Annotated in this window: 75 protein-coding genes (1 of these 75 cut by a window edge); 40 read left to right on the top strand and 35 right to left on the bottom strand. The window is 66.9% G+C overall.

The window, feature by feature from the left end; all coding sequences use genetic code 11:
• Nucleotides 1–295: 295 nt before the first annotated feature.
• The 3 genes from ACX9OW_RS20390 to ACX9OW_RS20380 all read right to left on the bottom strand — a co-directional run bounded on the left by ACX9OW_RS20390 (nucleotide 296) and on the right by ACX9OW_RS20380 (nucleotide 5951).
• Nucleotides 296–1540, bottom strand: coding sequence for a DUF819 family protein (locus ACX9OW_RS20390; RefSeq protein WP_053516181.1), 1245 nt, complete (start codon nucleotides 1538–1540; stop codon nucleotides 296–298).
• A gap of 127 nt (nucleotides 1541–1667) precedes the next feature.
• Complete coding sequence (locus tag ACX9OW_RS20385) at nucleotides 1668–3746, bottom strand: alpha/beta hydrolase family protein (RefSeq protein WP_053516182.1); 2079 nt, start codon at nucleotides 3744–3746, stop codon at nucleotides 1668–1670.
• Nucleotides 3747–3986: 240 nt separating this feature from the next.
• Nucleotides 3987–5951 (bottom strand): OPT family oligopeptide transporter, encoded by a 1965-nt coding sequence (locus tag ACX9OW_RS20380; RefSeq protein ID WP_053516183.1) that lies wholly within the window; start codon nucleotides 5949–5951, stop codon nucleotides 3987–3989.
• A 200-nt stretch (nucleotides 5952–6151) separates the two neighbouring features.
• Between ACX9OW_RS20380 and ACX9OW_RS20375 the strand changes: the two genes are divergently transcribed.
• On the top strand, nucleotides 6152–7300 hold the full coding sequence (locus ACX9OW_RS20375; RefSeq protein WP_459062753.1) for a DUF1624 domain-containing protein: 1149 nt from the start codon (nucleotides 6152–6154) through the stop codon (nucleotides 7298–7300).
• Between the two features lie 88 nt (nucleotides 7301–7388).
• Complete coding sequence (locus ACX9OW_RS20370) at nucleotides 7389–9143, top strand: peptide MFS transporter (RefSeq protein ID WP_065174593.1); 1755 nt, start codon at nucleotides 7389–7391, stop codon at nucleotides 9141–9143.
• Between the two features lie 45 nt (nucleotides 9144–9188).
• On the opposite strand, the gene ACX9OW_RS20365 is transcribed toward ACX9OW_RS20370, so the two are convergent.
• On the bottom strand, nucleotides 9189–11177 hold the full coding sequence (locus ACX9OW_RS20365) for an alpha/beta hydrolase family protein (RefSeq protein ID WP_459062752.1): 1989 nt from the start codon (nucleotides 11175–11177) through the stop codon (nucleotides 9189–9191).
• Between the two features lie 163 nt (nucleotides 11178–11340).
• Nucleotides 11341–11976, bottom strand: a complete 636-nt coding sequence (locus ACX9OW_RS20360) for a LysE/ArgO family amino acid transporter (RefSeq protein WP_053516190.1) — start codon at nucleotides 11974–11976, stop codon at nucleotides 11341–11343.
• A gap of 138 nt (nucleotides 11977–12114) precedes the next feature.
• Between ACX9OW_RS20360 and ACX9OW_RS20355 the strand changes: the two genes are divergently transcribed.
• The 4 genes from ACX9OW_RS20355 to ACX9OW_RS20340 all read left to right on the top strand — a co-directional run bounded on the left by ACX9OW_RS20355 (nucleotide 12115) and on the right by ACX9OW_RS20340 (nucleotide 14877).
• Nucleotides 12115–13020, top strand: coding sequence for a LysR family transcriptional regulator ArgP (locus ACX9OW_RS20355; protein WP_053516191.1), 906 nt, complete (start codon nucleotides 12115–12117; stop codon nucleotides 13018–13020).
• Nucleotides 13021–13181: 161 nt separating this feature from the next.
• Nucleotides 13182–13616, top strand: a complete 435-nt coding sequence (locus ACX9OW_RS20350; protein ID WP_459062751.1) for a tetratricopeptide repeat protein — start codon at nucleotides 13182–13184, stop codon at nucleotides 13614–13616.
• Nucleotides 13617–13801: 185 nt separating this feature from the next.
• Nucleotides 13802–14386 (top strand): hypothetical protein, encoded by a 585-nt coding sequence (locus ACX9OW_RS20345; RefSeq protein ID WP_053516192.1) that lies wholly within the window; start codon nucleotides 13802–13804, stop codon nucleotides 14384–14386.
• Nucleotides 14387–14430: 44 nt separating this feature from the next.
• The gene (locus tag ACX9OW_RS20340; protein WP_065182375.1) at nucleotides 14431–14877 is read left to right on the top strand and encodes a GNAT family N-acetyltransferase; all 447 of its coding nucleotides are present in this window, start codon (nucleotides 14431–14433) and stop codon (nucleotides 14875–14877) included.
• A 27-nt stretch (nucleotides 14878–14904) separates the two neighbouring features.
• Here the strand turns inward: ACX9OW_RS20340 and ACX9OW_RS20335 are convergent, their stop codons facing one another.
• Together ACX9OW_RS20335 and ACX9OW_RS20330 are read right to left on the bottom strand one after the other, a co-directional pair.
• Nucleotides 14905–15312 carry a hypothetical protein gene (locus ACX9OW_RS20335; RefSeq protein ID WP_053516196.1) on the bottom strand — a complete coding sequence of 136 codons (408 nt, stop codon included), beginning with the start codon at nucleotides 15310–15312 and terminating at the stop codon, nucleotides 14905–14907.
• 65 nt (nucleotides 15313–15377) lie between these two features.
• Nucleotides 15378–16493: a PAAR domain-containing protein gene (locus ACX9OW_RS20330; RefSeq protein ID WP_080375221.1), complete on the bottom strand. Its 1116-nt coding sequence runs from the start codon at nucleotides 16491–16493 to the stop codon at nucleotides 15378–15380.
• Between the two features lie 214 nt (nucleotides 16494–16707).
• On the opposite strand from ACX9OW_RS20330, the gene mqo reads away from it, so the two are divergent.
• The 11 genes from mqo to ACX9OW_RS20275 all read left to right on the top strand — a co-directional run bounded on the left by mqo (nucleotide 16708) and on the right by ACX9OW_RS20275 (nucleotide 29219).
• Complete coding sequence (gene mqo, locus ACX9OW_RS20325) at nucleotides 16708–18399, top strand: malate dehydrogenase (quinone) (RefSeq protein WP_053516198.1); 1692 nt, start codon at nucleotides 16708–16710, stop codon at nucleotides 18397–18399.
• A gap of 266 nt (nucleotides 18400–18665) precedes the next feature.
• A complete protein-coding gene (locus tag ACX9OW_RS20320) occupies nucleotides 18666–20855 on the top strand; it encodes a TonB-dependent siderophore receptor (RefSeq protein ID WP_459062750.1) in 2190 nt (729 codons plus the stop codon).
• Between the two features lie 131 nt (nucleotides 20856–20986).
• Nucleotides 20987–22630, top strand: coding sequence for a malonate decarboxylase subunit alpha (mdcA, locus tag ACX9OW_RS20315; protein WP_065174588.1), 1644 nt, complete (start codon nucleotides 20987–20989; stop codon nucleotides 22628–22630).
• A gap of 10 nt (nucleotides 22631–22640) precedes the next feature.
• A complete protein-coding gene (mdcC, locus tag ACX9OW_RS20310; protein WP_053516201.1) occupies nucleotides 22641–22961 on the top strand; it encodes a malonate decarboxylase acyl carrier protein in 321 nt (106 codons plus the stop codon).
• Complete coding sequence (locus ACX9OW_RS20305) at nucleotides 22958–23866, top strand: biotin-independent malonate decarboxylase subunit beta (RefSeq protein WP_065174587.1); 909 nt, start codon at nucleotides 22958–22960, stop codon at nucleotides 23864–23866. The genes mdcC and ACX9OW_RS20305 overlap by 4 nt, the downstream gene beginning before the upstream one ends.
• Nucleotides 23863–24573 carry a biotin-independent malonate decarboxylase subunit gamma gene (gene mdcE, locus ACX9OW_RS20300; protein WP_459062749.1) on the top strand — a complete coding sequence of 237 codons (711 nt, stop codon included), beginning with the start codon at nucleotides 23863–23865 and terminating at the stop codon, nucleotides 24571–24573. The genes ACX9OW_RS20305 and mdcE overlap by 4 nt, the downstream gene beginning before the upstream one ends.
• Nucleotides 24566–25207: a malonate decarboxylase holo-[acyl-carrier-protein] synthase gene (gene mdcG / locus ACX9OW_RS20295; RefSeq protein WP_459062748.1), complete on the top strand. Its 642-nt coding sequence runs from the start codon at nucleotides 24566–24568 to the stop codon at nucleotides 25205–25207. The genes mdcE and mdcG overlap by 8 nt, the downstream gene beginning before the upstream one ends.
• On the top strand, nucleotides 25204–26061 hold the full coding sequence (gene mdcB / locus ACX9OW_RS20290; RefSeq protein WP_262100219.1) for a triphosphoribosyl-dephospho-CoA synthase MdcB: 858 nt from the start codon (nucleotides 25204–25206) through the stop codon (nucleotides 26059–26061). Before mdcG ends, mdcB begins: the two co-directional genes overlap by 4 nt.
• The gene (gene mdcH, locus ACX9OW_RS20285; protein WP_277381493.1) at nucleotides 26058–26978 is read left to right on the top strand and encodes a malonate decarboxylase subunit epsilon; all 921 of its coding nucleotides are present in this window, start codon (nucleotides 26058–26060) and stop codon (nucleotides 26976–26978) included. Before mdcB ends, mdcH begins: the two co-directional genes overlap by 4 nt.
• A 106-nt stretch (nucleotides 26979–27084) precedes the next feature.
• Nucleotides 27085–28440 carry an SLC13 family permease gene (locus ACX9OW_RS20280; RefSeq protein ID WP_053516216.1) on the top strand — a complete coding sequence of 452 codons (1356 nt, stop codon included), beginning with the start codon at nucleotides 27085–27087 and terminating at the stop codon, nucleotides 28438–28440.
• Nucleotides 28441–28499: 59 nt separating this feature from the next.
• Nucleotides 28500–29219 (top strand): GntR family transcriptional regulator, encoded by a 720-nt coding sequence (locus ACX9OW_RS20275; protein WP_065174583.1) that lies wholly within the window; start codon nucleotides 28500–28502, stop codon nucleotides 29217–29219.
• Nucleotides 29220–29284: 65 nt separating this feature from the next.
• On the opposite strand, the gene ACX9OW_RS20270 is transcribed toward ACX9OW_RS20275, so the two are convergent.
• Nucleotides 29285–29596, bottom strand: coding sequence for a hypothetical protein (locus ACX9OW_RS20270; protein ID WP_459062747.1), 312 nt, complete (start codon nucleotides 29594–29596; stop codon nucleotides 29285–29287).
• Nucleotides 29597–29749: 153 nt separating this feature from the next.
• Here ACX9OW_RS20270 and ACX9OW_RS20265 point away from each other — a divergent pair, with 153 nt between their 5' ends.
• Nucleotides 29750–30697: a nucleoside hydrolase gene (locus ACX9OW_RS20265; protein WP_322522842.1), complete on the top strand. Its 948-nt coding sequence runs from the start codon at nucleotides 29750–29752 to the stop codon at nucleotides 30695–30697.
• A 4-nt stretch (nucleotides 30698–30701) separates the two neighbouring features.
• On the opposite strand, the gene ACX9OW_RS20260 is transcribed toward ACX9OW_RS20265, so the two are convergent.
• The 5 genes from ACX9OW_RS20260 to ACX9OW_RS20240 form a co-directional block, all read right to left on the bottom strand.
• The gene (locus ACX9OW_RS20260; RefSeq protein ID WP_065182383.1) at nucleotides 30702–31982 is read right to left on the bottom strand and encodes an MFS transporter; all 1281 of its coding nucleotides are present in this window, start codon (nucleotides 31980–31982) and stop codon (nucleotides 30702–30704) included.
• A 115-nt stretch (nucleotides 31983–32097) separates the two neighbouring features.
• Nucleotides 32098–33225 (bottom strand): metallophosphoesterase, encoded by a 1128-nt coding sequence (locus ACX9OW_RS20255; protein WP_322522843.1) that lies wholly within the window; start codon nucleotides 33223–33225, stop codon nucleotides 32098–32100.
• Nucleotides 33226–33336: 111 nt separating this feature from the next.
• The gene (locus tag ACX9OW_RS20250) at nucleotides 33337–34875 is read right to left on the bottom strand and encodes a TerC family protein (protein ID WP_065174578.1); all 1539 of its coding nucleotides are present in this window, start codon (nucleotides 34873–34875) and stop codon (nucleotides 33337–33339) included.
• Between the two features lie 44 nt (nucleotides 34876–34919).
• Nucleotides 34920–35144 (bottom strand): helix-turn-helix domain-containing protein, encoded by a 225-nt coding sequence (locus ACX9OW_RS20245; protein ID WP_053516228.1) that lies wholly within the window; start codon nucleotides 35142–35144, stop codon nucleotides 34920–34922.
• A 13-nt stretch (nucleotides 35145–35157) separates the two neighbouring features.
• Entirely contained in the window at nucleotides 35158–35625 is a 468-nt protein-coding gene (locus tag ACX9OW_RS20240; protein ID WP_065174736.1) for a DUF2975 domain-containing protein, read from the bottom strand.
• A gap of 259 nt (nucleotides 35626–35884) precedes the next feature.
• Between ACX9OW_RS20240 and ACX9OW_RS20235 the strand changes: the two genes are divergently transcribed.
• Complete coding sequence (locus ACX9OW_RS20235) at nucleotides 35885–36202, top strand: ArsR/SmtB family transcription factor (RefSeq protein ID WP_196768758.1); 318 nt, start codon at nucleotides 35885–35887, stop codon at nucleotides 36200–36202.
• 11 nt (nucleotides 36203–36213) lie between these two features.
• Nucleotides 36214–37608 carry a DUF2867 domain-containing protein gene (locus ACX9OW_RS20230; protein WP_322522845.1) on the top strand — a complete coding sequence of 465 codons (1395 nt, stop codon included), beginning with the start codon at nucleotides 36214–36216 and terminating at the stop codon, nucleotides 37606–37608.
• Nucleotides 37609–37677: 69 nt separating this feature from the next.
• Here the strand turns inward: ACX9OW_RS20230 and ACX9OW_RS20225 are convergent, their stop codons facing one another.
• From ACX9OW_RS20225 to ACX9OW_RS20205, 5 genes are all read right to left on the bottom strand, one after another.
• Nucleotides 37678–37983, bottom strand: a complete 306-nt coding sequence (locus ACX9OW_RS20225; protein ID WP_459062746.1) for a GNAT family N-acetyltransferase — start codon at nucleotides 37981–37983, stop codon at nucleotides 37678–37680.
• A 208-nt stretch (nucleotides 37984–38191) separates the two neighbouring features.
• Nucleotides 38192–38314, bottom strand: coding sequence for a hypothetical protein (locus ACX9OW_RS20220; protein WP_258391157.1), 123 nt, complete (start codon nucleotides 38312–38314; stop codon nucleotides 38192–38194).
• 127 nt (nucleotides 38315–38441) lie between these two features.
• Nucleotides 38442–40172 (bottom strand): GGDEF domain-containing protein, encoded by a 1731-nt coding sequence (locus ACX9OW_RS20215; protein ID WP_459040507.1) that lies wholly within the window; start codon nucleotides 40170–40172, stop codon nucleotides 38442–38444.
• A 101-nt stretch (nucleotides 40173–40273) separates the two neighbouring features.
• On the bottom strand, nucleotides 40274–41299 hold the full coding sequence (locus ACX9OW_RS20210) for an AI-2E family transporter (RefSeq protein ID WP_053516238.1): 1026 nt from the start codon (nucleotides 41297–41299) through the stop codon (nucleotides 40274–40276).
• 142 nt (nucleotides 41300–41441) lie between these two features.
• On the bottom strand, nucleotides 41442–42449 hold the full coding sequence (locus tag ACX9OW_RS20205) for a LacI family DNA-binding transcriptional regulator (RefSeq protein WP_111186026.1): 1008 nt from the start codon (nucleotides 42447–42449) through the stop codon (nucleotides 41442–41444).
• A gap of 95 nt (nucleotides 42450–42544) precedes the next feature.
• Between ACX9OW_RS20205 and ACX9OW_RS20200 the strand changes: the two genes are divergently transcribed.
• The 5 genes from ACX9OW_RS20200 to ACX9OW_RS20180 are packed head-to-tail and all read left to right on the top strand — an operon-like array spanning nucleotide 42545 to nucleotide 47180.
• Nucleotides 42545–43597 carry a sugar phosphate isomerase/epimerase family protein gene (locus ACX9OW_RS20200; RefSeq protein ID WP_065174573.1) on the top strand — a complete coding sequence of 351 codons (1053 nt, stop codon included), beginning with the start codon at nucleotides 42545–42547 and terminating at the stop codon, nucleotides 43595–43597.
• 27 nt (nucleotides 43598–43624) lie between these two features.
• Nucleotides 43625–44842: a nucleoside permease gene (locus ACX9OW_RS20195; RefSeq protein ID WP_459062745.1), complete on the top strand. Its 1218-nt coding sequence runs from the start codon at nucleotides 43625–43627 to the stop codon at nucleotides 44840–44842.
• A gap of 12 nt (nucleotides 44843–44854) precedes the next feature.
• The gene (locus tag ACX9OW_RS20190) at nucleotides 44855–45979 is read left to right on the top strand and encodes a Gfo/Idh/MocA family oxidoreductase (RefSeq protein WP_197571099.1); all 1125 of its coding nucleotides are present in this window, start codon (nucleotides 44855–44857) and stop codon (nucleotides 45977–45979) included.
• A 19-nt stretch (nucleotides 45980–45998) separates the two neighbouring features.
• Nucleotides 45999–46865: a sugar phosphate isomerase/epimerase family protein gene (locus ACX9OW_RS20185; protein WP_065182392.1), complete on the top strand. Its 867-nt coding sequence runs from the start codon at nucleotides 45999–46001 to the stop codon at nucleotides 46863–46865.
• Nucleotides 46866–46883: 18 nt separating this feature from the next.
• Entirely contained in the window at nucleotides 46884–47180 is a 297-nt protein-coding gene (locus tag ACX9OW_RS20180; RefSeq protein ID WP_053516691.1) for a c-type cytochrome, read from the top strand.
• A 13-nt stretch (nucleotides 47181–47193) separates the two neighbouring features.
• Here the strand turns inward: ACX9OW_RS20180 and ACX9OW_RS20175 are convergent, their stop codons facing one another.
• From ACX9OW_RS20175 to ACX9OW_RS20155, 5 genes are all read right to left on the bottom strand, one after another.
• Complete coding sequence (locus ACX9OW_RS20175) at nucleotides 47194–47937, bottom strand: 3-keto-disaccharide hydrolase (protein ID WP_065182393.1); 744 nt, start codon at nucleotides 47935–47937, stop codon at nucleotides 47194–47196.
• Nucleotides 47938–47980: 43 nt separating this feature from the next.
• Nucleotides 47981–48556, bottom strand: a complete 576-nt coding sequence (locus ACX9OW_RS20170) for a gluconate 2-dehydrogenase subunit 3 family protein (RefSeq protein ID WP_053516689.1) — start codon at nucleotides 48554–48556, stop codon at nucleotides 47981–47983.
• Nucleotides 48556–50241 (bottom strand): GMC oxidoreductase, encoded by a 1686-nt coding sequence (locus ACX9OW_RS20165; RefSeq protein WP_164151768.1) that lies wholly within the window; start codon nucleotides 50239–50241, stop codon nucleotides 48556–48558. Before ACX9OW_RS20165 ends, ACX9OW_RS20170 begins: the two co-directional genes overlap by 1 nt.
• Before the next feature lie 29 nt (nucleotides 50242–50270).
• Entirely contained in the window at nucleotides 50271–51161 is an 891-nt protein-coding gene (locus ACX9OW_RS20160; protein WP_180875414.1) for a hydroxypyruvate isomerase family protein, read from the bottom strand.
• A 201-nt stretch (nucleotides 51162–51362) separates the two neighbouring features.
• Entirely contained in the window at nucleotides 51363–51902 is a 540-nt protein-coding gene (locus ACX9OW_RS20155) for a single-stranded DNA-binding protein (protein ID WP_459062744.1), read from the bottom strand.
• Between the two features lie 315 nt (nucleotides 51903–52217).
• Between ACX9OW_RS20155 and ACX9OW_RS20150 the strand changes: the two genes are divergently transcribed.
• Nucleotides 52218–53249, top strand: coding sequence for a LacI family DNA-binding transcriptional regulator (locus ACX9OW_RS20150; protein ID WP_253118922.1), 1032 nt, complete (start codon nucleotides 52218–52220; stop codon nucleotides 53247–53249).
• A 101-nt stretch (nucleotides 53250–53350) separates the two neighbouring features.
• Here the strand turns inward: ACX9OW_RS20150 and ACX9OW_RS20145 are convergent, their stop codons facing one another.
• The 4 genes from ACX9OW_RS20145 to ACX9OW_RS20130 form a co-directional block, all read right to left on the bottom strand.
• Nucleotides 53351–53737 (bottom strand): SseB family protein, encoded by a 387-nt coding sequence (locus tag ACX9OW_RS20145; RefSeq protein WP_164151766.1) that lies wholly within the window; start codon nucleotides 53735–53737, stop codon nucleotides 53351–53353.
• 151 nt (nucleotides 53738–53888) lie between these two features.
• The gene (locus ACX9OW_RS20140; protein ID WP_430542965.1) at nucleotides 53889–55610 is read right to left on the bottom strand and encodes an alpha-amylase family glycosyl hydrolase; all 1722 of its coding nucleotides are present in this window, start codon (nucleotides 55608–55610) and stop codon (nucleotides 53889–53891) included.
• A complete protein-coding gene (locus ACX9OW_RS20135; RefSeq protein ID WP_065182400.1) occupies nucleotides 55610–57097 on the bottom strand; it encodes an MFS transporter in 1488 nt (495 codons plus the stop codon). Before ACX9OW_RS20135 ends, ACX9OW_RS20140 begins: the two co-directional genes overlap by 1 nt.
• On the bottom strand, nucleotides 57094–59286 hold the full coding sequence (locus ACX9OW_RS20130) for a glucosidase family protein (protein ID WP_459062743.1): 2193 nt from the start codon (nucleotides 59284–59286) through the stop codon (nucleotides 57094–57096). The genes ACX9OW_RS20135 and ACX9OW_RS20130 overlap by 4 nt, the downstream gene beginning before the upstream one ends.
• A 237-nt stretch (nucleotides 59287–59523) precedes the next feature.
• On the opposite strand from ACX9OW_RS20130, the gene ACX9OW_RS20125 reads away from it, so the two are divergent.
• Both ACX9OW_RS20125 and ACX9OW_RS20120 read left to right on the top strand, forming a co-directional pair.
• The gene (locus ACX9OW_RS20125; protein WP_459062742.1) at nucleotides 59524–61578 is read left to right on the top strand and encodes a glycoside hydrolase family 97 protein; all 2055 of its coding nucleotides are present in this window, start codon (nucleotides 59524–59526) and stop codon (nucleotides 61576–61578) included.
• Nucleotides 61579–61803: 225 nt separating this feature from the next.
• Nucleotides 61804–64557, top strand: coding sequence for a TonB-dependent receptor (locus ACX9OW_RS20120; protein ID WP_459062766.1), 2754 nt, complete (start codon nucleotides 61804–61806; stop codon nucleotides 64555–64557).
• A gap of 216 nt (nucleotides 64558–64773) precedes the next feature.
• On the opposite strand, the gene ACX9OW_RS20115 is transcribed toward ACX9OW_RS20120, so the two are convergent.
• Complete coding sequence (locus ACX9OW_RS20115; protein WP_065182403.1) at nucleotides 64774–66387, bottom strand: alpha-glucosidase family protein; 1614 nt, start codon at nucleotides 66385–66387, stop codon at nucleotides 64774–64776.
• A gap of 215 nt (nucleotides 66388–66602) precedes the next feature.
• Here ACX9OW_RS20115 and ACX9OW_RS20110 point away from each other — a divergent pair, with 215 nt between their 5' ends.
• A complete protein-coding gene (locus tag ACX9OW_RS20110; protein WP_065174563.1) occupies nucleotides 66603–67601 on the top strand; it encodes a polyprenyl synthetase family protein in 999 nt (332 codons plus the stop codon).
• Nucleotides 67602–67677: 76 nt separating this feature from the next.
• On the opposite strand, the gene ACX9OW_RS20105 is transcribed toward ACX9OW_RS20110, so the two are convergent.
• Entirely contained in the window at nucleotides 67678–68469 is a 792-nt protein-coding gene (locus ACX9OW_RS20105; protein ID WP_459062741.1) for a dienelactone hydrolase family protein, read from the bottom strand.
• 127 nt (nucleotides 68470–68596) lie between these two features.
• Between ACX9OW_RS20105 and ACX9OW_RS20100 the strand changes: the two genes are divergently transcribed.
• Complete coding sequence (locus tag ACX9OW_RS20100; protein ID WP_065174561.1) at nucleotides 68597–69187, top strand: SMI1/KNR4 family protein; 591 nt, start codon at nucleotides 68597–68599, stop codon at nucleotides 69185–69187.
• A 93-nt stretch (nucleotides 69188–69280) separates the two neighbouring features.
• Here ACX9OW_RS20100 and murD read toward each other — a convergent pair whose 3' ends face one another.
• The 3 genes from murD to ACX9OW_RS20085 all read right to left on the bottom strand — a co-directional run bounded on the left by murD (nucleotide 69281) and on the right by ACX9OW_RS20085 (nucleotide 74694).
• Nucleotides 69281–70690, bottom strand: a complete 1410-nt coding sequence (gene murD / locus ACX9OW_RS20095; RefSeq protein WP_459062740.1) for a UDP-N-acetylmuramoyl-L-alanine--D-glutamate ligase — start codon at nucleotides 70688–70690, stop codon at nucleotides 69281–69283.
• Nucleotides 70671–72023: a UDP-N-acetyl-alpha-D-muramoyl-L-alanyl-L-glutamate epimerase gene (gene murL / locus ACX9OW_RS20090; protein WP_053516667.1), complete on the bottom strand. Its 1353-nt coding sequence runs from the start codon at nucleotides 72021–72023 to the stop codon at nucleotides 70671–70673. Before murL ends, murD begins: the two co-directional genes overlap by 20 nt.
• Nucleotides 72024–72099: 76 nt before the next feature.
• Nucleotides 72100–74694, bottom strand: coding sequence for a bifunctional aspartate kinase/diaminopimelate decarboxylase (locus ACX9OW_RS20085; RefSeq protein ID WP_053516666.1), 2595 nt, complete (start codon nucleotides 74692–74694; stop codon nucleotides 72100–72102).
• A 74-nt stretch (nucleotides 74695–74768) separates the two neighbouring features.
• Here ACX9OW_RS20085 and ACX9OW_RS20080 point away from each other — a divergent pair, with 74 nt between their 5' ends.
• Nucleotides 74769–75641, top strand: a complete 873-nt coding sequence (locus ACX9OW_RS20080) for a PhzF family phenazine biosynthesis protein (RefSeq protein ID WP_459062739.1) — start codon at nucleotides 74769–74771, stop codon at nucleotides 75639–75641.
• A 123-nt stretch (nucleotides 75642–75764) separates the two neighbouring features.
• Nucleotides 75765–76643: a PhzF family phenazine biosynthesis protein gene (locus tag ACX9OW_RS20075; RefSeq protein WP_065174556.1), complete on the top strand. Its 879-nt coding sequence runs from the start codon at nucleotides 75765–75767 to the stop codon at nucleotides 76641–76643.
• A 46-nt stretch (nucleotides 76644–76689) separates the two neighbouring features.
• Here ACX9OW_RS20075 and ACX9OW_RS20070 read toward each other — a convergent pair whose 3' ends face one another.
• Nucleotides 76690–77121, bottom strand: coding sequence for an OsmC family protein (locus tag ACX9OW_RS20070; RefSeq protein ID WP_053516662.1), 432 nt, complete (start codon nucleotides 77119–77121; stop codon nucleotides 76690–76692).
• Nucleotides 77122–77492: 371 nt separating this feature from the next.
• Here ACX9OW_RS20070 and ACX9OW_RS20065 point away from each other — a divergent pair, with 371 nt between their 5' ends.
• The 4 genes from ACX9OW_RS20065 (at nucleotide 77493) to ACX9OW_RS20050 (ending at nucleotide 79767) form a co-directional block, all read left to right on the top strand.
• Nucleotides 77493–77891 (top strand): HU family DNA-binding protein, encoded by a 399-nt coding sequence (locus tag ACX9OW_RS20065; protein WP_053516661.1) that lies wholly within the window; start codon nucleotides 77493–77495, stop codon nucleotides 77889–77891.
• 298 nt (nucleotides 77892–78189) lie between these two features.
• Nucleotides 78190–78498: a DUF3861 family protein gene (locus tag ACX9OW_RS20060; protein ID WP_053516660.1), complete on the top strand. Its 309-nt coding sequence runs from the start codon at nucleotides 78190–78192 to the stop codon at nucleotides 78496–78498.
• A 55-nt stretch (nucleotides 78499–78553) separates the two neighbouring features.
• On the top strand, nucleotides 78554–79093 hold the full coding sequence (locus tag ACX9OW_RS20055) for a hypothetical protein (RefSeq protein ID WP_459062738.1): 540 nt from the start codon (nucleotides 78554–78556) through the stop codon (nucleotides 79091–79093).
• Between the two features lie 77 nt (nucleotides 79094–79170).
• Nucleotides 79171–79767 carry a DUF1439 domain-containing protein gene (locus ACX9OW_RS20050; RefSeq protein WP_065174554.1) on the top strand — a complete coding sequence of 199 codons (597 nt, stop codon included), beginning with the start codon at nucleotides 79171–79173 and terminating at the stop codon, nucleotides 79765–79767.
• 68 nt (nucleotides 79768–79835) lie between these two features.
• On the opposite strand, the gene ACX9OW_RS20045 is transcribed toward ACX9OW_RS20050, so the two are convergent.
• Nucleotides 79836–80378 (bottom strand): type 1 glutamine amidotransferase domain-containing protein, encoded by a 543-nt coding sequence (locus tag ACX9OW_RS20045; RefSeq protein WP_111186009.1) that lies wholly within the window; start codon nucleotides 80376–80378, stop codon nucleotides 79836–79838.
• Nucleotides 80379–80510: 132 nt separating this feature from the next.
• Nucleotides 80511–80978 carry an SET domain-containing protein gene (locus ACX9OW_RS20040; protein ID WP_053516698.1) on the bottom strand — a complete coding sequence of 156 codons (468 nt, stop codon included), beginning with the start codon at nucleotides 80976–80978 and terminating at the stop codon, nucleotides 80511–80513.
• Nucleotides 80979–81192: 214 nt separating this feature from the next.
• Between ACX9OW_RS20040 and ACX9OW_RS20035 the strand changes: the two genes are divergently transcribed.
• The 4 genes from ACX9OW_RS20035 to sufD form a co-directional block, all read left to right on the top strand.
• Nucleotides 81193–81648, top strand: coding sequence for an SUF system Fe-S cluster assembly regulator (locus ACX9OW_RS20035; protein ID WP_053516656.1), 456 nt, complete (start codon nucleotides 81193–81195; stop codon nucleotides 81646–81648).
• A gap of 16 nt (nucleotides 81649–81664) precedes the next feature.
• Nucleotides 81665–83140 (top strand): Fe-S cluster assembly protein SufB, encoded by a 1476-nt coding sequence (gene sufB / locus ACX9OW_RS20030; RefSeq protein WP_065182413.1) that lies wholly within the window; start codon nucleotides 81665–81667, stop codon nucleotides 83138–83140.
• A gap of 65 nt (nucleotides 83141–83205) precedes the next feature.
• The gene (sufC, locus tag ACX9OW_RS20025; protein WP_053516654.1) at nucleotides 83206–83970 is read left to right on the top strand and encodes a Fe-S cluster assembly ATPase SufC; all 765 of its coding nucleotides are present in this window, start codon (nucleotides 83206–83208) and stop codon (nucleotides 83968–83970) included.
• Nucleotides 83970–84414, top strand: partial view of a Fe-S cluster assembly protein SufD gene (gene sufD, locus ACX9OW_RS20020; RefSeq protein WP_065182414.1) — the beginning only. It continues 818 nt past the right edge of the window; 445 of the gene's 1263 nt are visible here — the first part of the coding sequence; the start codon lies at nucleotides 83970–83972; its stop codon lies off the right edge, out of view. The genes sufC and sufD overlap by 1 nt, the downstream gene beginning before the upstream one ends.

The following is an 84414-nucleotide window of genomic DNA, read 5'->3' as shown; positions in this document are numbered from 1 at the left end:
TCCGAACTCTGCGGCGCCCCTCTTTTCACTCGGCGCGGTTCGAGCAGGACGCCGAAGACGCGAAGGCGTGGTTGATCGCACGCGGGTTGCCAGTGGCGTAAGGCCGCGGGCGCGGTTGGCCACGGGCGCGTGGCGACGCGCCGAACCCTGCGGCGCCCCTCTTTTCACTCGGCGCGGTTCGAGCAGGACGCCGAAGACGCGAGAGCCTGGCTGATCGAACGTGGATTGCCGGTAGCGTGACGCGCCGCGAAACGGGGTCAGATCCCTTTTGCTGCGCAAAAGGGATCTGACCCCCTCACCCCTGCCCTGCCAGCGCACGCAGGGTAATGCCGACGATGTACGCCAGGTAGGTCCCGGTGGCGTAGCCCATCGTTCCCAGCAGCACGCCTACCGGTGCCAATGCTGGATGGAAGGCGGCGGCCACCACGGGCGCCGAGGCCGGACCGCCGATGTTCGACTGCGAGCCGATGGCGAAATAGAAGAACGGCACCTTCAGCAACCGGCCCAGGCACCACAGCAGCACGATGTGCACGGCGATCCAGATCAGGCCGAGCAGGAACAGCCACGGACGGTCCAGCAATGCCAGCAGATCCATCTGCATGCCGATGCAGGCGATCAGGAAGTACAGCAGCAGCGACCCCAGACGTGACGCTCCCGCTCCCTCCAGCGTGCGCGCGCGGGTGAAACTCAGGCCCAGGCCCAGCGTGGTCGACAGCACCACCACCCAGACGAAGGGAGCATCCAGGCTGAACTGCGATGCCCAGCCGACATGGGCCTTGAACCAGGCCGCCAGCGGCGCGCCGATTGCATGCGCCAGACCGACGCCACCGAACGCAACGGCGACGATCAGCATCAGATCGGTCAGGCTGGGAATGCGCTCGTGTTCGGCCTGGAAGCGCGCGATGCGTTCCTTCAGTTCGTCGATGGCCGAGGTATCGGCACCGCTGCGTGCGTCGATCTTCGCGGCGCGCCCGGCGAGGAAGATCAGTACCGCCATCCAGACGTAGCCGACACCCACGTCGACCACGGCGAACTGGCCGAAGGTGGTGGCGTTGACGTCGAATACTTCGCGCATCGCCAGCATGTTGGCGCCACCGCCGATCCAGCTGCCGGCCAGTGCGGCCATGCCGGCCCAGGTGTCGCCGGCAACGGTTTCCGGGTGCAGCGCGCGCATCAGCAGGAAGGCGACCACGGCACCGAGCATGATGCTGGCGGAGGCACCCAGGTACATCAGTACCAGCTTCGGTCCCAGCCGCAGGATGCCCTTGATGTCCACGGCCAGGGTCAGCAGCACCAGCGCCGCCGGCAGCAGGATGTCACGCGCGACCGGGTTGTACAGCGCGGTGTTCTGCCCGTCGATCAGGCCGACGGTGTTGTAGATGCCAGGAATGAGATAACACAGCAGCAACGCCGGCACGAAGGTGTAGAAGCGCTTCCACGGCCCCTGCTCCCGCGAGGCGGTCCAGAACACGGCCCCCAAAGTGGCGGCGATCAGGCCGAAGACCACGATGTCGTTCTGGATCAGGGCGTTCGAAGTCATGCGGGCGCTCGGGTAGAGCCGAGCCATGCTCGGCTGCTGTTGGCGGGAAAGGAGGCACAGAGCAGCCGAGCATGGCTCGGCTCTACAAAAAGCAGAGCGCCGCCCTGGGGGGCGGCGCCGGACCGGCTTATTCGCCGATATGCTGCTTCAGCCAGCCGTTGACCGTGTCATGCCACAGGATGCTGTTGTGCGGCTTGAGCACCCAGTGGTTCTCGTCCGGGAAGTACAGGAACTTCGACTCGATCCCCTGCCGCTGCGCCGCCGTGAATGCCGCCAGGCCCTGCTCGACCGGAATACGGAAGTCCTGCTGGCCATGGATGATCAGGATCGGCTTCTTCCAGTCCGCCACGTGGTTGACCGGGTTGAACTTCTCGTAGTTCGCCGCCTTCTGGTACGGCGTGCCGCCCTGCTCCCACTCGGTGAACCACAGCTCCTCGGTGGCGTAGCCCATCATGCGCTGGTCGAACACGCCATCGTGGTTGACCAGGCACTTGAACGGGCCGTTCCAGTTGCCGGCGATCCAGTTGACCATGAAGCCGCCATAGCTGGCGCCCAGAGCACAGGCCTTGTCACCGTTGAGGAACGAATACTTCTTCAGTGCCGCGTCCCAGCCCTTCTGCAGGTCTTCCAGCGGACGATCACCCCAGTGCTGGCTGATCGCATCGGTGAATGCCTGACCGTAGCCGGTGGAGCCGTGGAAATCGATCATCACCACCGCGTAGCCCTGGCCCGCATAGGTCTGCGGATTCCAGCGGTAGCTCCAGCCGTTGCCGAAACTGCCCTGCGGACCGCCATGGATCAGGAACGCGACCGGGTAGGACTTGCCTTCCTGGTAGTTGTGCGGCTTGACCACATAGCCGTGCACGGTGTCGTTGTTCCAGCCCTTGAACGAGAACTGCTCGAAATCGCCGAAACTGACGTCCTTCAGCACGTCGCCGGCAGACGGTGTCAGCGCACGCAGCTCGCCCATCGGCTGGCCGGCGGCTGGCAGCAGGCCGACCAGTACCTGGTCGTTGCTCTTCAGGCTGTTGCGGGTGATCGCCACGCTGGTGCCGGCCACATCGACGGCGGTCACGCTGCCATCGCCGATCAGGCGGGTGGCCTTGCCGGTGGCGACATCGATCTGGAACAGCGGGTGCTCGCCCAGATCATCGGCGGTGGTATAGATGCTGGCGCCATCGGCGGACAGCACGATGCCACCCGCCGAGCGATCCCACTGCGGGGCGATCTCACGGCTCTTGCCGCTGGCCAGATCCATCGCCATCAGGCCGAAGCGATCAGCTTCAAAGCCGGGGCGCTTCATCGCACGGTAGAACAGCGTCTTGCCATCGGCACTGAACACCGGGCCCGCATCCCATGCCGGGTTGGAGGCGGTCAGGTTCACCGGTGCCTGACGACCGGCAGCATCGAAGCGATAGAGGTCGAAGTTGGTCGACCACGGTTCCTCGCGGCCCGCCACGCGGATGCTGGCGACCACGCTGCTGCCGTCCGGCGACCACACGAAGTCATCATTGCCACCGAATGGCTTGGACGGCGCATCGCCATCGAGGGTGGCGCTCAGCGCTGAAGCCCCCTTGACCGGGCCGGCCTGGGCGCCCGGCAGCGGCGCGACGAACAGGGTGTTGCGACGGCCGTCGTTCCAGGTATCCCAATGGCGCACGAACATCGAATCCCAGACCTGGCCACTGGCCTTGGCGTCCTTCTTCTCTTTCAGCTTCTTCTCGGTGCAGGCCAGGTCCGACGCGCAGGCCTGGAACACGCCGGCGCTGAACAGCACGCGGTCGTCCTGTGGCGAGACGTGGTAGCTGTCCACATCCACCGGGAAATCGGTCAGCTGGCGCGGGGCGCCGCCGTTGATCGCCTGCGCGTACAGCTGCTGGCTGCCGTTCTTGGCACTGAGGAAGTACACCGTCTGGCCGTCCGCCGACAGCGAGGCGGAATTGACGTTCCAGCCGGCCGGGGTGATCTGCTTCGGCGGTGCCGCGTCACGCGTGCGCAGGTTGCGTGCGTACAGGGCGGTGCTGGCCTTGAGGTTGGCGTCGGTGCTGCGCTTGGCGAACACCACGGTGCCGCCATCGGCGCTCAGCACCGGCGCGGAAACGCGATCCATGGCCACCATGTCGCGGATCTCCAGGCCACGGGCAGCGGCGACGCTGGGCAGAGCGGCCAGCAGGCTCAGTGGCAGCAGGGCATGACGCAGTTTCATCGGGATCTCCGCAGGACGGCAAAAAGGCGATGGTAGGCCCCGCAGCCCGGGGCTGCCAAGGCCATCGGTCATGGCCGTGATCGGGCAGCCGCCAGAAACAGCAAACCGCGCCGTAGCGCGGTTTGTGGGTGGACCCGGGGTCGGATCCGATTCCGCAGGAATCGGCTCTGACCCCGCCCGGCCACCGCCGGCAAACCGGGGTCAGAGCCCTTCCCGACGGGAAGGGATCCGACCCATCACTTACGCCTTGGCGTACTTGCCGGTGCGGTAGATCAGCCAGCCCACCAGGAACAGCACGGCCAGGCCGATCCACTGCGCGGCCGGCAGATGGAACGGCACGGCCAGCACGTCGGCGCGGCTGCTGACCACGATCGGAATGGCGATGGCGATGCCCATCAGCGCCTCGCCGGTGATCAGGCCGGCGGCGAACAGCACGCCCGGCTTGTGCACGCGGTCGCGGCCCTCTTCATCATCGGCACGCACCTTGTGGAAGCGCTCGACCAGGTAAGCGATCAGGCCGCCGAGGAAGATCGGCACCATCAGCTCCAGCGGCAGGTAGATGCCGATGGCGGCCGCCAGCACCGGCACCCGGAAGCGCGCGTTGCGCGCCTTCAGCCAGCTGTCGAAGGCGATGATGACGGCGCCGACCACGGCACCGATGCCGATGAAGGTCCACGGCAGCTCGCCACCGAACAGGCCCTTGGCCACCGACGCCATCAGGTTGGCCTGCGGCGCAGCCAGCGCGTTCGGGTGCAGCTCGGTCTTCACGCCGATGCCATAGGCGGTGGCCAGCAGGTTCAGCACCGGGGCCATGATCAGCGCGCAGGAGAACGCACCGATGCCCAGCATCAGCTGCTGCTTCCACGGCGTAGCGCCGACGATGTAACCGGCCTTGAGGTCCTGCAGATTGTCACCACCGACGGCGGCAGCGCAGCACACCACCGCGCCGATCATGATCGCAGCCACCGCACCCAGCGGTGCACCGCCGGTACCGACCGGCTTGAGGCCATCGGCACCCAGCAGCACGACCAGTACCGCCGAGGCGAACAGGATGGTGGAAATGGTGATGCCCGAGACCGGGTTGTTGGACGAACCGATCAGGCCGGCCAGGTAGGCCGAGACCGACACGAACAGGAAGCCGGCGACGATCATGATGATGGTCATCGGGATCGACACGTGCCACTGGCCGACGATGGCCTGGTACAGGGCCAGCAGCGGCAGCACGAAGACCACCAGGGCGACCAGCATCCACTTCATCGGCAGGTCGCGCTCGGTGTGCGCCAGCACCGGTCCGCCGCTCTTGCGGGCGGCGGCAAAACCGCTCTTGACGCCGTTGAGCAGCGACTTGCGCAGCGAAATCAGGGTCCAGATGCCACCGATCAGCATTGCGCCGACACCTAGGTAGCGCATCTTCGCGCCCCAGATGGCGAATGCGGCCTCGGTGGAGGACGCAGCGGCCACCGACGCGGCCAGGGCCGGGTCGGTGTTCATGAAGAACGCCTGGTAGAGCGGGATGGCGATGTGCCAGGTCAGGATCGAACCAGACACCACCACGATGCCGACGTTGAGGCCGACAATGTAGCCCACGCCCAGCAGCGCCGGCGACAGGTTGGTGCCGATGAACGCGGTGACCTTGGAACTGCCCACGTAGGCCGAGGTGGCCCAGGCATCGGGAATCAGGCGCATGCCGCTTTCCGCGGCCAGCTTGACGAAGGCGCCGATCACCGCCGACAGGCCCAGGATCTTCAGGCCCGGACCCGGGTTCTCACCGGCCTTGAGCACTTCCGCCGCCGCCTTGCCTTCCGGGAAGGGCAGCGGATCTTCGACGATCATCGAGCGGCGCAGCGGCACCGAGAACAGCACGCCCAGCAGGCCGCCCAGGCCGGCAATGCCCAGCACCCACCAGTACTTGAAGTCCGGCCAGTAGCCCATGATCACCAGCGCGGGGATGGTGAAGATGACACCGGCGGCGATCGAGGAACCGGCCGAGGCGCCGGTCTGCACGATGTTGTTCTCGAGGATCGAGCCACCGCCCAGCAGGCGCAGCACGCCCATGGAAATGACTGCGGCGGGAATCGCGGTGGCGATGGTCAGGCCTGCGAACAGACCGAGGTAGGCGTTGGCCGCGGACAGCACCACCGCCAGCACGATGGCCAGGGCCACTGCGCGGAAGGTGAGCTGCTTGGGCGCAGCGTCGTGGTTCATGGGAGCCCCTGCTGGCAAAAAATCCCTGCCACGCTAGCGTTCAGGGGGCGGCAAGTCCAGCACACCGCAGCATGACAAGCGCCAGCGGATCAGGCAGGACACGGATCAGGCACAGGCAGCAGACGCATCCGGCACATTCCGGCTGGGCATTCCGCAAACGATATGTTATATCTTTTCGATTGAACGACATCGCCGTCCGCATGCCCTCTCCGCCACCGGCCCGCCTCACCTCCATCGACCAGCTGCGCGGCACCGTCATGCTGTTGATGCTGCTCGACCACGTGCGCGAGACCTTTTTCCTGCAGCACCAGGTCAGCGACCCGATGGACGTATCCACGGTCTCCCCCGCGCTGTTCGCGTGCCGCCTGCTGGCCCACCTGTGCGCACCGGTGTTCGTGCTGCTGACCGGCCTGTCGGCCTGGCTGTATGGCCAGCGCCAGGCGGATCCGCGCCGGGCCACGGCCGCGTTCCTGCTCAAGCGCGGGCTGTTCCTGGTGGTGCTGGAACTGACCCTGGTGAATTTCGCCTGGACATTCCAGCTGCCTCCGGACACCGTATACCTGCAGGTGATCTGGGCGATCGGCCTGAGCATGGTCGCGCTGGCCGGCCTGCTGTGGCTGCCACGCGCGGCGCTGCTGGTGCTGGCGGTACTGCTGGTGGCCGGCCACAACCTGCTCGACGGCGTGCGCGTGGCAGGCGACGGTGTGCTGCCGGTGCTGTGGAAGGTGCTGCACCAGCGGGACTGGATCGAGGCCAGTGCACTCCGGCTGCGCACGTCCTATCCGGTGCTGCCGTGGATCGGGGTGATCGCGCTCGGCTATCTGATGGGGCCCTGGTTCGCGGCGGACCGCGTGCCAGCGCAGCGTCACCGCTGGCTGGTGTGCGCTGGGCTGGCAGCGCTGGGCATGTTCGCCCTGCTGCGGTTCGGCAACGGCTATGGCGATACGCCCTGGCAGTTCCAGCAGGACGCGCTGCGCACCTGGATGAGCGTGTTCAACGTGACCAAGTATCCGCCATCACTGCAGTTCCTGTTGCTGACCCTGGGCGTTGGCCTGCTGTGGCTGCGCCTGTTTGAGTGGCCTGCGATGGCACGGGCGTTGAGGCCGCTGGCAGACATCGGCGCGGCACCGATGTTCTTCTACCTGCTGCATCTGTATCTGCTGAAGCTGCTGTATCTGGCGGCGCTCGGGTTCTGGGGGCCGACCCACGGCAGCCTGTACGCTCTCGATTCGGTCGCCGGCCTGATCCTGGTGGCCTGTGCGTTGGCGGTGGTGCTGTACCCGCCGACGCGGGCATTCGCGCGGTTCAAGGCGCGTCGGCGCGACCTGGGCTGGCTGCGATACCTGTGACCCCGCTCGCCGGGCGCGGCCTGATGCTGCCCGCCACGGGCGTGGCGGCGGGCCTATAATCGCGCCCTTTCCGCAGTGCCCGCCGTCGATGACCGTTGCCGCTCCCGCTTCCGACGACTTCCTTGGCCACCCCAAGGGCGTCTACGTCTGCTTCTTCACCGAAATGTGGGAGCGCTTCTCCTTCTATGGCATGAAGGCGCTGCTGCTGCTGTACCTGACCAAGTACCACCTGTTCGGCGACAAGGCCGGACTGGACCTGCTTGGCGCCTACGGTGGCCTGGTGTACTGCATCCCGGTGTTCGGCGGCATGCTGGCCGACCGCTGGCTGGGCATGCGCCGTGCAGTGCTGTTCGGCGGCATCCTGCTGGTGCTGGGCCATCTCGGCATGGCCTTCGAAGGCCACGCGGCATACCGGGTCAATGGTGAAGTGGTGCGCGACACCTCGGCGCTGGCGGTGACCTATCTGTCGCTGGCACTGATCATCATGGGCGTGGGCTTCCTCAAGCCGAACATCTCCACCATCGTCGGCAAGCTGTACGCCAAGGACGATCCGCGCCGCGACTCGGGCTTCTCGCTGTTCTATGCCGGCATCAACCTCGGGGCGCTGTTCTCGTCGCTGGTGTGCGGCTTCCTCGGCGAGGCCTATGGCTGGAAGTATGGCTTCGGCGCGGCGGGCATCGGCATGCTGGCCGGGCTGGCGATGTTCCTGTGGGGGCAGAAGTACCTGCACGGGCATGCCGAGCCGCCACAGCCGGCCGCGCTGAAACAGCGGGTGCTGGGCCTGCCGCGTGAATGGCTGATCTATCTGTGCGCGGTGCTCGCGGTGCTGCCACTGGCGTGGCTGATGTGGGCCGCCGGTAACGGTGCGTTCGCTCTGGGCGGCGAAATCAGCCTGGCGTTGATGCTGATGCTGGTGGTGCTGGGGGGCGTGCTGGTCTGGTTCGCCTGGTTCACCGGCAGCCAGTGCACGCCGGTGCAGCGCCAGCAGATGATCGCGCTGATGGTGCTGATTTTCCTGGCGCTGGTGTTCTTCACCCTGTACGAGCAGTCCTATGGCTCGTGGGTGACGTTCACCGATCGCCTGCTGACCAAGGACATCGTTCCCTCGCTGGTGATCACCGACGGCACGCCGCTGCCCTGGTCGATCCTGTCGTTGCTGCTGGCGCCGCTGGGCTTCGTGGTCAGCGCGCGCCTGACCGAGCGTCGACCGGGGTCGGCCGCGCCGCGCCGGTTCTTCATTGCCATCGTCGCGCTGATGCTGGTCCTGCTGGTGCGCGACTGCCTGGTGATTCCGCAGACCGCCGGCTCCCTGACCTATCTGGGCGGACTGTTCCTGGTGCTGCTGGCGCCGGCCTTCGCCGCCCTCTGGACCTGGATGGACCGTCGCGGCTGGGAGCCGGGCAAGCCGGTCAAATCCGCCTGGGGCCTGGTGATCGGCGCGCTCTCGTTCGTCCCGCTCGCATTGGCCGCACAACAGGTCGGCGCCACCGGCGAGATGGCCAGCGTGTGGTGGCTGGTCCTGGCCTACTTCCTGTTGGCCAGTGGTGAGATGTGCCTGTCGCCCGTGGGTCTGTCGGCCGTAACGCAGCTGGCCGTGCCGCGGGTGATGAGCCTGATGATGGGCACCTGGTTCCTGGCCACAGCGTTCTCCGAGACGCTTGCCGCGCTGTTCGGCAAGCTGGCGGCCATCGATGTGCCCGAAGGCGGCACGCTGGACATGGCGGCGGCGGCCGGTGCGTATGCGCACCTGTTCTGGCTGCTGATGTGGATCGGCCTGGGCTGCGCCCTGCTGGCCTTCATCGCCGCGCCGCTGCTGAAGCGGATGATGCACGGGGTCAGGTAACTGCACTGCGCGGCGGCGGATCGTGGATCCGCCGCCACTCTGCGTTTACGGCGCCTTGCCCTTCCCTGCCGGCGCCGATGCCTGGGCGGTCTTGCCTCCCAGGCTGCGCGACAGGAATGCGAGCAGCTTGTCGTAGTACTCGGTGCGATGGGCCAGGGTGTAGAAGCCGTGCCCCTCGGTCTTGTAGTACAGGCTTTCCACCGGCGTCCCGGCACGCTTCAGTGCCGCTTCCATGCGCTCGGTGTGCTGGATCGGCGCACGCTTGTCTTCGCCACCGGCCGCGAGGAACACCGGCACCTTGATCTGCGTGGCCAGGTTCACCGGCGAAACCGCGCCAAGCTTGGCCGGATCACCCAGCCATTCGCGCAGGAAGGTCACGCCCGAGTCGCGCTCCTGCACATCGCCGCGGGCGAACATCAGCGGCAGGTCGTACACGCCGACATAGCCGGCCGCGCACTGGTACAGCCCCTGTTCGCGGACAGCGCCCATCATCGCGGCGTAGGCACCGTAACTGGCACCGTAGATGCAGATGCGTCTGGCATCGGCGATCCCCTGCGCGATCGCCCAGCGGGTGGCGTCGGTGACGTCATCCTGCATCGCGGCGCCCCATTGCTGGGCGCCGGCCTGGGCATGCGCACGGCCATAGTTCCCCGAGCCACGGAAGTTGACCTGCAGCACGGCGTAGCCGGCAGCGGCCAATATCTGCGTCTCGCGGTCGTACTGGCCATTGTCGAACACGTGGAACGGCCCACCGTGCGGCATCACCACCATCGGCAGGTTGCGTCCGTCGCTGCCGGAGGGCACGGTGAGGAAGCCGTGCAGCGGCAATCCGTCGCGCGCCTTGAGTGCCACCGGACGCACCGTTGCACTGCGATCGATGTCGATCCAGTCGCTGCGGCTGATCAGGTGCTCAGCCTTGCGGGCCTCCGTGTCGTACACATAGAAGTCGCCGGGATTGGTGCCTGACCAGGTCTCCACCAGCACCACGCGGCCATCCCGGGTACTGGAGGTGATGTAGACCGGCCCCCCGAAGGCCGCCTCCAGGCTGCGGTACAGGCGAGCCTCCGGCGACTTCTCGTCGAAGAACCGGGTCCGCGGTGTGTCGCCCATGTACAGGGCGCCCACCGGCACATGGGTGCCGGGCCGGTGGATGATGCGGTACGGATTGACCACCTCGTCGCGCAGCACGACAGCGCGCTCACCGGTCTGCGGATTCCAGCTGACGATGGCATCCGGCCCCTGCGTCTGCTCGGCCTGCAGGTACGCCAGGCTGCCATCCGCGGAGAAGCCGATCGCGGTCTCGATGCGCTTGCTCACTGCCTCATCGTTGATCATCTTCCAGCTGTCGCCCGATCGCTCGCGGTAGTACAGCTTGTTGACATTGTCGCTGCCGGACCCGTGGACGAACCGGACTTCGCCCTGGCCGTCGGTGGTGAACTCACCGCGCCGCACCGGCGAGGAGGCCATGCGCACGCGCCTGCCGCTGGCCACGTCCATGCGTTCGACGCGGGTGAACGGATCCTCCGCGAACGGCCATACCGTCACCAGTACGTTGCGTTCGTCGCCGGGCAGATCATCGGCCAGGAACGCCGCGACCGCCTCGACTTTCTTCGGCTGGATGCGGGTACCCGGGCCCTTGCTTTCGACGCGGTAACCGACCAGCAGCTCGCCGCGATTGCCGTTGGCATCGATGGCGTAGAGCTCGCCGGTGGGATTGGGCTTATCCAGCGCGCCCCACTTCTCGGCCAGGCCGATCAACAGCCGTTCGTTGCTGACCCAGTCGAATTCGTAGGCGTGATTCTTCTGCGGCGGGCGGAAGCTGCCCACGAGCTGCTTGTCGGCCAGCCGCATCACCGCGATCGCGGTGCTGTCCTCCATCGGCACGGTGGCAGCGACATACTCGCCCCCCGGCGATATCTTGATGTCGGTGAAGGTCTCCTGGCGCAGGAACTGCGTCAGATCCACCGCCCATGCGCTGCCCGCGGCAACGCTACCCACGACGACCAGTGCGGCCGTCAACATCGTCCTGCGCATCCTTCCCCCTGCTCCGATGGACACCTTGTCCTGTACACGGATTCTAGGCAGGCGCCGTCTGTCCCGCCAGAGCCGGAAAAGACGACGGCACCGTTGCCGGTGCCGTCGTTGCCACTGCCTTGGAGAGAGAGTCAGGACGTGGGTTCGGGGGGCGTGCGCCGGGTCAGTGGACCCCGCGCACCGCCAGGGTGAGGGCCAGGATGCTGAGGATCACCGCGATGGTGCCGTCAAGCACACGCCAGGTGCTGGGCTTGGTGAACAGCGGCGCCAGCAGGCGTGCACCGAGGCCCTGCGCGGTCAGCCACAGGCAGCTCGCGGTGACCACGCCGGCCGCGAAGGCCATGCGTGCGTGGCCGAAGTTCTCGGCAATGGAGCCGATGACCATCATGTCCAGCCAGAAGTGCGGGTTGATCAGCGAAAAGCCGACCGCCGCCATCAGCACCGCGCGGCGGCTGCCGTCGTCGCTGTCGGCTTCACCCATGCCACCGCCACCGGCAATGGCGCGGCGCGCCGACTTCATCGCGTACCAGGCCAGGAAAGCCACGCCGGTCCACAGCACGGCCGAGGTCAGCCACGGCAGCGCCGAGGTCAACGTGCGCAGGCCGGCCACGCTGGCGAAGATGAAGAACGCATCGATGGCCGCGCAGGTGGCGACCACCGGCACGATGTGCTTGCGCAGGATGCCCTGGCGCAGGATGAAGGCGCTCTGGGCACCGACCACGGCGAACAGGCCGATGCCGGTGGCTGCACCAGAGAACCAGGCACCGAGGCCGGTGCCGGCGGAGATGACCGAAAACATGGGATTCACTGCCTTGTCTTGCTGGGGGGACGGTGCCTCGCGAAGGCGGACAGCACCGGGTACGGGCGCCATTGTCGCGCCGCAACATAGAAAAGACGAGCTAAACTTCCTAAACCAACATTAGCGGAACTTAATACCATGCGCATCGACCATGCCCAGCTGCGCGCGCTCGCCGCCGTGATCCGCGAAGGCAGCTTTGATCGCGCGGCGCAGTCGCTGAATGTCACCCCCTCGGCCATCTCGCAGCGGGTCAAGGCGCTGGAGGATCGTGTCGGACGCCTTCTGGTGAAGCGTGGCGCACCCGCCACTGCCACCGCCGAAGGCCAGGTGCTGGTGCAGCTGGCCGAGCAGACGGCCCTGCTCGAGCATGACGCCCTGCACCGGATGGGCCTGGCCGATGAAGATCTGCCCCAGGCCAGCATCCCGGTGGCGGTGAACCACGACAGCCTGGAAACCTGGTTTCCGCAGGCGGCGCAGCAGTTCGCACTGGGTACCGGCACCACGCTCGACCTGCGCGTGGAAGACCAGGACCACACCGTGGAGCTGCTGCGGCAAGGCACGGTGCTCGGCGCGGTGACCACCCTGGACGAGCCGGTGCAGGGCTGCCAGATCCATGCACTCGGCAGCATCCGTTACGCGGCCACCTGCACGCCGGAGTTCCGCGAACGGCACTTCGCCAAGGGCGTGACCGCGCAGGCGCTGGCACAGGCACCGGTACTGGTGTTCAACCGCAAGGACGAAATGCAGTCGCGCTTTGCCCGGCGCATGGCCGGCGATGACCTGCCCAGCACCGCGCCGACCTGGTGGATTCCCTCCACCCGTGCCTTCGTGCAGGCCAACCTGGGCGGCATGGGCTGGACCATGAACCCCCTGCCGCTGGTCAAGCGGCACCTGGATGCCGGCCGCCTGGTCTACGTGCGACAGCGCGCGTGGGAGGACGTGCCGCTGTACTGGCAGCACTGGAAGGGCGATGTACAGACCATGGCCCTGCTGACCCGCGCGGTGCTGGAGGCATCCTCGACGCTGGTGCGGCGCAGGCGCTGAATTGCTGACTGTACTCAGATGCAGCGACTTTGGTGGACAGAGTCTTCGCGCCGCAACCTTAGAAATTGCGGCAATTACGACACGGTGTGGCGTCATTGCCCGCCGACCGGAGCAACTGTATTACGTAAGCTGGAAGGTTCATCAACTGTGAGTCAAACCGAATGGAACTTCCTGACGAAATCTATCAGCGGGTCACTGATCTCTCGGAGCAGGGAAACGTCCGCATGGATGCCCATGATCATGCTGGTGCGATGCGCTGTTGGCTGGAGGCATTGGGCATGCTGCCAGCGCCTGCGAAGGATTGGGAGGCCTATACCTGGCTGTGCGCCTCACTAGGAGACGCGAGCCTTCTTTCCGGCGATGTCCCGGTGGGCGTAAAGTACTTCATGGATGCGCTGAATGGCCCGGACGGGCATATCAATCCCTTCATCCTGTATCGCATTGGCCAATGCAATGAACTACTGGGGAAACGCGACCAGGCCCTTGAATACCTGCTAAGGGCGTACGCGTTGGATGGCGAGGACATATTCGACGCCGATGATGACGGTAGTAAGTACCTTGCCTTGCTGCGACAGCAGGGCCTCATTTCGCCTTGATGCCACCAAGGCAGCCGAGCGTTGGGAATGCAGCGCTTGGCAGCCAGGACTTGCCCGGCGCCAGCCGTGGACAAACCAGGGCAAAGCGACTTGGCGCCCTCCGTCCTCTCTTCTCCGCGTGACGGAGGTCCGTTCAGGGTCGCCCAGTTGTGCCAGCATCGAAGCAACCGACACGGAGCGCCGCGATGCAGACCGATCCGCTGTTCCTGCATATCCGCGTAGTGATGGGCATCATCCTGGGCCTGTCGATCACGACCCTGCTGAAAGGGATTGCGCAGATCATCGAGCATCCGCAGCGACGCGGCTGCTCGGCACTCCATCTGTGTTGGGTGGCATGGACGCTGGTGTCGCTGGTCACCTTCTGGTGGTGGGAGTTCCGCCTGATTGAAGTCCACCGGTGGACGTTCGAGACCTATCTGTTCGTGATCTGCTACTGCGCGACCTGGTTCCTGCTCTGCGCCCTGTTGTTCCCGGATGACCTGCGCGACTACGGCAGCTACGGCAATTACCTGATGCAGCGCAGACGCTGGATATTCGGCGTGATCGGCGCGCTGACGCTGCTGGATCTGGTGGACACCGCGATCAAGGGCACAAGCCGATGGCATCTGCTGGGCGCGGCGTATCCGGTCCACACCCTGCTGATGCTGCTGGTGGTCCTGCTGGGCTGGAAACTGCACTCCAGCCGGGCACAGCTGCGACTGGCCGCGGCCACCCTGCTCTACCAGATCGGCTATTTCACCGCCGAATACTTCACAATCGGCAACGATTGAACGAGACGGGCAGTTCCTTCAGCGCCCGGTCACAAGGAGGTGCCATGACCATCCGTTACCGCGATGCCCACCCCGACGATGCCGCCGCCTGCATCGACCTGCGCGGGCGTACCCGCGAGAATGCCTTCAGTGCAGCGCAGCTGGCCGAGCTGGGCATCACGACGCAGAGCTGGGCCGAAGGCATCTGCAACGGAGATTTCATCGGACGCATCGCCTGCGACGGCGAGCGCATGGCCGGCTACGGGTTTGCCGACCGCGAAAGCGGCGAGGTGCTGGTTCTGGCCCTGCTGCCGGAGTACGAGAATCTGGGCATCGGCCGACGTCTGCTGCAGGATGTGGTCAGCCTGGCCCGGGATGCCGGTCACCACCGGCTGTTCCTTGCGTGCTCGGCCGACCCGCGCTCGCGCTCGCATGGCTTCTACCGCCATCTCGGCTGGTGCCCGACGGGCGAGATCGACGAAACCGGCGACGAGATTCTCGAACTGCGTTGACCCCAAGCGGAGTGCCGGCCGCTGCGGTCAGTCGGCGTCGACCACGTGCAGCTGCGCCTGGACCACCTGCGCCTCGGCGCCGGTGGAACCGGGTGTCAGATTGATCGAGAACTGCAGGGTCACATCCATCGGGCGCAGGGCGAAGCGTGTCAGCTCCTGCGGCTTGATCGGGAAACCGATGCGCAGGGACTGGCCCGCGCGCAGCTCCTGCATCTGCTGCCGCAGCGCGGCCGAGGCCATGCCGCTGCGCAACGCCGTGGTCTTCTCGGAGTGGTTGTCCTTCACCCTGACCGACGGGCCACGGCTGCGGATGTACTCCAGCGGCAGCGACACAGGCTCGCTGCCGCTGTTGCGCAGTTCCAGTTCGACGTTGAGGGTGTCACCGCGGAAACGGCACTGGGCATCGTCCACGCAGCGCGCATGAAGTTCGATCATGGGAGGAAGCTCCTTGCTGTGGGCCGGCAGCGCTGCGGCAGCGGCAAAAGTGGCAATCAACGAAATCACTTGACGGTGCATGTTATCTCCCGGCCGATTTCCCGGCTCAGCAGTTCACGTACTTCCCGCGCGATGTTCCAGGCATGACGAGGCCGGGTCACCGCGCAGTCCACGGAATTCATGATGGTCGCCGCCGGATCGGTCAGCTCACGGGAATCCGGAACGGCAACCAGCACCTCCGGATCCAGAGTGCCATCGGGCTGGACGTAACGCACGGTCTCTTCGTCCGGGTCGTTATACGAATACTCGTCCGGCACGCCCAGGGTGTGGGCGAACTCGTGGGCGAAGGTCCAGGCCGTGGTCGACACGGAGACATCGATATCCGGGAATTCCACCTGCTCCCGGTCATAGGTGCGATGAACGATCAGCCTGTAGTCGCTGCCGCCCTGCACCCACCGCACCTCGTAGCGGATCGGGAAGCTGCGGGTGCCGCACGCGGGATCATGGACGTCCAGCGTGAACCGGCCGTTCCAGAACTGATCGATGCCGCGCTCCATGCGCGCCTTGACCGCCGCCACCTCGGCAGCGGTGACGCCGGGCTTGGGCATCACCTGCACCTTGATCGACACCACCACCTCGCCCTGGGCCTGCAGCGGAACATCGATGCGGTAGCTGACCTGGAAAGGATAGTCATGCTTGTCGCCATTGACGTCATAGGCTTCGTAGTAGCGCCCGTCCACGTCACGGTCGATCTGCGCATCATGGTCCGCCACCCAGCACTGCGGCGCGTCCTCGTCGCGCACGGCGGTGCCGGGCGCTGCGAAGGGGGGGGTCTGCAGGGTCGGCTTCAACAACGGCGCGACGATCGCTGCGATCGCCGCCACTCCGGCGCCTGCACCGGCGCGCCCTCCACCGCCGGCCACCACGTGGGCGCGCTGCTGCTTGCCCGATACCAGTGCGCAACCGCAGCTGGCCCTGTCGCCATCGCGGGCGACCGGCTGGCCATCGATGACCAGGGTGGCATCGCCGGAAACGATCGAACCCGGACCATGGCGTGCACAGATGACACGGTCGCCGACACGCGCCACGGCGCGCCCTTCGATATCGGTATGCGGGGAACCTGTAAGGACCGAACCGCCCGTCTGCAGGGCGTCACCCACCACGATCAGCATCCGTGACATCGTTGCGCGGCCCCTCCGTGGCCGGTGGTCGTTCTGGAATCAGCCGACAAGTTTACCCCGGAGCGACCGCCGGCAGGATGATGCATTGCACAAAAACCGGACCCGTTCCGGGTAGAATCCTCTGCAAGGATGCTGCAAGGCGTTGTTTCTTCACGCCCTTCCCCTGCCCAGCGCGCATCCTGATCTCCTCCCCTCCGCCAACGATCCCGCCCCCATGAAGAAATTTGGCAAGGCCCTGCTCGCCCTGCTCGTGCTGTTCCTGCTGGCTGCCGCCGTGTTCCTGTACTGGCCGCTGACCCAGCGCTCAGTCCCCGCCGCCAGCAACGACAAGCCTGTCGACGTTGTGCTGGTCGGCGCCGGCATCATGAGCATCACCCTGGCCACCTACCTGCAGGAACTGCAGCCGGACTGGAACATCCAGGTCTATGAACGCCTCGACGGCGTCGCCGGCGAAAGCTCCGACGGCTGGAACAACGCCGGCACCGGCCACTCGGCATTCGCCGAGCTGAACTACACCCCGGAACTGCCCGACGGCAGCATCGAGACCAAGCGTGCGGTCGGCATCGCCGAATCGTTCGAGGTCTCGCGCCAGTTCTGGTCGCACCAGGTGAAGGAAGGCCGGCTCAGCGAGCCCAGCGACTTCATCAACCCCACGCCGCACATGAGCTTCGTCTGGGGCGATGACAACATCGCCTACCTGCATAAGCGCCAGCAGGCGCTGGTGAAGAACCCGCTGTTCTACGGCATGCAGTACTCGGAAGACCCGGCACAGATCCGGCAGTGGGCTCCGCTGATGATGGAAGGCCGCGATCCGAAGCAGAAGGTCGCTGCGACCTGGATGCCACTGGGTACCGACGTCAACTTCGGCGTGATCACCCGCCAGTTGACCGCCGGCCTGCAGCGCAGTCCGAACTTCAGCCTGCACCTGAACCACGAAGTCTCGGCACTGCGGCAGAACGCGGACAAGAGCTGGAACGTCACGGTGAAGGACCTCAAGGCCGGCACCGAGAGCACCACCCACGCCCGCTTCGTGTTCATCGGTGCCGGCGGCGCCGCGCTGAAGCTGCTGCAGATGTCAGGCATTCCCGAGTCGAAGGACTACGCCGGCTTCCCGGTGGGCGGCCAGTTCCTCGCCTTCCAGGGCCAGGACGTGACCTCGCGCCATGGCGTCAAGGCCTATGGCATGGCCGAGACCGGTTCGCCGCCGATGTCGGTGCCGCACCTGGATGCGCGCAAGCTGGACGGCAAGCCGGTGGTCCTGTTCGGACCGTTCGCGCTGTACAGCACCAAGTTCCTCAAGCACGGCTCGTGGTGGGACCTGTACTCGTCGGTGACCCACAACAACGTTGCGCCGATGCTGGAAGTGGGCAAGGACAACCTGGACCTGGTGCAGTACCTGATGAGCCAGGCGCGGCTGAATGATGCCGACCGCCAGGCCGAACTGGTCAAGTACTTCCCCAATGCCAAGCCGGGCGACTGGAAGCTGGTCACCGCAGGCCAGCGCGTGCAGATCATCAAGCGCGACCCGTTGAAGGGTGCGGTGCTGCAGTTCGGTACCGAGATCGTGACCGACAAGGACCACACCATCGCTGCGCTGCTGGGCGCTTCGCCCGGTGCCTCGACGTCGCCGCCGATCATGCTGGATCTGATGGCCAAGGCCTTCCCCGAGCAGATGAAGGCCGGCTGGGAAGCCCGCCTGCGTGAGATCGTGCCCTCCTACGGGCGCAAGCTCAACGACAGTGCGGCACTGGTCAACGAGATCCGTTCGATGACCAGCCAGACCCTGAAGCTGCCCTACCTGGAAGTGCCGGCCGATGCCACGGCTGCACCGGCCACACCGCCGACGCCGACGCCGACGCCCGGCAAGGAAAAGCGCAACGCCAACGAGGAACTGCAGGCGCTCTGAGCCCGGGTCTTCGATGACACCTACGGACGGCCACCTTCGGGTGGCCGTTCGCATTCAGGGAGCTCGGCTCTGCCGGGGCTCGCGGTGCGTGTCCCAGGCATCGACCAGCCCGGGCGAATTGTAATGTTGTTAAGAACGATTTACATTTGCGCCTCGCGCGGACCGCCCGCGCTCACCAGACGGACCTGACCCAGCCCGAAGCCGCCGCCCCGGGTACCGCCCGGCTGTTGCCGCCCTTCCGACTCTCCCGCATCGAGCCCACCAAGATGTCCCTGCACTCCCCTACCCGCCCGCTCCGTCGCGCGCTGCTGCCGGCCGCGCTGCTCGCATCCCTGGCCCTGTCGACACCGTCAGCGTTCGCCGCCGGCGATGCCGCAGCCGATGCCAAGACCCTGGACCGCGTCAGCGTGCGCGCCGACCAGGCTGCGCCGCCCTCAAGCAGCACCCGCCTGCCGATCACCCTGCAGGAAACGCCGCAGTCGGCCACGGCCATCAGCCTGCAGCGCCTGCAGGACGAATCGCTGTTCAGCATCAACGACGTGCTGCGCAACGTCACCGGCGTCAGCGTGTCCTTCTATGACACCCAGCGCCCGCTGTACTACGCCCGCGGCTTTGCCATCACGGACTTCCAGGTCGATGGCATTCCGACCTACAGCGGCTCCACCAACCAGGAATACGACACCGCCTTCTATGACCGCATCGAAGTGATCCGCGGTGCCAACGGCCTGCTCAGCGGCGCGGGGGTGCCTTCGGCCACGGTCAACCTGCTGCGCAAGCGCCCCGGCAAGGACTTCGACGCCTCGTTCTCGGTGAGCGCCGGCAGCTGGGACTACCGGCGCATGGAGGCCGACGTCACCGCGCCGCTGACCGCAGATGGCCGGTTCCGCAGCCGCGTGGTCGCCGCCTATACCGATCGTGATTTCTATTACGACCGCTACAAGGAGAACAAGATGGCCGGCATGGCGGTGCTGGAAGGCGACCTGACCGACAGCACCACGGTCACCCTCGGCTACCAGACCCAGGACAACAACCCGGTCGGTTCGACCTGGGGTACCGTGCCGTTCTTCGACAGCCGCGGCGACTTCGCGCACCTGCCGCGCTCGACCAACCTGGCACCGAAATGGAGCTACTGGCAGCGCGAGACCAGCACGGTGTTCGCGAACCTGGAGCAGCGCTTCGGCGAGGACTGGCTGCTGAAGATCAACACCGCCCACACCCGTGGCAATGTGCAGAACATGCGCCTGTACGGCACCGGCAATCCCGATCCGGCCACCGGTGCGGGCATCTACCTGCGCACTGCCGCTGGCGACTCCGAGGACACCCGCCGCAACATCGATGCCTACCTGACCGGCACGTTCCCGCTGTTCGGCCGCGAGCATGACGTCACCCTGGGTGCCCAGTGGTCCGACCTGGAAGGCACCACCCACACCGTTGCCCTGAACTACCCGCGCGACTGGGCCACCTGCGGCCGCGAGCGCTGCTACTACATCCCCAACGTGTACGACTGGAACGGCGACATCTCCGAGGTGACCTACACCCGTACCGGCGCGCGCCGCGTGCAGAAGACCACGCAGAGCGGCGTCTACCTGGCCGCGCGCCTGCGCCTGGCCGATCCGCTGTCGTTGATCGCGGGTGCGCGCCTGAGCCGCTGGGAAACCCTCAGCCGCTCCTACAGCGCGGCCGGTGCGTATACCGGGACCAGCGGGGCCTACAAGGTCAGTGATGAAGTGACCCCGTACGTGGGACTGGTCTACGACGTCACGCCGCAGTTCTCGGTCTATGCCAGCTACACCGAGATCTTCAACCCGCAGAACTTCAAGGACCGCAACGAGAACCTGCTGGCGCCGGTGCAGGGCTCGAATCTGGAAGCGGGCATCAAGACGCAGTGGTTCGATGGGCGACTGACCGCCAACGCCGCTGTGTTCGAGGCCAAGCAGGACAACTATGCCGTGCGCGACATGGGAGTGCCGGAAGGCTCGCTCAGCGATGGCACCTCGGCCTACATCGGCGTCAACGGCACCAAGTCGCGTGGCTGGGAAATGGACGTCAACGGCGAGATCCTGCCGGGCTGGACGGTCAACGCCGGCTTCACCCATGTCAAAGTGACCCGCGCCGCCACCGACCTGCTGTACGCCAACCCGCCCGAAGACCTGCTGCAGCTCAACACGCAGGTGCGCCTGCGCGGTGCACTGGAACGCCTGAGCCTGGGCGCCGGCGTGCAATGGCAGAGCAAGGTGCAGGGCTACAACATCCCCTACCCGCTGGGCGGCACGGTAACCGTGAACCAGCCGGCCTACACGCTCGTGCAGTTCAACGCCAACTACCGCATCAGCGACAACTGGACGGCAACGCTGAGCGTGCGCAACGCGCTGGACAAGACCTACTGGGCGAACCTGGACTACAACAACTACGGCGAACCGCGCTTCGTCGCCGCCAGCCTGCGCTGGAAGTTCTGAGAACGACCGGCTGAAAGCCTGCAACCTGAATGGGCCCGCCATTGGCGGGCCCTTCTTTTTGCTGCGCTGCAGGTTGCGTCGCCCTCCGTAATTATGGCGTAATTATCTCAACGCCAATCGGAAGCCGGTCGATGAACCCGAGCTGGGACACGCTGGAACGCAGCCGCCAGGCACGTCTGCAGCGGGCTGCGCCCTGGAGCAGAGGCCGTGCAGTGGCCGCCGACGATGTGGGCGAGCTGCTGCACGCCCTGCTTGAACCCGGCGACAAGGTCTGCCTCGAGGGCAACAACCAGAAGCAGGCCGACTTCCTGGCCGAATGCCTTGCCGGGCTGGACCCCGCCCGCGTGCATGATCTGCACATGGTGCAGTCGGTGCTGTCGCTGCCCTCGCATCTGGACGTGTTCGAGCGGGGCATTGCCTCGAAGCTGGACTTTTCCTTCTCAGGCCCGCAATCGGTGCGACTGGCCAACCTGGTGGCCGAAGGGCGGATCCAGATCGGGGCCATCCACACCTACCTGGAACTGTTCGGCCGCTACTTCATCGACCTCACGCCGCGCGTGGCACTGGTCGCAGCGCAGGCCGCCGACCGCGACGGCAACCTCTACACCGGGCCGAACACCGAAGACACGCCGGTGATCGTCGAGGCGACCGCCTTCCGTGGGGGCATCGTCATCGCCCAGGTCAACGAGATCGTCGACACCCTCCCCCGCGTCGATATCCCCGCCGACTGGGTCAACTTCGTCGTGCAGGCACCGCGCCCGAACCACATCGAACCCCTGTTCACCCGCGACCCGGCACAGATCTCCGAGATCCAGGTGCTGATGGCGATGATGGCGATCAAGGGCATCTACGCCGAATACGGTGTGAACCGGCTCAATCACGGCATCGGCTTCGACACGGCCGCGATCGAACTGCTGCTGCCGACCTATGCCGAATCGCTGGGCCTGAAGGGCAAGATCTGCCAGCACTGGGCGCTCAATCCGCATCCGGCGCTGATTCCCGCGATCGAGTCGGGTTTCGTGAAGTCCGTGCACTCGTTCGGTTCGGAACTGGGCATGGAGAAGTACATCGCCGCGCGCGGTGATGTGTTCTTCACCGGCGCCGATGGCTCGATGCGCTCCAACCGCGCGTTCTCGCAGACCGCCGGCCTGTATGCGTGCGACATGTTCATCGGCTCGACGCTGCAGGTCGACCTGCAGGGCAACAGCTCCACCGCCACCCGCGACCGCATCGCCGGCTTCGGTGGCGCGCCGAACATGGGCTCGGATGCGCGCGGCCGCCGTCATGCCAGCGACGCCTGGATCAAGGCCGGCCAGCAGGCCGCACGCCCGGGCGAGATGCCACGCGGGCGCAAGCTGGTGGTACAGATGGTGGAGACCTTCCGCGAACACATGGCACCCGCGTTCGTTGACCGCCTCGATGCGTGGGCGCTGGCCGAACGCGCTGGCATGCCACTGCCACCGGTGATGATCTACGGCGATGACGTGAGCCATGTGCTGACCGAGGAAGGCATCGCCAACCTGCTGCTGTGCCGCACCGCGGAGGAGCGCGAACAGGCGATCCGCGGCGTGGCCGGTTACACCACGGTCGGTCTGGGCCGCGATCGCGCGATGGTGGAGAACCTGCGCGACCGGGGCGTGATCCGGCGGCCGGAAGATCTCGGCATTTCGGTGCGCGACGCCAGTCGTGACCTGCTGGCCGCGCGCTCGGTGAAAGACCTGGTGCGCTGGTCAGGCGGTCTCTACGACCCGCCCAAGCGCTTCCGCAACTGGTAAGGGGCACGCGATGGAAACCCTCGACTATCGATTCGACGGAAGAACCCCGGTGCGGTTCCCGCACGACGCGGTGCTGGTGGGCGTGCTGGCGTCCGGCAATCTGGAAGTCCTGCTGGAACCTGCCGCGCAGGACGGCGCAATGACCGTACATGTCGTCACCGCCGCGCAAGGCTTCGGCACCATCTGGCAGGCGGTCATCGGTGATTTCGCCCGGCGGCATCCGCTGCGCGACGTGCGCGTATCGATCAACGATGCCGGTGCCACCCCGGCGGTGGTCAGCCTGCGCCTGGACCAGGCGGTGGAGACACTGCTCGCCGGAGAACCGCGATGAATCCGATGCAACGACGCAGCTACCACGAGGCCGATGCCCGTGCCCGTATCGCCGGGCTGGTCGATGCCGGATCGTTCACCGAGTATCTCGGGCCGGCCCGGCGCGCCATGAGCCCGCACTTGGCACAGCTGGACCAACCCGCCGCGTTCGACGATGGCATCGTGGTCGGTGCAGCCTCGCTGCGTGGCAGGCGTGTGCTGATTGCTGCACAGCAGGGCGAATTCATGGGGGGCGGTGTCGGCGAAGTGCATGGCGCCAAGCTGACCGGCCTGCTGCGCCGGGCCGCGCAACACAGGCCCGACGGTGTGCTGCTGCTGCTCGACACCGGCGGCGTGCGCCTGCATGAAGCCAATGCGGGCCTGATCGCCATCTCCGAGATCATGCGCGCGACCCTGGACGCGCGCGCCACCGGCGTGCCGGTGGTGGCCCTCATCGGCAGCGGCAACGGCGCCTTCGGCGGCATGGGCATCGTCGCCCGCTGCTGCACCACGGTGATCATGTCCGAGGAAGGGCGACTGTCGCTGTCCGGGCCGGAAGTGATCGAGACCGTGCGCGGCGTAGAGGAGTTCGACTCGCGTGACCGTGCCCTCGTATGGCGGGTGACAGGCGGCAAGCACCGCTACCTCATCGACCAGGCGCAGGTTCTGGTTCCCGATGCCATCGATGCATTCGCCCAGGCCGCATTCGAGGCGCTGCAGCCAGACGCCGCCAGCGCAGACGCCGATGCCGCGCTGGCCGCGCTGCAGCAGCGACATGCCGCCCTGCAGGCCCGGGCAGAGGCCTGGGGGGACTGCCGCGATGGTCTGGAGATCTGGGCACGCCAGGGAATCGATGATCCCGAGCGCCTGCCGCTGCTGGACACCGACGCGTTCCTCGCCGCCACCGCCCACAGGAAACTGCCATGACCGCGCCGCTGCAGCCCCTGCTTGACGCGCTGTTCCCGCGCGGCCACGACGTGACCGTGCACGATTCCGTGCTGACGGGAAGCGCCAGTACCGAAGATGGCGAGGTCACGGTCATCGGCACCACTGACAAGCTGGAAGTCGGTGTCGATCATGCGCTGGTGCTGGCGACAACGGTACTGGCCAGCACCGCCGCACATCCGCAGCGACCGATCGTGATGCTGGTGGATACCGCAGGCCAACGCCTTTCGCGCCGCGACGAACTGCTCGGCATCAACGGTTACTTCGCCCACCTCGCGCAATGCCTGGACGTCGCGCGGCGACGCGGCGCACGGCTGGTGACCCTGGTCCATGGCGAGTCGGTCAGCGGTGGCTTCCTCTCGTTCGGCCTGATGGCGGACACGATCCATGCGCTGCCGGATGCCCAGGTTCGGGTGATGGACCTGCGGGCGATGGCTCGCGTAACCAAGCAACCGCTGGAAAAGCTGCAGGCGCTGAGCCTGACTTCGCCGGTGTTCGCACCCGGGGTGGAAAACTACGTGGCGATGGGTGCGGTACGGTCGCTGTGGTCGGGCGAGCTGGCGCAGGCCTTGCTGGATGCCCTGCGCGCGCCGGCCGACGGCGACCACCGTGCCGCACTGGGTGCCGAACGGGGGGGCCGCCTGCAGGCGGCTGCCGTCGCGGGCGCGGTGGCCAACGGCGATGCCTGAGCGTCTGACCCGCCACACGCTGGTCTGGTTGTCGGCCCACGCCGACTGGCGGGCTGATGTGGCTGCGCAGGAACCGCGGCTCGCCGCATGGTTCGCGCAGGGATTGCCGGCAATGGTCGCGCGACGCGCGGCAGACGACCCCGATTCCCGCCTGCGGCTGGGTGTGCCGTTGCCACCGGGCGAAGGCAAACAGCGGCTTGCACTGCGGGTGCCGCTGCAGGATGTACAGCGTCGGCAGGCGCCGCCGGCACTGAGCGACATCCTCGCGGCAGGCGTATGCCCCGCCTGGCAGGCACCGTTGCACGCTCTCGCCACGCTCGCGCCGGCCCGTGTGTTCGGCGCATTCGCCTGGCAGCACGTTACTGGCCTGCCCTATGTGCATGACCGTTCCGATATCGACCTGCTCTGGGAGGTCCCGGATGCGGCACGGGCCGATGCGCTGGTGACTCGGCTGCGGGCGTGGGAAGCGCAGCATCCGCAGCGGGTCGACGGCGAGCTGTGCCTGGCCCGTGGCGCTGCGGTGAACTGGCGCGAGTACGCCGGCAGCAGCCGTCAACTGCTGGTCAAACGCCTTGACGGCGCAGCCCTGGAAGCACGCCACCGTCTATTCGAGGGCAGCGGGGTGGCCGCATGAACGCCGTCGCGCCGCGCCTTGCCGGCCGCAGCACCGCGCCCGACAGTGCACGCCTAGGCCGCATGGCGATCGCCGCGCTGCATGCCGAGCTGGCCTGTGCGCCCAAGCCCGGCCTGGTCACGCCGTTCGACAGCGGCAGCCATGACGACATGGATGCCGGTACGTTCCTGCGCAGCCTGTTTGCCCTGCGCCACTATTTCACTGCGGTTGCCCGCGATGGCGCCGCCGAAGCGCCGTTCCATCGGCTGCGCGACCACGGCCTGGCCGCCGAAGCGGCGATGCTGCGCGCCACCGGCGGCGTCAACACCCACCGCGGCGCGATCTTCAGCCTGGGCTTGCTGGTGGCAGCGTCAGCCTCGTGCCGCACGCGTCTGGGCCGAGCCGCGACAGGTGAACAGGTATGCCAGGCGGTCTGCCAATGGGCGGACGCCTTCGCCACCTCGCCCCTGGATGTGAACAGTCCGGGGCAGCGCGCGCGCGCCCGTCACGGCGTGCCCGGCGTACGCGAGCAGGCGGCCGCTGGATATCCCCTGCTGCGTGGGCTGGCCCTGCCGGCACTGCGCCATGCGCTGGGCGCAGGGCTGCCACGCGAAGCTGCACTGGCCCATACCCTGATGCATCTGGTCGCAGAGGTCGAGGATCTGAACCTGCTGCATCGGGGCGGTGTTGCCGGACTGCGCTGGGCCCAGCAGCAGGCACGCGGATTCCTCGACGCCGGCGGTGCCTTTGCCGCCGGCTGGCGACCCCGCCTGCAGGACATCGGCGATGCCTTCGTCGCACGCCGGCTCAGCCCGGGTGGCAGCGCCGATCTGCTGGCCTGCAGCGTCTTCCTGCTGTTGCAGGAGCAGGCGTGATGCTGGCCCTGCTCTGCCCGGGACAAGGTACGCAGCATGCTGCGATGTTCGATCACGTGCGCGACAACGACGCCGCGCATGGCGTGCTGCTCGCCGCCAGCGAGGTGCTGCAGCGCGACGTGTTCACCGCTGCTGCGGCCGAGGACCGGTTCGACAATGCGCAGGCACAACCGCTGCTGTGCGCGGCCAGTCTGGCGCAGTGGCACGCCCTGCGCGATGCATTGCCGGTGCCGACCGTGGTGGCCGGCTACAGCATCGGCGAACTGGCGGCGCATGCCATTGCCGGCACCTTCGACGCTGGCAGCTGCCTGGCCCTGTCGGCACAGCGCGCGCATCTGATGGACGGTGCCAGCGCGGCAGGCGCCGGCATGCTGGCGGTGCTGGGCCTGGATCGTACGACGTTGCAAGCGCTGTGCGATGCGCAGGGTACCCACATCGCCATCGTCAACGGCGAGGATCACTTCATTGTGGGAGGCATCCGGCACACCCTGCAGCCGCTGGCCGATGCGGCGCACGCGCTCGGTGCGCAGGTGCGTCCGTTGCCGGTCCACGTCGCTGCCCACACGCCCCTGCTGGCGGCTGCGGTGGCGCCCTTCGCCGCCGCGCTGGAGCGCTCGGGCATGCGGGCACCCCGCCTGCCGCTGCTGGCGGGCGTCGATGCACGGCCCGTGCGCGATGCCGCAACGGCGGTGCACAGCCTGTCGGCACAGCTGGCACAGACCATCGAGTGGGCACAGGTGATGCGGCAGGCCTTCGAGCGCGGCGCGCGAGTGTTCCTGCAGCTGGGCCCGGGCAATGCGCTCGCACGCATGGTCGCGCCGTCCTATCCCTGCTGCGAGTTCCGCGCGGTGGAAGAGTTCCAGAGCCTGCATGGCGCTGCGGCATGGGTCCGCAGTGCGCTGCAGCGCCTGCAGTAACGGGTTCGAGCAGTACGTATCACGCAACACTGCAGTACGTCGCCTTACCCCGGGGATGGCGGGTCTCCATCCGCGCTGTACGTGAGCCACGTGTCTGGGAGGGCGCATGAGTCCACAAATCGCAACGATCATCGGTCTGGTGATCATGTTCATCGTCGCCACCGCACTGCCGATCAACATGGGCGCAGTGGCCTTCGCACTGGCCTTCATCATCGGTGGTGTCTGGGTCGGCATGGGTGGCAAGGAAGTCCTCGCCGGTTTTCCCGGCGATCTGTTCCTGACCCTGGTCGGCATCACCTACCTGTTCGCCATCGCGCAGAAGAACGGCACCATCGACCTGCTGGTTCACTGGGCGGTACGCGCGGTGCGCGGCCACATCGTGGCCATTCCGTGGGTGATGTTCGTGGTCACCGCGGTGCTGACCGCCTTCGGCGCCCTCGGCCCGGCAGCGGTGGCGATCATCGGTCCGGTCGCGCTGCGCTTCGCCAAGCAATACAACATCAACCCGCTGATGATGGGTCTGCTGGTCATCCACGGTGCGCAGGCCGGCGGCTTCTCGCCGATCAGCGTGTACGGCAGCATCACCAATGGCGTGGTGCAGAAGGCCGGGCTGGAGGTCACCGAGATGGCGGTCTTCCTGACCAGCCTCGGCTTCAACTTCATGATGGCGATCATCTGCTTCCTCGCCTTCGGCGGCATCGCGCTGATGCGACGTGGCTCGATCACCGCGGGCGGTGCGGAACTGGCAATGGCCGGTGGTCCGCAGGCGTCGTCGCGGCAGTTCGCCATCGAAGGCCATGGCGCGCTGGTGGCGGCCGGCGGCGGCACCCTGAGCAACGATCCGGCGGCGCTGGATGCAGTGGGTCTGACCCGGGAGCGGTTGTTCACCCTGGTCGGCCTGCTCGGCCTGGGCGTGGCGGCACTGATCTACAACCTCAACGTCGGCCTGGTGTCGATCACCGTCGCAGTGGCGCTGGCACTGCTCTCGCCGCAGAGCCAGAAGGGTGCGGTGGATGGCATCAGCTGGTCGACCGTTCTGTTGATCTGTGGCGTGGTGACCTATATCGGCGTGCTGGAGCATGCGGGCGCGGTCGACTTCATCGGCAACGGGGTCTCCAACATCGGCATTCCGCTGCTGGGCGCTCTGCTGGTGTGCTACGTCGGCGGTATCGTCTCCGCATTCGCATCATCCGCGGCGGTGCTCGGCGCAACGATTCCACTGGCGGTGCCGTTCCTGATGCAGGGGCACCTGGGTGCAGCCGGCGTGATCTGCGCACTGGCAGTGTCGTCCACCATCGTCGATGTCAGCCCCTTCTCCACCAACGGTGCACTGGTCGTGGCATCGGCGGCGAAGGAAGAACGCGAGACGCTGTTCCGCCGCTTCCTGGTCTACAGCGGCCTGGTGGTGGCATTGGGGCCGCTGCTGGCCTGGCTGGTGTTCGTGGTGCCGGGCTGGATGTAGGCGATGACCGGTCGTGCCGGCTGACGGCCGGCACTACCGCCAGCGGGTACACTCTGCCAATGGCCATCGCCCCTGCTCCACGGTCCCCGAAGAAGCGCGCCCCTCTGTACGAGGAGGTCGCCGAACATGTGCGTGAGCGCATCTATGACTATCGCCTGCCCCCCGGCGAATGGATCGACGAGCCTGCGCTGTGCAGTGAACTGGGCATCAGCCGCACCCCGCTGCGCGAGGCGTTGAAGCTGCTGGCAGCCGAAGGCCTGGTGCAGATCGACGCCGGGCGCGGCAGCCGGGTAACCCGGCTGACGCTGGAGGACCTCAACCAGCTGTTCCCGGTGATGGCCATGCTGGAGGGCCGCTGCGCGCATGAGGCGGTCAGGCATATCGATGATGCGGGCGTGGCCCAGCTGGAATCCCTGCATGCCGCGATGGAAGCGGCGGCGGCTGACGGCAACATCGCCGAGTATTACCGCAACAACTACCTCATCCACGAAACCGTGCAGCACTATGCCGGCAATCCGTGGCTGATCCGCATCACCCACGACCTGCACCGCATCCTGAAGATGCATCGCGGCCGGCAGCTGCTGACGCCCGGACGCACGGCACAGTCGCTGGCCGAGCACCGCGAGCTGATGGAGTGCTTCCGTCGCCGTGATGCCGACGCGGCAGAACGCACGATGGAACGGCACCTGCTCAGCCAGGGCCAGGCGCTGGCCGCCTACGTGGCGGCCGGGGGCCTGCTGAACGTACCGGCGCCGCTGCCGACCGAAGGCGGCGCCTGAGCGAGCTGTCGCCCCGCCGGGCATGGCACGCAATGCGGGCGGTGGCTGACCCTGTTCCTGTGGCGTCAATCGCCGCAGCCGCCGCCGTCGCTGCCACCGCCGTCGCTGCCACAGTCCGCAGAGGGGGCATTGCCCTCGTGGGCGCCATCGCTGGCCCAGATCGCGCCGTCCTGGCTGCGTGCATGCAGTCCGAGCGGGCCCTCGGCGGCTGCCACCAGCAGGCAGACGACGGCGCCGATCAGCGGCAGCAGCCAGATCACCAGCACCTGCGCGGCCCGGTTGCCCGACGACAATTCCTGCCGACGCAGAATGACCCAGCTCGCCAGCAGATTCAGGCCCAGCACCAGCAGGACCAGCAGAAGGGTCACGATCAGCACCAGGCGTCTCCCGGCATGGATATCGACGCCATTATGGCCCGCCGCCCCGCCAATGGCCCTGCCTGTCATGAAGATGGGACAATGTAGCGCGCGCCGGCCTGCCTCTTGGCCGCCGGGGCCCCCCGCACCACACGGAAGAAGAAGAACAACAACATGCTGAAAGTCATTTTCGATACCGACCCGGGCGTCGACGACGCCCTGGCCCTGCTGTACCTGCACAAGCATCCGCAGATCGACCTGATCGGCGTTACCACCACCTTCGGCAACGCCTCGGTGGAGTCCACCACCCACAACGCGCTGTACCTGAAGCAGGCCTGGGCGCTGACTGCGCCGGTCGCGCGTGGCGCGGCGGGCCCCCTGCAGCCCGATGCCACGCCGGAAGCCTGGCCGGTGCACATCCACGGCCACAATGGCCTGGGCAATCACCCGGTGCCTGCCCAGCTGGACGTGACCGCCGACGCTCGTCCTGCGCACCAGCTGATCATCGATCTGGTGCGGGCCCATCCAGGCGAGGTCACGCTGGTCGCGGTCGGCCGCATGACCAACCTGGCCCTGGCCCTGCAGCAGGCGCCGGACATCGCCGGCCTGGTGCGTGGCGTGGTCATCATGGGGGGTGCCTTCCACGTCAACGGCAACATCACCCCGGCCGCCGAGGCCAATATCTGGGGCGATGCGGAAGCCGCCGACGTGGTGTTCACCGCACAGTGGCCGGTCACCGCGATCGGCCTGGATGTCACCACCCGCGTCGAGATGAACCGTGACGGCCTGGACAAACTGGCTGCGGTCGGGGGTGCCGATGCCGAACTGGTGCGTGCGCTGTCGCAGGATTACGTGGACTTCTACCTGCAGGCCGGCCACAAGGGCATGGTCGTGCACGATTGCTGCGCCTGCATCGCGCTCACCCGCCCGGAGCTGTTCCGCTTCGAGCGCGCAAGCGTGCGCGTGGCCACCGACGGCGTCGCCCGTGGCATGACCATTCCCAAGCCTGAAGGCCTGGCATTCGGCCCCAGCGTATGGGACGGCCACGTGGTGCAGTCGATTGCCATTGGCGTGGATGCCGCCGCCGTGCTGGCCGACATCGAGCAGACGCTGAAGGTGTGACCGGCTAGGATCCGCCCTGCTTGCCAGGGCGGGTCTTCCGCGTCGATGCCGTTTCCGGCAGCGTCCACAGCACCGGCAACACCAGCAATGCGACCAGCGCGATCATCGCGCCCGGTGCCGCCGCCCAGCCGCTGCGCTCCACCCACCACTGCGCCAGCCACGGTGTCGCACCGCCGAAGACCGCCGTGGCCATGGTCACGCCCAGTGCCAGCCCGCTTACCCGGCCCTCGCCCGGAAACTGCTCGGCCGTGGCCGGTGCCGCGACCGCGCTCACGCCACCGGCCACGCAGGCCAGCAGCACCGCAGCCACGGCGATACCCAACGGCGTGGTATGCGCCATCCAGCCGAACAACGACAGCGGCAGCAACGCCGCCAGTACCGTCAGGCCCAACAGCAGCGGGCGCCGGCCGAAGCGATCGGACAACGCACCGCACAAGGGAGTGATGGCGATCACGGCCACCGCCGCGATCGTCGACAGCCACAGGGCGTCGCCCTCGTCGTGCCCCTGTGCGTGCAGGAACGCGGGCACATAGGTGATGCCGACGTAGTAGGTGATCGAGCCCAGCGCGGAAATGGCGAAGGTGCGCGCTACCGCCTGCGGATGGTGGCGCAGCACGTGGCGCAGCGGCGTGGCAGGAATGCTGCCCTCGCGACGCTGCCGCTCGAACTCCGGCGATTCATGCATGCCCGAACGCGCGATCAGGATGACCAGCGCCAGTGCAGCACCGACGAAGAACGGAATGCGCCATCCCCAGCTGTCCAGTTGTACCTGCGGCAGCAGCGCGACCGTCAGTGCGGAGATCGCCACCGCCAGCAGCGCGCCCACTTCGCTGGCCGCCGAGGCCAACGAGGTCACCAGTCCACGCCGGCGTGCCGGAGCGCTTTCCAGCAGATAGGCGACTACGCCCGTGTATTCACCGCCCACCGAGAATGCCATCACGCACCGCAGCACCAGCAGCAGCACACCCGCCGTCGTGCCCGCCGTCGCGGCGGTAGGCAGCAGCGCGGTGGCCAGCATGGCTGCAGCCATCAGCGCCATCGAGGCCAGCAGCATCCAGCGCCGCCCCAAGCGGTCACCGAGGTGACCGAAGCACAGCGCGCCGAGTGGGCGCATCAGGTAGGACACGGCAAATCCCGCAAGGGTGACCAGCATCGCCTGTTCGCCGCCGCCGAAAAACACCCGCGACAGCACCGTGGCGAAATAGAGGTACAGGGTAAAGTCGTACCACTCCACCACGGTGGACAGGCCGGCGACCCACATCGAGCGCTGCTGTGTCGCACTCATCGCCTGTTCGCCTTCGCCACCATCGTTTCCCTGTCTGCGGTCCGTGCGCAGGGTGCCACCACGCGGGTGACGGCACGGTGGACCCGCTGCACGACGGGCGCGGACCGCAGACGGCTCAGGGTGCGCGGCGCAGGGTGATCAGGGTGATCTCCGAGGGCACGCCGATGCGTGCCGGGAAGCCGGCCCACAGTCCCGCACCGTTGCTCACATACAGCGTCATGTCATCGACGCGGTACCGTCCGGAGACGAAACCGCCGTTGGCACGCTTCACCAGCTGGTCCATGCCGAGGATCTGGCCGCCATGGGTATGGCCGGACAGCTGCAGCTTGACCCCGCGTGCGGCCGCGTCCTTCGCATTGCGTGGGCGGTGGTCGAGCAGAATCACCGGGGCGGCCGGATCCGCACCCGCCAGCGCCGCCTCCAGATCGGGCAGCGGCAGGCCATAGCGCGCGGCCACCGGATCGGTAACACCGGCGATCGTCATCGCTGCATCCCCCCGCCGCACCTGCACGTGGCTGTTCTCCAGCACCTGCATGTGCAGCGCACGGAACGCCTGCATCCATTCGCTGTACTGGGCGTAGTACTCGTGATTGCCGGTGATGGCGATCACCCCGTCCGGCGCCCTCAGTTCACCCAGGGGCCGGAAGTCATTGCGCCGTGCCTGCACGGTGCCATCGATCAGGTCGCCGGTGATGACGACCAGGTCGGGCGTCAGGGCATTGCTTTCGGCCACGACCTGACGCACCCAGTCGCCGGTCAGCAGGCGGCTGGCGTGGATGTCGGTAAGCTGCAGTACGCGGTAACCCTCGAACGCGGCAGGCAGGCCGGCAATGGCCACCTCGATCTGTCGGGTCTTGGGCACCGCCATGCCCTGGCTCACGCCCCAGGCACTGACCAGCAGAGCCAGCAGGCCTGCGCCCGGGCGCAGCCACGGCGCGCGCAGCGCTGCGGTCACACGGGGCCTGCGCAGAGCCCACGCGCCAAGCAGGCCCACGTCCATTACCAGCATCACCAGTGCCAGCAGCAGTACCGCAGTGGAGCCGGTGGCGAGCACGGCGATGGCCAGCTTGGGGATTTCCGGCGAGGCCATCGTGCCCCAGAACGTGGCCACGATCCGCAGCTGGACGGCGATGGCGACCAGCAGCAGGGACAGCAGTACCTTCAACCACACGGGCAGGCGCAGCGGCCAGAACAGGCGAAGGGCCACATACACGCCCATCAGCAAACCAATCGTACTCAGCACTGCGACGTTCCTGGACGAAGACAAGAGCCCGCCATGGTGACGGCTGCGGACAGCGTTGTGTAGAGCCGGGCCATGCCCGGCTGCTCAGTTCGCAGTCGAGCACGCTCGACGCTACGGAAGCCCGAGGCGCTCCACCCGCAGGCGGACAATGCGCCGCTTCTCCATGGCCAGTACGGTGATGCGGGCATCCGCTACTTCGACCGCATCGCCCACATCCGGCAGGCGGCCAAGCTGGTCCAGCACCAGGCCGGAGATGGTCATGTAGTCGGCACTGCGGGGCAGCGACACGCCGGCCAGCCGTTGCAGGTCATCCAGCGTCAACGCGCCGTCGGCCTCCCATTGGCCCTCGTCCAGCGCCACTACGCCGTAACGCTCGTCCTGGGTATCGACCAGATCGCCCGCGATCGCCGCCAGCAGGTCATTGGCGGTCACCAGGCCTTCCACACTGCCGTACTCGTCCACCGCTACCGCCAGCGGTACCGGGTGCAGGCGGATCAGTTCAAGCGCCTGCAACGCGCTGGCGCTGGACAGCACGTACTGCGGCTGGCGCAGGTTGGCTTCCAGCTGCAGCGGCCTGCCCTGCAGCAGGTCGGCCAGCAGGTCGCGGCTCTGCACCACACCACGCAGGCTGTCCAGATCACCCTCGCCCACGAGCAGGCGCGTGTGCGGCGACGCCACCAGGCGCGCCACCACGTCGTCCTGGCCGCGCGCCAGATCGATCCACTGCACGTCGGCGCGCACGGTCATCACACTGGACACAGGCCGGTCAGCCAGGCCCAGCACGCTGCGGATCATCTCGTGCTCGGCCGGCTGCAGGCGTTCCTCCGGATCACCGTGGTCTTCTTCGCTGGCATCGTCGTGGCCATTGGCCGGACGGGCGCCCAGCAGGCGCAGCACGGCATCGGCAGTGCGCTGACGGAACGGCTGGCGACGCTCGTTGCGCTCGCGGTTGAAGCGCACCCACTGGTTGAAGGCTTCCACCAGGATCGAGAACGCGATCGCCGCGTACAGGTAGCCCTTTGGAATCTTGTAACCCAGCCCCTCGGCGACCAGGCTGAAGCCGATCATCAACAGGAAGCCCAGGCACAGCACCACCACCGTGGGATGCTTGTTGACGAAGCGGGTCAGCGGCTTGCTGGCCACCAGCATCAGTGCCATCGCGATGGTCACCGCGGCATACATCACGCCCAGGTTGTCGACCATGCCCACGGCAGTGATCACCGAGTCCAGCGAGAACACGGCGTCCAGCACTACGATCTGTGCCACCACCATGGCAAAACTGGCGTAGACCTTCTTGCCGTCTTCCTGGTGACTGCGGCCCTCCAGCCGCTCATGCAGCTCCATGGTGCCCTTGAACAGCAGGAACAGGCCACCGCCCAGCAGGATCAGGTCGCGTCCGGAGAAGCTGTGACCGAACAGCGTGACCAGCGGCTCGGTCAGCTTCATGATCCACGCCAGCGCGGCCAGCAGCACCAGCCGCATCAGCAGCGCCAGGGTCAGGCCGATCACCCGCGCACGGTCGCGCTGGTGCGGCGGCAGTTTGTCGGCAAGGATCGCGATGAACACCAGGTTGTCGATGCCGAGCACGATCTCCAGCACCACCAGGGTTGCAAGTCCCATCCATATCGAGGGGTCAGCCAACCATTCCATTTCGGGTCCGTTTCGTCAGTAGGTCAGGGGGAAAAACAAAAGCTTCAGTCGCCATCGTGCGCCTGCGTCGGGTCGTAGCCGAGCAGGTCGCCGGGTGTGCATTGCAGCTCCCGGCAGATGGCATCCAGCGTGGAAAAGCGGATGGCGCGGGCCTTGCCGGTTTTCAGGATGGACAGATTGGCCAGCGTGATGTCGATGCGCCCCGCCAGCTCGGACAGGGTCATGCCACGCGCCTGCAGCATGCGGTCCAACGTGATCACTACGGCCATCAGGTCAGGTCCATCAGATCAGGCCATCCAGGTCATCGCGCATCGCCGCGCCGACCGCGAACACGCGCGCCAGCACGAACAGCATCAGTACCGCGACCAGACCGGTGATGGACATGCCTCCGCCCACCTCCATCCAGGCGAAATCAGGCCCCATCCAGGCAGCGTAGAGGCCGATCACGATCGACAGCAGTTCCATCGCCAGCATCAACCAGGCCATGCGCTGCAGACGCCGGGCATTGGCATGGGTGAAGGGGCGTTCGCGGGCAGCGGACCTCAGCATCCGCGCGAGGTGTCGGAGGAACACCAGGCACAGCACCAGCAGGGCAACGATGGTGCCCAGGCCGATGCAGAAGTGCAGGAACAGATCGCCTCCGTGGGCGGCGGCAGTGCGTGCATCATGCACGGCATCCAGCAGCCAGCGGCGGTCGTAGGCGACCAGCGGCACGGCCAGCAGTGCGGCCAGGATTCCCAGCCAGCACATGGCCCGCACGGCCTGCACGGCGGTCTGGGCCAGGGTGAACAAGCCTCGCGCGGGTCTGGCGCGGGCGGGACGAGCGGTCAAGCGGCCTCCGGTATTGGGGTGGCCCTGCCGCCCCGGGGTGGATTTATCGATAAACGATATACCACATCCCGAAGTGAAAGGCTGAACGTCGGCGCTGTTGCACGCGAGCTTCGAACCCGCCTCCGCACTTGACACCCCAGTGACGATTTGATTATTAATTAACTAATTGGTTAATCATATTCTCATGGATCGCATCTTCGAAGCACTCGCCTCAACCGCCCGGCGGCAGGTCCTGGCCTATCTCAGCGCCGGTGAACTCAGTGCGGGCGAACTGTCCGAGCGCTTCGATTTCAGCAAGCCGGCACTGTCCAACCATCTGCGCATCCTTGAAGAGGCAGGTCTGATCGAACGCGAGAAGCGTGGCCAGTACGTGTACTTCCGACAGGTGCCCGACCGGCTTGCCAACACCTTGTTCTCGTGGGCTGCCGAGGTCTGCCCGGTGGGCGGCCCACTCAAGCGCGAAGCGCGCGCACGCCGCAAGTCGCCCGCCCCCTGAGGAGCCGCCCGATGCCTGGACCGACCCACGACAGCCGCTCGTTTCCAGGTGTACAGCTTGCGGCTCAGGAGGGCGGCAGCCCCGTTGAAGTCACACTGATCGCACAGCTCGGCATCGGTGCCGGAGACGCACTGGTGGCTGATGCCAGCCAGCGTCAGCGCCACCACCCCGCCTTCATCGATGCACTCGATGAGCCCTCTGCGCGGCTCGGTGGCATGCATCTGCAGTACGGCGATGCGTCCTCGCTGTACAGTTTCATGGTCGGCGAAGGCGGACATCCGTTCCATCGCCACGCCGGCCCACGCATGTTCACCGCCATCGCCGGCAGCGCAGGCGCTGAGCTGCGTTTCGCGATGGCCTCCGATGCACAGCTCGCAACCGATCCCGTCGCGCTCCCGCGCTCGCTGCGTCGCGTCCAGATCCCACCGGACTGCCTTTTCACCGTTCGATTTGGCGGAGGTACCTGGCACCAGTTTGTATCGAACCATCCTGGGCACCCTGCCCTGTTCGCACTGTCTTGCCACAGCAACGAACTGGCCGGTGCGATGAGCGCTGAAACAAGAGCGCAGGTGCAACGCAACGGTGCTGATATTCCCAGCTTGACTGAGGTGCTTCCCGAGGTGCACTGGCCCACCATGGCCACGCTGGCGGCCACCCCGCTGCTGCGTCTCTCGCTGCAGGCCGCACCTCCCAGCCTGTGCGCGTCCCTGTGCGCCCGTACCCGGGCGTTTCTCGGCCCGCTGCGACGGATCAATCTGCGTCCACTGCGTGGCTTCGTCGAACGTGCCCCCCTTCCATTTACCATCGAGTCCCGCGCGCCCAGCGATGACGGACTGCTGGGCAAAGCACTGCAGTCCAGCAACTACCATGATCTGACGGTGCTCCGGCTGGACGGTGCTCAATTGCAGCAGCCACCTGTTTCGCAGTTGCTGGCAAACGTGCTGGAAGGCTTCCTGTGCAACCCACCGGGCGGCGTCAGCCAGCTGATGGCGGTGCGCAACTGGCTGGTGGCTCCCTTGGGGCTGCGCACCGCGCGGCTGGGCTGCCCGGTCTCGTCGCTGGCATGCAGCGATCACACGCAGCTCTTTGCGGGCCGCTATCCCGTGTTGGATTCACAGGTCGATGCACATGGCCGCTATGCCGAAGTACTGCTGGGCGCCGACGATCGCCACCTGCGCTTCCGCAGCAGTGTCCGCGTGCAGCGGCATACCGACGGCCGCATCGATATCAGCCTTGGCACGCGTGTGCAGACCCGCAACATCTTCGGGCGTGTCTACATGGCGTTGATCGATGGCGTGCACCGGCATTACATCGCCCCTGCACTGCTGCGGCGCGCAGTCGAACATGCGCTCGCGCCCGAACTGGCGGTTCCCGGTGCCTGGACCGGTGAAGCCTCGCTTCGCTGAGTCCATAGAAGGCGGGATGAAACGCCATTGTCGTGTTCCGCAAACTGCCGAGGGGTTTACTGTCCGAACTCAACGCGCGTAGCGGAACACCAGATCGTCCGGATCGTTGCGCAGCGCGTCCGCATCCAGCACACCGCCCAGCCGCCGGGCCACGGCCTGCGACGCGAGGTTGTCCGGCGCCATGTAGCTCACCAGCGTCGGCAACTGCAGCGATGTGAACGCCCAGTCGCGCAGGGCGGCCGCGGCCTCGCTGGCGAAGCCCTGCCCTTCGTGGCCGTCGTACAACAGCCAGCCCAGTTCCTTTTCCGGAAACAACGGGCCGTGATTGATGCCGACCTGTCCAATGCAGGCGCCGCTGTCGCTCCGTTCGATCATCAGCGCGCCGTGGCCGAACAAGGGCCAGCTGGCCAGGTCGTGACAGAACTGTCCCCAGGCCGCGACCTCACCAAATGGACCGCCATGCCGCGCGCACGGGGCGATGCAAGAAAGCTCGCATAGGTGTTGAAATCATCCAGCCGCTGCGGGCGCAGGCGCAACCGTGCGGTATGCAGCGTGGGAATCTCCAGCATCGCCACGGCCGATCTCACTGCACAGCCACACGACCATCACCGCGGCGCCGCAGCGACGGAGGGCGTGGCGCATCGGCGTCGGTGCGCGCCAGCACGGACGCCGGCTGCGCGCTGGCCAAGGCGGGATCGACGGACATGGCGGGCTCCTGCAGTGTCAGGCTGCAAGTCTAGGCCGCGCCCTGTGCGATGCAGATGAAGTGCGGCGCCAGGGGGCATGCTGCCCCTGATGTACCGCCATGACCGGCGTCGCCAGCGCCGTGGCACTCAGCGTGCACCGGCAATCCGTACCTGGTCGCGTCCCTGTGCCTTGGCCCGATACATGGCGGCATCGGCAGCACGCAGCAGGGAACGCCAGCCCAGTGCATCGGTACTGCCCTCGGCCACACCGAAACTGGCAGTGACACGCAACACGCTGCCATTGCCCAGCACGATATCCGACTGCTGCAGTGCGACGCGCAGCGATTCGGCCAACCGGCCACCCGCGCCGAGATCCCCATCCGCCAGCAGCACAAGGAACTCCTCGCCACCGTAGCGGGCGATGCTGTCGGTGTGCCGCAGGTGCCTGCGCAGCAGCTGCGCAACCTGCACCAGTACCTCGTCGCCTGCGGCGTGGCCTTGGCCGTCGTTGATTGCCTTGAAATGATCGACGTCGAGCAGGATCACCACCGCCATGACGTTGCCTGCGGCGTGCCGCTGCTGCACGTGTTCGTCCAGCGCGCGCCGATTGAGCAACCCGGTCAGCGCATCGGTGCCGGCCAGCTGGCGCAGTTCGCTGGTCAGTGCGGAACGTTCACGTGAGGTCTCTCGCAGCACTTCAATCGCGTCGAACAGCCGCTGCATCTCTGCCAATGGATGAGTGACGTGCTGCGCGGGGCCCGGCGCGTCGGACGCGATCTGCACCACCTGTTCCTGTGCCTGCAGCAGCGGCCTGAGGATCTGCCGGTGGGCGATGCGCAGGGCCACGCCCAGCACCGCCAGCGTGCCCAGCGCGGTGGCCCACAACACGGCCAGCCGTGTCGCCTCACGATTCCGTGCCTGTTCGAAGCGAACGATGGACATGCTCAGGTAGCCGTCGCGCAGCGCCTCCAGTGACTGCAGCGTCGGAACGTAGCGCGCAGTGAATTCCGCGGTGCTCCACGGCGGAGGCCGTCCATGGCGACCGTCCTCGATCAGCTGTTCGATCATCGGCAGCGACTCGGCGAAGAACTGTCGGCGTGCCATGTCCCAGTGCCACGACAGCTCGGGATCACTGCGGAACACCGACTCGTGGCTGGCTGCCAGCCGCCACAGCTCGAGCAGGCGGCCCTCGGTCTGCTGCGCCGCGCGTACCTGCCGGACGCGCCAGGCCCCGGGAACCGCCACCGGTGCCATCACATTCGACGCCAGTCGGCCGCCATGCTCGCGCAGGTCCATCAGGATCTGGCCCTGGATCGCCGGAATCGCCGCTTCGCGGCCGGTGGCCACCAGCACGTTGATCTGCGCCGAACCCAGGCGATGCAGGCGATCGGTCACCATGAACATGCTGTTGATCGCATGCTCCACGTCGTCGACCGTCCGCGCGTCTGCCGGCTTGGCCACGACCCGGTCCACCGCCGCGCGCGCCTGGCGGAGCTGATGCTGGGCCTCGAACAGGGTGCGGCGCTCGTCAGGCAGGGAGGGCCCGGACAGGATCACGGCATCCATCTGCGTCATCGCCACATCGACCCGCTTTCGCGCCTGTGCCAGCCCCGCCGCGAGCCGCGCGCGTTCGCCGGCATCGGCGCAATCGCTGCCGAGCAGGCTGTTGGCAGGCCCGCGCTCGGCGGAGGCCAGATTGGCCAGATCAAAGGTCTGTCGCAACCGGTGCAGGCTGACGAGGTTGTCCTCCGCTGCGGTGTAGCGCAGCGTGCCCTGGACCAGGGCGATGACCATCAAGGGCAGCGTGCAGACCACGAACAGCCCGGCCAGGATCCAGACCCAGGTCCGTAACCCGATCGGCGACACCTTGCGGGCCATTCACCATTCCCCTGAAGTGCCGGTCACTGTAGCTGCCGGCTGGCGGCACCCACAAGCGCCCACCGTGGCCCTGCAGTGGCGCCCGCTGGCACCGGCAACTGTCAGATCCAGCGCTGGTCCACCAGTTCCCGTTTCACATAGGCATAGAACACCGGCGCAGCGACCAGCCCCGGCAGGCCGAAGGCGGCTTCCATCACCAGCATCGACAGCAGCAGTTCCCACGCACGGGCCTGGATCTCGCCACCGACGATGCGGGCATTGAGGAAGTACTCGAGTTTGTGGATCACGACTAGGTACAGCAGCGCCACCACCGCCACGTAGAACGATACCGACAGGGCAACGATGGTGATGACGGTATTGGAGATGATGTTGCCCACCACGGGCAGCAGGCCGGCGATGAACGTGATCAGTACCAGCGTCTTCGACAGGGGCAGGTGCACGCCGAACAGCGGCAGCACCCCCAGCAGGAAAATCGCGGTGAACACGGTATTGAGCAGGGAGATCTTCACCTGCGCGAACACCACCTGGCGGAATGCGGTCGCCAGGCGGCCGGTACGGCCGATCAGTTCCTGCGCCAGCGGCCCCATCGTCGGCAACGGAAGCTCGTCGTACAGCGCGATCATCGCCCCGAGCACCATGCCGATCAGCACGCGCACGCCGATCTGCACCGCCGATGTGCCGGCGACGCCCAGCTGCCGCTGATGCTCTGCCGCCCACTCGTTCAATGCCGCACGCAGTGCCGGCATGTCCTCGGGAATATAGGGCTGCAGCAGCGCCGGCACCTGGTGACGCGAGGTGTTGAGGATGTCCATCAGGCGCGCCAGCAGCGCATCCGGCCCGCCGGTTTCGGTGCGGAAGAAGGACGCCACGCCGATGCCGGCCAGCACGAGCACGCCGATGATGACGGCCGAAAGCACGATCACCGCGATCGCACGCGCGCGCCCGGGCGGCAGGCGCCCCTCCACTGTCGACGCCAGCAGGTGGGTCAACTGGAACACCAGCAGGCCCGACAGCAGCGTCACCACCAGGCCCAGCTTCAGTACCAGCCACATCCCCAGCAGCATCAATGACCAGGCCGCGATCCTTGCAACGGGAGGCCTGGGCTGGGCAACGAGGGCGTCTTGCATGGCATGAGTCCGGGCGGGGTGGCCCATGGTAGTGGAACGCTCCGGACACCGAAATGAATGGAGTTGGGGCCAGCGCTTCTGATCACAGGCAATGAAACATCCCCGGCAGGCGCAGGCCTGCAGGGGTTCCTGCCTGCTGCCTTCACCTGTGCCCGGGCGACGCTGTCGAGCCACGCAGCATCAGACTGAAGTCCAGCGTCTGCTGAAGCGGGACATCGACGCCTTCGATGATGGCGAGCAGCAGTTTGACTGCGCGGTCGCCGATCTCCCGCATGGGCTGCCGGATGGTCGTCAACGGCGGCGTGAGGTAACGCGACGACGCCAGGTCGTCGAAACCGACGATGGACAGCTCCTCGGGCACGCGGACGCCCAGTTCCCGGCAGGCCGCCAGGGTTCCCAGCGCCATCTGGTCACTGAAGCAGAAGATCGCGGTCGGCGCCGATGCGGCGGCCAGCAGTGCCGTCGCCGCCGCATGGCCGGATTCGACGGAGAAGTCACCCGGCACGACACTCAACTGGCGCAGTCGGCCGCGCGCCCTGCCCGCCGCCCGTGCCCCTTCCAGCCGCTGCTGGTGCAGGGGGTTGTCGGGGGGCCCGCCCACCACGGCGATCCGCTCATGTCCCAGTCCGTACAGGTGCTCCATCACCGCACGCGCGGCGGCAGCGTTGTCGATGTGGACACTGGGGAGGCCCAGCGCGGGGTCGAATTCACAGCCGTTGACCACCGGCGCGGCGGCGCCCTGCTGCTCGACGATCGCGCGCGCGGTAGGCGGCAGGCGATGGCCCAGTACGATCAGGCCATCGGCCTCGTTGCGACGGAGCATCTGCGCATAGCGCTCCTCGCGGTCGGGTCGATGCTGGGTGTCACCCAGCAGGACCGCGTAGCCGACGGCCTGGGCCGCGTCTTCGGCACCCTGCAGGATCTGTGCGAAGAACGGGTTGGCAATGTCCGGCACGGTCACCAGGATCTTGCCGCTGCGCTGCGTCTTCAGCGTGCGGGCGACCGTGTTGGGCACATAGCCCAGCGCGGCGGCGGCCTGTTCGATGCGCGTGCGCGTCGCCGGCAGCACCTTGTCCGGCCGGGACAGCGCCCGCGACACCGTACCGGCGGAGACGCCGACGTGCTTGGCGATGTCGTAGATGGTGGCCATGGCGTCAGTTCTTGTTTCCGCTGTGCAGTGCACAACAGGGTTTGCGGGAGACCCTGCTAGGGTAATGCAATCGATTGCATCGCGGGCGAACCACGTTGAAGACGCTCAAGGGTCCGGCGCTGTTCCTGGCGCAGTTCATCAGCGAAACACCTCCTTTTGATCGGCTGGACACGCTGGCCGGCTGGGCCGCGGGCCTGGGCTATTGTGGCGTACAAGTGCCGACGAACGCGCCGCATCTGTTCGATCTGGCCGAGGCCGCGCGCAGCCAGGCGTACTGCGACGACATCAGCGGCATGCTGGCCGACCATGGCCTGCAGATCACCGAGCTGTCTACCCATCTGCAGGGACAGCTGGTCGCCGTCCACCCCGCCTACGACAGCCTGTTCGACGGCTTCGCGCCGGTGGACAAGCGCGGCAACCCCGCCGCGCGCCAAGCGTGGGCGGTGGAACAGTTGAAGCTGGCCGCCCGCGCCAGCCAGCGCCTGGGATTGACCGCGCATGCCACGTTCTCCGGCGCGCTGGCCTGGCCCTACTTCTATCCCTGGCCGCAACGCCCACCGGGACTGGTGGAAGAAGCCTTCGCCGAACTCGGCCGGCGCTGGCGTCCCATCCTGGAGGCGTTCGACGCCAGCGGCGTGGACCTGTGCTTCGAGATCCACCCGGGTGAGGATCTGCACGACGGTGCCACCTTCGAGCGCTTCCTCGATGTGGTGGACCACCACCCACGCGCGAAGATGCTGTACGACCCCAGCCACCTGCTGCTGCAGCAGATCGACTACCTGGGCTTCATCGACCGGTATCACGATCGCATCGGCATCTTCCACGTCAAGGACGCGGAATTCCGGCCCAGCGCGCGCAGCGGCGTCTATGGCGGTTACCAGGACTGGATCGACCGGCCGGGGCGCTTCCGCTCGCTCGGCGACGGCCAGATCGACTTCAAGGCGATCTTCTCCCGGTTCGCGCAGTACGATTTCCCGGGCTGGGCGGTCGTGGAGTGGGAGTGCTGCCTGAAGCACCCGGAGGACGGCGCACGCGAGGGAGCCGCCTTCGTCCGTGACCACATCATCCGCGTGACCGAACATGCCTTCGACGACTTCGCCGGCAGCGGCACGCCGCCGGAATCACTGCGCCGCATGCTGGGACTCTGAGCCACTACCGCCCCGGGAGGGCAAGCCATGACGCACGCCATGTCGCGCTTGGGCGCGATGATGTTCCTGCAGTTCTTCATCTGGGGCGCGTGGTTCGTGACCCTGGGGACGTATCTGGTGCAGGGCCCGCTGCAGGCCAGCGCCAGCCAGGTGGCCACCGCCTTCCTCAGCCAGTCCATCGGTGCCATCGTCGCCCCGTTCCTGGTCGGCCTGATAGCCGATCGCTACTTTGCGGCGCAGCGCATTCTCGGAGTGCTGCACCTGGCCGGTGCGGTGCTGATGTGGTTCGCATCCACGGCGACGGACTTCAACACGTTCTTCGCTTGTGTCATGGGTTACATGCTGCTTTTCATGCCGACGCTGGCCCTGGCCAACAGCGTGGCGATGCGCCATATGCAGTCGCCTGAGAAGCAGTTCCCGCTGGTGCGCGTGGCCGGCAGTGTCGGCTGGATCGTGGCCGGCGTGCTGATCGGCTGGCTGGGCTGGGAGCAGGCGCATCGGCTCGAACTGACCTTCCGCATGGCGGCGATGGCGTCGCTGGCCCTGGGTCTGTATGCCTTCACCCTGCCGCACACACCGCCGCTGGCCAGGCAGCGCGATGCGGGACTGGGGCAGATCCTGGGCCTGGACTCGCTGCGCCTGCTGAAGTCGCGCTCCTACCTGGTGTTCTTCCTCGCCTCCATCGCCATCTGCATTCCGTTGGCGTTCTACTACAACTTCACCAATCCGTATCTCAACGACCTCGGCGTGCGCGGCGCGGCCGGCCTGCAGTCGCTGGGCCAGGTCTCGGAAGTGCTGCTGATGCTGGCCATGCCGTTCCTGTTCGTCCGCCTGGGGGTAAAGACCATGCTGGCGGTAGGCATGGCTTCGTGGGTGGTGCGCTATGTGATGTTCGCCTTTGGCGACGCCGGCGGTGCGTTCTCCCTGCTGGTGATCGGCATCGTGCTGCACGGCATCTGCTACGACTTCTTCTTCGTCACCGGCCAGATCTATACCGACGCACACGCCGGCCCCGACGTGCGCAGCAGCGCCCAGGGCTTCATCACCCTGGCGACGTACGGCGTAGGCATGCTGATCGGCACGTTCCTGTCCGGTGCGGTGGTGGAGCACTTCACCACGGCGGCGGGTCCGGACTGGCAGCAGATCTGGCTGTTCCCGGCCGGCGTCGCACTGGTGGTGCTGATCGCCTTCCTGCTGCTGTTCCGCGACCGCCCCGCTGTCGCGCCCGCTCCCACCGCACCCTGAGGAACCCATCGGATGTCCAAGCTTGGAATCGCCATCGTCGGCACGGGCATGATCGGTGCGGTGCATCGCCGCGCGGCACTGCTGGCCGGGGCCGAGGTCCGCGGCGTGGCGGCCTCTTCCCCGCAGCGCGCACAGGAGGTGGCGCAGGCGTGGAACGTCGCGCATGCCTACCGCGATATCGAGGAGGTGGTCAGCGATCCGCAGGTGCAGGTCGTGCATGTGTGCACGCCCAACCATCTGCACCGCGCCATGGCGCAGGCCGCGCTGGAAGCCGGCAAGCACGTGATCTGCGAGAAGCCACTGGCCACCACCCTGGACGACGCCCAGGCATTGGCCGCGTTGGCCGCCAGGACCGGTCTGGTCGCTACGGTCCCCTTCGTCTACCGCTATCACCCGGTGGTCCGCGAGGCACGCGCACGCATCGCGCAGGGCGAGCTGGGGCCACTGCACCTGATCCACGGCAGCTACCTGCAGGACTGGCTGCTGGATCCGGCCAGCAACAACTGGCGTGTCGACCCCTCGCTGGGCGGCACCTCGCGCGTGTTCGCCGATATCGGCTCGCACTGGTGCGACCTTGTGGAATGGGTCAGCGGCGAACGCTTCGCCGAGGTCAGTGCCGCGTTCGCCACCGTCATCGCCGAGCGCGGCGCGGTCACCGGGCAGAGCTTCACCACGCCGGCCGCCGGCGGCACGACGCACGCTGTTTCCAGCGAGGATGTGGCCACGGCGATGTTGCGCACGAGTGCGGGTACGCTCGCCTCGTTGACGGTCAGCCAGGTTTCGGCCGGACGCCACAACCGGCTGTGGTTCGAGATTGACGGCGCCAGGGCCAGCGTGGCCTTCAATCAGGAAGATGCCGAGCGGCTGTGGATCGGCCGGCCCGACCAGCGCGAGGATAGCTTCGTGCGCGGGCCCGGTGCCGGCAGCGCCGAACAACGCAGATTGTCGATCTTGCCGGCCGGACACGCGCAGGGCTATGGCAACTGCTTCGAAGCGTTTGTCGCCGACACCTACCGTGCCATTGCAGGCGAGCAGCCGGAGGGCCTGCCCACCTTCGATGACGGCCTGCGCTCGGCGCGGATCGTCACACGTGTCATCGCATCCGCCAGGTCACGTGCCTGGACGGCCATCGATTGAATTCCCGGAGGACTGCCTGATGAACATCCGTATCCGCAGGACCGCAAGCCTTGCACTGCTGCTGCTCGTTGCCCTGCCCGCCTTCGCGCGCGATGCCACCGACCTGCACACGCCCATCGCGGTGCAGATGTACACGTTGCGCAATGCCGGCTCGCTCGACCAGCAGCTGAAGATCGTCCACGACGCCGGCGTGCGCGCCGTGGAAACAGTCGGTACGCAGAATGTCAGCGCTGCCGAACTCAAGCAGCTGCTCGACAAGTATTCGATCAAGGCGATTTCCTCGCACACGCAGCTGGCCGATCTGCGCAGTGACCTGGATGGCGTGGTCGCCTTCAACCGGGCCATCGGCAACACCACGCTGGTGGTGCCCTATCTGGCCGAGAAAGACCGCCCCACCGACGCTGCCGGCTGGACGGCGCTGGGCAAGGAACTGGGCCAGCTCTCGAAGCAGGCCCGTGCCAAGGGCATGCGCCTGGCCTATCACAACCACGACTTCGAGCTGGTCGACTTCAATGGCACGACCGGACTGGAACTGCTGTTCGCCGCGGCCGGCCCCGATCTGCAGACCGAGCTGGACCTGGCCTGGGTCGCACGGGCCGGCCATGACCCGGTGGTGATGCTGGGCAGATTCAAAGGCCGCCTGTTCGCGGTGCACGCCAAGGACAATGCCCCGAAGGGCCAGGCTGAGGATGAAGGCGGCTTCGCCGCCGTGGGCCAGGGCGTCCTGGACTGGAAAGCGATCCTGCCCGCCGCCGCCACGGCCGGCGTGCAGTGGTACATCCTCGAGCATGACCAACCCCGCGATCCAGCCACCGTCATCCGCACCGGTGCGGACTATCTGCGTGAACACCTGACTGCCCGCGTGCCTGCCGGTGCACAGCGCTAGCCCGCGAAGGAGCCCAGCTTGAAAACGATTCTGAAAGTGACTGTCGCGCTGTGCGGCACCCTGCTGGCCGCTGCGGCGTGGTGCAAGGAAGACCCTGCTGCCGGAGCGCAGCTCTACGCAACGCACTGCGTGGCCTGCCACGGTGCGGAGCGCGCCGGCGTGCCACCGACGTTCCCTGCGCTCACCGACGTCAGCAAACGGCTTCAGCCTGCGCAGATCAAGGACAAGATCAAGCAGGGCGGCGGCTTGATGCCCCCCTTCCCGCAGCTGTCGCAGCAGGAGATCGACAACATCGCCAGCTACCTGGCGAAGTAGGCATGAGGGTGCGCTACAGCTCGCGCACCCAGATGTTGCGGTAGCTCACCCTGGCGTCGTGCTCCTGCAGGTACAGCGGCGCACAGGCATGTGGCGCGTAGGAAGGCGCGCCGATGTACTCGGTCTTGCCCGCCAGCACCGTGTCGTCCTGCACCAGCACACCGTTGTGCAGCACGGTGATGCGGGCCGGCGAGGTGAGCCCGCCGCCTGCCGAGAAGCGCGGGGCCTTCCAGATGATGTCGTAGGCCTGCCACTCGCCGGGCGCACGCGAGGCATTCACCAACGGAATGGCCTGCTTGTACATCGATCCGGCCTGGCCGTTGGCATAGGTCGGGTTGTTGTAACTGTCGAGCACCTGCAGTTCGTACACCTCCTGCAGGAAGATGCCACTGTTGCCGCGGTGCTGACCGTCGAATCCGGCGGTCGCGGTGGGCGTGCGCCACTCGACATGCAGCTGGACATCGCAGAAGCGCTGCCTGGTGCGGATGCCCTTGCTGCCGGGCACCACGGTCAGCGCGCCATCGGCAACGGTCCAGGGCACGGGTCCGCCCTGCTCCGACTCCCAGCGCGACAGATCCTTGCCATCGAACAGCACGATCGCATCGGAGGGCGCGCGGCCTGGCGGCGTCGCTACGACCGCGGGAACCGGCGTCCACACTTCGGTCTTCGCCGGATCGCGCGCAGGGTCGCCGCCGTCCTGCGCGAACACGGGTGCGGTGCCCAGCAGGCAGGCCACTGTCAGGAGAGGTCGGTTCATCGTGCTTCCGGATCAAGGTGGGGGGTCGAGGCGTGGAGGCCCATCAGCTGGTCCCCCACGCCGGCGTGCCGGGCGTATAGGCAAGATCGCCGTCATAGCGACCCGGCACCGCAACGTACTTCAGCACTTCGGTCGCACCGACCTTCGAGGTGAAGAAGCCGAAGATGACCAGCTGCTTGATCATCGTGAAGTAGTGCGGCGCTGCCTCCCCCTCTTCCGCGGCACCGGTCTCGGTGACCTCGACGACGTGCGCCCGGGCTTCCGCATCCAGGGTGCGCAACAGTTCGCTGCGGGCCTGCGAGGGGAGCGACACGAAGCGGCCACCGGCACGCTTGTCGATATCGACCAGGCCGGCGCGGAATATCGCCTGCTGCCGGGGGGTGTAGCAATCGGTGACGAACAGCGCCATGAACGGGCCCGCGCCGGCATCCTTCGCGCCCGGCGTTGTGGTTCGCGGCAGGATGGTTTCAGCGATCTCGTCCAGCATGCTGATGTCAGCGGCAGAGAACGCGGCCTTCGATCCTGTCGTCGCGCTCTGCCCTGCGGCCAGTGCGGGCAGGCCCACCATGGCCGCGCCGGTGGCGGCGACGATCATCTTCAACAGTTCGCGACGGTCCATCACAGGTTCCCCGCTTTCAGTTCGCGTACGGCATGGTCGGCGGCCCGTGCCGTCAGCGCCATGTACGTCAGCGATGGATTCACGCACGCGCTGGAGGTCATGCAGGCGCCATCAGTCACATAGACATTCGGCGCATCCCAGACCTGATTGTGCTGGTTGAGCACGGAGCTTCTGCGATCGCGGCCCATGCGGGCCGTGCCCATTTCATGGATGCCCTTGCCCGGGGCGTAGTCGTTGTCGTGCATCTCCACGTCCTTGACGCCGGCTGCCTCCAGCATCTCGGCAGCATCGGCCGCCATGTCCTTGCGCATCGCCAGTTCGTTCGAGCGCATCGAAACGTCCATCGCCAGCACCGGCAGCCCCCACTTGTCCTTGCGCTGCGGATCCAGGCGGATCGTGTTGTCGTGGTGCGGCAGCATCTCGCCGAATCCGGTCATGCCGATGCGCCAGTCGCCCGGCAGCGTCAGCGCCTCCTTCAGGTCGGCACCGATGTTCAGCTCGGCGATCTCGCGCGACCACCCGGTGCGGCTGGCACCGCCCTGGTAGCCGAATCCGCGCAGGTAGCTGCGCTTGTCCGCAGCGACGTTGCGGAAGCGTGGAATGTAGAAGCCGCAGGGGCGGCGACCGAAGTAGTACTTGTCGTCGTAACCCTCGACCCGGCCGGAGGCACCGGCACCAAAATGATGGTCCATCACGTTGTGCCCCAGCTCGCCGGATGACGACCCCAGACCGCCCTCCCAGACATCGGTGGCCGAGTTCATCAGCATCCAGGTCGAGTTGAAGGAGGATGCGTTGAGGAAAATGACCTTGGCGGTGTACTGATAGGTCAACCCGGTCTCGGCATCGATGACCTCCACACCGCGCGCGCGCTTGCGGTCCTTGTCGTACAGCACTTCCTTGACGATCGAGAAGGGCCGCAATGTCAGATTGCCCGTTTTCATCGCCGCCGGCAGCGTCGCCGCCTGGGTCGAGAAGTAAGCACCGAAGGGACAGCCCAGGATGCACTTGTTGCGGTACTGGCAGTTGACGCGCCCCTGCTCGGGCATGGGCTGGGTGATGTTGGCGGTACGCGAGTGGATCATGTGCCGCGTTCCGCCAAACGCCTTCCTGATCCGCGCGGCCACATCCTTCTCGACGATGTTCAGCGGGATCGGCGGCAGAAATTCACCGTCCGGCAGCACGTCCAGTCCCTCGCGCGTACCGGCGATGCCGGCGAACTTCTCCACATGGTCGTACCAGGGTGCGATGTCGGCGTAGCGGATCGGCCAGTCAGTAGCGATGCCGTCCTTGAGGTTGGCTTCGAAATCCAGATCGGAGAAGCGGTAGCTCTGCCGCCCCCACATCAGCGAACGGCCGCCTACGTGGTAGCCACGGAACCAGTCGAAGCGCTTGGTCTCGGTGTACGGTGACTCCTGCTCATTGGCCCACATCCCTTCCAGGTTCTCGGCCAGGCCGTAGTCGCGCATCAATACGGGGAAGGCGGCCTTCATCGCCTGTGTCGGCCGGTTGCGGTGCGGGAAATCCCACGCCTCCTTCATCGCATTGACGTAGTCCTTGACGTGCTCGATGTTGCGCCCGCGTTCCAGCATCAGGACCTTCAGGCCCTTCTCGGTCAGTTCCTTCGCCGCCCAACCGCCACTGATTCCCGAGCCAACAACGATGGCGTCGTAATGATTGTCTGCCATGGGTCTACTTCACCTGGGTGGATATCGTTTCAGACGTCGCAGAGGCGGATCGCCTCGCGCAGCGAGCCGACGGGATCGGGTGCCGCAGGCATGAACTCCTGCGCCAGATACCCCTCGAAGCCGGTGTCGCGGATCGCGCGACAGATGGCCGGATAATGCAGTTCCTGCTGGTCACCGATCTCGTGCCGGCCTGGCACACCTGCGGTGTGGTAGTGCTTGAAGAAGCGGTGATGCCTGCCGATGGTGGCGATGATGTCGCCCTCCATGATCTGCATGTGATAGATGTCGTACAGCAGGCCGAAATTGTCCGATCCGAGCCGCTGGCACAGCTCGACGCCCCATGCGGAGTGATCGCACAGGTAATCGGGATGATCGACCCTGGAGTTCAGCAGCTCCATCACCAGCACGACACCACGCTTCTCGGCATGGCCGAGGATGCGCTTCAGCCCGGCTTCGGCATTCTCCAGGCCTTCCCGCGGATCCATGCCGTCACGATTGCCGGAGAAGCAGATGAGGTTGCGGTAGCCGGCATCGGCCACCAGATCGATGTGCCGCGCGTAGCGCTCCACCAGTGCATCGTGATACTGGCGGCCGGCAAAGCCTTTGGTCAGGCTGATCTCGGCGCCGTTGCACATGGAGCTGTAGACGCCATGCGCCTTCAGTGTGGGCCAGTCCGCCGGTCCCACCAGATCGATGGCGGCGAAGCCGATATCCTTCACCGTCTGGCAGAGCTGGGCGACCGACTGCTGCGGGAACGTCCAGCGGGCGACGGAATGCTTCAGGTTGCCCTTGAGTGGGGCCTGGGCGGCGAACGAGGGCAGCGCGGCTGCCGCAGCCAGGCCAAGGCCGCCAGCGAACGCCATGCGCAACGCATCGCGCCGCGTAAGCCCCGATGCCGGTCCGATCGAATGGATGGACATCCATCTGCCGGCCTCCCAACCGGTATCAAACGCAACGATTCACAGCAATGCAATCGATTGCACCATAAGGGAGGAATTCTTTTTTTTGCAAGACGCGGTGCACGAAAAATCCATGCTGCGCGGCACAACGCCGGCCTGCCGTGGAAAAAAGAAAAGCCCCGCATCGGCGGGGCTTTCTGTTTCCTGCGGACGCGCGTCCGATCAGAACGGAATGTCGTCGTCAGCAAAATCGTCCATCGGCGGCGCCGACTGCTGCGGCTGCGGGCGCTGGTTGCCGCCCTGGTTGCCATAGCCACCGCCCTGTCCACCACGCTGGCCACCACCACCGCCGTACTCCTGGCGCGGTGCCTGCTGGCGCTGCGGACGATCACCGCCGTAGTTGCCGCCACCACCGCCACCGCCTTCACCGCGGCCGCCCAGCATCTGCATCTCATCGGCGACGATATCGGTGGAGTACTTCTCCACGCCGTCCTGGCCGGTGTACTTGTCGTAACGCAGGCTGCCTTCGACGTAGACCGAGCTGCCCTTGCGCAGGTACTCGCCGGCGATCTCGCCGAGCTTGCCGAAGAACACCACGCGGTGCCATTCGGTGCGTTCCTGCTGGTTGCCATCCTTGTCCTTGCGGACGCTGGTGGTGGCCAGGCTGATGCGGGTGATCGCCATGCCGCTCTGGGTGTACTTCACGTCCGGGTCGTTGCCGAGATTGCCGACCAGGATGACTTTATTGATGCCGCGCGCCATAGGTACCTTCGTCCGTTGTCCAGGGGCAGTCGACCAGTGATAGCACAGCCCCGGCCGGGGGTGCAGGACACTGGGCCGCCCCCGATGAATTTGGGGGAATGCAAGAACACCGCATCTTAGCACTGCCGCCGCTCCGTGCCCGGCCAGAAGCGACGAAAGACACCGAAAGATCCTACTGAAATCCTTGTAAGGCAATGACTTAGCCGTCCGGGCCGGACACCCCGGCGCGGCCGGCCGCAGTGACGGCCGGCGCTGCGATGGCGCCCCCATGGCATCATGCCGGGGCATCTACTCATTCGTTCGCGCGCTTCCCCCATGACCATCAAAGGCAAAGCCACCTCCCTGGACATCGCCCATCTGGCCGGCGTCTCCCAGCCGACGGTGTCGCGGGCCCTGCGCGGCAGCCCGATGGTCAATGCGGAGACCCGAGAACGCATCCTGCGCATCGCCCGCGAGCTGAACTACAAGGTGGACAAGAACGCCTCCAGCCTGCGCCTGCGCAATGCCGGCACGCTGGCCCTGCTGTTCTTCGAGGACCCGACCAACGACGATTCGCTGATCAACCCGTTCTTCCACTCGATGCTGGGTTCGATCACCCGCGCCTGCGCGCTGCACGGGCAGGATCTGCTGGTGTCGTTCCAGCAGCTGTCGACCGACTGGCAGGCCGACTACGAGGACAGCAACAAGGCCGACGGCATCATCCTGCTGGGCTATGGCGACTACCACGAATCGCGCGACCGCCTGCAGCGGCTGGTCGAACAGGGCACCCACTTCGTGCGCTGGGGTGCGGCCCTGCCCGGCCAGCCCGGGGTATCGATCGGCAGCGACAACTTCCAGGGCGGGCACGACATCACCACCCATCTTCTGCAGCAGGGCTGTCGGCGCATTGCCTTCCTCGGCCACGCCTCCAGCCATTACCCGGAATTCGAGGAGCGCTATCGCGGTCACGTGGCAGCCCTGCGCGATCACGGGCTGCATGCCGAACCGGCCCTGCAGCACGATGCCATCACCACCGAAGCGTCCGGCCAGGAAGCCTGCCAGGCGCTGCTCGCGCGAGGCGAACACATCGATGCGATCTGCGCCGCCAGCGACCTGATCGCCATCGGTGCGATCCGTGCACTGCGCGAGGCCGGGCTGCGGGTGCCGCAGGACGTGGCGGTCACCGGGTTCGATGACATCCCGCTGGCCGCATCTGTATCGCCGGCATTGACCACCGTGCAGCAGGACACCAAGCAGGCCGGGCAGCTGCTGGTGGAACGGCTGCTGGCCTCGATCAGCCGGCAGCCGGTGGAGAGCCAGAGCATCCCGGTGAAGCTGGTGGTGCGGGAATCATCGCTGCGCGGCTGAAACAGCGGACGTGATCGGACGGGACTACGCAGTGAACCCGGCCTGCGGGCACCGGACCGGGTGCCGCAAGGCCCGCAGGTGGACGGCCCCGTCGGGTGGCCTCAGCCCTGGGCGAAGTCCTTCAGGATCTCGCCGACGCCACTGGGCGAAATCTCGAAGCCCAGCGAGGTACCCGGGTTGATCACCACGCCGTAGCCCCCCGGCACGCGGCGCAGCACGTCCAGCATCAGCCAGCGGATCTGGTGTTCGGCCTGCTGGCTGTAGATGCCCACCCGCGATGGATCGGTGAACACGGCCACGTGCAGCGTGCCCTGCTTGTCGAACAGCAGTGGGTCGAAGCCGCTGCCGTCGGGGGTGACCAGGCTGCCGGTCAGCAGCAGCACCTCGGAGGCGACGAAGGCCTCCATGAAGGCGCGGATCGGCACCGCCCCGTCCATGGCCGCCTTCAGCAGGGTTTCGATCGGGGTCTGCGGGGCGAGGTCGGACATGGCGGTACGGCGCGGCGTGAGGGGTGCCTATTGTAGGGTCGAGCCTGCTCGAAGAGCGTGCCAACCAAGGTTGGCACCTACCAGAGCGGGAGTGCCAACCGAGGTTGGCACCCACCAGAGCGGTAGCGCCGGGCCACGCCCGGCGGCGCCCTCACCGTCCCAGACGCTGGTCCCGAGCCTTCTGGTCGGCCATCGCCCTGTCCAGCTCTGCCTGCAGCGCTGGCTGCTGCACGGAGGCATCCAGCACGTACACCTTCACGCCATGCGCGGGCACTTCGGCCTTCAGGGAGGCATCCACCTGCAACAAACCGCCGTCCAGCGCGTCGCGCCAGCGGCCCGCCTGCAGGTAGCGCTCCACCTGGAAAACCGTCGCCTTGTCGCCCTTGTTCAACAGCACCAATGCGGTCTGTGCCACATCCCCCTGCTGCAGCACACGGAAGAACACCGCCTCATTGCCACGCAGGCGCTCGTTCACCTGCAGGCCGCGCTGCAGCGCCGGGGTGGCCTGGCGCAGCTGGGCGATGCGCCGCAGTGGCGCGAAGATCGGGCTCTGCGGTGCGGCATCCACCCGCGCCTGGCCGAAGTAGGCACGGTTGCCGGCATGCTCGGCACGGCCCCGCATGAAGCCGGTTTCCGAGCCGTAGTAGACCACCGGGATACCACGGGCGGTGAACAGCCAGTTGTGCGCGTCGATGAAACCGTTGTCGCTGGCCTGCAGGCGTGGCATGTCGTGGTTGTCGTAGAAGCTCATCAGCTCGTACGGATTGGCATAGGGGCCGCCGGTCAGGTGCAGCGGCTCGGCCAGCGTCTCGAAGCCCTTGCCGGCGGTACCGAAGGTCTGTTCCAGCGCGCCACGCAGCGGGAAGTCGAGCACGCTCACATTGGCGTTGCGCGGCCAGGTGTGCTCGGCAATCCTGCTGGCGTCGTAATCGAAGGCCTCGCCGAACATGAACATGTTCGGATGCTCGGCGCGGATGCGGTTCACGAACTCGTGCCACCACGGGTGCGGCAGCCAGCCGATGGTATCGATGCGCAGTGCGTCCACGCCCTGCGCGGTCCACTGCAGGTACGCGCCGACGAGGTAGTCCATCACCGCCGGGTTGTTCTGGTTGAAGTCGGACAGCTCGGCCAGGTTGCCATCGAAGATCGAGCCTTCCTTGCTGTCGACCGGGCCGATGGTGTTGTAGAACGCGTGCAGCGGGTTGTGCTTTGGATCCAGCTTCTGCGGGGGCAGGTTCTGGTGGTCGGCGATCAGCTTTCCATCCTTGTCGAAGATCTGGCCGAACTGCGGCTGCCGCGTCGGCATGGTCCAGGCCGGCGAACCGTGGTTGCCGACGATGTCCAGCACCACCTTCAGGCCGGCACCATGCAGGCCCTTGGTCAGGCCTGCAAAGTCCAGGTCCTTGCTGGGCAGGTGCTCGTCGAGTTTGTAGAAGTTGATGCCCCAGTAACCGTGGTAGCCGGTCTTGCCGCGGTCGGTCAGCGTGCTGGTGCAGCTGATCGGCTTGCTGCCGGTGAACGCCTCATCCGGATTGTCGACGATCGGCGTGATCCACACCGCACCGAAGCCGAGCTGACGGATGTAGTCGGCGTTGTCGAGCACGCCCCTGAAGTCGCCGCCGAGGTAGCCGATGTTGCCGTCCACCTTGTCCGGGCAGGGCACTGGAATGTCGAACGTGCGGTGGCTGCCCCCCTGATCGCGATGATCGTTGGACGGATCACCGTTGACGAAACGATCGGTCACCACGAAGTACACGGCATCGCTGGCGAACGGTTCGAGCGTGCCCACGTAGTCCGGGCGCGATGCGGCCTGTACCGCCGTGGCGAGCAGGGCCAGCGACAGCCCCAGCGACATTCTGGAATACACATGCATCACGCACTCTCCTGATGGGCCGGCACGCGAAGCACGCACAGCCCGGCAATGAACAGACTCACTCCACCCAGCACCAGCACGTGCAGGGGATTTCCGCCCAGCCACTCGCGCAGTGCGAAGCCCAGCGCGCTGGCCGCGACCAGCTGCGGAATGACGATGAAGAAATTGAACAGGCCCATGTAGATGCCCATCTTCGCTGCCGGCACGCTGTCGGACAGCAGCGCGTACGGCAGCGACAGGATCGAGGCCCAGGCGAAGCCGACGCCAGCCATGGACAGCAGCAGCCAGGTGGGGTCCTTGATGAACATCAGCGAGATCAGGCCCAGCCCGCCGAGCCACAGGTTCACCAGGTGGCTCCAGCGCAAGCCGATGGCGCGCACCATCGGCGGGATCAGCAAGGCGGCCAGTGCGGCGAAGCCGTTGTAGGCGCCGAACAGCACACCGACCCAGTTGGCACCCTCGTTGTACGCCGCCGACTGCGGGTCGGTGGAGCCGAAATGCGTGCCGGCCACCGCTGCGGTGGTGTAGATCCACATCGCAAACAACGCAAACCACGAGAAGAACTGCACCCAGGCCAACCGGCGCATGGTCACCGGCATCGCCCGCAGATCACCCACGATCGCCGCCAGCATGTGCGCCTGCGGCAGCGTACGGGCCAGCGCAAGAAGCACACCATAGCCCGCGCAGAGACCCGCCAGCACATAGAGCATCCTGTCGCCCTGGCGCGCGGCGATCACAGCGGCCAGCAGCACGCCTGCCCCCAGCCACAACGCCACCTGCGCCCACGGTGCGGGGCCACTCGCAGCGGCGGCGGCATGGTGCGCCGGCGGCTCGGCGTCATCGAACCCGGCCAGTTCTGCCGGTGAATACTCGCGGGTACTGACCACGGTCCAGGTGATCGCCGCCAGCAGCACTGCCGCACCGAAATAGAACGCATAGCGCACCGTATCCGGCACCTCGCCGGCAGCGGCTGTGTTGGCCACGCCGAAGTGGGCCAGGATGAACGGCAGGAAGCTGGCAACGATGGCACCGACACCGATGAAGAAGCTCTGCATCGCGTAACCGGCCGGTCGCTGGCGCGGTGCCAGCTGGTCGCCCACGAAGGCCCGGAACGGCTCCATTGATACGTTGATCGAAGCATCCAGCACCCACAACGTGCCCGCCGCGATCCACAACGCAGGCGAGTTGGGCATGACCAGCAGGGCCAGCGTGGTCAGCACCGCACCGATCATGAAGAACGGGCGACGCCGGCCCCAGCGCGTCCACGTGCGGTCGGAGAGATAACCGATCACCGGTTGCACCAGCAGGCCGGTCAACGGTGCGGCGATCCACAGCCCGGGCACCGACTCCATGTCCGCGCCAAGCGTCTCGAAGATGCGGCTGGCGTTGGCGTTCTGCAGGGCAAAACCGAACTGGATGCCGAGGAAGCCGAAACACATGTTCCAGATCTGCCAGAACGACAGCTGCGGTTTGGCAGGGCGGTTCATCGTGCGTCCTCCGCCGTGGCGACCGGCGCCAGCGTCAGCGCCTTCACCTGCGCCTGGTTGAGCACGCCTTCGCGCCCGCCCTTTCCGCCGGTGTAGTGCGCGAAATGCTGCAGCGCGCTCATGTTGAAGCCTTCTTCAAGCACGACCGTGCACGGCCCCTTGGGCACAGCGAACGTTGCCGAGGTCGAGTCCTGCACGGCCACGCTGTGCGGCATCGCAACCGTATGCCGCTGCAATGGCTGGCCCGGGCACTGCAGCACCAGCTGCTTGACCGCAGCCGTGACACCGGTGTTGATCGGCCCGTTCGGGTTGCGGTACTGCAGGCGCAGGCGCACCTGCCCGGCCTTGGCCGAGGTGAACTGCCAGCGTTGCTCGCCCTTCAGCACCTGCTGCGGACCGACGCAGAGCATCGGGCTGTGCAGCGATTCCAACGTGCCTTCGCGCCGGGTCAGGCTGAGGCAATGCTGTAGGCCATCGTCGCTGATGCGCGCCACGCCGTTGCTGTCGGTGACCGCCTTGCCGTCCTTCCACAGCACCTGATCGGCTGCCACCGGAACGTTCCAGCCCGCGCCCCTGCGCAGGGCCTGCGGCGCAACCGGCGTGGCCGGTGCACGCACGTTGGCCTCCGCAGTCGTGGCAGCGAAACCGGTTGCTGCCGGGGCGGCGACCAGCTGCACCGTCGTGGTGCTGCCACGCGTGGTGGTTCTGCCGGCCACCAGCAGGCCATCGCCCACGTTCTGCGGGCGCTCCAGCACATAGCGCTTGCCGTTGGCTTCCAACGTGATACGGGGATGTGTGCCGAACAGTTCCGGCACCAGCGCGGCCGGCAGCTTGGGCTGCACGCGGCCATCGTCCTGCACGCCGAACACGCCTTCGGTGACCATGGCCAGATAGCCCGCCACCGACCACAGCTGGCGCTCTGAATTGACCACCGGCCCGCTCAGCGCGCCTTCGTCCACATGCACGGCCTGGCTGACCAGCTCGTAGTTTTCCATGTTGGAACCAGCCAGTGCCGCCCCCTGCATCAGCGAGCGGATCTCGGCGGCGATGCGCGGCGCGTCGTCCAGCTGTCGCGCAGCACGCAGCGAATACGCACTGACGAACGGCCAGATCGCACGGTTGTGGTAGATCGGCTGCTGGGCTTCCTGTGGCCACACCACCGGGCTGCCGGCCGGCCCCATCGGGTAGTTCGCCAGCGCGCGGCGCGCCCGCGCCTCGGGCAGCACGTCGGCCAGGATGCCCAGCGACAGGCCCAGCAGGTCGACCTTGGCGTAGGGCACCGGATGCGCCGCCTCACCGATGTAGCTCATGTACTGGCCCATGTCGTCGCGCCAGAAGCGCGCATCGATCCGTACCGCCAGTTCATCGGCCCACGCCTTGTACTGCGCACGGCGATCATCGCCCCGCTGCGCGGCCATCTGCTCTGCCAGCCGCAGTGCCTGGTAGTGCAGGACGTTGGTGGACAGCGCGTAGGAATCACCGATGAAGCGCACGTTCTCCCGGGTCCAGTCCGGATACGTCTGTTCACGCCAGTCGAGGAACGAGGTTTCGCCGCGATAGAGGCCCATCTGTGAGTCGAACACCATCGCCCGGTCCTGCGCCAGCGTGCCCTGCAGCGCCTGCCAGACCTGTTCGGCAAAAGCAGGATCATCCAGCAGGTGGCGTGCGGCCAGGAACCACACCACACGGTCGCTGCTGATCGGCCAGCTGCCGCCGGAGCCGGTATCCTGCGCGACGAACAGGCCGGGCGTGCGCCCATGGCGGGCAGCCGACAACTTGAACTGCAACGACTGACGCGTGCGCTGCGGATCCAGCCGCGCCAACGCCAGGTCGGCGGCGAAGCTGACATCGCGGGTCCACACGTAGGGCCAGCGGGCGCCGGTCTGGAAGCAGTCGCATGGCACCGGCCGCCCTTCGTCAAAGGCGGGGTCGCGGATCGCATCGACCCGGTCCTGCGCCATCTCCTGCTGGGCCAGCGCGAACAGCGCGTCGAACATCACGCTTCCGGTCTGGCTGCGCATCGGCGCGGCGGCAATCGGCACAGCGCCGTTCGGCGTGTGCAGCACGAAGCTGCCCCTGGCAGCCGCTTCGGCACGCGCATGGCGGCCGTCGAATTCCAGGTCGGCCGCATGCGCGGTCGTCCCCAGCGCTGCCCCCAGGGCAGCGGTCAGGCAAATGATCTTCAGCATCGAAGCGGCAGACCGGCTTGCGCCCGTCGACCTCCCTCCCTCTCTGCACCGTTTATAGGTCCGCGCAGCCGTGACCGGCGCGCGGGCGCGGCGCCTCCCTCAAGGTGCCTTGGGCCCATGGTAGACGCGGGGCTGTCGCCTGCGTCCAGCTGCATACGTATTCATGCACCGACGCGGCAGTACGCCCGCCGGGCTGGCTTATGGTCCGGGTCTGCCAACGGCGCCTTGGGAGGGGAAATGCCGATGTCATCCAGTGTTGTACGTGCGGTGTTCGCGCGAATCATGGGCGTTGCGCTGCTGGGCCTGGCCGCGCTGGCGCAGGCCGCCCCGCAGATCACCAGCGTCCAATCGCCCGGCGGCGTGCTCAAGGTCAGACTGGTGCTGGACGGCGGCACCGCCCGCTACCGGGTGGAGCGCTTGGGTGAAGCCGTAGTGGAGGATTCCAGGCTTGGCTTCGAACTGCGCGATGGCCGCCTGGACCGGGATTTCATCCTGCTCGGGCAGCAACGACGCAGCGTCGATGAGACGTGGGAACAGCCGTGGGGGGAACGCCGCCTCACCCGCAACCACTTCAACGAGCTGACCGTGCAGCTGGCCGAAACCACCGGCAGCAAGCGCCGGCTGGATGTGGTGTTCCGCGTCTACGACGACGGCCTGGGCTTCCGCTATGTGTTCCCTGAGCAACCGAACCTGCGCGAAGCGATCATCGATGACGAGCTGACCGAGTTTGCCGTCGCACAGGATTCTACCGCTTGGTGGATTCCGGCTGGCGAACCGATCCATTACGAGTACCTGTACCAGCGTACCCCGCTGCGCGAAGTGCCGCTGGTGCACACGCCGATGACGCTGCGGAGCCGCGATGGCCTGCACGTGGCGATCCACGAAGCCGCACTGGTGGACTACGCCGGCATGTGGCTGCGCCGCACCGACGGCCAGCGCCTGCGCGCGCAGCTCTCGCCCTCGGCCGAAGGGTGGAAGGTACGCCGTGCCCTGCCCTTCGTCACGCCCTGGCGCACGCTGCAGATCGCCGACCGCGCCGGCGGCCTGGTCGAGTCCGACCTGATCCTCAATCTCAACGAGCCCAATGCACTGGGCGATGTGAGCTGGGTGAAGCCGGCCAAGTACCTGGGCGTGTGGTGGTCGATGCACCTGGACAACGAAAGCTGGGCGACCGGACCGAAGCATGCGGCGACCACCGCCAAGACCAGGAGGGTGATCGATTTCGCCGCCGCGCACGGCTTCCGTGGCGTCCTGGTGGAGGGCTGGAATCCCGGCTGGGACGGCATGTGGGTGGGCAATGGCTACGACTTCGACTTCACTCGCGCCACGCCCGATTTCGACATTGAAGCGCTTTCGGCATATGGACTGAAGAAGGGCGTGCACCTGATCGGCCACCATGAAACCGGCTGTGCCATCGAACACTATGAGGCGCAGCTCGACGCCGCGCTGGACCTGTATGCGCGGCTGGGCGTGGACCAGTTCAAGACCGGCTACGTCTGCGACGACGGCCAGGTCGACCGCCGCAACCCGTCGGGTGGCCCGCTGTGGCGGGAGTGGCACGACGGCCAGTTCATGGCGCGCCACCACCTGCATGTCGTGCAGGAAGCCGCGCGCCGGCACCTGTCGGTGAATCCGCACGAGCCGATCAAGGACACCGGCCTGCGCCGCACCTATCCCAACTGGATCTCCCGCGAAGGCGCGCGCGGCATGGAGTACAACGCCTGGGGCCAGCCGCCGAACCCGCCCGAACACGAAGTCAATCTGGTGTTCACCCGGATGCTGGCCGGACCGATGGATTACACCCCCGGCATCCTCAGCCTGAAGGGCCGCCACGGCCAGGCCATCCCCAGTACCCTGGCCCGTCAGCTGGCGCTGTACGTGGTGCTGTACAGCCCGATCCAGATGGCCGCCGATCTGCCCGAACACTACCTGCAGCATCGGGAGGCGTTCCGCTTCATCGAAGACGTGGCGGTGGACTGGGAGCAGAGCCGCGTGCTCGACGGTGAAGTGGGCGACTACGTGACGATCGTGCGCCGCGACCGCAACAGCCGTGACTGGTTCCTGGGCAGCATCACCGACGAGCATGGCCGCGTGCTGCCGGTGTCGCTGGGCTTCCTGGAGCCGGGCGTGCGCTACCGCGCGGAAATCTATCGCGATGGCGACGGTGCGGACTACCGCAGCAATCCGTTCGCGTTCACGCGGCAGACGCGTGAAGTGACCAGCGCCGATGCACTGACCCTGATGCTGGCGCCGGGCGGCGGGCAGGCCATTCGGTTCACGCCATTGGAGTGATGAATGCCCCCGCGTGACGTTCGCCGGGCATGGCCCGGCGCTACCGTGGCGGGGATCTGAAAGCGATTACAACCCTGCAAACGTCATTGAATACGTATGCAGGGTGATTCCCGCGGAGAACCCGCTGCCTACCATAGCGGCGACGACAGCGGCCACCGCGTCGCACGTTCACGGCGTTGCCGGAACGACCTCGAAATGAACAACAACATTGCCTGGGAGGGGAAAATGTTGAACCACAAGCGCAGCGCGCTGAGCATCGCGCTGGCCGTTGTCCTGGCGCCGTCACTGGCGGCGGCACAGACCACGCAGAGCACCACCACGCCGGCCGGCACCGCCGCCACCAACCTGGATACGGTGCAGGTCACCGGTATCCGCCGCGGCATCGAGAACGCTATCGCGATCAAGCAGGACGCCACCTCGGTGGTGGAAGCGATCTCCGCCGAGGACATCGGCAAGCTGCCCGACGTCAGCATTGCCGAATCCATCTCGCGCCTGCCCGGCCTGGCCGCGCAGCGCGTCGCCGGGCGTGCACAGGTGATCAGCGTGCGCGGCCTGTCACCGGACTTCGCCACCACCCTGCTCAACGGCCGTGAGGTCGTCAGCACCGGCGACAACCGTGGCGTCGAGTTCGACCAGTATCCATCCGAGCTGGTCAACGGCGTGACGGTGTACAAGACGCCCGATGCGGCACTGGTCGGCCAGGGCCTGTCGGGCACCATCGACATGCAGACCGCCCGTCCGCTCAGCTTCCCCGACCGGGTGATCGCCGTCAGCGGGCGCCTGCAGAAGAGCTCGCTCGGCGATGCGGCCAACGTCGATGAGTTCGGCAACCGCTTCAGCGCCAGCTACATCGACCAGTTCTTCGACAAGACCCTGGGCATCGCCATCGGTTACGCGCACAGCGACAACCCGATCCAGGAAAACCAGGTCGGCCTGTACGAGCCGTGGACCACCCAGTACACCACGGACGGAAAACGTCCCGGCGTTGCTGCAGGCACCTATTTCTCCGACGGCATCAAGGCGCTGCGCCGTACCGGCAACAACAAGCGCGATGGCGTGATGGCCACGATCCAGTTCCGGCCCAACAACAGCTGGAGCAGCACCTTCGATGCGTTCCACACCGAAGCCGAGCAGATCGACACCGCCAACCAGTTCGAACTGAACCTCAGCAACTACAACGGCAATTACCTGCCGGGCCTGCTGATCAGCAATCCGCAGATCAACGCCGACGGCACCTTCACCGGCGGTACCGCCAGCGGCGTGTACCCGCTGGTGCGCGGCATGTACAACAAGCGCAAGGACAAGATCGACGCGTTCGGCTGGAACAACGAATTCAACTTCGGCAGCGTCAAGCTGGTCGCCGACCTGAACTACTCCAAGGCCACGCGTGACGAGCTGAACCTGGAGAACAATCTGCAGCTCACGCCCATGCCGCAGCTGGATACGGTCGGCGTGCAGATCCGCCAGAACGGCTTCTCGCAGATCAGCCCGGGGCTGAACTACTCCAATCCCGATGCCCTGTTCCTGACCAACACCATCTATGGGTCCGGCTACGGCAAGGTGCCGAAGGTGGAAGATCGCCTGAAGGGCGGCAAGCTGGCGGCGACCATCGCCCTGCCCGAAGCGATGGCGTCGTGGGCACCGGACCTGGACATCGGCGTGAACTATGCCGATCGCCGCAAGGTCAAGACCCAGTCCGAGGGCAACATCCTGCTCGGTGCCCAGGGCGATGCCAACATCGCGGCGGACCTGCAGTACGATCCGGTGAACCTGGGCTTTGCCGGCCTCGGTACCATCCCGGCCTGGAACGTGCCGGCGGCGGTCGCCCGCTACATGACCTTCGATCCGGTCGACAACCTGGACTACCTGATTCCCAAGTCGTGGACGGTGCAGGAGAAGATCACCACCGCCTGGGCGCGCCTGAACATCAACACCGACATCGGCGTGGTCGGCGTGCGCGGCAACATCGGCGTGCAGATGCAGCGCACCGATCAGAGTTCGGACTCCCGCTACTGGGACGCGTCGCAGCCCGCCGGCAGCAACGTGCAGCCCTACTCCGACGGCCGCAAGTACAACGACTGGCTGCCGAGCCTGAATCTGGCCTTCATGTTCCCGCACGAACAGACCCTGCGCTTCGCGGCAGCCAAGCAGGTCGCGCGCCCACGCGTGGACCAGATGCGCGCCGGCCTGGAGTTCGGCGTGGATACCTCCACCGGTCGCCCCGGCGGCAGCGGCGGCAATCCGCGGCTGGATCCGTGGCGCGCCACCGCGCTGGATCTGTCCTATGAGAAGTACTTCGGCGAGAAGGCCTACGTCGCTGCGGCGATCTTCTACAAGGACCTGAAGAGCTACGTCTACACCCAGTCGGTCGACAACTACGACTTCACCGAACTGCTTCGCAACTACGTTCCTCAGCAAGGTGCGGCGCCGGTTCAGTACACCGGCACCTTCTCCACGCCGGTGAACGGTGAGGGCGGTACCCTGCGCGGCCTCGAGCTGACCGGTTCGTTCCCGCTGGAGATGCTCACCGACAGCCTGCGCGGCTTCGGCGTGCAGGCCAGTGCCACGTTCAACGACAGCGACATCAAGATCCTCGACCCGGAAAGCGCCTCCAGCGTGGGTACCGATCCCATCAGCCTCCCGGGCCTGTCCAAGCGTGTGTACAACTTCACCGCGTACTTCGAGCGCAATGGTTTCGAGGCCCGCGTGAGCCAGCGCCGTCGTTCGGACTTCATCGGTGAGATCGGCAACTTCAACGGCAATCGCACCCTGCGTTATGTGGTGGGCGAGAACGTGACCGATGCGCAGATCAGCTACACCTTCAGCGACAGCAGCGCCCTGCGCGGGCTGACCCTGCTGCTGCAGGGAAGCAACCTGACCAACGAGCCGTACCGCACCTACGCCGGCACCAAGGATCGCCCGCTGGAATACATCGAGTGGGGCCGCACCTACGTGCTGGGTGTGAACTACAAGTTCTGACCCTCACCGGGCAATGCCGGCCCCAGGCCGGCAACCACCCCATCGGTAACGCCGGGCCATGCCCGGCGGCGAGGACCGCAGGCATGACCGGAAACCCGCTGCGCCTAAGCAGCGGGTTTTCTTTTGGGCGGGGTCCGCCAGCCACGGCACGGCCCATAAAAAAGGGACGGGGCGCTTCGGCCCCGTCCCCGCAAGTACCGCCACCGGAGAAATCGATCAGCTGCGTCGTGCGCAGAACACCGCACGCGGCGGCAGCTGGAGTTCGCCACCCTGCACCGTACCCGCATCCGGGCCCGGCACATCCATCTGCTGCCAACGGCCGGCCGGCAGCGGATGGGTCACCGCCTCGCCCGACAGGTTGAAGGCCAGCAGGAGGGTTTCATCTGCAAGCATACGCTCGAACAGCAGCACTGGCTCACTGCTGTCAAGGAACCGGATGCTGCCATGCTGCAGGACGGGCTGATGGCGACGCCAGCCCAGGAATGCCCGGAAGGCCGCCAGCACCGACTGCGGGTCAGCGTCCTGCACCGCGACGGCCGCTGCCCGGTGCCCGGCCGGAATCGGCAACCACGGCTGACCGGTAGTGAAACCGGCCAGTGGCGCATCCGTCCACGGCATCGGAGTGCGGCAGCCATCGCGGCCCTTGAAGTTCGGCCAGAAGGTGATGCCGTAGGGATCCTGCAGCGCCTCGAACGGCACCTCGGCCTCGGCCAGGCCCAGTTCCTCGCCCTGGTACAGGCAGACCGAGCCGCGCAGGCAACTCAGCAGCGCCACCAGCATGCGCGCCAGGCGCGGATCGGCCGGATGGCCGCCCCAGCGGGTGACCGCGCGCTCCACATCGTGATTGGACACCGCCCAGCACGGCCAGCCTTCACTCATCGCGGTTTCCAGGCGCGAGACAGTCTCGCGGATGTAGGCCGCGCTGTAGTCGTCCACCAGCAGTTCAAAGCTGTAACCCATGTGCAGGCGGCCATCGCGGGTGTACTCGGCGGTGGTGGCCAGCGAATCCTCCGAGGAGATCTCGCCCAGGCTGACCGCACCGGGGTACTGGTCGAGCAGCGCGCGCAGCCGCTCCAGGAACGGCAGGTTCTCCGGCTGCGTGTTGTTGAAGTAGTGGTACTGGTATGCGTACGGGTTGTCCGGGCTGAAGCCTCGGCCAACGCGCTTGTCAGCGGGCTTGGCCGGGTTGTCGCGCAGCTGCGCGTCATGGAAGCAGAAGTTGATCGCATCCAGGCGGAAGCCATCCACGCCACGGTCCAGCCAGAACCGCACGTTGTCCAGCGTGGCCTGCTGCACCTGCGGGTTGTGGAAGTTCAGGTCCGGCTGGTCGACCAGGAAATTGTGCAGATAGTACTGTTCGCGGCGCGGTTCCCACTGCCAGGCGCAGCCGCCGAACAGCGACAGCCAGTTGTTGGGCGGCGTGCCGTCCTCGCGCGGGTCGGCCCAGACGTACCAGTCGGCCTTCGGATTGCTGCGATCCTGGCGGCTCTCGCGGAACCACGCGTGCTCGATCGAGGTATGGCTGAGGACCTGGTCGATCATCACCTTCAGCCCCAGGCCGTGGGCCTTGGCCAGCAGGCGGTCGAAGTCCTCCAGGCTGCCGAACAGCGGGTCGACGTCGCGGTAATCGGCGATGTCATAGCCGAAGTCGGCCATCGGCGACTTGAAGAACGGCGAGATCCAGATGGCATCCACACCCAGCGTGGCGATGTGGTCCAGGCGCTGGATGATCCCTGGCAGGTCACCGACCCCGTCGCCGTTGGCGTCAAGGAAACTGCGCGGATAGATCTGGTAGATGACGGCTCCGCGCCACCATGGATAGTGCGACATCGACAGCCCCCCTCCGGGCATGCGGGACCCGCCGGAAGCGGGCCGAAAACCAAGTCCCGCAAGCTTAGCGGTGCCTCCGCGGGGATGGCGCCACCTGCATACGTATTCACGCCAGGCAGTCACGCACGGCCGGGGCGATCAGGCCCGCAGGCCGGTTTGCGCCCGAATTCACGGGCAGCGCCTATAATCATCGACGAGCCTGAAAGCCTGATCGCATGACCATCACCGAAGACACCCGCCCCGCCCTGGGCCTGCCCCAGATCCAGTCGCTTGCTGCGGCCGACATGGCCGCCGTCGACGCCCTGATCCGGCGCCGGCTGTCCTCGGACGTCGTGCTGATCAACCAGATCGCGGACCACATCATTTCCGCCGGCGGCAAGCGCCTGCGGCCGATGCTGGTGATGCTGGCCGGTCATGCGGTCGGCCATGCCGGCCCCGAGCACCACCAGCTGGCGGCGATCATCGAGTTCATCCACACCTCCACCCTGCTGCACGATGACGTAGTGGACGAATCCAGCCTGCGGCGCGGCCGCAGCACCGCCAATGCCCTGTGGGGCAACGCACCGAGCGTGCTGGTTGGCGACTTCCTGTACTCGCGCAGTTTCCAGCTGATGGTCGAGCTGGACCGCATGCCGGTGATGCGGATCCTGGCCGACACCACCAATCGCATCGCCGAAGGCGAAGTGCTGCAGCTGCTGCACGTGCATAACCCGGATACCGACGAAGCGGCCTACCTGCGCGTGATCGAGCGCAAGACCGCCGTGCTGTTCGCTGCCGGCACCCGCCTGGGCGCGCTGGCCAGCGGCGTGGACGAAGCCACCCAGCAGGCGCTGTACGACTACGGCATGCATCTGGGCTACGCCTTCCAGATCGCCGATGACGTGCTGGATTACTCGGCCAACGCCGAGGAGCTGGGCAAGAATCTGGGCGACGACCTCGCCGAAGGCAAGGCAACGCTGCCGCTGATCCATGCCATGGCCCACTCCGACGACGCCACCCGCGAGCGCCTGCGCACCATCGTGCAGGAAGGCGATGCGTCGGCAATGCCGGAAGTGCTGGCCGCGATCCACGCCACCGGCGGCCTGGACTACAGTCGTCGCCGGGCCGAGGAATACGCAGAGCGCGCCGAGCGTGCGCTCGATGGGCTGGGCGACAATGATGCCGTCGCCGCTCTGCGTGGACTGGCCCGCTACGCGGTGCAGCGCACGCATTGACCGCGCTCGCCGGGCATGGCCCGGCGCTACCGGGTGCCACTGCGCCCGCCTGGCATGGCCCGGCGAACCCGGTGCCTCAGCGCTTCTCGAAGCGCTCCTCGAAGAATTCATCCAGTGCCTTCCACGCGCGCTTCGCCGCCCGTTCGTTGTACTGGCACCCCGGCGGATTGTTGGCATCACGCTCCGCAAAGCAATGCACGGCGCCGCTGTAGTTGGTGAATTCCCAGTCGACCTTGGCGGCATTCATCTCGTGCTGGAAGCTGGCGATGTCGGCCGCGGTCACGCTCCTGTCATCGGCACCATTGAGTACCAGCACCGAGGGATGCGCTCCACCGGCCTGCGCCGGCAGCGGCGAGCCCAGCCCACCATGCAGGCTGACCACGCCGGCCAGCGGCGCGCCCGCGCGGGCCAGCTCCAGAACGGTGGTGCCGCCGAAGCAGAAGCCGACCGCACCGATGCGGCTGGCATCCAGCGGCACCTTGCCGGCCTGTGCCTTGAGCACATTCACCGCCTCCAGCGCACGCGCACGCAGCAGCGGCCGGTCGTTGCGCAACGCGGTGGCGACCGGCCCTGCCTCGGCATCGGTCTTCGGCCGCACACCCTTGCCATAGACATCGGCCACCAGCACCACGTAATCATCGCCGGCCAGCTGTTTGGCCTTCTCGACCGCCGATTCGTTCACACCCTTCCAGTTCGGCACCATCACCAGTCCGGGGCGCTTGTCACTGTCCCCGTCGTCATAGACCAGCACCCCGCTGAAGGTCGTGCCCTGGTGCGTCCACTCCACCGGCTGGGTCTTCATCGCCGCCCACGCCGGCAGCGCCGCCAGACCCAGGACCATCGCCACACCCCAACGCCATGCATTCATGCGCCTGCTCCAGAGAAAAGGAAACAGAGGGGTCGCCTGATGTCCCCCTCCCGTCCGCATTCTGCATTGGCGGCGTGACGCAGGTGTGGTTGGATACGCCCTGATTCCGCCCAGCCCCTGTTTGCGAATGAACCTTGTCGATCAATTCCTGTCCGGCCTGATGCCGCGCCTGCCCGCCGACGATGCTGCGCAATGGGCGCATGTCCAGGGCGCCAGCGCCGGAGACCTGCAACGCCTGCGTGCGCAGTGGCCGCAGGTACCTGACAGTCTGGTTGCGCTGCTGTCGCGCGTGGATGGCACGCATTTCCGCCGGTATCCCGAGGGCGAGGTCTGCGTGCTGATGCTCGGCTCGGACGTGGAAGGCGGCGGATACCCCTACTACCTGCGCTCGGTCGCACAGATCTTCGAGGATCAGCGGCACTGGGACGACAGCATCCGCTCGATCTACGAAGAATGGCTGGACGACGAACCGGAGATTCTCGGCGACGGCATCGATGCCGACGTACCGATGAGCCGCCGCCTGTGCTTCTCGCACTGCATGAACAACGGCGGCACCTCGATGCTGTACCTGGATTTCGACCCGGCACCGGGTGGCTCCGTCGGCCAGGTGGTGCGCTACCTGCATGATCCGGACAGCTATGCGGTCATCGCGCCCGGCTTCGATGCGTATCTGCAGCAGTTGATTGACGGCGACTACGCGTTCATCGAGGAAGCGTAGATCCACGCCTGCGTGGATGAATTTGCCGGTGGGTTGCCGGCCGGGATCCCGCCGGGGTCAGAACCCTTTCCTGCGGAAAGGGATCCGCCCCCCTCAGGCGACGCCCAGGCCCGGAATCGCGCTGATGCTGTCCGGATCGAATCCGGCCAGCTCGGCGAAGTGACGTCCGCGCGCAACGTAATCGCGGTAGGCCCCAAAACTTGGTGCGCCCGGCGACAACAGCACCACCCCGCCCTGCTGGCCCAGCGCAGCGCGTGCCAGCGCCATGGCCTCCGGCAGGTCGACGGCCGCATGCAGCCCGAATCGACCTGCATCGGCCAGCGGCTGCAGCATCGCGTGGATGCGCGGGCCGTTGCTGCCCATGGTCACGATCTCCACCGGCGGCACATCGTGCGCCATGTGCTGCATGAAATCGGTCCAGTCCAGGCCGCGGTCATGCCCGCCCACCAGCAGCGCGATGCGCTGGCCGCTGAAGCACTCCAGCGCCGCCAGACTGGCGTGCGGCGTGGTGCTGATCGAATCGTTGATGTAGGTCAGCCCATCGGCCACGCCGATGCGCTGCAGCCGGTTGGGCAGCGGACGGAAATCCTGCACGGCCGGCGCCAGCGCCGCCGCGTCCAGGCCCAGCGCTTCCAGCGCGGCCAGCACCGCACACAGGTTGCCGCGGTTGTGGCGGCCCGGCAGCGGCGTATTGCGTGTATCGAACACCGCCTGTTCGCCACGATGCACGATGTCGCCACGCATGTGCCAACCCTGCGGCTGGTTGAACCAGACCACCTGGCTGTGCGGCAGCGTCAGTTCCGCCAGATGCGGATCGGCGGCATTGAGCACGGCGATGCACGGAGCGGCATCGGTGACCAGCTGCAGCTTGTCCTCGATATAGCGCTGTTCGCTGCCATGCCAGTCCAGATGTTCGGGGAACAGGTTCAGCACCACCGCCACCTGCGGTCGCGCGCCACTGCGCGCCACTTCGCCGGTCTGGTAGCTGGACAGTTCCACCGCCCAATACTCAGGCGCCGGCTGCGGGTCCAGCACTTCCAGCAGCGGCAGGCCGATGTTGCCGACCAGGCCGGTGCGATGACCGGCCGCACGCAGCAGGTGCGCGACCAGCGCGCTGGTGGTGCTTTTGCCCTTGGTACCGGTCACGCATACGGTGTCATGGACGATGCCGTCGTCAGCGGCATGCTCGGCGAACCAGAGCGCGGTGCCCCCGATGAAACGCGTGCCCCGTGCCGCCGCGGCCACCGCGATCGGCTGGTAGGGACTGATGCCGGGTGACTTGATCACCACGTCGAACGCGGCCAGCGCCTCGGCCGAAGGCTCGCCACGCACCTCCAGTGACCCCTGCGTTTCCGCGCGCGCCGCATCGGCTTCGGCGGCCGGACAGAACAGGCTCAGCGGCAACGTCGGCAGGCGTGCACGCAGCACCGCGAATGCGGCACGGCCCTCACGCCCCCAGCCCCACAGCGCGACGCGCTTTCCTTCAAGCTGAGAAATCTTCACGCACCCGTTCCCACAGCGCAGCCGGAATGCGGTGCTCGCCCTGCAGCTGCAGCATCGGCGCCAGCTCCAGTTCGGCCGCGTCGAGCTGCGGCTGGATCTCGTTGCAGAAGCGCTTCACCAGCGCATCTTCCTTCCACTCCGGTCGCTGCGCCAGGGTCGCCATTGCTGCACGCGATTCACGACCTTCGCCCACGCACTCGAACGGCTTGTGATCCTGGAACTCCAGCAGCGCGTCGAAGCCACCGGCCTGCTCGACATCGTCCAGCAGATTGCGACCGAAGATGCGCACGAGGCGGGTCTTGGGCATGAACGGCGCCAGCGCCAGAAACACGAAATGGCACTTCGGGCAGACGCCGCACCAGCGGTTCACGGGGCGCTCGCCGAGGATATGGAAGTTGCGGTTGCAGCTGGAGAAATGCGCGTCGTAGAAGTCGCTCTTGGCAAACTGGCGGGCCACCGCCAGTTCCGACATCGGTCGCAGCAGCGAGTAGTACTGCAGGTCTGCGGCCACGTGCGCCTGCACATGGCTGCCGAAGGCCTGCTCGAACGCCCAGCCCTTGGACCACTGGTGGTTCACCTCGCCGGTGCCCGGAATCTGGCTGCCGTAGCTGGCCGAGCGTTCGTTGGAGAACACCACCTGGTCCACGCCCTGCAGCAGGGCTGCCAGCACCATGATCGCCGAGTTCACCGCGGTCACCGGGATATGGCCGTTCCACGCCCCTTGGCGGTTGAGCTCGAACAGCTCCGGCGCCAGCGCGCGGCCCAGGTTCAGCGTCGGCAGGCCGGTGCGTTCGGCGCAGGCACGGATCAGCTGCGAACCGCCGATCCAGGTGACCGTCTCGTCCACACCCGCCCGTCGCAGCGCTTCGATGCTGACCAGCGAATCCTTGCCGCCACCGATGGCGACCAGCGCATGCGGCTGCAGGCCCACCTCCGGTGCCTGCACCGGCTCGCCCTGCACCGGCAGGCGGAAGCGGCCACGCAGGTTGAGGCCGTTGCGGTAGGCGAACTCGCCCAGGCCGTTGAGGTAGATCGCTTCCACCAGCGCCGCGGTATCGGCATCGATGGCGTAGCTGTCGATGCTGACGATCTCCGGCACGCCGGCCTTGTAGTAGCTGACGCCGGCGATCAGGTGCAGCAGCTGCAGCGCTCGCTGCACGGCAGCGGCGCGCGCCGGGTCGAGGACGAACGGGGCGCCGGGAACGGTGATGGTTTCCACCATCTCGGGGCCATCATCGAAGGCATAGACCAGCCGTGCCACGCCGCTGTCCGCGGCAAATTCGCAGCGGACGAAGCGGAAACGGGAGACCTGGTGTTTGTCGAAAGCAGTCATGGTGTATCCGGTCAGGCACGGACCCGCGCGGTTGCGCGGGGCGTGTCGGTGGGCGGGTGCAGCGCGCGCAGGGCGATCACTCGATCACATCCTCGCGCGGCAGCGCCCGCTGGTTGTAGGTGTTGGACATCACGTAGCCATAGGCGCCAGCGTCAGCAATCAGCATCACGTCGTCCGGCGCGGTGGACACCGGCAGCTTGCGCCGCTTGCCGAACACATCGCTGGACTCGCAGATCGGGCCGACGACATCGAATGCCGCCTCGGCGTACCCGCCCTGGCGGCTGAGGTTCTCGATGTCGTGCCAGGCGTCGTACAGGGCCGGACGCATCAGCGTATTCATGCCGGCATCCAGGCCGACGCGGCGCACGCCGTCCTTCTCCACCACCTGGGTGGCATGGGTCAGCAGCACGCCGGACTCGGCCACCAGGTAGCGCCCCGGCTCGATGGCCAGGCGGAATGCGGGGTGCAGCGCCTTGACCTCGGCCAGGCCGGCAGCCCACGCGTCCAGATCGAAGGGCTCGTCCTCGTCGCTGTACGGAATCGGCAGGCCACCGCCGATGTCGATCGTCTGCACGCTGCCGATGCGGCGGGCGAAGCCTGCCAGCTCATCGCACATCAGGCGCCAATGCTGCGGGGTTTCCACGCCGCTGCCCAGATGGGCGTGCAGGCCGACCACCCGGCTGCCCAGTTCGGTGGCGGCACGGACGAACTCATCGACGCGGGCGATCGGCAGGCCGAACTTGGACTCCTTGCCGCCGGTGCGGACCTTGGCGTGGTGGCCTTCGCCGCGCCCCAGGTCCACGCGCAACCACAGCTCGCGGTTGCGGAACAGGTCCGGCCAGCGCTGCAGGGCTTCGACGTTGTCGACGGTGACGGTCACGCCCAGTGCGAACGCGGCCTCGTACTCACTGCGCGGGCAGAAGCTGGGGGTGAACAGCACACGCCTGGGCGAAAGTTCCGGCAGGTGCTGGAACACATGCTTCAGCTCGCCATGCGAAACGCACTCCAGGCCGAAACCCTCCGACTCCAGCAACTGCAGGATGGCCGGGTGGCTGTTGGCCTTGATCGCGTAGTAACGCTGGTCGATCGGCTTGATCGCAGCCAGCGCGCGGGCACGCGCCCGCACGGTCGGCAGGTGATAGACGTAGCGCGGGGTTCCCGCGTCGGCCAGCTGCAGCAGGTGCGCCCGCTGGCCGCGCCACCAGGGCGTGCCGCGCGGGCGAACCGTGCCGGCGATCTCGCGCCAGCGCGGGCCGAACACCTCGGTTTCCTCCACCGGCATGGCGCCGCTGTCGATCAGTTCCGCATGCAGGATCGGCAGCAGGCCATCGGCATCGGCCTCATCGATGACGAAGGTCAGGTTCAGGTCGTTGGACGACTGCGAGATCATGTGCACGCGCTCACGGCCGAACGTGGCCCACACATCCGACAGCTTGTGCAGCAGCGAGCGCATGCCCAGCCCGACCAGGGTGATCGCCGCACAGGGCACGATCACCTTGACCTTGCACACCTGCGACAGGTCGGCCGACAGCGCGGCCAGCACATCGGTGTTGACCAGGTTCTCCGACGGATCCAGCGACACGGTGACATTGGTTTCGGCCGAACCGATCAGGTCCACCGACAGGCCGTGCTTCTTGAACAGGGCGAACACATCGGCCAGGAAGCCGACCTGCTGCCACATGCCGATGCCTTCCATCGACACCAGCACGATGCCGTTGCGACGACTGATTGCCTTCACGCCCGGTACCGGCGCGGCATTGCCGTCGATGCTGGTACCTGGAAGCTCGGGGCGCTCGGTGTCGAGGATCGCCATCGGTACACCGGCATCGCGGCACGGCTTGATCGAGCGCGGATGCAGCACCTTGGCACCCGTGGTGGCGATTTCCTGCGCCTCGTAGTAATCCAGGCGGGTCAACAGGCGCGCGTCCGGCACATCCTTGGGATTGGCGCTGAACATGCCCGGCACGTCGGTCCAGATTTCCACCCGGCTGGCGCCGAGCAGCGCACCGAAGTACGCCGCCGAGGTGTCCGAACCGCCACGGCCGAGGATGGCAGTGCCACCGTCCGCGTGCCGCGAAATGAAGCCCTGGGTGATCAGAAGGCGGGTCGGCTGCGCACGGAAGCGCTGCGCCCAGTCCGCATCCGAGCGCCACTGGCAGTTCACCGACAGGCGTTGCGACCAGTCGCTCTGGTTCGGCTGCGGCGGCAGTGCATCCAGCCAGTGCCGGGCATCCATCCAGCCCATGTCCAGCCCGGACGCGCGCAGGTATGCAGCGCCCACGGTCGAGGACAGCAGTTCACCCTGGCCCAGCACGTCGGCCTGCCAGTCCAGCGGCCGGGTGGCCGCGCGCGGATCGTCCAGCAGGCCCTGCAGGGCGGCCAGACGCTCGGCCAGCACTTCGCGGCCGAGGCCCAGCTCGACCAGGAATGCCTCGTGGCGTTCGACCAGCGCGGCGACGCGATCACGGCTGTCCGCCGCACCGTCGGCGATCGCGGTCAGCTCATTGGTCACCCCGGACAGCGCCGAAACCACCACCAGCACGCGCGAGCCGGTTTCTTCCGCGCGTTTTTTCGCCAGCTTCCCGATCGTGTCCCAGCGATGGCGACGCGACACCGAGGTGCCGCCGAACTTCAGTACGATCCAACGATCGACAAGGGGGGAAGCTGACATGGATTGGCTATGTGTATTGTGGGGAAGCCGCCCCTGGGGGCGGAACCTTCGATTCTAAGCCCAATATCCCCGCCATGACCGCCTATCGTTACCTGCAGCTCGATGTCTTTGCTCCCCGTCCCGGCACGGGCAACCCACTGGGTGTCGTATTTGACGCGGACGGGCTTTCCAGCGACCGCATGCAGGCGCTGGCCGCCTGGCTGAACCTGTCCGAGACAGTGTTCTTCGTCCGCCCCACCGCGGCCGGTGCCGACTACCACGTACGCATTTTCACCCCGGGCAGCGAGCTGCCGTTCGCCGGCCACCCCAGTGTCGGTGCCGCCTGGGCAGCGGTGACCAGCGGCCTGGCCGTGCCGCGCGACGGTGCCCTGGTACAGCAGTGCGCCGCCGGGCTGTTGCCGGTGCGCGTGTCCGGCCCGGCTGCCGCACCGACGATCCAGCTCGCCAGCCCCGCAGCACGGCACCTGGATACCGCTCCCGGGGCGGTGCCGGAAGCGCTGCTGGCCCAGGCTGCCGAGGGCCAAGTGGCCCAGTTGTGGGACAACGGTCCACGATGGTGGCTGCTGCCCCTGCGTGATGCCGCCAGCGTGCGCTCCCTGGCGCCGGACATGGCCGCCGTGCGCGACTGGACCAATGCCACCGGCGCCACCGGCGTGGCCGTGTTCGCACCGGAAAAGGCTGCCGCTCACGCGCTCGTGGTGCGCGCTTTCTGCCCCGGCGATGCGGTGAACGTTCCTGAGGATCCGGTGACCGGCAGTGCCAATGCGCTGATTGGCGCCTGGCTGCGGCAACGCAGCGCGCTGCCGGGCACGGACGCCGGCTACGTGGCCAGCCAGGGCCGCGAAGTGGGCCGCGATGGTGAGGTCCAGGTCCAGGTCGATGCGCAGGGCACCGTGTGGATCGGCGGCCAGGTGCAGCCGGTGATCGATGGGCAGATTCACTGGTAGCCCCCGCGATACCCTATGCCGCCTTGCCGGTAGCGCCGGGCCATGCCCGGCGACTCGCCGCGCTGCGCGCTCGCGGAGCATGGCCCCGCGCCACCGTCCCATCGTTTCCTGGAGTTGTCACTGATGTCCGCACGCCGTTTCCTGCAACTGGATGTGTTCTCCCCGCGCGCCGGTGCCGGCAATCCGCTGGCCGTGGTGCTGGATGCCGACGGACTCGACGACGACACCATGCAGGCCATCGCCCGCTGGACGCGGTTGCCCGAGACAACCTTCGTGTTCCCGCCGCAGACGGCGGGAACCAGCTACCGCCTGCGCATGTTCAGTCCGCAGAAGGAAGTCCCGTTTGCCGGCCACCCCAGCGTAGGCACCGCGCATGCCGTGCTGCAGGCGGGCCTGGCGGAGGCGGTGGATGGCCTGCTGGTGCAGGACGGGATTGCCGGCGCGCTGCCGCTGCGGGTCAGCGGCGAAGGCGCGCAACAGCGCATTGCCATCCGCACCCCGCGCGCGCAGCTGGCCGAAACCGCGCAGGCGGACGATCCCCGCCTGCAGGCGGCCCTGGAGGGCTGGCCACTGGGTCGGTTGCCGCCCGCACGCATGCAGGGCGGGCGTAGCTGGTGGGTGGTCCAGGTTGCCGATGAATCGGCCCTGCGCGCGCTGCGCCCGGACTGGGACGCGGTGGCCGCGCTGGCCGAATCCACCGACAGCATGGGCGTGTTCGCCTATGCATTCGCCGACGGCAACGAAGGCTTCGATCTGGCCGTGCGCGCGTTCGTCGGCAACGGGCGCCGCTTCGAGGATGCCGCCTCCGGCGCCGCCAACGCCGTGCTGGCGGCATGGCTGGACCTGCGCGGCGCTCTGCCGCGGGGCCGCGAGGCATTCGACGTCAGCCAGGGCCGGGAGGTCGGGCATGACGCACGCCTGACCCTGCGCGTGGACGAGGCCGGCGAGGTCTGGTCCGGCGGTCAGGTGCAGACGGTGATCGCCGGCACCCTTGATTGGTGATGGGTGGTTGCCCTGGGACGCCGGGCATGGCCCGGCGCTACCGACCTCAGCCCAGCTCGGCCTCCAGGCTGATGGGCACCGCGCTCAGTGCCTTGGACACCGGGCAGTTCTGCTTGGCATCGTCGGCGATGGCACGGAACTGCGTCGCATCGATCCCCGGCACCACGGCCTTCACTTTCAGCCGGATCTGCGAAAGCTGTGGGCCGCCTTCCATCGACAGATCCACCTTCGCCTCGGTATCCAGCGACGTCGGAGTGAAACCGGCCTCGCCGAGCTTGGCCGACAGCGCCATGGTGAAACAGCCGGCATGCGCGGCGGCGATCAACTCTTCCGGGTTGGTGCCCTTCTCCTCGCCGAAACGGCTGTTGAACCCATAGCGGGTCTTGTCCAGCAGGCCACTCTGCGGCGTGCTCAACTGTCCCTTGCCGGACTTCAGATCGCCTTCCCAGTGCGCGGTGGCGTGTCGCGAGATTCCCATTTGCTGCTCCTGTGTGGCGGTGATGAACGGTCACCCTCGCATGGCGCACGTTATGCCTGCGTCGCTCTGCCGCATTGCAGCGTGCCCGGCACGCGTGCTCCGGTTGCTTCGCGCCAGCTCCGCGCCATGCCGTTTTTCCCTTGTTTTCAGCGGTTTCGCACTTCCACCCGGCGAAAGGGCCGGCGCTTTCCTGCCCCTCCGGGTGCCCCTGCCCCCTACCGCCGGCCATGTACTGAATCGGCCTGGATATGAAAAAACATGCACTTTCCGCGCTCCGGGCTATTGGCGGCGCCCGAGAGTTGCCCTACATTGCGCTTGCCGACGGGGTTCGGCGCCGACCAAACAACCAACCGTTCACGGAACAGGAAACCATGGCAAAGACCGCTAAGAAGGCTGCCCCGAAGAAGGCAGTGAAGAAAGTCGCGACGAAGGCTGCCGCCAAGCCGGCCGCTCCGAAGCCGATCAAGGAAGTGCTGACCAAGTCCGGCCTGGTTGCACACATCGCTGAAGCCTCCGGCGTTGTCGCCAAGGACGTGCGCGCTGTGCTGGCCTCGCTGGAAGGCGCTGTCGCCTCTTCGGTGCACAAGAAGGGCGCTGGCTCCTTCACCCTGCCGGGCCTGCTGAAGATCACCACCGTCAATGTGCCGGCCAAGCCGAAGCGCAAGGGCATCAACCCGTTCACCAAGGAAGAGCAGTGGTTCGCCGCCAAGCCGGCCACCACCAAGCTGAAGGTTCGTCCGCTCAAGAAGCTGAAGGACGCCGCGCTGTAAGCGCGCGCCATTCGGCGGATGCATGACGGGACGGCCCAGGCCGTCCCGTTTTTTTTGGCGCCCCCGGCGGTTCCGCGCAGGCAGCGACCATCTTCCGGGCACGGCGCCGGGCATCGCAACACAGCGTTGCCCCAGCAGCGCAAACGGCCTCCCAGGCCCGCCACCAAAGGCTGCGGCCACGCTTCCCCCGCACTTCGTCCAACCGGGTGGAACACTGCGTGCAGCGCCGGCCGTCGCCGCCGGCGGCGGCCTTGCCTATGGTGGGCACATTCCCCCACAGCAACGGCGAGCACCTCTCATGGCCAGCCCCTCCACCCGCTACCGGATCTCGGTGACTCCGATCGAAAAGGACGGGTTGCAGTGCACCGGGCGCTGCACCATCGAACTGGAACATCGCGCCAGTCGCGACCTGATGCGACTGCTCGAAGCGGCACCGCGCACCGCAGGGCTCAGTGGCGACGAGCGCGCCACGCTGGTGGTCGCCACCCAGTTGCTGCGCGACATCGTGCAGCGTCATGCCGACACCGACGGTCATGCACTGGCCGCACTCGCCGCCCAGGTCCTGCCGGCACTGGATGCGCTGGATCAGCTGCCCTCCTCCCGCTGAAGGCCCCGTAGTCGATACACTGCCGTCCTCCAGGTCGCCTCGGGGAGGAGGCACCATGCGCAGGACCCTGCTGTTGCTGATGCCGCTGGTCGTGCTGGGCTGTTCCCGGCCGCCCCCCGCAGTGGATATCACCGCCCCGGTCGCCACCAGACCGGATGATGCACACCGGCAACCGACGGCCGCGGACGATGAGGCTGCACCGCTGCGGCCACCCACCGTCCTCCCGTTGCTGGCCGCAGTGGCCGACGACGCGGAGCCGCCCGGGGACATGCTCAGCCGGTACATGACCGACCTGCTCAATCGCGACCACGCCGCGAGCGACGCTGCCTGGACCTTCCCCCCCGCCGATCCGCGGCGGGCGGATGACGCCGCGCTGCGCCAGCTGGACAACGTGCGCGCCCTGCGCCTGCGCAGCCAGACGCCGGTCGCCGTCGACGGCAAGCTTCCGCCGCAGCTGCTGGAAGTTCCGGTGCAGGTCCGCGCGGTGACCGCCGACGGCACCTTCCGCTTTGGTGGCTGGTATCGCGTGCAGCCCAACGCCGACGGCAGTGCCTGGCAGATCCAGTCGGCGCAGCTGCGGCCCTCTTTGGACTGAACCGCTGCAACGGCATGCACGCTCGATTCAGCCTGCAAAGCTACTCTGTAGCCACCCCGCCCTTTCCGGTCACCGCCATGCGCCTGCGTCCCCTGATGACCCGCCTCGCCGCCGCCACCGTCCTGATCGCCGCTGCGATCGGCGCGCAGGCCGCACCTTCGATTTCCGGCCGCGAACTCTCGGTTGGCGCCAGCGACGTGCAGCAGTACCTGGACGGCAGTTTCCCGCGTACACAGGATGCACTTGGCGGCCTGATCGCGCTGACGATGAGCCATCCGCAACTGAGCCTTCCCGCAGGCGAACGCCTGAACCTGGGCATGGACGTGGCGCTTGCGACCGCCGGCGGCAGTCCGGCCAAGCTCGGTACGGTCAAGCTCAGCAGCGGCCTGCGTTATGACGCCCAGACCCAGGGCTTCCACCTGCAGCAGCCGAGCGTGGACGATTTCACCCCGGCCAATCAGGGCGGCCGCCTCGATTCACGTACCCGTGGGCTGCTCAATGCCTGGCTGAGCGACTATGCGCAGCGTGAACCGATCTACAAGCTTGATCCGGCCGTGGCCGGCATGCTCGGTGCGCTGCAGGTGCAATCGGCACAGGTGAAGAACGGCAAGCTGGTCGTCACCTTCAACCAGAACCTCGGCAACCTGGTGCCTGCGGGCCTGCTCGGCAACTGAGCCGAGCGGCAACACGGTGCCCGGCGGCGTCCAGCGGCCGGGCACGCCACGATGTCAGCTTCGAATCGTCAGGCGGCCAGCGCGCGGACGACGGCCTCGCTGAAGGCGGGAATGTCGTCGGGCTTGCGGCTGGTGATCAGATTGCCGTCCACCACCACCTCGGCATCCTGCCAGCGCGCACCGGCGTTGAGCAGATCCTGCTGCAGTGACGGCCACGAGGTGACCTCGCGGCCGTTGGCCAGATCACTGTTGATCAACAGCCAGGGGCCGTGGCAGATCGCCGCGACCGGCTTGCCGGCCGCCGCCACGTCGCGGATGAAGTCCACGGCGGCCTGATCCGTGCGAAGCGTGTCCGGATTGATCACGCCACCGGGCAACACCAGCGCATCGAACCCTGCCGCGTCGGCTTCGCTCAGGGGGATGTCCACCGCCACCGCCTCGCCCCAGTCCTTCTCTTTCCAGCCTTTGATGGTGGCTTCCTTCGCCGGCGATATCACGCTGACCCGGGCGCCTTCCGCTTCAAGCAGGCGCTTGGGTTCAATCAGTTCGGACTGCTCGAAGCCGTGGGTGGCCAGGATGGCGATCTGTCTGCCTTTGAGGCGCTGGGCCATGAGTGCACTCCCGTTGGTGAGGATGAGCACCCAGCGTGCGGCAACGTGCATTGAAGCGGAGTGACCCGCGTGTCGATGGCAGGTGCATGTCCGCGATGCGGCCGGCGATCGGCCGGCCGTACCCGGTGCCGGTCAGCGCTTGGGCTGCAGCATGGTGCCGGTGCACTTGGGGGAACCGCAGCGGCACTCCCAGATCTTCTTCAGCTTGGCCGTATGGCGCTCGGCCAGGACGATGCCGTAGTTGTAGGTCAGCTCCTCACCGGCGGCGATATCGCGCAGCGCTTCGATGAACACCTTGTCACCACGGCTGTCGCCGTCCGCATCTTCCTCGATCACCGCCTCGCAGTTGGGGTCGCAGCTGTGGTTGATCCAGCGCGCATCGTTGCCCTTGTAATTGGCATCGATCACCCAGTCGTCGTTGAGGGTGAACAGGAAGGTGTGGCCGCTTTCGACGTCACCGCTGTCATCGGCATCGACGTCGCCATGGCTGCGCAGCAGGCCCTTGTACTGGATCACGCGCTCGCCCTGCTTGATCGGGGCCACGGCGAACACACCGTTGCCATGGATGGCGGACTTGCGGGCTTGGATCTTCTTCGGCATCGGCACGGGCTGTTTGCAGCGAAAGGAACCCGGATTCTCGCCCATTCCGGGCAATTGCGAAAATCGTCCCGATGCTCCAGCATGTCGCCCCGATCGTGACTGCGGGTGAACGGCCCCGGCCAGGGTCTCCCAGCGCCGGCTGAATGCCCGGGTTGGATGCCGGCGAAGAAAAGCGTACAATTTCAGTCCGCTTTAAGAACCGCTCGCATCCCCCATGTTGCGCGTCACCAAACTCACCGATTACGCCACCGTCGTGCTGACCGTGCTCGCCGCCCGTCCGGGCGAAGTGCTCAGCGCCACCGAGCTGGCCGAATTCACCGGCCTGGAGCCGCCCACCGTCAGCAAGGTCCTCAAGCCGCTGGCACAGGCCGGCCTGGTCGAGGGCCTGCGCGGCGTCCGCGGCGGCTATCGGCTGACCCGGCCCGCCGTGGAGGTCTCGCTGTTCGAAGTGGTGGAAGCAATGGAAGGGCCGCTGGCCCTGACCGAGTGCAGCCACGACCACCACCAGTGCGGCATGGCGCCCAAGTGCGGCGCGCGCAGCAGCTGGCGGCTGATCAACGACGTGGTCTCCGAGGCCCTGCGCGATGTCAGCCTGGCGCAGATCCTGCCCCCTCTTCCCCTTGTCGATGACGAACAGCGCCGCACCATCGCTGTCGACGTCGTCTCCTGATCCGTAGGCAGCCCCCATGGCCACCGAAACCATCGAAACCGTCGCCCACGACGACACCCCCAACCGCGAGATCCATGAGCAGCTCGGCCGCAAGTACTCGGCCGGCTTCGTCACGGACATCGAATCGGACTCGCTGCCCCCGGGCCTGGACGAGGACACCATCCGTGCGCTATCCGCCAAGAAGGACGAGCCGGAGTGGATGACGCAGTGGCGCCTGGACGCCTACCGCCACTTCCTGACGATGCCGATGCCGAACTGGGCCAAGCTGCAGATCGCCCCGATCGACCTGCAGGCGCTCAGCTATTACTCGGCACCGAAGGGCCCGAAGTACGCCTCGCTGGATGACGTGCCCAAGGAACTGCTCGATACCTACGACAAGCTGGGCGTGCCGCTGCACGAGCGCGCCAAGCTGGCCGGCGTGGCGGTGGACGCGGTGTTCGACTCGGTCTCGGTCGGTACCACGTTCCGCAAGGAGCTGGCCGAGAAGGGCATCATCTTCTGTTCGATGTCCGAAGCCATCAAGGAACATCCGGAACTGGTGCGCCAGTACCTGGGCACCGTGGTGCCGGTCGGTGACAACTACTTCGCCGCGCTCAACTCGGCGGTGTTCTCCGATGGCAGCTTCGTGTTCATTCCCAGGGGCGTGCGCTGCCCGATGGAGCTGAGCACCTACTTCCGCATCAACGCCGGCCACACCGGCCAGTTCGAGCGCACCCTGATCGTGTGCGAGGACAAGGCCTACGTGTCCTACCTGGAAGGCTGCACCGCGCCGATGCGCGACGAGAACCAGCTGCACGCCGCAGTGGTCGAGCTGGTGGCGCTGGAAGATGCGGAGATCAAGTACTCCACGGTGCAGAACTGGTATCCGGGCGACGAGAACGGCGTCGGTGGCATCTACAACTTCGTCACCAAGCGCGCCGAGTGCCGCGGCGCACGCAGCAAGGTCACCTGGACCCAGGTCGAGACCGGCTCGGCGATCACCTGGAAGTATCCGTCCTGCGTGCTGCTGGGCGATGACTCGGTCGGCGAATTCCACTCCGTCGCGCTGACCCACCATCGCCAGCAGGCCGACACCGGCACCAAGATGATCCACGTCGGCAAGCGCACCAAGAGCAAGATCGTCAGCAAGGGCATCAGCGCCGGTCGTGGCCAGAACACCTACCGCGGCCTGGTCAAGGTCGACCGCAATGCCGAGGGCGCACGCAACTACACCCAGTGCGATTCGCTGCTGATCGGCAAGCAGTGCGGCGCCCACACCTTCCCCTACATCGAGGTGAAGAACCCGGGCGCCACCGTCGAGCACGAGGCCACCACCTCCAAGATTTCCGATGACCAGCTGTTCTACTGCCGCGCCCGTGGCATCAGCCAGGAAGACGCGGTGTCGATGATCGTCGACGGCTTCTGCAAGCAGGTGTTCCGCGAACTGCCGATGGAATTCGCAGTGGAAGCCAAGAAGCTGCTGGAAGTCTCGCTGGAAGGTTCGGTGGGCTGAGCCCTGCCCTCGCAACGCATTCTTTTTATCGGCGGGCTGCGGCCCGCCTCACGGAAATTCCCACCATGCTGAAGATCGAAAACCTCCACGCCCGCATCGGCGACAAGGAAATCCTCAAGGGCCTTTCGCTGGACGTCCAGCCCGGCCAGGTGCACGCCATCATGGGCCCGAACGGCGCCGGCAAGTCCACCCTGGGCAACGTCCTGGCGGGCCGCGACGGCTATGAAGTGACCGAGGGCAGCGTCCGGTTCGACGGGGTCGATCTGCTCGACCAGGACCCGGAAGCGCGCGCCGCTGCCGGCCTGTTCCTGGCGTTCCAGTATCCGGTGGAAATCCCCGGCGTGAACAACACCTACTTCCTGCGCGCGGCACTGAACGCACAGCGCAAGGCACGCGGCGAGGACGAACTCGATTCCATGCAGTTCCTCAAGCTGGTACGGCAGAAGCTGGCCGTGCTGCACCTGAAGGACGAACTGCTGCACCGTGGCGTCAACGAAGGCTTCTCCGGTGGCGAGAAGAAGCGCAACGAGATCTTCCAGCTGGCCGTGCTGGAACCGAAGCTGGCGATCCTCGACGAAACCGATTCGGGCCTGGACATCGATGCGCTGAAGAGCGTGGCCGACGGCGTCAATGCGCTGCGCGCCGCCGACCGTTCGTTCCTGGTCATCACCCACTACCAGCGCCTGCTGGACTACATCAAGCCGGACGTGGTGCACGTGCTGGCCGACGGCCGCATCGTCAAGAGCGGTGGCCCGGAACTGGCGCTGGAACTGGAAGCGCACGGCTATGACTTCCTGAAGGACCGGGTCGTGCCCGAGGCGGCGGTCTGATGAGCGCCCTGCTTGATTCCATGGCCCAGGCCTTCTGCGGCAGCGATGCGCGCCGCGAAGTGCTGGATGCGGCCCTGCGTGATGGCCTGCCGGCCGCCCGCAACGAAGCCTGGAAGTACACCTCGCTGCGCCAGCTGGAGCGCCGTGCCTTCGCCGCCGCGCCGCTGTCGCCGCCGGTGCTGGATGTGGCCGTGCTGGAAGACATCCCCGCGCCGCGCCTGGTGTTCGTCAACGGCCGCCTCAGCGACGCACTGAGCGACACCCACGGCCTGCCGGCCGGCGTGCAGCTGGAACCGCTGTCCTCGGCGCTGGCCGCCGGTGAGGATGCCGCGCGTTTCCTCGGCCGCCGCTACGAGCGCAGCGACGAAGTGTTCGCCCGCCTGAATGCCGCCCTGGCCGATGAAGGCGCGGTGCTGCGCGTGGACGACGGCGTGCAGGTCGAGG

It is taken from the genome of Stenotrophomonas genospecies 5 (assembly GCF_054473825.1).
This window is presented reverse-complemented; position numbering and strand designations above follow the sequence as displayed.

Excerpts from the sequence above, each read along its gene's own strand:
- ACX9OW_RS20375 (WP_459062753.1), top strand. The coding sequence starts at position 6,152 with ATGCCCTCTCCGCCACCGGCCCGCCTCACCTCCATCGACCAGCTGCGC.
- sufC (WP_053516654.1), top strand. The coding sequence starts at position 83,206 with ATGCTGAAGATCGAAAACCTCCACGCCCGCATCGGCGACAAGGAAATC.
- ACX9OW_RS20135 (WP_065182400.1), bottom strand. The coding sequence starts at position 57,097 with ATGAACCGCCCTGCCAAACCGCAGCTGTCGTTCTGGCAGATCTGGAAC.
- ACX9OW_RS20305 (WP_065174587.1), top strand. The coding sequence starts at position 22,958 with ATGAATCCGATGCAACGACGCAGCTACCACGAGGCCGATGCCCGTGCC.
- ACX9OW_RS20140 (WP_430542965.1), bottom strand. The coding sequence starts at position 55,610 with ATGCATGTGTATTCCAGAATGTCGCTGGGGCTGTCGCTGGCCCTGCTC.
- ACX9OW_RS20320 (WP_459062750.1), top strand. The coding sequence starts at position 18,666 with ATGTCCCTGCACTCCCCTACCCGCCCGCTCCGTCGCGCGCTGCTGCCG.
- ACX9OW_RS20065 (WP_053516661.1), top strand. The coding sequence starts at position 77,493 with ATGGCAAAGACCGCTAAGAAGGCTGCCCCGAAGAAGGCAGTGAAGAAA.
- ACX9OW_RS20075 (WP_065174556.1), top strand. The coding sequence starts at position 75,765 with ATGTCCGCACGCCGTTTCCTGCAACTGGATGTGTTCTCCCCGCGCGCC.
- murL (WP_053516667.1), bottom strand. The coding sequence starts at position 72,023 with ATGACTGCTTTCGACAAACACCAGGTCTCCCGTTTCCGCTTCGTCCGC.
- ACX9OW_RS20155 (WP_459062744.1), bottom strand. The coding sequence starts at position 51,902 with ATGGCGCGCGGCATCAATAAAGTCATCCTGGTCGGCAATCTCGGCAAC.
- ACX9OW_RS20345 (WP_053516192.1), top strand. The coding sequence starts at position 13,802 with ATGCAGACCGATCCGCTGTTCCTGCATATCCGCGTAGTGATGGGCATC.
- ACX9OW_RS20050 (WP_065174554.1), top strand. The coding sequence starts at position 79,171 with ATGCGCCTGCGTCCCCTGATGACCCGCCTCGCCGCCGCCACCGTCCTG.
- ACX9OW_RS20040 (WP_053516698.1), bottom strand. The coding sequence starts at position 80,978 with ATGCCGAAGAAGATCCAAGCCCGCAAGTCCGCCATCCATGGCAACGGT.
- ACX9OW_RS20210 (WP_053516238.1), bottom strand. The coding sequence starts at position 41,299 with ATGCAAGACGCCCTCGTTGCCCAGCCCAGGCCTCCCGTTGCAAGGATC.
- ACX9OW_RS20145 (WP_164151766.1), bottom strand. The coding sequence starts at position 53,737 with ATGTCCGACCTCGCCCCGCAGACCCCGATCGAAACCCTGCTGAAGGCG.
- ACX9OW_RS20195 (WP_459062745.1), top strand. The coding sequence starts at position 43,625 with ATGACGCACGCCATGTCGCGCTTGGGCGCGATGATGTTCCTGCAGTTC.
- ACX9OW_RS20230 (WP_322522845.1), top strand. The coding sequence starts at position 36,214 with ATGCCTGGACCGACCCACGACAGCCGCTCGTTTCCAGGTGTACAGCTT.
- ACX9OW_RS20105 (WP_459062741.1), bottom strand. The coding sequence starts at position 68,469 with ATGAATGCATGGCGTTGGGGTGTGGCGATGGTCCTGGGTCTGGCGGCG.
- ACX9OW_RS20110 (WP_065174563.1), top strand. The coding sequence starts at position 66,603 with ATGACCATCACCGAAGACACCCGCCCCGCCCTGGGCCTGCCCCAGATC.
- ACX9OW_RS20125 (WP_459062742.1), top strand. The coding sequence starts at position 59,524 with ATGCCGATGTCATCCAGTGTTGTACGTGCGGTGTTCGCGCGAATCATG.
- ACX9OW_RS20385 (WP_053516182.1), bottom strand. The coding sequence starts at position 3,746 with ATGAAACTGCGTCATGCCCTGCTGCCACTGAGCCTGCTGGCCGCTCTG.
- ACX9OW_RS20365 (WP_459062752.1), bottom strand. The coding sequence starts at position 11,177 with ATGCGCAGGACGATGTTGACGGCCGCACTGGTCGTCGTGGGTAGCGTT.
- ACX9OW_RS20335 (WP_053516196.1), bottom strand. The coding sequence starts at position 15,312 with ATGATCGAACTTCATGCGCGCTGCGTGGACGATGCCCAGTGCCGTTTC.
- ACX9OW_RS20205 (WP_111186026.1), bottom strand. The coding sequence starts at position 42,449 with ATGGCCACCATCTACGACATCGCCAAGCACGTCGGCGTCTCCGCCGGT.
- ACX9OW_RS20390 (WP_053516181.1), bottom strand. The coding sequence starts at position 1,540 with ATGACTTCGAACGCCCTGATCCAGAACGACATCGTGGTCTTCGGCCTG.
- ACX9OW_RS20035 (WP_053516656.1), top strand. The coding sequence starts at position 81,193 with ATGTTGCGCGTCACCAAACTCACCGATTACGCCACCGTCGTGCTGACC.
- ACX9OW_RS20215 (WP_459040507.1), bottom strand. The coding sequence starts at position 40,172 with ATGGCCCGCAAGGTGTCGCCGATCGGGTTACGGACCTGGGTCTGGATC.
- mdcB (WP_262100219.1), top strand. The coding sequence starts at position 25,204 with ATGAACGCCGTCGCGCCGCGCCTTGCCGGCCGCAGCACCGCGCCCGAC.
- ACX9OW_RS20185 (WP_065182392.1), top strand. The coding sequence starts at position 45,999 with ATGAACATCCGTATCCGCAGGACCGCAAGCCTTGCACTGCTGCTGCTC.
- ACX9OW_RS20370 (WP_065174593.1), top strand. The coding sequence starts at position 7,389 with ATGACCGTTGCCGCTCCCGCTTCCGACGACTTCCTTGGCCACCCCAAG.
- ACX9OW_RS20085 (WP_053516666.1), bottom strand. The coding sequence starts at position 74,694 with ATGTCAGCTTCCCCCCTTGTCGATCGTTGGATCGTACTGAAGTTCGGC.
- ACX9OW_RS20045 (WP_111186009.1), bottom strand. The coding sequence starts at position 80,378 with ATGGCCCAGCGCCTCAAAGGCAGACAGATCGCCATCCTGGCCACCCAC.
- ACX9OW_RS20175 (WP_065182393.1), bottom strand. The coding sequence starts at position 47,937 with ATGAACCGACCTCTCCTGACAGTGGCCTGCCTGCTGGGCACCGCACCC.
- ACX9OW_RS20080 (WP_459062739.1), top strand. The coding sequence starts at position 74,769 with ATGACCGCCTATCGTTACCTGCAGCTCGATGTCTTTGCTCCCCGTCCC.
- ACX9OW_RS20055 (WP_459062738.1), top strand. The coding sequence starts at position 78,554 with ATGCGCAGGACCCTGCTGTTGCTGATGCCGCTGGTCGTGCTGGGCTGT.
- mqo (WP_053516198.1), top strand. The coding sequence starts at position 16,708 with ATGAAGAAATTTGGCAAGGCCCTGCTCGCCCTGCTCGTGCTGTTCCTG.
- ACX9OW_RS20275 (WP_065174583.1), top strand. The coding sequence starts at position 28,500 with ATGGCCATCGCCCCTGCTCCACGGTCCCCGAAGAAGCGCGCCCCTCTG.
- ACX9OW_RS20265 (WP_322522842.1), top strand. The coding sequence starts at position 29,750 with ATGCTGAAAGTCATTTTCGATACCGACCCGGGCGTCGACGACGCCCTG.
- ACX9OW_RS20170 (WP_053516689.1), bottom strand. The coding sequence starts at position 48,556 with ATGGACCGTCGCGAACTGTTGAAGATGATCGTCGCCGCCACCGGCGCG.
- ACX9OW_RS20190 (WP_197571099.1), top strand. The coding sequence starts at position 44,855 with ATGTCCAAGCTTGGAATCGCCATCGTCGGCACGGGCATGATCGGTGCG.
- ACX9OW_RS20280 (WP_053516216.1), top strand. The coding sequence starts at position 27,085 with ATGAGTCCACAAATCGCAACGATCATCGGTCTGGTGATCATGTTCATC.
- ACX9OW_RS20220 (WP_258391157.1), bottom strand. The coding sequence starts at position 38,314 with ATGTCCGTCGATCCCGCCTTGGCCAGCGCGCAGCCGGCGTCCGTGCTG.
- ACX9OW_RS20070 (WP_053516662.1), bottom strand. The coding sequence starts at position 77,121 with ATGGGAATCTCGCGACACGCCACCGCGCACTGGGAAGGCGATCTGAAG.
- ACX9OW_RS20130 (WP_459062743.1), bottom strand. The coding sequence starts at position 59,286 with ATGCTGAAGATCATTTGCCTGACCGCTGCCCTGGGGGCAGCGCTGGGG.
- ACX9OW_RS20120 (WP_459062766.1), top strand. The coding sequence starts at position 61,804 with ATGTTGAACCACAAGCGCAGCGCGCTGAGCATCGCGCTGGCCGTTGTC.
- ACX9OW_RS20360 (WP_053516190.1), bottom strand. The coding sequence starts at position 11,976 with ATGTTTTCGGTCATCTCCGCCGGCACCGGCCTCGGTGCCTGGTTCTCT.
- ACX9OW_RS20240 (WP_065174736.1), bottom strand. The coding sequence starts at position 35,625 with ATGTGCTGGCTGGGAATCCTGGCCGCACTGCTGGCCGTGCCGCTGGTC.
- ACX9OW_RS20330 (WP_080375221.1), bottom strand. The coding sequence starts at position 16,493 with ATGTCACGGATGCTGATCGTGGTGGGTGACGCCCTGCAGACGGGCGGT.
- mdcA (WP_065174588.1), top strand. The coding sequence starts at position 20,987 with ATGAACCCGAGCTGGGACACGCTGGAACGCAGCCGCCAGGCACGTCTG.
- ACX9OW_RS20350 (WP_459062751.1), top strand. The coding sequence starts at position 13,182 with ATGGAACTTCCTGACGAAATCTATCAGCGGGTCACTGATCTCTCGGAG.
- ACX9OW_RS20340 (WP_065182375.1), top strand. The coding sequence starts at position 14,431 with ATGACCATCCGTTACCGCGATGCCCACCCCGACGATGCCGCCGCCTGC.
- mdcE (WP_459062749.1), top strand. The coding sequence starts at position 23,863 with ATGACCGCGCCGCTGCAGCCCCTGCTTGACGCGCTGTTCCCGCGCGGC.
- sufB (WP_065182413.1), top strand. The coding sequence starts at position 81,665 with ATGGCCACCGAAACCATCGAAACCGTCGCCCACGACGACACCCCCAAC.
- ACX9OW_RS20060 (WP_053516660.1), top strand. The coding sequence starts at position 78,190 with ATGGCCAGCCCCTCCACCCGCTACCGGATCTCGGTGACTCCGATCGAA.
- ACX9OW_RS20150 (WP_253118922.1), top strand. The coding sequence starts at position 52,218 with ATGACCATCAAAGGCAAAGCCACCTCCCTGGACATCGCCCATCTGGCC.
- ACX9OW_RS20165 (WP_164151768.1), bottom strand. The coding sequence starts at position 50,241 with ATGGCAGACAATCATTACGACGCCATCGTTGTTGGCTCGGGAATCAGT.
- ACX9OW_RS20380 (WP_053516183.1), bottom strand. The coding sequence starts at position 5,951 with ATGAACCACGACGCTGCGCCCAAGCAGCTCACCTTCCGCGCAGTGGCC.
- ACX9OW_RS20160 (WP_180875414.1), bottom strand. The coding sequence starts at position 51,161 with ATGTCCATCCATTCGATCGGACCGGCATCGGGGCTTACGCGGCGCGAT.
- ACX9OW_RS20100 (WP_065174561.1), top strand. The coding sequence starts at position 68,597 with ATGAACCTTGTCGATCAATTCCTGTCCGGCCTGATGCCGCGCCTGCCC.
- ACX9OW_RS20260 (WP_065182383.1), bottom strand. The coding sequence starts at position 31,982 with ATGAGTGCGACACAGCAGCGCTCGATGTGGGTCGCCGGCCTGTCCACC.
- mdcC (WP_053516201.1), top strand. The coding sequence starts at position 22,641 with ATGGAAACCCTCGACTATCGATTCGACGGAAGAACCCCGGTGCGGTTC.
- ACX9OW_RS20115 (WP_065182403.1), bottom strand. The coding sequence starts at position 66,387 with ATGTCGCACTATCCATGGTGGCGCGGAGCCGTCATCTACCAGATCTAT.
- ACX9OW_RS20225 (WP_459062746.1), bottom strand. The coding sequence starts at position 37,983 with ATGATCGAACGGAGCGACAGCGGCGCCTGCATTGGACAGGTCGGCATC.
- ACX9OW_RS20245 (WP_053516228.1), bottom strand. The coding sequence starts at position 35,144 with ATGGCCGTAGTGATCACGTTGGACCGCATGCTGCAGGCGCGTGGCATG.
- mdcG (WP_459062748.1), top strand. The coding sequence starts at position 24,566 with ATGCCTGAGCGTCTGACCCGCCACACGCTGGTCTGGTTGTCGGCCCAC.
- ACX9OW_RS20355 (WP_053516191.1), top strand. The coding sequence starts at position 12,115 with ATGCGCATCGACCATGCCCAGCTGCGCGCGCTCGCCGCCGTGATCCGC.
- ACX9OW_RS20250 (WP_065174578.1), bottom strand. The coding sequence starts at position 34,875 with ATGGAATGGTTGGCTGACCCCTCGATATGGATGGGACTTGCAACCCTG.